Source organism: Streptomyces sp. NPDC048278, assembly GCF_040652195.1.
Taxonomy (GTDB): domain Bacteria; phylum Actinomycetota; class Actinomycetes; order Streptomycetales; family Streptomycetaceae; genus Streptomyces.
In genome coordinates, this window is the sequence record NZ_JBEZLP010000040.1 from 1 (window position 1) to 99,480 (window position 99,480).

At 72.6% G+C, this 99,480-nt stretch carries 89 protein-coding genes, 2 pseudogenes and 1 riboswitch; of the genes and pseudogenes, 34 read left to right on the forward strand and 57 right to left on the reverse strand.

Annotated features, from left to right (window positions below; genetic code table 11):
* The 8 genes and pseudogenes from AB0D74_RS42330 to AB0D74_RS42365 all read right to left on the reverse strand — a co-directional run.
* Positions 1 to 341: pseudogene (locus tag AB0D74_RS42330) on the reverse strand (electron transfer flavoprotein subunit alpha/FixB family protein); the annotation flags it as partial.
* A 21-nt stretch (positions 342 to 362) separates the two neighbouring features.
* Entirely contained in the window at positions 363 to 1,151 is a 789-nt protein-coding gene (locus AB0D74_RS42335; protein ID WP_362599372.1) for an electron transfer flavoprotein subunit beta/FixA family protein, read from the reverse strand.
* Positions 1,152 to 1,183: 32 nt separating this feature from the next.
* Entirely contained in the window at positions 1,184 to 1,942 is a 759-nt protein-coding gene (locus AB0D74_RS42340; protein WP_362599374.1) for a GntR family transcriptional regulator, read from the reverse strand.
* Entirely contained in the window at positions 1,935 to 2,057 is a 123-nt protein-coding gene (locus AB0D74_RS42345) for a hypothetical protein (protein WP_362599376.1), read from the reverse strand. The genes AB0D74_RS42340 and AB0D74_RS42345 overlap by 8 nt, the downstream gene beginning before the upstream one ends.
* A 213-nt stretch (positions 2,058 to 2,270) precedes the next feature.
* Positions 2,271 to 2,537 carry a hypothetical protein gene (locus AB0D74_RS42350; RefSeq protein ID WP_362599377.1) on the reverse strand — a complete coding sequence of 89 codons (267 nt, stop codon included), beginning with the start codon at positions 2,535 to 2,537 and terminating at the stop codon, positions 2,271 to 2,273.
* Positions 2,538 to 2,589: 52 nt separating this feature from the next.
* Complete coding sequence (locus AB0D74_RS42355; protein WP_362599379.1) at positions 2,590 to 4,023, reverse strand: FadD3 family acyl-CoA ligase; 1,434 nt, start codon at positions 4,021 to 4,023, stop codon at positions 2,590 to 2,592.
* A gap of 19 nt (positions 4,024 to 4,042) precedes the next feature.
* Positions 4,043 to 5,218 (reverse strand): amidohydrolase family protein, encoded by a 1,176-nt coding sequence (locus AB0D74_RS42360; RefSeq protein WP_362599381.1) that lies wholly within the window; start codon positions 5,216 to 5,218, stop codon positions 4,043 to 4,045.
* Positions 5,219 to 5,256: 38 nt separating this feature from the next.
* Positions 5,257 to 6,792: an AMP-binding protein gene (locus AB0D74_RS42365; protein ID WP_362599383.1), complete on the reverse strand. Its 1,536-nt coding sequence runs from the start codon at positions 6,790 to 6,792 to the stop codon at positions 5,257 to 5,259.
* A gap of 116 nt (positions 6,793 to 6,908) precedes the next feature.
* Here AB0D74_RS42365 and AB0D74_RS42370 point away from each other — a divergent pair, with 116 nt between their 5' ends.
* Positions 6,909 to 7,628, forward strand: coding sequence for an enoyl-CoA hydratase/isomerase family protein (locus tag AB0D74_RS42370; protein WP_362599385.1), 720 nt, complete (start codon positions 6,909 to 6,911; stop codon positions 7,626 to 7,628).
* Positions 7,629 to 7,778: 150 nt separating this feature from the next.
* On the opposite strand, the gene AB0D74_RS42375 is transcribed toward AB0D74_RS42370, so the two are convergent.
* The 3 genes from AB0D74_RS42375 to AB0D74_RS42385 form a co-directional block, all read right to left on the reverse strand.
* Positions 7,779 to 8,537: an SDR family NAD(P)-dependent oxidoreductase gene (locus tag AB0D74_RS42375; protein ID WP_362599387.1), complete on the reverse strand. Its 759-nt coding sequence runs from the start codon at positions 8,535 to 8,537 to the stop codon at positions 7,779 to 7,781.
* Positions 8,534 to 9,370: a TauD/TfdA family dioxygenase gene (locus tag AB0D74_RS42380; RefSeq protein ID WP_362599389.1), complete on the reverse strand. Its 837-nt coding sequence runs from the start codon at positions 9,368 to 9,370 to the stop codon at positions 8,534 to 8,536. The genes AB0D74_RS42375 and AB0D74_RS42380 overlap by 4 nt, the downstream gene beginning before the upstream one ends.
* Positions 9,371 to 9,462: 92 nt before the next feature.
* Entirely contained in the window at positions 9,463 to 10,677 is a 1,215-nt protein-coding gene (locus AB0D74_RS42385) for a CaiB/BaiF CoA-transferase family protein (protein ID WP_362599391.1), read from the reverse strand.
* 235 nt (positions 10,678 to 10,912) lie between these two features.
* Here AB0D74_RS42385 and AB0D74_RS42390 point away from each other — a divergent pair, with 235 nt between their 5' ends.
* Genes AB0D74_RS42390 through AB0D74_RS42425 form a run of 8 tightly spaced genes read left to right on the forward strand, consistent with a single transcriptional unit; the run spans position 10,913 to position 18,255 of the window.
* Complete coding sequence (locus AB0D74_RS42390; protein WP_362599393.1) at positions 10,913 to 11,728, forward strand: NAD(P)-dependent oxidoreductase; 816 nt, start codon at positions 10,913 to 10,915, stop codon at positions 11,726 to 11,728.
* 54 nt (positions 11,729 to 11,782) lie between these two features.
* Complete coding sequence (locus AB0D74_RS42395; RefSeq protein ID WP_362599395.1) at positions 11,783 to 12,643, forward strand: mycofactocin-coupled SDR family oxidoreductase; 861 nt, start codon at positions 11,783 to 11,785, stop codon at positions 12,641 to 12,643.
* 35 nt (positions 12,644 to 12,678) lie between these two features.
* Positions 12,679 to 12,870, forward strand: a complete 192-nt coding sequence (locus AB0D74_RS42400; RefSeq protein WP_362599397.1) for a ferredoxin — start codon at positions 12,679 to 12,681, stop codon at positions 12,868 to 12,870.
* A gap of 40 nt (positions 12,871 to 12,910) precedes the next feature.
* Positions 12,911 to 14,278, forward strand: coding sequence for a cytochrome P450 (locus tag AB0D74_RS42405; protein ID WP_362599399.1), 1,368 nt, complete (start codon positions 12,911 to 12,913; stop codon positions 14,276 to 14,278).
* Between the two features lie 14 nt (positions 14,279 to 14,292).
* Complete coding sequence (locus AB0D74_RS42410) at positions 14,293 to 15,954, forward strand: OB-fold domain-containing protein (protein ID WP_362599401.1); 1,662 nt, start codon at positions 14,293 to 14,295, stop codon at positions 15,952 to 15,954.
* Positions 15,951 to 16,862 carry an alpha/beta fold hydrolase gene (locus AB0D74_RS42415; protein ID WP_362599403.1) on the forward strand — a complete coding sequence of 304 codons (912 nt, stop codon included), beginning with the start codon at positions 15,951 to 15,953 and terminating at the stop codon, positions 16,860 to 16,862. Before AB0D74_RS42410 ends, AB0D74_RS42415 begins: the two co-directional genes overlap by 4 nt.
* Positions 16,859 to 17,398: a DoxX family protein gene (locus tag AB0D74_RS42420; protein ID WP_362599405.1), complete on the forward strand. Its 540-nt coding sequence runs from the start codon at positions 16,859 to 16,861 to the stop codon at positions 17,396 to 17,398. Before AB0D74_RS42415 ends, AB0D74_RS42420 begins: the two co-directional genes overlap by 4 nt.
* A complete protein-coding gene (locus AB0D74_RS42425) occupies positions 17,398 to 18,255 on the forward strand; it encodes an NAD(P)-dependent oxidoreductase (RefSeq protein WP_362599407.1) in 858 nt (285 codons plus the stop codon). The genes AB0D74_RS42420 and AB0D74_RS42425 overlap by 1 nt, the downstream gene beginning before the upstream one ends.
* On the opposite strand, the gene AB0D74_RS42430 is transcribed toward AB0D74_RS42425, so the two are convergent.
* Both AB0D74_RS42430 and AB0D74_RS42435 read right to left on the reverse strand, forming a co-directional pair.
* Positions 18,240 to 19,640 (reverse strand): amidohydrolase family protein, encoded by a 1,401-nt coding sequence (locus AB0D74_RS42430; protein ID WP_362599409.1) that lies wholly within the window; start codon positions 19,638 to 19,640, stop codon positions 18,240 to 18,242. The genes AB0D74_RS42425 and AB0D74_RS42430 overlap by 16 nt on opposite strands.
* Positions 19,637 to 20,932: a CoA transferase gene (locus tag AB0D74_RS42435; protein ID WP_362599411.1), complete on the reverse strand. Its 1,296-nt coding sequence runs from the start codon at positions 20,930 to 20,932 to the stop codon at positions 19,637 to 19,639. Before AB0D74_RS42435 ends, AB0D74_RS42430 begins: the two co-directional genes overlap by 4 nt.
* A 22-nt stretch (positions 20,933 to 20,954) precedes the next feature.
* On the opposite strand from AB0D74_RS42435, the gene AB0D74_RS42440 reads away from it, so the two are divergent.
* Positions 20,955 to 22,040 carry an enoyl-CoA hydratase/isomerase family protein gene (locus AB0D74_RS42440; RefSeq protein WP_362599413.1) on the forward strand — a complete coding sequence of 362 codons (1,086 nt, stop codon included), beginning with the start codon at positions 20,955 to 20,957 and terminating at the stop codon, positions 22,038 to 22,040.
* Positions 22,041 to 22,075: 35 nt separating this feature from the next.
* On the opposite strand, the gene AB0D74_RS42445 is transcribed toward AB0D74_RS42440, so the two are convergent.
* From AB0D74_RS42445 to AB0D74_RS42470, 6 genes are all read right to left on the reverse strand, one after another.
* Entirely contained in the window at positions 22,076 to 22,906 is an 831-nt protein-coding gene (locus AB0D74_RS42445) for a hypothetical protein (protein ID WP_362599415.1), read from the reverse strand.
* Positions 22,907 to 23,238: 332 nt separating this feature from the next.
* Positions 23,239 to 25,359, reverse strand: a complete 2,121-nt coding sequence (locus AB0D74_RS42450) for a beta-galactosidase (RefSeq protein ID WP_362599416.1) — start codon at positions 25,357 to 25,359, stop codon at positions 23,239 to 23,241.
* A gap of 46 nt (positions 25,360 to 25,405) precedes the next feature.
* Positions 25,406 to 26,260, reverse strand: a complete 855-nt coding sequence (locus tag AB0D74_RS42455; protein WP_362599418.1) for a carbohydrate ABC transporter permease — start codon at positions 26,258 to 26,260, stop codon at positions 25,406 to 25,408.
* Entirely contained in the window at positions 26,257 to 27,171 is a 915-nt protein-coding gene (locus AB0D74_RS42460; protein ID WP_362599420.1) for a sugar ABC transporter permease, read from the reverse strand. The genes AB0D74_RS42455 and AB0D74_RS42460 overlap by 4 nt, the downstream gene beginning before the upstream one ends.
* Before the next feature lies 1 nt (position 27,172).
* The gene (locus AB0D74_RS42465) at positions 27,173 to 28,564 is read right to left on the reverse strand and encodes an extracellular solute-binding protein (protein WP_362599422.1); all 1,392 of its coding nucleotides are present in this window, start codon (positions 28,562 to 28,564) and stop codon (positions 27,173 to 27,175) included.
* Between the two features lie 246 nt (positions 28,565 to 28,810).
* Positions 28,811 to 30,010 carry a LacI family DNA-binding transcriptional regulator gene (locus AB0D74_RS42470; RefSeq protein WP_362599424.1) on the reverse strand — a complete coding sequence of 400 codons (1,200 nt, stop codon included), beginning with the start codon at positions 30,008 to 30,010 and terminating at the stop codon, positions 28,811 to 28,813.
* 313 nt (positions 30,011 to 30,323) lie between these two features.
* On the opposite strand from AB0D74_RS42470, the gene AB0D74_RS42475 reads away from it, so the two are divergent.
* The 3 genes from AB0D74_RS42475 to AB0D74_RS42485 all read left to right on the forward strand — a co-directional run bounded on the left by AB0D74_RS42475 (position 30,324) and on the right by AB0D74_RS42485 (position 34,606).
* The gene (locus AB0D74_RS42475; RefSeq protein WP_362599426.1) at positions 30,324 to 32,621 is read left to right on the forward strand and encodes an MMPL family transporter; all 2,298 of its coding nucleotides are present in this window, start codon (positions 30,324 to 30,326) and stop codon (positions 32,619 to 32,621) included.
* Between the two features lie 102 nt (positions 32,622 to 32,723).
* Positions 32,724 to 33,929 (forward strand): sensor histidine kinase, encoded by a 1,206-nt coding sequence (locus AB0D74_RS42480; protein WP_362599428.1) that lies wholly within the window; start codon positions 32,724 to 32,726, stop codon positions 33,927 to 33,929.
* On the forward strand, positions 33,926 to 34,606 hold the full coding sequence (locus AB0D74_RS42485) for a response regulator transcription factor (protein ID WP_362599430.1): 681 nt from the start codon (positions 33,926 to 33,928) through the stop codon (positions 34,604 to 34,606). The genes AB0D74_RS42480 and AB0D74_RS42485 overlap by 4 nt, the downstream gene beginning before the upstream one ends.
* Positions 34,607 to 34,646: 40 nt before the next feature.
* Here AB0D74_RS42485 and AB0D74_RS42490 read toward each other — a convergent pair whose 3' ends face one another.
* On the reverse strand, positions 34,647 to 35,102 hold the full coding sequence (locus AB0D74_RS42490) for a PaaI family thioesterase (protein ID WP_362599432.1): 456 nt from the start codon (positions 35,100 to 35,102) through the stop codon (positions 34,647 to 34,649).
* Between the two features lie 239 nt (positions 35,103 to 35,341).
* Here AB0D74_RS42490 and AB0D74_RS42495 point away from each other — a divergent pair, with 239 nt between their 5' ends.
* Positions 35,342 to 36,757 carry a Fic family protein gene (locus AB0D74_RS42495; protein WP_362599434.1) on the forward strand — a complete coding sequence of 472 codons (1,416 nt, stop codon included), beginning with the start codon at positions 35,342 to 35,344 and terminating at the stop codon, positions 36,755 to 36,757.
* 15 nt (positions 36,758 to 36,772) lie between these two features.
* Here AB0D74_RS42495 and AB0D74_RS42500 read toward each other — a convergent pair whose 3' ends face one another.
* Positions 36,773 to 37,600 (reverse strand): methyltransferase domain-containing protein, encoded by an 828-nt coding sequence (locus AB0D74_RS42500; RefSeq protein WP_362599436.1) that lies wholly within the window; start codon positions 37,598 to 37,600, stop codon positions 36,773 to 36,775.
* Between the two features lie 440 nt (positions 37,601 to 38,040).
* Between AB0D74_RS42500 and AB0D74_RS42505 the strand changes: the two genes are divergently transcribed.
* Positions 38,041 to 38,463 carry a PPOX class F420-dependent oxidoreductase gene (locus AB0D74_RS42505; RefSeq protein WP_362599437.1) on the forward strand — a complete coding sequence of 141 codons (423 nt, stop codon included), beginning with the start codon at positions 38,041 to 38,043 and terminating at the stop codon, positions 38,461 to 38,463.
* Between the two features lie 91 nt (positions 38,464 to 38,554).
* Positions 38,555 to 39,490, forward strand: a complete 936-nt coding sequence (locus AB0D74_RS42510) for an NAD(P)-dependent oxidoreductase (protein ID WP_362599439.1) — start codon at positions 38,555 to 38,557, stop codon at positions 39,488 to 39,490.
* A gap of 290 nt (positions 39,491 to 39,780) precedes the next feature.
* On the opposite strand, the gene AB0D74_RS42515 is transcribed toward AB0D74_RS42510, so the two are convergent.
* The 5 genes from AB0D74_RS42515 to AB0D74_RS42535 all read right to left on the reverse strand — a co-directional run bounded on the left by AB0D74_RS42515 (position 39,781) and on the right by AB0D74_RS42535 (position 44,231).
* Positions 39,781 to 40,560: a polysaccharide deacetylase family protein gene (locus AB0D74_RS42515; protein ID WP_362599441.1), complete on the reverse strand. Its 780-nt coding sequence runs from the start codon at positions 40,558 to 40,560 to the stop codon at positions 39,781 to 39,783.
* 26 nt (positions 40,561 to 40,586) lie between these two features.
* Positions 40,587 to 41,732: an acyltransferase gene (locus tag AB0D74_RS42520; RefSeq protein ID WP_362599443.1), complete on the reverse strand. Its 1,146-nt coding sequence runs from the start codon at positions 41,730 to 41,732 to the stop codon at positions 40,587 to 40,589.
* Between the two features lie 200 nt (positions 41,733 to 41,932).
* A complete protein-coding gene (locus tag AB0D74_RS42525; protein ID WP_362599445.1) occupies positions 41,933 to 42,889 on the reverse strand; it encodes a transporter in 957 nt (318 codons plus the stop codon).
* Positions 42,886 to 43,803, reverse strand: a complete 918-nt coding sequence (locus AB0D74_RS42530; protein ID WP_362599447.1) for an ABC transporter ATP-binding protein — start codon at positions 43,801 to 43,803, stop codon at positions 42,886 to 42,888. The genes AB0D74_RS42525 and AB0D74_RS42530 overlap by 4 nt, the downstream gene beginning before the upstream one ends.
* Positions 43,800 to 44,231: a GntR family transcriptional regulator gene (locus AB0D74_RS42535; protein WP_362599449.1), complete on the reverse strand. Its 432-nt coding sequence runs from the start codon at positions 44,229 to 44,231 to the stop codon at positions 43,800 to 43,802. The genes AB0D74_RS42530 and AB0D74_RS42535 overlap by 4 nt, the downstream gene beginning before the upstream one ends.
* A 548-nt stretch (positions 44,232 to 44,779) precedes the next feature.
* Between AB0D74_RS42535 and AB0D74_RS42540 the strand changes: the two genes are divergently transcribed.
* On the forward strand, positions 44,780 to 45,712 hold the full coding sequence (locus tag AB0D74_RS42540; RefSeq protein WP_362599451.1) for an RNA polymerase sigma-70 factor: 933 nt from the start codon (positions 44,780 to 44,782) through the stop codon (positions 45,710 to 45,712).
* 301 nt (positions 45,713 to 46,013) lie between these two features.
* Here AB0D74_RS42540 and AB0D74_RS42545 read toward each other — a convergent pair whose 3' ends face one another.
* Entirely contained in the window at positions 46,014 to 46,637 is a 624-nt protein-coding gene (locus AB0D74_RS42545) for a DUF5134 domain-containing protein (protein ID WP_362599453.1), read from the reverse strand.
* 296 nt (positions 46,638 to 46,933) lie between these two features.
* Between AB0D74_RS42545 and AB0D74_RS42550 the strand changes: the two genes are divergently transcribed.
* The gene (locus AB0D74_RS42550) at positions 46,934 to 47,092 is read left to right on the forward strand and encodes a MarR family winged helix-turn-helix transcriptional regulator (protein WP_362599543.1); all 159 of its coding nucleotides are present in this window, start codon (positions 46,934 to 46,936) and stop codon (positions 47,090 to 47,092) included.
* 49 nt (positions 47,093 to 47,141) lie between these two features.
* Here the strand turns inward: AB0D74_RS42550 and AB0D74_RS42555 are convergent.
* Positions 47,142 to 47,336 (reverse strand): annotated as a pseudogene (locus AB0D74_RS42555) (hypothetical protein); the annotation flags it as partial.
* A 20-nt stretch (positions 47,337 to 47,356) separates the two neighbouring features.
* Here AB0D74_RS42555 and AB0D74_RS42560 point away from each other — a divergent pair.
* A complete protein-coding gene (locus tag AB0D74_RS42560) occupies positions 47,357 to 47,638 on the forward strand; it encodes an ATP-binding protein (protein WP_362599455.1) in 282 nt (93 codons plus the stop codon).
* Between the two features lie 117 nt (positions 47,639 to 47,755).
* Here the strand turns inward: AB0D74_RS42560 and AB0D74_RS42565 are convergent, their stop codons facing one another.
* Positions 47,756 to 48,346: an alpha/beta hydrolase gene (locus AB0D74_RS42565; RefSeq protein WP_362599457.1), complete on the reverse strand. Its 591-nt coding sequence runs from the start codon at positions 48,344 to 48,346 to the stop codon at positions 47,756 to 47,758.
* A gap of 239 nt (positions 48,347 to 48,585) precedes the next feature.
* Here AB0D74_RS42565 and AB0D74_RS42570 point away from each other — a divergent pair, with 239 nt between their 5' ends.
* Entirely contained in the window at positions 48,586 to 49,470 is an 885-nt protein-coding gene (locus AB0D74_RS42570; protein ID WP_362599459.1) for a sigma factor-like helix-turn-helix DNA-binding protein, read from the forward strand.
* Between the two features lie 468 nt (positions 49,471 to 49,938).
* On the opposite strand, the gene ssuE is transcribed toward AB0D74_RS42570, so the two are convergent.
* The 10 genes from ssuE to AB0D74_RS42620 form a co-directional block, all read right to left on the reverse strand.
* Complete coding sequence (ssuE, locus tag AB0D74_RS42575) at positions 49,939 to 50,496, reverse strand: NADPH-dependent FMN reductase (RefSeq protein ID WP_362599461.1); 558 nt, start codon at positions 50,494 to 50,496, stop codon at positions 49,939 to 49,941.
* A 60-nt stretch (positions 50,497 to 50,556) separates the two neighbouring features.
* Complete coding sequence (locus tag AB0D74_RS42580; protein ID WP_362599463.1) at positions 50,557 to 51,345, reverse strand: alpha/beta hydrolase; 789 nt, start codon at positions 51,343 to 51,345, stop codon at positions 50,557 to 50,559.
* Between the two features lie 64 nt (positions 51,346 to 51,409).
* Positions 51,410 to 52,750, reverse strand: a complete 1,341-nt coding sequence (locus AB0D74_RS42585; RefSeq protein WP_362599465.1) for an LLM class flavin-dependent oxidoreductase — start codon at positions 52,748 to 52,750, stop codon at positions 51,410 to 51,412.
* A gap of 76 nt (positions 52,751 to 52,826) precedes the next feature.
* A complete protein-coding gene (locus AB0D74_RS42590) occupies positions 52,827 to 53,681 on the reverse strand; it encodes an ATP-binding cassette domain-containing protein (RefSeq protein WP_362599539.1) in 855 nt (284 codons plus the stop codon).
* A gap of 53 nt (positions 53,682 to 53,734) precedes the next feature.
* Positions 53,735 to 54,616, reverse strand: coding sequence for an ABC transporter ATP-binding protein (locus AB0D74_RS42595; protein WP_362599467.1), 882 nt, complete (start codon positions 54,614 to 54,616; stop codon positions 53,735 to 53,737).
* Positions 54,616 to 55,593, reverse strand: a complete 978-nt coding sequence (locus AB0D74_RS42600) for an ABC transporter permease (RefSeq protein WP_362599469.1) — start codon at positions 55,591 to 55,593, stop codon at positions 54,616 to 54,618. The genes AB0D74_RS42595 and AB0D74_RS42600 overlap by 1 nt, the downstream gene beginning before the upstream one ends.
* 2 nt (positions 55,594 to 55,595) lie before the next feature.
* Positions 55,596 to 56,642 (reverse strand): ABC transporter permease, encoded by a 1,047-nt coding sequence (locus tag AB0D74_RS42605; protein WP_362599471.1) that lies wholly within the window; start codon positions 56,640 to 56,642, stop codon positions 55,596 to 55,598.
* A 46-nt stretch (positions 56,643 to 56,688) separates the two neighbouring features.
* Positions 56,689 to 58,269 carry an ABC transporter substrate-binding protein gene (locus AB0D74_RS42610; protein ID WP_362599473.1) on the reverse strand — a complete coding sequence of 527 codons (1,581 nt, stop codon included), beginning with the start codon at positions 58,267 to 58,269 and terminating at the stop codon, positions 56,689 to 56,691.
* Between the two features lie 435 nt (positions 58,270 to 58,704).
* Positions 58,705 to 59,670, reverse strand: a complete 966-nt coding sequence (locus AB0D74_RS42615; protein ID WP_362599475.1) for a DsbA family protein — start codon at positions 59,668 to 59,670, stop codon at positions 58,705 to 58,707.
* On the reverse strand, positions 59,667 to 60,101 hold the full coding sequence (locus AB0D74_RS42620) for an Rrf2 family transcriptional regulator (protein ID WP_362599477.1): 435 nt from the start codon (positions 60,099 to 60,101) through the stop codon (positions 59,667 to 59,669). The genes AB0D74_RS42615 and AB0D74_RS42620 overlap by 4 nt, the downstream gene beginning before the upstream one ends.
* A 138-nt stretch (positions 60,102 to 60,239) precedes the next feature.
* Here AB0D74_RS42620 and AB0D74_RS42625 point away from each other — a divergent pair, with 138 nt between their 5' ends.
* A complete protein-coding gene (locus AB0D74_RS42625; RefSeq protein WP_362599479.1) occupies positions 60,240 to 60,746 on the forward strand; it encodes a cupin domain-containing protein in 507 nt (168 codons plus the stop codon).
* Positions 60,747 to 60,860: 114 nt separating this feature from the next.
* Here the strand turns inward: AB0D74_RS42625 and AB0D74_RS42630 are convergent, their stop codons facing one another.
* The 6 genes from AB0D74_RS42630 to AB0D74_RS42655 all read right to left on the reverse strand — a co-directional run bounded on the left by AB0D74_RS42630 (position 60,861) and on the right by AB0D74_RS42655 (position 67,455).
* Positions 60,861 to 61,901, reverse strand: a complete 1,041-nt coding sequence (locus AB0D74_RS42630) for an LLM class flavin-dependent oxidoreductase (RefSeq protein WP_362599481.1) — start codon at positions 61,899 to 61,901, stop codon at positions 60,861 to 60,863.
* Positions 61,898 to 63,610, reverse strand: coding sequence for an ABC transporter ATP-binding protein (locus AB0D74_RS42635; protein ID WP_362599483.1), 1,713 nt, complete (start codon positions 63,608 to 63,610; stop codon positions 61,898 to 61,900). Before AB0D74_RS42635 ends, AB0D74_RS42630 begins: the two co-directional genes overlap by 4 nt.
* Complete coding sequence (locus AB0D74_RS42640) at positions 63,607 to 64,533, reverse strand: ABC transporter permease (RefSeq protein ID WP_362599485.1); 927 nt, start codon at positions 64,531 to 64,533, stop codon at positions 63,607 to 63,609. Before AB0D74_RS42640 ends, AB0D74_RS42635 begins: the two co-directional genes overlap by 4 nt.
* Complete coding sequence (locus AB0D74_RS42645; RefSeq protein WP_362599487.1) at positions 64,530 to 65,489, reverse strand: ABC transporter permease; 960 nt, start codon at positions 65,487 to 65,489, stop codon at positions 64,530 to 64,532. Before AB0D74_RS42645 ends, AB0D74_RS42640 begins: the two co-directional genes overlap by 4 nt.
* A gap of 3 nt (positions 65,490 to 65,492) precedes the next feature.
* Entirely contained in the window at positions 65,493 to 67,118 is a 1,626-nt protein-coding gene (locus tag AB0D74_RS42650) for an ABC transporter substrate-binding protein (protein WP_362599489.1), read from the reverse strand.
* 220 nt (positions 67,119 to 67,338) lie between these two features.
* Positions 67,339 to 67,455, reverse strand: a complete 117-nt coding sequence (locus AB0D74_RS42655) for a putative leader peptide (RefSeq protein WP_362599491.1) — start codon at positions 67,453 to 67,455, stop codon at positions 67,339 to 67,341.
* A 34-nt stretch (positions 67,456 to 67,489) separates the two neighbouring features.
* Positions 67,490 to 67,603, reverse strand: a riboswitch (SAM riboswitch).
* Positions 67,604 to 68,080: 477 nt separating this feature from the next.
* On the opposite strand from AB0D74_RS42655, the gene AB0D74_RS42660 reads away from it, so the two are divergent.
* Entirely contained in the window at positions 68,081 to 68,896 is an 816-nt protein-coding gene (locus AB0D74_RS42660) for a DUF427 domain-containing protein (RefSeq protein WP_362599493.1), read from the forward strand.
* 69 nt (positions 68,897 to 68,965) lie between these two features.
* On the opposite strand, the gene AB0D74_RS42665 is transcribed toward AB0D74_RS42660, so the two are convergent.
* A complete protein-coding gene (locus AB0D74_RS42665) occupies positions 68,966 to 69,337 on the reverse strand; it encodes a MerR family transcriptional regulator (RefSeq protein WP_362599495.1) in 372 nt (123 codons plus the stop codon).
* A 48-nt stretch (positions 69,338 to 69,385) separates the two neighbouring features.
* Positions 69,386 to 70,420: an NADP-dependent oxidoreductase gene (locus AB0D74_RS42670; RefSeq protein ID WP_362599497.1), complete on the reverse strand. Its 1,035-nt coding sequence runs from the start codon at positions 70,418 to 70,420 to the stop codon at positions 69,386 to 69,388.
* A 275-nt stretch (positions 70,421 to 70,695) separates the two neighbouring features.
* Between AB0D74_RS42670 and AB0D74_RS42675 the strand changes: the two genes are divergently transcribed.
* From AB0D74_RS42675 to egtA, 5 genes are all read left to right on the forward strand, one after another.
* Positions 70,696 to 71,475: a hydroxyethylthiazole kinase gene (locus AB0D74_RS42675; protein WP_362599499.1), complete on the forward strand. Its 780-nt coding sequence runs from the start codon at positions 70,696 to 70,698 to the stop codon at positions 71,473 to 71,475.
* Positions 71,476 to 71,521: 46 nt separating this feature from the next.
* On the forward strand, positions 71,522 to 72,907 hold the full coding sequence (locus AB0D74_RS42680) for an LLM class flavin-dependent oxidoreductase (RefSeq protein WP_362599501.1): 1,386 nt from the start codon (positions 71,522 to 71,524) through the stop codon (positions 72,905 to 72,907).
* Between the two features lie 200 nt (positions 72,908 to 73,107).
* The gene (locus tag AB0D74_RS42685) at positions 73,108 to 73,935 is read left to right on the forward strand and encodes a rhodanese-like domain-containing protein (RefSeq protein ID WP_362599503.1); all 828 of its coding nucleotides are present in this window, start codon (positions 73,108 to 73,110) and stop codon (positions 73,933 to 73,935) included.
* A gap of 77 nt (positions 73,936 to 74,012) precedes the next feature.
* Positions 74,013 to 74,669: a GntR family transcriptional regulator gene (locus AB0D74_RS42690; RefSeq protein ID WP_362599505.1), complete on the forward strand. Its 657-nt coding sequence runs from the start codon at positions 74,013 to 74,015 to the stop codon at positions 74,667 to 74,669.
* Between the two features lie 199 nt (positions 74,670 to 74,868).
* Complete coding sequence (egtA, locus tag AB0D74_RS42695) at positions 74,869 to 76,146, forward strand: ergothioneine biosynthesis glutamate--cysteine ligase EgtA (RefSeq protein WP_362599507.1); 1,278 nt, start codon at positions 74,869 to 74,871, stop codon at positions 76,144 to 76,146.
* Between the two features lie 122 nt (positions 76,147 to 76,268).
* Here the strand turns inward: egtA and AB0D74_RS42700 are convergent, their stop codons facing one another.
* On the reverse strand, positions 76,269 to 77,669 hold the full coding sequence (locus AB0D74_RS42700) for an NtaA/DmoA family FMN-dependent monooxygenase (RefSeq protein WP_362599509.1): 1,401 nt from the start codon (positions 77,667 to 77,669) through the stop codon (positions 76,269 to 76,271).
* Entirely contained in the window at positions 77,666 to 78,766 is a 1,101-nt protein-coding gene (locus AB0D74_RS42705; protein WP_362599510.1) for an LLM class flavin-dependent oxidoreductase, read from the reverse strand. Before AB0D74_RS42705 ends, AB0D74_RS42700 begins: the two co-directional genes overlap by 4 nt.
* A gap of 529 nt (positions 78,767 to 79,295) precedes the next feature.
* Here AB0D74_RS42705 and AB0D74_RS42710 point away from each other — a divergent pair.
* The 4 genes from AB0D74_RS42710 to AB0D74_RS42725 all read left to right on the forward strand — a co-directional run bounded on the left by AB0D74_RS42710 (position 79,296) and on the right by AB0D74_RS42725 (position 89,295).
* Entirely contained in the window at positions 79,296 to 82,523 is a 3,228-nt protein-coding gene (locus AB0D74_RS42710; protein WP_362599511.1) for an alpha-L-rhamnosidase, read from the forward strand.
* 172 nt (positions 82,524 to 82,695) lie between these two features.
* Positions 82,696 to 86,874 carry a beta-galactosidase gene (locus tag AB0D74_RS42715; protein ID WP_362599513.1) on the forward strand — a complete coding sequence of 1,393 codons (4,179 nt, stop codon included), beginning with the start codon at positions 82,696 to 82,698 and terminating at the stop codon, positions 86,872 to 86,874.
* Positions 86,875 to 87,284: 410 nt separating this feature from the next.
* Positions 87,285 to 88,370, forward strand: a complete 1,086-nt coding sequence (locus tag AB0D74_RS42720; protein WP_362599515.1) for an NlpC/P60 family protein — start codon at positions 87,285 to 87,287, stop codon at positions 88,368 to 88,370.
* 4 nt (positions 88,371 to 88,374) lie between these two features.
* Positions 88,375 to 89,295 (forward strand): hypothetical protein, encoded by a 921-nt coding sequence (locus tag AB0D74_RS42725; protein ID WP_362599517.1) that lies wholly within the window; start codon positions 88,375 to 88,377, stop codon positions 89,293 to 89,295.
* Positions 89,296 to 89,301: 6 nt separating this feature from the next.
* Here the strand turns inward: AB0D74_RS42725 and AB0D74_RS42730 are convergent, their stop codons facing one another.
* From AB0D74_RS42730 to AB0D74_RS42750, 5 genes are all read right to left on the reverse strand, one after another.
* The gene (locus tag AB0D74_RS42730) at positions 89,302 to 90,186 is read right to left on the reverse strand and encodes a hypothetical protein (protein WP_362599519.1); all 885 of its coding nucleotides are present in this window, start codon (positions 90,184 to 90,186) and stop codon (positions 89,302 to 89,304) included.
* A 124-nt stretch (positions 90,187 to 90,310) separates the two neighbouring features.
* Positions 90,311 to 90,961 (reverse strand): transglycosylase SLT domain-containing protein, encoded by a 651-nt coding sequence (locus AB0D74_RS42735; RefSeq protein ID WP_362599521.1) that lies wholly within the window; start codon positions 90,959 to 90,961, stop codon positions 90,311 to 90,313.
* A gap of 203 nt (positions 90,962 to 91,164) precedes the next feature.
* A complete protein-coding gene (locus tag AB0D74_RS42740) occupies positions 91,165 to 91,548 on the reverse strand; it encodes a hypothetical protein (protein ID WP_362599523.1) in 384 nt (127 codons plus the stop codon).
* Between the two features lie 312 nt (positions 91,549 to 91,860).
* Positions 91,861 to 94,206 (reverse strand): FUSC family protein, encoded by a 2,346-nt coding sequence (locus AB0D74_RS42745; RefSeq protein WP_362599525.1) that lies wholly within the window; start codon positions 94,204 to 94,206, stop codon positions 91,861 to 91,863.
* 120 nt (positions 94,207 to 94,326) lie between these two features.
* On the reverse strand, positions 94,327 to 95,103 hold the full coding sequence (locus AB0D74_RS42750; RefSeq protein ID WP_362599541.1) for a polysaccharide deacetylase family protein: 777 nt from the start codon (positions 95,101 to 95,103) through the stop codon (positions 94,327 to 94,329).
* A 277-nt stretch (positions 95,104 to 95,380) separates the two neighbouring features.
* Here AB0D74_RS42750 and AB0D74_RS42755 point away from each other — a divergent pair, with 277 nt between their 5' ends.
* Complete coding sequence (locus AB0D74_RS42755; RefSeq protein ID WP_362599527.1) at positions 95,381 to 96,058, forward strand: TetR family transcriptional regulator; 678 nt, start codon at positions 95,381 to 95,383, stop codon at positions 96,056 to 96,058.
* A 297-nt stretch (positions 96,059 to 96,355) separates the two neighbouring features.
* Entirely contained in the window at positions 96,356 to 96,643 is a 288-nt protein-coding gene (locus tag AB0D74_RS42760; RefSeq protein ID WP_362599529.1) for a hypothetical protein, read from the forward strand.
* A gap of 10 nt (positions 96,644 to 96,653) precedes the next feature.
* Here AB0D74_RS42760 and AB0D74_RS42765 read toward each other — a convergent pair whose 3' ends face one another.
* From AB0D74_RS42765 to AB0D74_RS42775, 3 genes are all read right to left on the reverse strand, one after another.
* Positions 96,654 to 97,712 (reverse strand): LLM class flavin-dependent oxidoreductase, encoded by a 1,059-nt coding sequence (locus AB0D74_RS42765; RefSeq protein WP_362599531.1) that lies wholly within the window; start codon positions 97,710 to 97,712, stop codon positions 96,654 to 96,656.
* On the reverse strand, positions 97,712 to 98,218 hold the full coding sequence (locus tag AB0D74_RS42770; RefSeq protein WP_362599533.1) for an SRPBCC family protein: 507 nt from the start codon (positions 98,216 to 98,218) through the stop codon (positions 97,712 to 97,714). Before AB0D74_RS42770 ends, AB0D74_RS42765 begins: the two co-directional genes overlap by 1 nt.
* Positions 98,219 to 98,309: 91 nt before the next feature.
* Positions 98,310 to 98,810 (reverse strand): helix-turn-helix domain-containing protein, encoded by a 501-nt coding sequence (locus AB0D74_RS42775; RefSeq protein ID WP_362599535.1) that lies wholly within the window; start codon positions 98,808 to 98,810, stop codon positions 98,310 to 98,312.
* A gap of 143 nt (positions 98,811 to 98,953) precedes the next feature.
* Between AB0D74_RS42775 and AB0D74_RS42780 the strand changes: the two genes are divergently transcribed.
* Positions 98,954 to 99,412 (forward strand): SDR family NAD(P)-dependent oxidoreductase, encoded by a 459-nt coding sequence (locus AB0D74_RS42780; RefSeq protein ID WP_362599537.1) that lies wholly within the window; start codon positions 98,954 to 98,956, stop codon positions 99,410 to 99,412.
* The last annotated feature ends 68 nt before the right edge of the window (positions 99,413 to 99,480 follow it).

Below are 99,480 nucleotides of genomic sequence, written 5' to 3' on the forward strand. Positions count from 1 at the left end.
TCGGTGATGATGCCGGAGTTGATGCGCAGCGCGAGGCGGGCGGCGATCTCCTTGCCCTCGGCGGAGGAGGGGACCAGCACGGCGGCCGGGGACACGGCGGCCACCGCGGCCTGGAGCGCGTCGACCTTCGGGACGACCAGGTAGTCGGCGTACTCGGACGCGTCGTGCGTCAGCACGCGGGTCGCGCCGTGCTCGGCGAGGACGGCGGCGGTGTCGGCGGCACCGGCACCCAGCGCAACCGCGACGGGCTCACCGATACGGCGGGCCAGCGTCAGCAGCTCCAGAGTGGGCTTGCGGACGGCACCGTCCACGTGGTCGACGTAGACGAGGACTTCAGCCATGAGAATGGGACTCCAACTCGATCAGATGAACTTCTGGCTTGCGAGGAACTCGGCGAGCTGCTTGCCGCCCTCGCCCTCGTCCTTGACGATCGTGCCCGCCGTACGGGCCGGACGCGCGGTGGCATCCTGGACCGCCGTCCAGGCACCCTCCAGACCGACCTCCTCCGCCTCGATGTCGAGGTCGGACAGGTCCCAGGACGCCACCGGCTTCTTCTTCGCGGCCATGATGCCCTTGAACGACGGGTACCGCGCCTCACCCGACTGGTCGGTCACCGACACCACCGCCGGAAGCGAGGCCTCCAGCTGCTCGCTGGCGGCATCCCCGTCACGACGGCCCTTGACCGTGCCGTCCTCGACGGAGACCTCGGAGAGCAGGGTGACCTGCGGGACACCCAGCCGCTCCGCCAGCAGCGCGGGAACCACACCCGCGGTGCCGTCGGTCGAGGCCATACCGGAGACCACCAGGTCGAAGCCGGCCTTCTCGATCGCCTTCGCCAGCACCAGCGAGGTGCCGATGGCGTCGGTGCCGTGCAGGTCGTCGTCCTCGACGTGGATCGCCTTGTCCGCACCCATCGACAACGCCTTGCGCAGCGCGTCCTTGGCGTCCTCGGGACCCACCGTCAAAACGGTCACCTCGACGTCGTCATCGGAATTCTCCGAGATCTGCAGCGCCTGCTCGACCGCGTACTCGTCCAGCTCGGAGAGGAGACCGTCCACGTCGTCACGGTCGACGGTCAGGTCATCGGCGAAGTGCCGGTCGCCGGTGGCGTCGGGCACGTACTTCACAGTGACAACGATCCTCAAGCTCAAGGTTCTTTCTCCTCAACGGTGTTGGGCGGGCATCACTGGCCGCTGCGCCGCAGCCGCACGCGGTACGAGTAGTGCTCGGGCAGGAAGTGGCTGATGGCGAGTTCGACGGCCTGTCCGGCCAGGGTCTGGTAGACGCGGTCGACGCGCAGCAGGGCGCGGCCCGGCGCGCAGCCCAGATGCCGGGCGATGTCCGGCGTGGCCTCGGCGACGGTGATGCTCTGTTCCGCCTCGGCGATCGGTTCCGGCAGCCGCTGGTCGAGCAGGCCGATGACGGTGAACGCGTTGGGTGTGCCCGGCAGCGTCAACTCCGTGACCGGCTCCAGGAGTCGGCCGACGGAGGGCGGCAGCCAGACCGAGGTGTGGCAGAACGCGACGTCCTCGTGCAGCCGGAGGAAGGCCAGCTTGTGCACCTGGTCCGTGCGCAGGCCCAGCCGGCCCGCCGCGTCGACGTCGACCCGCTGGTGCAGCGGTGTGACGACGTCCATGCGGGTGTCGATGGACAGCCCCATCAGGTCGTCCACCGAGCCGAACTGCCGTAGGTACTGCTCCTCCCGTGGCGTGGCGAACGTCCCGCGCCCCGGCACCCGGTACACCAGCCCCTCCGTGACCAGGTCCTGGAACGCCCGCCGCACCGTCTGCCGGCTCACCCCGTACGTTCCGGCCAGCTCGGCCTCCGTCGGCAGCCGCACCCCGTCCGGGTAGTCGTGCCGCAGGACGGCAGCCCGCAGCTCCCGCGCAAGCCGGTAGTACGTGCTCTCGCGTTGCCTCTCCCGCTGGGGCCACTCAGCCACTGTGGCCGCCGTGGCTGCGCACCGCGTCGAGCGCGATCTCCACGGCGGTCCGGGACGCGAAGAGATGGGTCATGTCCGCCTCCTTCTCTTCCCGCCGCCCGGCTGACCGGTCCACTGTTCAGATTTGTACGGCCAAATCTCCGGCCGTGTCAACGACCCCTGTGGGGCTACGACCTGTGCCTTTCCGCACTCCCTCGATGTGTCGGGGACCACACCCGCGCAGGGCGTGGGATGGGTACGCAGCAATGCGGCGCCCTCGAAGCGACCGCCCAGGGGTGGCCACCCGAGGGCGAAGACCTGAGGGGCCCGGGTGCGAAAGAAGCTTTCTTCAGGCCTCGCGGCTCGGATCGCACAGCACCATGACCGCGCGGGCGACGAGTTCGCCGGCGCCGCCGAGTTCCTGGCGGTAGCGGCCCGTGATGCCGCGTACGGTCTCCGCGAAGGCCGGGTCGGCGGCGCGGGCGCGGGCCGGGGCCGGGAGCTCCTGGGCCATCGCGCGGCGGCGGGCGAGAAGCGCGATGATCTCGTCGTCGAGGCGCTCCAGCCGGGCCAGTGACAGATCCGCCGTCGGGTCGGCAGTGCCGTTCGTCGTCACGAGAGATCTCCGTTCTCCAGGGCGGGAACCCGGTCGCGGTTCCCGTCGGCCTTCATCGCAGTAGGTCCTTCATCACTTTGCCCGTGGCGTTGAGCGGCAACTCCTCGCGGAACTCCACGGACCGGGGCACCTTGAACCCGGCCATGCGCTCGCGGCTCCAGGCGATCAGCTCCGCCTCGGTCACCGGCCCGTGCCGCACCACGAACGCCTTGCCGACCTGCCCCATCCGCGCGTCCGGCACGCCGATCACCGCGACCTGGGCCACCGCCGGGTGCCGCAGCAGGAAGCCCTCGATCTCCGCCGGGTAGGCGTTGAAGCCGCCGACCAGGAACATGTCCTTCTTGCGGCCCACGATCCTCAGGTGCCCCCGGTCGTCCAGGGTGCCGAGGTCGCCGGTGTGCAGCCAGCCGTCCTGGTCCACGGTCTCGGCGGTCGCCGCCGGGTCGTCGAGGTATCCGCGCATCACGCTGTAGCCGCGCACCAGCACCTCCCCGTCGCCGGCGACGCGGATCTCCACGCCGTCGCAGGGGGTGCCGACGGTGGTCGCGATGTCCTCGAAGGAGTCGCCGGGGCGGGAGGCGGTCACCGTGCCCGCCTCCGAGAGGCCGTACCCCGTCATGATCGAGCGGAAGGGGAGTTCCTCGCTGATCCGGCGGATGAGTTCGACGGGGATGTCGGCCGCGCCGGTGACGGCACAGCGCAGGGAGGACAGGTCCCGGCCGCCCTTCGCCCGGGCCTCCAGGAGGGAGTGGTAGAGGGTCGGCGGGCCCGGCAGCATCGTCACGCGTTCCCGCTCGACCAGGTCGAGCACCCGCTCCACGTCGAAGACCGGTACGGGCAGGATCGTGGCGCCGCGGATCAGGGAGGCGATACAGCCCGCCTTGTAGCCGAAGATGTGGAAGAACGGATTGACGATCAGATAGCGGTCGCCCGCCCGCAGATCGGCGAGGTCGCACCACTCCTCGTACAGGCGCAGCGTCTGGGCGTGGGTCATCAGGACGCCCTTGGGACGGCCCGTCGTCCCCGAGGTGAAGACGATGTCCGCCACGTCGTCACCGTCGACGTGGCGTTCGAGGGGCGAACCGCTCTCCAGGAAACCGGACTTGAGGTCGATCACCGGCACGCCGGGCGGTCCGGTGAACTCCAGGCCCAGGAAGCCCTGTTGGACCAGTACTGCCTTGGCTCGGCTGCGGACGACGATGTCGTGCGCCTCGGCCGCCTTGAACCGGGTGTTGACCGGGACGAGTACCCCGCCGGCGGTCAGCAGCCCGAACGCGGCCACGATCCACTCGGCGGAGTTGGGCGCCCAGATCGCCACCCGGTCGCCCCTGCCGACCCCCAGTGCGGCGAAGGCACCCGCCGCCACCCGTACCCGCTCGGCGAGTTGGGCGAAGGTGAGGCGCAGCGGTCCGTCCACGACCGCTTCGGCGTCACCGAAGCGGTCGGCCGCGCTCAGCACCATCCGGGGGATGGTCTCCCACCTCACGAGAGAAGCCCTCTCCCGCTCACGCCGGGATCAGCCGGGACAGGTTGCCGCCCATGATCTTCGCCTGGTCGGCCGGGTCGAGCCCCTGGATGGCGTCCACGTAGGAGGTCGGCTGGGCCAGGCCCTCCGGATGCGGGTAGTCCGAGCCGAACAGCACCCGGTCGACGCCGATGAGGTCGACCAGTTCGCCCAGGTTCTCCTCGTAGAACGGGCTGACGTGGATGCTGTCCTTGACGGCCTGCACCGGGTCGCCGAGGAACTGCTCCGGCATCTTCTTGTGGACGTCGGCGAGTTGGTCGAGGAGCGGGGCCACCCAGGACGAGCCGTTCTCGATGAGGGCGATCTTCAGCTCGGGGAAGCGGAACAGCGCGCCGTGGCAGACCCAGGAGGCCACCGCGTCCTGGATCGGCCGCCACTCGTTCACCTGGCGGAAGGCGTTCGACTTGAAGGGCAGCATCTCGGCGGAGGTGCCCTCCCAGTCGTTGGCGTACCGGGAGTACCCGCTGTCGGAGGAGTGCATCGCCACCAGCACGCCGGTCTCCACGACCCGCTTCCAGAACGGGTCGAACTCCTCCATCGCGAAGGAGCGCGAGCCGCCGTAGCCGGGCACGGGGGCGGGCCGGACGAGAATCGCCCTCGCGCCGCGCTCCACGGCCCAGTTGAGCTCCGCGATCGCCTTCTCGACGATGGGGAGGGTGATCACGGGGGTGGTGAAGATGCGGTCCTTGTAGTTGAAGGACCAGGTCGCGTGCAGCCACTCGTTGAGCGAGTGGATGACGGCGTGGATGAGCTCCGGGTGGTGGCGCATCCGCTCCTCGATGAGGCTCGCCAGCGTCGGGAACATCAGCGTGCGCTGCACCCCGAGTTCGTCGAGCAGCTCCAGGCGCGGGCCGGGTTCCCGGTAGGCGGGGATCGAGCGCATCGGCTCCCCGAAGATCTCCCGGCGGGACTTGCCGTCCGGGTTGCCGATCCGGAAGTACTCCTCCATCGCGCCGGGCCGGGCGACCACCTCGAAGGTGGGGTTCGGGATGTACTCGCTGATCTGGCCCAGGATCGCGATCTTCGTACGGCCGCGGACCTGCACGTACTCGATCGCTCCCGCGTACTGCTTGGGGAGGAACCGGGTCAGCGCCTCCTCGGTCTCGTACAGGTGGTTGTCCGCGTCGAAGAGCGGATACGGCAGCGCACGCGACATGAGACCCTCCTTTGCGATTTGAGAGAATGCTATTCTCTTCAGGTGCCTACGGCAATGTCCTGACGGAGCCGGAACTTCTGCACCTTGCCGCTCGCCGTCCGTGGGAACTCCGCCACCTGGTGCAACTCCTCCGGCCACTTCTGCCGGGCCAGCCCCGCCCGCTCGAAGTGCGCCCGCATCGCGTCGAGGCCGGGCAGCGGGTGTCCGGGGAGCATCCGCAGGAACCCGGCCGCGTGTTCGCCGAGCCGGGCGTCGGGGGCGGCGACGACCGCGGCCTCCGCGACCCCGGGCATCGTGAGGAGGACCTCCTCGACCTCCAGCGCGCTGATGTTCTCGCCGCCCCGGATGATCAGGTCCGCCTTGCGGCCGGTGATCGTGAGATACCCGTCCTCGTCCAGCTCGCCGAGGTCGCCGGTGCGGTACCAGCCCTCCTCGTCGAACGCCCGCGCCGTCAGGGCCGGATCGGTGTAGCCGAGGCACAGGTCCGGGCCCCGGCTGAGGATCTCCCCGTCCTCGGCCAGCCGGATCTCGACACCCGGCAGCGCGGTCCCGTCCGTGAACAGCCGCTTGGGCTCGGGGGCGTCGTGCCGGGACGAGGTGATCGAGGGATGCTCGGTGCTGCCGTACGCCCGGAACACCCGGATCCCGAGGCCGGCCAGCCGGGTGGTGACGGCCGCCGGCACGGACGAGCCGCCGAGCCCCGCGTACCGCAGGTACCGCAGGTGCTCCTCGGTGAAGTCGGGGTGGTCGAGGAGGCTGGTGACGTAGTACGGCGCCCCGCCCCCGATGTGGAGTTGGTGATCCCGCATCAGCCGCAGGGCCCCGGCCGGGTCCCAGACGTCGGTGAGGTGCACGGGGGTGCCGTCCAGGACGGGGATCAGGAAGGCGTTCACCATGCCGATGAAGTGGCCCACCGGGGCGGCGGTGAGCTGGCGGCCACGGTCCGGCGGGTAGCTCGCGGCGAGCTGGCGGGTCTCGTGGCCCAGGGTCCGGTGACTGTGCACGACGCCCTTCGGGTCGCGGGTCGTACCGGAGGTGAAGGCGATCAGGGCGGGGGCGGACGGGTCGGCCGGGAGCGGCTCCGTGAGCGGTTCGCCGGCGAGCAGCGCGTCGAAGTCGCGGCCCACCACGCCGACCACCGGCACGTCCGCGCACAGGTCCGGCCGGAACTCCAGCCGCCCGAACCGCTCGGCGGTGACGAAGACGCGCGGCCGGACGGCGTCGAGGATGTAGCCGACCTCCTTGCGCCCGTAGAAGTGCACGATCGGCACGACCGTCGCCCCGAGGAGCGCCGAGGCCCAGAACACCGCGGCGGCCTCCATCCAGTTGGGCAGCTGGAAGGCCACGGCGTCGCCCGGCCCCACACCCCGTTCCCGCAGCCCGCCCGCCAGTCGCCGCGCGACCGCTTCGACGTCCCGGAAGGTGCCTTCCCAGGGGCGGGCGGCCGAGTGCACCCGGAACTCGGTGTCCGGCGCCGCCGCCAGCCCCCGGGTCAGCAGGTCGCCGACCGTCTCCTCGGTCCACCAGCCCTCGGCTGCGTAACGCTCGGTCAACTCGACGGGGATCTCTCGCATCTGCGGCTACCTCCACTGCGACGGGCGGCTCTTCGAGGCGTCGGGCTTGCGGCGCTCAGCGGCGCATACGTTATTCTCGCTTATGGAGAATGCCAATATCGTCAGAGGGGAATGACGTGATCGATCTCGAGCTGGACGACGGCCTGGCCGTCCTCACGATCGACCGCCCCCAGGCCCGCAACGCCATCTCGCTCGCCACGATGGACGAGCTGGAGAAGGCGCTGGACGCGGCGGCCGGCGCGCGGGCGCTGGTGATCAGGGGAGCGGGGGACCGGGCGTTCGTCTCCGGAGGGGACCTCAAGGAACTCGCCGCGATCCGCACCGAGGAGGACGCGGCGGCCATGGCCTGGCGGATGCGGGGCCTCTGCGACCGCATCGCAAGCTTTCCCGCCCCCGTCGTCGCCGCGCTCAACGGCCATGCGCTGGGCGGCGGGGCCGAGGTCGCCGTCGCCGCCGACATCCGGATCGCGGCCGACGACATCAGGATCGGCTTCACCCAGGTGACCCTTGCGATCATGCCCGCCTGGGGCGGCGCCGAACGGCTCGCCGCCCTGATCGGCCGTGGCCGGGCCCTGCTGCTCGCGGGCACCGGCGCCGTCCTCGACGCCACCGAGGCGGAGCGGGTCGGCCTGGTGGACCGGGTGGTGCCGCGCGCCTCCTTCGAGACGGAATGGCGTGCTGTGGCGCGTGCCCTCGCCACCGGACCCGCCGCGCAGATCAAACACGTGCTGGACGACGGCACTTCGGCGGACGACGCGGTGCGCGCCTTCGCCCGGCTGTGGGCCGCGGACGCGCACTGGGAGGCCGCGGACCGGGCACTCGACCGCCGGAAGTGACCTGCCCGGCCCGGCTTCGGACGTGCCCGGCCCGGCCTCGGGCGTCTCGTCACGGCGCCATCATCGAAGCGGTGACGGACGCGCGCGACGGTACGGACACGCCGAATGCGTCACATACCCGTCCGGCGTACGGCCGGCCCGGCCCGGGGCTCAGGTGTTGCGGCCCCCGTTCACCCCGATCACCTGCCCGGTGATGTACCCGGCCTCCTCGGACACCAGGAACGAGCACGCGGCGGCGATGTCCTCCGGGCGCCCCGGACGCCGTACCGGGGTCAGCTCCGCGTGGTGGTCCACCGAACCGCCCAGCAGGCCGCGTTCCTCGGAGGCCCGCAGCATCGGGGTGTCGATGAAGCCGGGCGGGATGGTGTTCACGGTGATGCCGACCGGACCCAGCTCCAGCGCCAGGGACTTGGTGAAGCCGACGAGTCCGGCCTTCGAGGCGACGTAGTGCGCCATGTACGGCTGCCCCGAATGCGTACTGGACGACGAGATGTTCACGATCCGCCCCCAGCCGGCCTCCTTCATGTCGGGCACGACCGCCTGGCAGAGGTAGAACGGGCCGTTGAGGTTCACGGCCATGATCCGGTCCCAGGTCTCGTCGGTGATCTTCAGGAAGGGGCCGAACCCGCTGACGCCCGCGTTGTTGACCAGTACCTGCACCGGCCCGCCCAGCACGTCCCGGACCCGCTGCACCGCGTCGTTCACCTGCGCCCGGTCGGACACGTCGACGCCCCCGAAGGCGACCGCCTCGTGCCCCTTCTGCCGTGCCTCCTCGGCGACCTGCTCGGCCGCCTCGGCGTTGAGGTCGAGTACGGCCGTGGCGAAGCCGTCCTCGGCGAGCCGCTGGGCGATGGCGCGGCCGATACCCGAGCCGCCGCCCGTCACGAGCGCCGTGCGCCGCTCGCTCATACGACCGCCTCCTCGCCGAGCAGGGACGTGCGGTGCATCAGCCGGGAGGAGGCGGGGCCGTAGGGCAGCGCCCGGTGCAGCATCCCGGTGTTGTCCCAGATGACGAGGTCGCCCTGGCGCCAGCGGTGGCGCAGGGTGAACCGGGGCTGGGTCGCCCAGTCGAGGAGCCGGTCCAGCAGCCTGCGGCCCTCGTCCGGCGGCCGGTCGGTCACCTCGCCGGCCGTCGCGCCGATCAGCAGCGACCTGCGGCCGTTGCGCCGGGTCCACACCAGCGGGTGCTCGCGGGCCGGGTTGCGGTCCCAGGCCGCCCGCTCCTTCGGCGACGGGTCCGGTGTCACCAGAAGCTGCGAGGCCGCGAAGCTGTGCACGACGCGCAGGCCGTCCAGTTCCTTCCGCTCCGCCTCCGGCAGCGCCTCGTACGCGGCGAAGGTGTTGGCGAACTCGGTGTCGCCGTCGCCGTCCCCCGACACCTGCCGTGCCGTCAGAAGCGTCGCCTTGCCGGGTATCCGCTGGGTCGTGCCGTCGATGTGCCAGAAGAAGGTGGACTCGCGGTAGGCGGCCAGCGGGCTCTTCGCCGGGTCCCGGGTGATCCGCTGGATCTCGCGGTGCGTCGGATGGCCGCCCATCGGCAGCGGGACGACCTCGCCGAGCAGCCGGCCGAAGGCGACCAGATCGTCGTCGTCGATGTCGGCCTCGCGGTAGATCACCACCCCGCGCCGCTCCAGCGCGGCCAGGCATTCCTCCGCGACGCCCCGGTCGACCAGCCGGTTCCCGGAGAGGCCGGTGATCTCCACACCGGTGGTGGGGGTGAGTTCGGTGACGGTGACGGGCATATGGGTGCGGCCCTTCTTTCGTTGCGGCAAGGTGAGTCCCGATGTGCGAGAGCCAAGCTCTCCACCGTGCTGGTAGGAGCGGTCGTGGGGGGCTACGTCACCGCCCCCGCCGCCTTCAGCGCCAGAATGCGTTCCCAGTCCAGCCCCAGCTCCAGCAGGACCTCCTCGGTCTGGGCGGCGAACTCCGGGGCAGGGCCCAGCCGGGGCGCGGCGACGTCGAACTGGACCGGGTTCGCGGCGAGTTCGAGTTCACCGGCGCGCACGAGGTACTCGTTCGCCCGGACCTGTGCGTCCGAACCGACCTGTAGCGAGTCCTGCACGGGCGCCCACGGCCCGGCCAGCGTCGCGAACCGCTCGGTCCACTCGGCGAGCGTGCCCGTGGCGATGACCTCGCGCAGGATCGCGACGGCCTCCGCCGTGTGCGCGGCGATCAGTTCGGCGCTCGCGAACCGTGGATCATCCGCCAGTTCGGGCCGGCCGATGTGCCGGCACACGTCCGCCCAGAACTTGCCCGGCTGCATCATCACGAACGCCAGACAGCGGTCGTCGGCCGTGCGGTACAGCCCGGACAGCGGGTTGGTGGGGGAGCCGTGCGCCCCGGTGGGCGGTGCGACCATCGGCCGGTCCAGGCGGAGCGACAGGGCGATCCCGTGTCCCAGGGCCCACACCCCGCTGCCCAGCAACGAGACGTCCACGACGGACGGTTCGCCCGTGCGCTCGCGCTTCAGCAGGGCGGCGGCGATGCCCCCGGCGAGGTTCGTGCCCGAGATGGTGTCCCCGTAGGCCGGGCCGGGCGGCGGGATCATGCCGGGCGTGCCCGGCGGTGTGAGGCTGGCCGCCGTACCGGCGCGGGCCCAGAACGCGGTCATGTCGTACCCGCCCTTGTCCGCCTCCCCGCCGCGCGGGCCGAGCGCGCTGCCCCGGGCGTAGACGATCCGCGGGTTGACCTCGCGGATGTCCTCGACGTCGATGCCGAACCTCTGCCGCGCCGACGGGAGGAAGCTGGTCAGGAACACGTCCGCGCGCCGGGCCAGTTCGTACAGCACCTCCCTGCCCTCGGGCCGCGCCATGTCCAGGCCGATGCTGCGCTTGCCCCGGTTGGCGTGCTCGATGTTCGGGTTGGGGTCGCCCTCTATCTTGAACGCGCCGGTCTGCCGCAGTCCGCGCTGCGGATCCCCGTTGACCGCGTGCTCGACCTTGATCACGTCCGCGCCCCAGTCGGCGAGCACGGCTCCGGCGGACGGGACGAACCCGTACATCGCCACTTCCAGCACCCGTATCCCGGCCAGCGGGCCGTCGCCGCTCATCCGGCCACTTCCCCGCAGGTCCTGCGCTCCATGAACTCCTCCAGACCGTGGACGTGACCACCCTCGGTGGAAATATGGTTCTCGATTTTGAGAACCATACCGGGGAACGGTTGGAAGGGCACCCACTCGGAGTCGTGCCGCTGCTTCTGTCGCGCCGTGACACAAAGTCGTTACTCGGGACTTCCGGGCACCGTTCGGTGAAAGTATGGTTCTCGCATCCGGAAGGGAGATTCTTGTGATCGGAGTCGTGGGGGCCGGTCGGATGGGCCTGCCCATGGTGCGACGGCTCGCGGAGGCCGGTCACCGGGTGCGGGTCGCCGCCCGGTCGGACGCGGCCCGCGGGGCCCTCACCAGGGAACCCGCGGAGGTCGTCCCCGGGGTCGCGGAGGTCGGCGAGGGGGCCGACGCCGTGCTGGTGTGCGTCCGCACCGACGAGCAGGTGCGCGAGGTCTGCCTCGAAAGCGGGCTGCTCGACGCGATGCCGGCCGGCGGCATCCTCGTCGTCCACACCACCGCGAGTCCGCACACCGTCGAGGCCGTGGCGGAGCGGGCGGCGCCCCGCGGCATCGGCGTCGTCGACGCCCCGGTCAGCGGCGGCCCGCCGGACGTGGCGGGCGGCCGGATCACCCTCTACGTCGGCGGTGCCCAGGACGCGGTCGCCCGGATCCGGCCGGTCCTGCGCGCCTACGGCGACCCGGTGCTGCACGTCGGCCCGCTCGGCGCGGGCCAGCGCGTGAAACTCGTCAACAACACCGTCTTCGCCGCCCAGATCGGACTGCTCGCCCACGCCGCCCGGCTCGGCCGCCAACTGGGCCTCGACGAGCGGCTCCTGCTGGACGCCCTCACTCACGGCAGCGCGTCGAGCCGCGCCCTCGCGGGCGTCGTACGGCGCGGGTCGGTCGCCGAATTCGCAAGCTCCACGGCCGAGTTCCTCGGCAAGGACCTCGACGTCGTGCACGCGGTCGCCGGTGAACTCGGTGCCGAACTCGGCGCCCTCGCCCCGGCCCTCGACGCGCTGACGGCCGTACTGGCCCCCTCGGGCACCGGCTGACCGTGGCCGGCGCCCGCCGAGCGGAGAACAACCACGGAAGAAAGGACACCGCCCATGGGACGAGTCGAGGGCAAGGTCGCGTTCATCACCGGCGCGGCGCGCGGTCAGGGCCGCAGCCACGCCGTGCGCCTGGCCGAGGAGGGCGCCGACATCATCGCGGTGGACATCTGCCGCGACTTCGAGACGGTCCGCTACCCGATGGCCACCCCCGAGGACCTCAAGGAGACCGTCCGCCTGGTCGAGGAACAGGGCCGGCGGATCGTCGCCCGCCAGGCGGACGTCCGCGACACCGCCCAGCTGCGCGAGGCTCTTGCGGCGGGCCTGGAGCGGCTCGGCGGTCTGGACATCGTGGTGGCCCAGGCCGGTATCGCCCCGCTGCGCGGCGAACCCAAGATGCAGGCCTGGTGCGACGCCGTCGACGTCGACCTGATCGGCACCATCAACACCATCCAGATCTGCCTGCCGCACCTGCGCGAGGGCGCCTCCGTCATCGCCACCGGCTCGACCGCGGCCCTCATGGACCACGGCATCGTGCAGACCCCGGGCTCCAACCCGGGCGGCGCGGGCTACGCGTTCGCCAAGCGCGCCCTGTCCGAGTACGTCCACGAACTCGCCCGCAACCTCGCCCCGTTGGGGCAGCGCGCCAACGTCCTGCACCCCACCAACGTCGACACGCACATGCTCCAGAACGAGTCGATGTACGAGTCCTTCCGGCCCGACCTCGCCCACCCCACCCGCGAGGACGCCGAGCCGTCCTTCGCCGTGCAGCAGGCCATGCCGATCCCGTACGTCGAACCCCGCGACATCAGCAACGCCCTGCTCTTCCTCGCCTCCGACGAGGCCCGCTACATCACCGGCACCCAGCTGCGGGTGGACGCGGGCGGCTACCTCAAGTGGTACGACTGGCGCCGCTGAACCAACCAAAACCCCAGGTCAACAGGGAGATTAGCGTGAAGGTCCGGGTCGATCCGGAGCGCTGCCAGGGCCATACGCTCTGCGCGATGATCGCTCCGAAGGCATTCCAGCTCGACGACATCGACGGCCACTCCTCGGCCGTGAGCGAAGAGGTCCCGGCCGACCAGGAGGAGCAGGTCCGGGAAGCCGCGCACTCCTGCCCCGAACGGGCCATCCAGCTCTCCTGAGCGGGCCGACTTCCCCGAACACAAGGACAAGGACAGAGCCATGAGCGAGGCCGGCACCGACGACGAACGCAAGAAACACCGGGTGCACTTCGACCGGCACACACCCGAGTACCGCACCGAGTTCGAGGACATCACCCACGAACTGCACGGCCAGTGCCCCATCGCCTGGACCGACACCCACGGCGGCCACTGGGTCGCCAGCGGCAACCGCGAGGTCTTCGAACTGGCCCGGTCCGCCGAGTTCCTCTCCAACGACCACGACGTCAAGGGCGAACGCCGCGGCTACAAGGGCATCACCATCCCCTCGCCGCCGCGCGCCCGCGAAGTGCAGGGCGGGTTCCTGGAGATGGACCCGCCCGAGCAGCGCCACTACCGCCAGACCCTCAACCCCTACCTCTCCCCGGCGGCCGTCGCCCGCTGGATCCCCTTCGTCGACGAGGTGGTCCGCGCCTGCCTCGACGAGCGGATCGAGGAGGGCAGCATCGACTTCGTCGACGACCTCGCCAACATCGTCCCCGCCGTCCTCACCCTCGCGATGATGGGCATCCCGCTGGCGGACTGGACGGTCTACAACGAACCCGCCCACGCCTCCGTCTACACCCCGCCCGACTCCCCGGACATGCCGCGCGTGGCCGAGATGAGCCGGAACATGGGCATGGCGTTGTACACGTCCATCGTGGACGTCCGGCAGCATCCCCGGCCCGGCCTGATCGACGCCCTCGTCCGCGCGGACATCAACGGCAGCTCCCCGCCCGACGAGGAACTGGTCGGCGTCCTCGCCCTGCTCATCGGCGGCGGCTTCGACACCACGACCGCGCTCACCGCGCACGCGCTGGAATGGCTGTCCGAGCATCCCGCTGAGCGGGACCGGCTCAGCCGCGAGCGGGCAACCCTGCTGGACTCGGCGACCGAGGAGTTCCTGCGCTACTTCGCCCCCGCCCCGGGCGACGGCCGTACGATCTCCGCCGACTGCGAGATCGCCGGCCAGCGGTTCGAGGAGGGTGAACGCCTGTGGCTGTCCTGGGCGATGGCCAATCGCGACCCCGCCGTCTTCGCCGACCCCGACCGGGTCCACCTGGACCGCAAGGGCAACCGGCACAGCAGCTTCGGCCTCGGCATCCACCGCTGCATCGGCTCCAACGTCGCCCGCACGGTGTTCAAGCGGATGGCGACGGCCGTGCTCGACCGGATGCCGGACTACCGCTGCGACCCCGACGGCACCGTCCACTACGAGACGATCGGCATCATCCAGGGCATGCGCCACCTCCCGGCGACCTTCACCCCCGGCAAGCGCCTCGGCCCCTCCCTCGACGAGACACTGGCGCAGCTCCAGCGGCTCTGCGACGAACAGCGCCTCGCCGAACCGGTGACCGTACGCCCGGACCGGGCGGCCAGGACCGCGGACTGAAGGGGAGCCACCCAGTGACCGCATCCTCGGGGCGCCCCCTTCCCCACCTCACCGACCAGAACGCGTTCTTCTGGACCTCGGGGGCGGACGGCCGGCTGCGGATCCAGGAGTGCGCCTCCTGCACCGCCCTGATCCACCCGCCCCAGCCCGTCTGCCGGTACTGCCACGCACAGGAGATGGGCGTCCGGACCGTCTCCGGCCGCGCGACCCTCATCGGCTTCACCGTCAGCCACCGCTTCACCCTCCCCGGCCTGCCGTCGCCGTACGTCGTCGCCCAGGTCGCGCTCGAAGAGGACCCCCGGATCCGGCTCACCACCAACGCCGTCGAGTGCGACCCCGCCGAACTCGCCCTCGGCATGCGGATGGAGGCCGTCTTCGAGCAGGCCGGGGACGACGTGTGGCTGCCGCTCTTCCGGCCGGCCGCGGAGCAGGGGGAACCCGGGCCGCTGCCCACGGACGAGACCGATCCGGGATCGGTGGTATCTCACATACGACCCATGCGGTCCCCGGACAAGTTCGAGGACAAGGTCGCCCTCACCGGCATCGGCGCCTCCCCGCTCGGCCGCCGGCTGATGGTCCCCCCGCTCTCCCTCACCGTCCAGGCCTGCCAGGCCGCGATCGCCGACGCGGGCCTCACCCTCGACGACATCGACGGCCTCGCCACCTACCCCGGCGCCGGACCCTACGGCGGCTTCGCCGAAGGCGGCGTCACCGCCCTGGAGTCCGCCCTCGGCATCCGCCCCACCTGGCACCACGGCGGCGGCGAGACCTTCGGCCCCGGCGGCTCCCTGATCTCCGCGATGCTCGCGATCGCCGGCGGCCTGGCCCGGCACGTGCTCTGCTTCCGCACCCTCTGGGAGGCCAGCTACGCCCAACTCCTCAGACAGGGCCGGATCCCGCAGCCCGGCGGCGCCGACCCCGGCTGGCTCAGGCCCTTCGGCGCCACCTCCGCCGCACACACCCTCGCCCAGAACGCCCAACGCCACATGCACCGTTACGGCACCACCCGCGAGACCCTCGGCTGGATCGCCCTCAACCAGCGCGCCAACGCCGCCCTCAACCCCACCGCCATCTACCGCGACCCGATGACGATGGACGACTACCTCCAGGCCCGCCCCATCACCACCCCCTTCGGCCTCTACGACTGCGACGTCCCCTGCGACGGAGCCGTGGCCGTCGTCGTCTCCGCCGTCGACACCGCACCCGACCTCGCCAGACCACCCGTCCGCGTCGAGGCCGTCGGCACCCAGATCACCGAACGCCTGGAGTGGGACCAGAGCACGCTCACCCACGAACCCCAGACCCTCGGCCAGTCCGCCCACCTGTGGACCCGCACCGACCTGCGCCCCACCGACGTCGACGTGGCCGAGCTGTACGACGGCTTCACCTTCAACTGCCTCTCCTGGATAGAGGCGTTGGGGTTCTGCGGCATCGGCGAGGCCAAGGACTTCCTGGACGGCGGCAAGAACATCGCCCGGGACGGCGTGCTGCCCCTCAACACCCACGGCGGCCAGCTCTCCCACGGACGCACCCACGGCCTGGGCCTCGTCCACGAGGCGGTCGTCCAGCTGCGCGGCGACGGCGGCGCACGCCAAGTCCCCGGCGCCCGGGTCGCGGTGGTCAGCTCCGGCGGCCTGACACCCAGCGGGGTCCTGCTGCTCAGGACGGACACGTGACCGACGACACCCACCCGGACGTGGTGCCCGGCACCGTGGACGTCGACGGCATCTCCCTCTCGTACCGGGCGAGTTGGGTACGGCAGCCCCGGGCCGTCGTCCTCGCCCTGCATGGCGGCGGCACCGACTCGGCCTACTTCGACTGCCCGGGCCACCCGAGGCTCTCCCTCCTGCGCACCGGCGCCGCCCTCGGCTTCACCGTCGTCGCCCTCGACCGGCCCGGCTACGGAGCCTCCCTGCCGCACGCCCACCGGCTCACCGACCCGGCCCGCCGCGTCGACCTCGCCCACACCGCCCTGGACCACCTGCTCGCCGCCCGCCCGGCCGGCGCGGGCGTGTTCCTCGCGGCCCACTCCGCGGGCAGCGAACTCGCGGTGCGGATGGCCGCCGACGAACGCGGACGGCACCTGCTCGGCCTGGAGATCGCGGGCACCGGACGCCACCACCACCCCCGCTCGGTGGGCTTCCTCGAACAGGGCGACGAGGACCTGCGCCGTGCCCGCGCCCGGCTGCGGGAAGCGCTCTGGGGCACGGGCCGGCTCTACCCGCCGGACGTGGTCGGCGGCGCCGGCATCGCAGCCGCCTCGCCCGCGTACGAGTCCGCCGCCCGCGGCTGGCGCCACGAGTTCCCCGAACTGGCGGCTCGGGTGCGCATCCCCGTGCACTTCACCCTCGGCGACCACGAGGAGGTGTGGAGCTCCGGCCCCGCCGCCCTCGCCGACATCGCCGGCCTCTTCACGACAGCACCCCGCGTACGCGTCGACGAACAGCCCGACTCCGGGCACAATCTGAGCCTCGGTCACTCGGCCCGGGCCTACCACCTGAGAGTGCTGTCGTTCGCCGAGGAATGCGCGGTGACCCGGGAGGCGGGCCTCGCCGCACCTCCACGACAAGGGAGAGCGGGATGAACCACACCGATGCCGTCGCACTGCTGCTGCGCCTGGTCCTGGGCGTCGTCATGATCGCGCACGGCCTCAACCACTGGCGCGGCGGCGGCCGGATCGCGGGCACCGCCCGCTGGTTCACCGGCCTGGGCCTCACCCACGGCACCCTCCAGGCCTGGCTGAGCGTGGCCACCGAGGCAGGCGCCGGGCTCCTCCTGCTCGCCGGCTTCCTCACCCCGCTCGCCTGCGCGGCCGTCATCTCGGTGATGCTGGTGGCGGGCCTGCTCGCACACCGGCCCAACGGCTTCTTCGTCTTCAAAGAGGGCTACGAGTACGTCCTCACCCTCGCCGTGGTCGCCCTGGCCCTGGCCGCGCTGGGCCCCGGCAGCGCCTCCCTGGACGACGCGGCCGGCCTCGACCGGGACGGCTGGACAGGTGCAGGCATCGCCCTCGGAGTGGCCGTGCTCGCCACCGCCGGACTCCTCGCCACCTTCTGGCGCCCCCGGCCCGCGCCGGAACCGGCGCCCACCCCCGAACCCGTTGAGCAGGAGGCCGGCTGATGCGCGTCGGATTCATCGGACTCGGCAGTCAGGGCGCCCCGATGGCGCGCCGGATCGTCGACGCCGGACACGAGACGACCCTCTGGGCCCGCCGCCCCGCCACCCTCCTCCCCTTCGCGGACACCCCGGCCAAGCGCGCCGCCTCCCCGGCCGACCTGGCCGCGGCCAGCGACCTGGTCTGCGTCTGCGTCGTCGACGACGCGGACGTCGAGGAGGTCCTCACCGGCGAACACGGCGTCCTCGCCGGACTGCGCAGGGGCGGGGTGGTCGCCGTGCACAGCACCGTCCACCCCGACACCTGCCGCCGCCTCGCCGACCGCGCCCGCACCCACGGCGTCACGCTGATCGACGCCCCGGTCAGCGGCGGCGGTCCGGCGGCGGCCGAGGGACGGCTGGTGGTGATGGCGGGCGGCGAGCCCGGCACGGTCGCCTACTGCCGTCCGGTGTTCGCGACCTACGCCGACCCGGTCGTCCACATGGGCCCGCTGGGCACCGGCCAACTGGCGAAGCTCCTCAACAACGTGCTCTTCACCGCCAACCTGGGCACCGCCGCCGACACCCTCGCCCTCGGCCGGGACCTCGCCATCGACCCGGCCGCCCTCGCCCGGGTCCTCACCCACGGCAGCGCGGGCGGCTTCGCCCTCGACCGGGTCGCCGCGGCCGGCGGCACCCTGGACCGGTTCGCCGCCCACGCCGGTCCGCTGCTCCGCAAGGACGTCCGCCTGCTCACCGACGTCACCCAGGCCGCCGGCGCCGAACCGGACATCGTCCTGACGGCCGCCGGTGCCGCCCTCGCCCGCATGAACGGACAACAGGCGACGGACAACGGCCGACGGCCGGTTCAGGACCGGCGATAGCGGACCCGCCCCCCGATGAGCGTCAGCCGCACCAGGTCCGCCGACGGATCCGACAGGGCCTCGGCCGGCGGCACGGCCAGCAGGACGAGATCGGCGGCCACGCCCGGCACCAGGTGCGGCGGACGCCCGCCGGGGGAGTGGGGCGGTGCGAGGTACGCCGCCAACGCCTCGGCCGCGGTGAGGCGTTCGGCGGGGTTCGCGGTCCGCCCGCCGGGGACCCGGCGCGTGGTGGCCGCCCGGATCACGGACCACGGGTCGAGCGGCCCGTAGGGGGCGTCGCTCGACAGCGCCACCGGGACACCGGCGCGCAGGAACGAGGCGCAGCGGTACAGGTCGGCGTGCTCGTGGGGCGGGGTGGCGTCGAGGAAGTCGTCGCCGCGGTCTGGGAGGAAGCCGGGCTGGGTGACCACGCTCAGCCCGAGGCGTCGTACGACGGGCACGGCTTCCGCCGGAACCACGGCCGCGTGCTCGATACGGTCGCCGGGCAGCACCCCGGCCGCTTCCAGCGCGGCGAGGAGCAGGGCGAGGGAGACGGCCGTGACCGTGTGCACGGCGACGGGACGGCCCCGCCGGTGCGCGGCATCTATCTCCTCGACCAGCGCGGTGAAGTCCGGCAGCCCCGAGTCCGCGAGGACGATCTTCCAGGGGCCGGGCTCCGGGCGGGTCGTCGGCGGAGTTGCGAGGGGCGCCCCGAGCAGCAGCAGCCGTTGGGGCAGGCGCCCGCTGCGCACCTCCTCGGCGAGCCGGCCGACGGAGTCGGGGCTCAGGCGCGGCGTCGCGTCGGTGACGGCCGTGATGCCGTAGCCGGCGAGTCGGCGGCCCACCTCCGCCAGGGACGGCGCGGGAGCCTCGGGCAGCCGTGCGCGCAGCCAGTCGTCGGCCCGCCACAACCGCCCCGTCGGCCGTCCGGCGGCGTCGCGTTCGATGCCGGGGTGGCGCCCGTACGCCAGTCCGGCCCGTTCGCCGGCAAGGGAGTTGAGCACCCACAGCGCACCGCTGCGGTGCTGCACCCGCACCGGGACGTCCGCCCGCAGTGCGTCGAGTCCGGTGGCGTCCAACGACCCGGCGACCCGTTCGTCGTAGCCGATGCCCCGGACCCAGCCGTGCCGGTCCGGAACGGCCCGGTGCAGCGCGGCCCGCAGCGCCGGGCGGTCGCGGACGTCCGGGGGACCGCACCGCACGGAGGAGACCGCCGCCGCCAGCGCGAACAGGTGCAGGTGATGGTCGGTCAGGCCGGGCAGCAGGGCACCGCCCGCCGCGTCGACCTCCTCCTCGTCGGGAGCCCGCACCAGCCCCGCGCCGACCTCCGCGACCACACCGCCCCGGACCCGCACCGAGCACCGCTGCCCCTCGGCCTCCGCGTCCCGGATCAGCAGCCCGCTCACGGCACCCCGATCCCCAGCTCGCGCAGCACGTCGGCGGTGTCGGCGCCGCTCGCCGGGGCGGCGGCGGCCGGACGGCGCGGACGCGGCGCGGACAGCGGAAACGTCGCGCCCCCGGTGTCCACCAGCCAGCCGCCGCCGCGTTCGACGAGCCGCGCCTCCCCCGGGCCCGACACGGACAGACAGGCGGTCACCACGTCCGCCATCGACACCTCCCGCACCGCGCCGCCGCCTCCCGGCTGTTCGGACAGGGCGAGCGCGGCGGCGAGCAGACCGGTGAGCGGGTCGGCCACGGCGTCACCGGCGAACACGGGCAGCCCGTCCGCGTCCGTGCCGAGGAGTCCGCGGGCGGCGGCCACGTCGTCGCCGAAGCCGACCCGGCCCGCGGCCCGCCCGTACGCCGTGATCGAGATCCAGGTGCAGCCGCGGGCCGCCTCCGCCTCGGCGTCGAGCCCGAACCCCGCCAGCGCCCGGGGCCGGGAGGCCTCGACGACCACGTCCGCGCGGCCCACCAGCTCGTGCAGGGCGGCACGGCCGCGCGCGTCCGCCGGGTCGAGGACGACGGAGGCGTGCCCCGCGTGCAGCAGGTCGTAGAAGGAGGGATCGCCGAAGCGGGCTCCGTCCGGGCGGGACGGGGTCTCCACCTTGACCACCCTGGCCCCCGCCGTACCCAGCAGATGCGCGCACAGCGGGCCCGCCCACAGCGCGCTGAAGTCGACCACCAGCAGCCCCGCCCCGGCGCGCGGTGTGCCGGGCAGTGGGGCGGTGCGGTCGGGCCGGGGCCGGACCGCACCGCCCGCGAGGCCGAGGAGGGCCACCCGTTCGTCCAGGTCGGCGCCGTCGTGGGCGGCGAGCCAGTCGGCCAGCCGGCCCGGCAGCGCCCCGGCATCGAGGTCCCGGCCGATCAGCGCGCTCCACAGTAGGCGGTCGTCCGGGCGTGCGTCGGACACGGCCGCCCAGCCGTCCCGGGTGGGCAGCAGTCGGCAACTGCCGCCCACCGACAGTCGTCCGCGTCGGCCAAGCCCGCGGAGCGCGGCCCGTTCGGCCAGCAGCCGGGCCCCGTCGAGTCGGGCCCCACCGGCGGCGGAGACGTGGTCGGCCAGCCAGGTGGCGAAGGTGGCCGCGGAACCGGGAGGCAGCAGCGGGGGCCCGTCCGGGTGGCCGGTCAGCAGGGGGACACCGCTGCGGGCCCAGTCCTCAGCCACGAGGGCGGCGCTGGTGTGGGCATCGGGCCAGGGACGCGCGGTCCGGGTCGCGTCGGACCCTGTCGTACCACCAGTTGCCCCGTCGGCCATGCGGGGATGGTAGATCAGAGAGGTGCCTGCGACCACAGCGATCTCCCTCACCGAACTGGCGGCCGGGGCGGCGGACGCCGACCTGCTGGACGCGCATGCCGAGCCGTCCCGGCCGCTGACGGTCGTCGACCTGGACCCGGCGACCGCGCCCACCGATGCCGACCTGGAGCGGGCGGTCCGCCGGGCCCGGGACAGCGACCGGCTGCTCGTCGGCCGCACCAGCCGACCGCAACCCGCCTGTCCCGACGCCCTGTTGAGCGCGCTGGACCTGACCCTGGTACGGGCTCCCCGCGACCGCCTCGGGGCGACGGACGCCGCCGGGCACCCGGCCACGGTCGCGGTCACGGACCCGGCCGCCGAGGCGGAGTTCCTGCGCACGCGGGCGGCGGAACAACCGCAGGCTGCCCTGGTGTTGCGCCAAGTCCTCGCCATGACCGGGAAGTTGCCGGTGTTGCAGGCCCTCGACCTGGAGTCGCTGGCGTACTCGACGTTGCTCGGCGGTGCCGGGTTCGCCGGATGGCTCGCGGCGCGCGGGCCACGGCCCGGGCCGCCGCCCGCGACACACGACCCCGTGACGGCACGCCGCGAGGGCGACCTCCTGCGGATCACGCTCGACCGGCCCGAGCGGCGCAACGCGCACGGCGCGGAACTGCGGGACGCCCTGGTCGCCGCCCTCGACATCGCCGTCTGGGACGACACCGTGCGCGAGGTGCTACTGGACGGCAACGGTCCCTGTTTCAGCTCCGGCGGCGACCTGGACGAGTTCGGCACCGCCGTGGACCTCACGGCCGCGCACCTGATCCGCACCCGGGCCGGGGCGGCGGCCCGCCTGCACGCCCTCGGCGACCGGCTCACCGCACGGATCCACGGGACCTGTGTCGGCGCGGGCATCGAACTCCCGTCCTTCGCCGCCCGGGTCGTGGCGGCCCCCGGCACCACCGTCCGGCTGCCCGAGCTGGCCATGGGCCTGATCCCCGGCGCCGGCGGCACGGTCGGCATCCCGCGCCGGATCGGCCGCCGGCGCACCCTGTACCTGGTCCTCGACGGCCGGGCCGTCCCCGCCGAACGTGCCCTGGCCTGGGGGCTGGTGGACCGGATCGAGGAGTGAGGCGGGGCCGCGCGCGGCGGCACCGCGGAGCGGAGTCAGCCCAGGCAGATGACCAGCAGGCAGAGCTGCGAGGGCGAAGACGCGGTCGCGGTCGGTGCGGGGCTCGCCGACGCTGTCGATGTCCCTGTGGTGGCGCCGGTCGTCGTGGTGGAGGTGGTGGCCGTGGGGGTGGGCGTGGCCGTCGTCACCGACGTCGCACCGGTGGTGGTTCCGGACACCGTGGCGGCGGACCGGGGCTGCGTGACGGAGACCGTCGTGTGCGTTGCGGAGGTGGCGGTGTCCTGACCGGGCGTCGGCGTGGCCTGTGGCATGCCCGTCGTCTGCTCGTGCGGGGCGTTCGCCGTGACCGAGCGGGCGGACAGGGTCTGGTCAGGCGCGCGGTGCCGGCCGGTCGGGGTCGACGCAGCCGGATCGGCGTCCGTGGCCTGCTCGTCGGCGAGGCCCATGGGCCGGTTGTCCGGGGCCGTCGCCGCCTGCGCACGGTCGGCGCCCTGCCGGTCGAGGGAGGCGACGGTCAGCCCGCCGCCGACCAGGGCGACCGCGGTGGCCACCACGGCCCGCCGCTGGTTCTTCTTCCAGCGGGCCCGCTGACGCCGCCGGGCCGCCCGACCCAGCGGTGCGGAAGGGGCGGGGCCAGGGCCGTCGTACGGGCCCTCGGCGGCCTCTTCGTCCGTTTCTTCGGCGGTCTCTTCGACGTAGGAGTCCGTGTCGAACCACGCCGTGTCGGCCGGGGCCTGCCAGGACGCCGCGCCGGTCGCCGCCGGAGCGACGACGGCACGCCGGGCGATGTCAGGGGCGTAGGCGCCGCATCCGGGGCACGCCAGGGCGCCGTTGAGGTGCCGACGGCACGAGGAGCAGTAGTCCATCCGCGGTCTTCCTGACTCGACTGCGCCAGCGGCCTCAAGAGCCGTGGCCTGATCTCGTTCGTACGAGGTATCGAACGGCCAGAACGGTAGCGAGCCTTTGGCCAGGCAGTGTGCAGCCTGTGTGTCGCTTCTGCACAGATGCCGTCACCCACGCCCGCGACCGGCGCCGAACACCAGCCATCCCGACGTCACCCGGGCACATTTTGTGACGTCGACCCTGCGGAGGACTGCTCGGGGCCGGGCCGGGTCAACGGCATCCGGCCCGGTACCGAGCAGGCTCCGCAGGGTCAGACTCGCCTGGACTCCTCTCTCTCCGTCGGGAAGCCGTGCGGTCAGCCGATGTCGGCGGAGACGAGGACGCGGACGTCCCACGGGCCGAGGGTCAGCGGCGCGTGCGCGGCGAGCGGCGTGCCGTCGAGGACGTCGGTGAGGGGCACCGGGGCGGAGATGCTCGCGGGCTCCCAGCTCCAGTTGTGGAGGATGTGCACGCGGCTCCCGTCGGGTGCGGTGCCGGTCGTCGCGGTGACCGTGGCCGGGAGGTCCCGCCAGCCGTGGCTGGCGGACGGGGCCAGCCACGCGGCCAGCGTCCGGGCGAGGTCGCGGCCGGGCACCGTGCCGACGTACGTGACCCGGCCCGCGCCGTGCGGGCGGGTGGTGACCGCGGGCCAGCGCCCGAAGTGCGGGTGGTCGTACTCGACGAGCGGCTCGGCGTCGGCGACGGTCAGGCCGTCCGCCCAGCGGGTGGCCGTGGCGCCTTCCGGGAGGTGGAGCGGGCCGCCGGGCACGGACCGTACCGGCAGGTCCTGCCCCAGATTGCTGAATTCGTCGTACGACACGCCCGCCGCGTCCGTGAGCCGGCCGGGGGCCGGTTCGGTGCGGGCCCGGCCCTCCTGGTCGGCGTAGCCGGTGCGCGGGCCGAGGACGAGATGACCGCCCGCGTGGGCGTAGGCCGCGAGCCGGTCGAGGGTCGCGTCGTCGGCGAGGTACAGCGCCGGCACGACCAGGACCGGGTGTCGGCGTACCGTCTCCTCGGGAGTCTCCGTGTCGTGCAGTTGGCGGGCGTGGACGATCCGCACCTGGCGGCCGGCGTCGAAGGCGCCCCGGTGGAAGGCGTCGAAGATGCGGTGGTAGGCGGCCGGGTCGGGGCCGCCGTCGGGCGTGGCCAGCGGCGGGTACTTCTGCATCAGCCACTTGCTGGGCGTCGAGTACACCATCGTGAGGTCCGCGTCCGGCTCCAGACCGGCGACGAGTCCGCCCGCCGTCTCGAACTCGGCGCCGAGCCGGGCGAGTTCGGCGTAGACCCGGCCGGGCCGGCCGGTGTGGGGCAGGATACCGCCCCAGTAGGTCTCGGCGCCGAAGTGCAGTGTGTGCCAGTGCCAGTACTCGATCATCCGGGCCCCGCGCCCGACCAGTGCCCAGGCCGCCTGGCGCCACTGGCCGTCGTAGGCGGGCCGGTTGTCCCAGGGGAAGCTGATCGAGCCGGCGTTGGTCTCGGTGACCAGGAACGGCGCCTGCCGCGAGGAGAACATCCAGTCGGCGCTCCGGTACAGCGCCCACACCCCGCGGGTCTTCCCCTGCTGTTCGTGGTCCTCGGGGGTGGGGTCGGGCAGCAGCAGACCGTCCTGCATGTCGTAGTACGGGTTGCCTGCCGTGATGTCGAGGCGGTCGGTCAGCTCGTCGTCCTCGACCGCGGGACGGGTGTAGGAGATGCAGGTGGTGACGAACTGCTCCGGGCGGGCGTACTCGCGCACGATGTCCGCCTGCCAGCCGATGAACTCGGTGACCTGACGGGCCTGGAACTCCCGCCAGGCGATGTCGTACTGGGGCTGCGCGTTGCCGTCCGGGGTCCACAGGTCGGCCCACGTGGACAGCCGGTGGGACCAGTAGACCAGGCCCCACTCGCGGTTGAGGGTCTCGACGTCCCCGTACTTCTCCCTCAGATGGTCGACGAAGCGCTCGAACACGCCCCGGTTGTGCAGGAGTTCGTTGCCGGGTTCGTTGTCGACCTGGAAGCCGATGACCGCCGGGTGGTCGGCGTACCGGGCGACGATCCGGCGGACGACCCGCTCGGCGTGGAACCGGAACGCCGGGTGTGTGAAGTCGACCTCCTGCCGGGCACCCCAGCCGATCCGCTCCCCGGTGCGCCGCTCGCCCGCGATCTCCGGGTACTGCCGGGCGAGCCACGGCGGGACGGCGTACGTCGGGGTGCCCAGGACGACGGCGATGCCGCGCTCGTGGGCGCCGTCGAGTACCGGTTGCAGCCAGTCCAGGTCGAAGCGGCCGTTCTCCGGCTCCCAGGTCGACCAGACCGACTCGCCGACCCGGATGACGGTGACATGGGCGTCGGCCATCAGGTCGAGGTCGGTCTTGAGGCGTTCGGCGGGACGCTCGTACGGCTGGTATTCGTGGTAGTACGCGGCACCGAACAGGACACGGGCAGGCAGAGCCGCCATGAAGGAGACCTCCGAAAGACAGTGGGAGTGGGGGAGTTCGGGGGAGTCATTGCTTGACGCCGCCGGCCGCCAGGCCGCTCTGCCAGTACCGCTGGAGCAGCAGGAAGGCGGCGACGAGCGGGACGATCGAGAGCAGGGAACCGGTCACGACCAGCGCCAGCATGTCGCTGCTGGCACCGGCCCCGCCGTTCTGGGCCTGCGCGGCCCAGGAGGCCAGGCCCACGGTCACCGGGTACAGGTTGGGGTCGTTGAGCATGATCAGTGGCAGGAAGTAGTTGTTCCAGGTCGCCACGAGCGTGAACAGCAGAACCGTCACCAGGCCGGGGCCCAGCAGCCGCAGGGCGATCCGGAAGAAGATGCGGGCCTCGCCGGCCCCGTCGATGCGCGCGGCCTCCAGGAGGCTGTCCGGGACGGCGTCGGCCGCGTAGATGCGCATCAGGTAGAGGCCGAACGGGTTGACGAGGGACGGCAGGATCACCGCCCAGGCGGTGTTGACCAGGCCTGCCTTGGCGAACAGCAGATAGGTCGGGATGGCCAGCGCGGTGGTCGGGACCATCACGGCGCCGAGGACCAGGTTGAAGGTGAACCGGTCGCCCCGGAAACGGAACTTCGCGAACCCGTAGCCGCCGGCCGCCGCGAGCAGCGCGGCGCCGACCGCGCTGACGACGGCGTACAGGACCGTGTTGAGCAGCCAGTGCACGAAGACGCCGTCGTCCTGGGTGAAGGTCGCCCTGACGTTGGCCAGGAGCTGCGGGGTGTGCGAGAACCACAGGCCGAAGCTGTTGAAGAGGTCCTGGGTGCTCTTGGTCGAGGCGATCAGCAGCCAGCACAGGGGGAGCAGGAAGTAGGCGAGCGCCGCCAGCATGGCGATGGTCAGCGGGGTGCTGCGACGGGTCGTCATGCGGCCCTCCTGAGGCTGTCGCGGCCGGCACGGCTGTCGCGGCTGCCGCGGTTCGCCGTGAGCAGCACGCCGTAGGAGGCGATCACGATGACGAGGCCGAGGAGGAAGGACACCGTGGCCGCGTAGTTGACCTGCTGGCCGGTGAACGCGAGGGAGTAGGCGTACAGGTTGGCGGTGTAGGAGCTGCTGATGACGTCCGGGGCGATCTTCATCAGCAGGTTGGGTTCGTTGAAGAGCTGGAAGCTGCCGATCACCGAGAAGAGGAGGGTGAGCAGCAACGCGGGGCGCAGTGCGGGCAGTTTCACCGACCAGGCGATCCGCCAGGCCCCGGCGCCGTCCACCGCCGCCGCCTCGTACAGCTCCTGCGGGATCGTGCGCAGGGCTGCGTACAGGATGATCATGTTGTAGCCGACGAACTCCCAGGTCACGATGTTGGCCAGGCTGCCCAGCATCCAGCCGTCGCTGAGGAAGTGCGGGGCCGGCAGGCCCAGTTTCCGGCTCAGCTGGGCGAACGGGCCGAAGTCCGGCCCGTACAGATAGCCCCACATGAGCGCGGCGACCACGCTGGGCACGGCGTACGGCACGAAGATGCCCAGCCGGATCATCCGCGCCAGCCGCAGCAGCCCGCTGTCGAGCGCGAGCGCGAACAGCAGGGCCAGCAGCAGCATCACCGGGACCTGGATCACGAAGAACAGTGCCACCCGGCCCACACCGTGCAGGAGTTGGGGATCGCCAAGGGCCTGCGTGTAGTTGTCGAGGCCGACGAACACCGTCCCGCCGATCAGACGGCTCTGGAACAGGCTGAGATAGGCGGCGTAGCCGAGCGGGGCGAGGAAGAGCAGCAGGAACAGGGCCAGGAACGGGGCGACGAAGAGCGGTCCGGCGGCCCGGTGGCGGCGGGTGCCGGTCATCTCAACTCCCCTTGACCGTGAAGCCCTGGCTCTTCGCGTACGTCGTCAGCCGCGACTGCCAGCTGCCGAGCGCGCGCACCGTGTCGGTGTGGTCCACGAGCGACTTGCCGACGGTCTCGGTCCAGTCGGTGGCCGCCTGGTCCAGGAACGGGGGCCACTGGAAAGAGGCGTTGACCGTGGAGCTGATGTCGGCGAAGACCTGGTTGACCTTCTGGCCGCCGTAGAAGGAGGGGGCGTCCCCGGTGAAGGAGGCGTCCGTGAGCAGGGCCTTGGTGGCGGGGAAGAAGAACTGCTCGGTGGCGAACAGCCTCGCGCTGTCCGGGTCGCTGTTGAGGAACTGCGCGAACACGGCAGCCGCGATCGGGTTCTTGGCGGAGCGGACGACCGCGGTGGTGGAGCCGCCCCAGTTGCCGGAGCTGGGCTTGGCCGCGTCCCACTGCGGCAGCGGGGCCGCCCGCCACTTGCCTGCCGTGGCCTTGGCGGAGCCGGACAGGAACACCGGGCCCCACGCGGCGGTGATCCAGGTGGCGTACTTGCCCTTGTTGAGGGCGGCGTACCAGGAGTCGGTGAAGTCCGGCTCGACGCCGATGACCCCTTCCTTCGCGAGCCCGCCCCAGTACGCGCCGAGCTTCCGTGAGACGGCGTCGTCCACGCTGATGGTGATGTCGCTCCTGCCCGAGGTGACATAGGGCTTCGCGCCCGCCTGCCAGAGCAGCCCGTGCCAGGCGGCGACCTGGTTGGCGGCGAGGTTGGTGAGGTACACGTCCGGGTCCGCCTTGTGCAGCTTGCGCGCGGCGGCGGCGAACTCGTCCCAGGTACCGGGGACTTCGATGCCGTGCTTCTCGAAGATGTCGTGCCGGTACAGCATGCCCATCGGGCCGGTGTCCTGCGGTATGGCCCAGATCTCGCCGTTGCCGCCGCTGATCTGGCCCCAGGTCCAGTCCACGAACCGGGACTTGAGCGCCGAGGCGCCGTACGGCCGCAGGTCGAGCAGGCTGTTGGTGATGGTGAAGGTCGGGATGGCCTGGTACTCGATCTGGACCATGTCCGGTGCGCCGCTGCCGGCCTTCAGCGCCGTACGCAGCTTGGTGTACTGGGGCGTTCCCTGACCGGCGTTGACGATCTTGACCTTGACGGCCGGGTACTTCTTCTCGAAGAGCGCGACCTCTTTGGCGATGTTCGGGACCCAGGTCCAGAACGTCAGTTCGGTCGGGGTCTTCATGGCCTTGTCGATGTCGGCCTGGCTCACGGGCTTGGCCGAGGCGGAGGAACCGCCGCCGTCCCCGCCGCCGCAGGCGGTGAGGGCGGCGCCGAGCGACACGGCGCCGGTCGTCGCGAGGAACAGTCTGCGGCTCATGGGGGTGGTGCTGGACGTGGAGATGAATCCGGGCATGGTGAACTCCCGCCGATGGCGAAGGGACGGCACGCCTGGCGAGGGCGTGCGGGGGTGAGGAGGGGGGAGGGAAGACGCGGAACCGTGCCGCGGGAGCGGCGAGCGGAGCGCGGGCCTGGGCGCCGGTCGGATGCCGGGCGCGCTCAGGGAGGTGAGGAAAGGCGCGCGATCAGTGCGGCGTGGGTGACGGTGGGGCGGCTCGTGCCGGGATCGCGTGAGGTGGGGTGGTGCGGGCCGGACGGTGGGTCAGTTGTCGGTGCCGGTACCTCCGTTCGCGGATGACGGACTGGATGCCCGACTGGATGAGCGACCTGACACCGGACCGGATGAGGGACCCGATGACGGACCTGACACCGGACCGGATGACGGACCCGATGCCGGGCCGCGCCCGCCACGGGCCGGTGTCCTCCGGGCCGGCGGGGGCGCGGTCGAGGCGCGGACGACGAGGTCGACCGGCGGACCGCTCGACGGCAGCGGATCGGCCGCCGGGTTCTCGATGGCGTGCACCAGGCGTTTGAGGCCCTCCTGTGCCACCGCGTCGAAGGGCTGGCGCACCGTGGTGAGCGGGGGAGTCACGTAGGCGGCGACCGGGATGTCGTCGAAACCGACCACGCTGACGTCCTGCGGCACCCGCCGGCCGCCCTCGGCCAGCGCGCGGATCAGACCGATCGCCATGTCGTCGTTGGCGCAGAAGACCGCGGTCACCCGGTCGTCGGCGGCGAGTTCGCGCCCCGCCGCGTACCCGGACGCGGCCGACCAGTCGCCCCCGGCGACCGGGGGCACCTCCCGGCCGTCCGCGGCCAGGGCGGCCCGCCAGCCCTCCAGACGGTCCCGCGCCGCGTACCAGCGCTGCGGACCGGAGAGGTGATGGACCGTCACATGCCCCAGGTTCAGGAGGTGTTCGGTGGCGGTGCGGGCCATCAGGTCCGCGCCGTCGCCTGCGGTCAGCACGGTCGGTGCGGTGACCGGCGGCGGCGCGCCCATGACGAGGACCGGCACGTCGACGCGCAGGGACACATCGCCCTGCTCGTCGATGGGCTCCGAGATCACGATGCCGTCCACGCCCTGGTCGAGGAGCGAGTCCACGGCGCCGGAGAGGCCCGCCGGGTCGCCCTCCACCGTGTTGACCACGCGCAGTGCGTAGCCGGTGTCCCGGACGACCCGCTCGACGCCCATGAGCAGCGAGGCGGGTCCGTACAGGGCCGTCCCCAGGGTCACCACGCCGATCGAGCGGGTGCGTCCGGAGGCCAGCGCCCGGGCGGCGTTGTTGCGCCGGTAGCCGAGCTGTTCGGCGGCGTCGAGCACGCGACGGCGCACGTCCTCGGAGACGTACGGCTCGTCGTTGAAGACCCGCGAGACGGTCTTCTGCGAGACGCCGGCCAGCCGGGCCACGTCGACACTGCGCGGCGCGGCCGTGCTCTTGCCGCGTCCCGTCCCTGGTGTCATGGCGTCTCCCGGTGCCCGCTTGATCGGCGCTCATCATGTCATGCGCGGCCTTCCTGACTGCGCTGTCATGTCTGCGTAGTCATGTCTACGCAGTCATGGGTGTGGCGTCAAGAGTCGGGAACGCATCGATCGCGGCGGGGCGCGCGTGCCGTAGTACCGGCGCAGGATCCGGTGGCCCGGACGCGTACTGCGGTTTCAGTAGGGCGTCCTCCGGATTCGGTAGGCGGTAGTGCCAGTAGCCGCACGACGACGGAAGGGCCCTCGTCAGGACAGCCTTGGTGACCAAGCGAGATCGGATGTGGAGTGCTCTGACGTGGCTACTTTTCTGTATCGACTGGGCCGACTGGCCTTCCGGCGGCGCGGGTACGTCGCCCTGCTGTGGGTGGCCGTGCTGGCCGCCGTAGGACTGGGTGCGCTGCAGGCGCCGGGCGCCGCGGACGAGGAGTTCTCGACGCCGGGCATCGAGTCCCAGAAGGCGTTCGACCTGATGCAGGAGCGCTTCCCCGGCGCGGCGGCCGACGGCGCCACCGCACGGGTCGTCTTCGTCGCCCCGCACGGGCAGAAGGTGACCGCCACCGCGAACAGGAAGGCCGTCGAGGAGACGGTGGACGCCCTGGGTGACGGCGCCCAGGTGGCGGCCGTCGCGGACCCCTTCACCGCGAAGGCGGTCAGCGAGGACGGCACCACGGCCTATGCGACCGTCACCTACAAGGTGAAGTCCTCCGCCCTCACCGACGCCAGCCGTACGGCGCTGGAGAACGCCACCGACCAGGCCCGCGACGCGGGCCTCACGGTCGAGACCGGCGGCTCCGCCATGGACAGCGGCGCCGGACCCGGCGGCACCGCCGAGATCATCGGCATCGCGATCGCGGCCGTCGTCCTCCTGGTCACCTTCGGGTCGCTGGCCGCCGCCGGGCTGCCGTTGCTGACCGCGATCCTCGGCGTCGGCATCAGCATGTTCACCATCACCGTGCTGGCCGACGCCCTGGGGCTGTCCACCAGCACCGGCACCCTGGCGATGATGCTGGGCCTCGCCGTCGGCATCGACTACGCCCTGTTCGTCGTCTCCCGCTACCGGGAGGAGCGTGCCGGGGGCCGGTCCGCGGAGGAGGCGGCCGGCCTCGCGGTCGGCACGGCCGGCTCGGCGGTGGTCTTCGCCGGCCTCACCGTGGTCATCGCCCTGGCCGGACTCTCCGTCGTCGGCATCCCGATGCTGACCAAGATGGGCCTGACCGCCGCCGGGGCGGTGGTCGTCGCCGTCGTCATCGCCCTGACCGTCGTACCGGCCCTGCTCGGATTCTGGCCGAACGCCGTTCTGGCGGGCGCCGCGCGCAGGCGGGACGGCGGCCGTCGCGGGCTGTTCCGCGCCGAGAACCGGCTGTTCCGGGCCGGGAACCGGCTGTTCCGGGCCGGGAAGGCGAAGCAGGCGGAGCCCCAGGGGGACAACCGGGGCACCCGCTGGGCCCGCTTCGTGCTGCGCCGCCCGCTCCCCGTGCTGCTGCTCGGCGTCGTGGGCCTCGGCGCCCTCGCCGTCCCGATGACCCAGCTGCAGCTCGGCATGCCGGGAGACGAGGCCAAGTCCACCTCCACCACCGAGCGGCGCGCCTACGACGACCTCGCCAAGGGCTTCGGCCCCGGGTTCAACGGCCCGCTGACCATCGTCGTGGACGCCAAGGGCGCCGACGACGCCAAGGGCGGGGTGGGCACGGTCCGGGAGCGGATCGCCGCCACCGACGGGGTCGTCTCGGTGTCGCAGCCGCGCTTCAACAAGGCGGGCGACACGGCGGTGTTCACCGCCACGCCGTCCACCAGCCCCACCGACGAGAAGACCAAGACGCTCGTCAAGACGATCCGCGGCGAACGCCCGGCCATCGAGTCGGCGGCCGGCGCGTCCTTCGAGGTCACCGGCACCACCGCGCTGAACATCGACATCTCGGGCAAGGTCCAGTCGGCGCTCGTGCCCTACCTCGTCACCGTCGTCGGTCTCGCCGTCGTCCTGCTGCTGGTGGTGTTCCGCTCGCTGCTCGTCCCGCTCAAGGCGGCGCTCGGCTTCCTGCTCTCGGTCCTCGCGGCCCTCGGCGCCGTCGTCCTGGTCTTCCAGCAGGGACACGCGGCCGGGCTGTTCGGGGTGGAGCAGACCGGGCCGATCATGAGCCTGATGCCGATCTTCCTGGTGGGCATCATCTTCGGCCTGGCCATGGACTACGAGGTCTTCCTCGTCTCCCGGATGCGGGAGTCCTACGTCCACGGCGAGCCGGCGAGGGAGGCGGTGGTCTCCGGGTTCCGGCACAGCGCCCGGGTCGTCGCGGCCGCCGCCCTCATCATGATCGCGGTCTTCTCCGGATTCATCGGCGAGGGCGAGTCCATGATCAAGATGATCGGGTTCGGCATGGCCACCGCCGTCCTCCTCGACGCCTTCGTCGTCCGGATGGCGATCGTGCCCGCGGTCCTCGCCCTGCTGGGCGACCGGGCCTGGTGGCTGCCGAAGTGGCTGGACCGGCTGCTGCCCCGGGTGGACATCGAGGGCGAGGCCCTCACCCGCGGCCCGGCCGCCGCGAAGGCAGCCGACCCGGACCCGGCCGCCGACGAGGCCGCCGAGGCACGCGTCTGAGCGCTGCCGACCGGCCGGTGGGCCGCCCGTGGCACAGGTCACGGGCGGTCCCCGTCGGTTTGTCGGCCACCATGGACCCAGGCACCTCACCCGGAGAGACACATGACCACCAGCTTGGACCGCAGCACGGAACGCTCCCGGCGTGTCATGAGCGTCGCCATGGTCATGGCGCTACTGCCCTGCGTGGCCCTGGGCGCCGTGCTGCGCCTCCCCGGAATCAGCCAGCCGCAGGAGTCGTGGCCGCCCACCGTCCTCGCGGCCGTCGCCTGCGTCGCCCTGCTGCGGGCACGTGACCACCCCCGCACCGTCGCCGCCGTCGCCATGGCCTGCGCGGTCGCCACCTTCGCGCAGGGCTACCTGCCCACCCCCCTCATGCTCGCCCCCCTCATGCTGGCCCTCTACTGGGTGGCCGCCGAGACCGACCGGCGGACCGCGCGGGTGTTCGGACTTGCGGCCATGGCCGTGGTGGTGATCGCCGCCATGCTCGACAACCCCGGCGGCAACCTGGTGCTGCTGCGCACCGTCGGCCCCGTGCTGTGGCTGCTGCTGCCCCTGGTCGGCGGCAGCAGGGCCCGGCTGCGCACCGCCTACCTGGAGTCCGTACAGGCCCGGGCCGCGTACGCCGAACGCACCCGGGAGGAGGAGGCCCGGCTGCGGGTCGCCGAGGAACGCATGCGGATCGCCCGCGAACTGCACGACGTCGTCGCCCACCACATGGCCGTCGCCAACGCCCAGGCCGGTACCGCCCGCCACCTCGTGCCCACCCGGCCCGAGCAGGCGCTGAAGCTGCTCGACGAACTGACGGTCTCCACGTCCTCCGCGCTGATCGAACTCCGGGCCACCGTCGGGGTGCTGCGCCAGTCCGGGGACCCGGACGCCGAGTCCCTGGAACCCGCGCCCGGCCTGGACCGGCTGCCCGACCTGGTCTCGACCTGCGCCGGCGCCGGACTCGACGTCACCCTCAGCACCGACGGCGAGCCGCGGCCCCTGTCACCGGGCGTGGACCTGACGGCGTACCGGATCATCCAGGAAGCCCTCACCAACGTCACCAAGCACGGCACAGGACAGGGCGCCGAGGTCCGGCTCACCTACGAGCGGACCCGGCTGCTCGTCTCGGTCACCAACGACGGCGCACCCACCGCCCCGCCGGCCGCCGACGGCGGCTACGGCCTGATGGGCATGCGCGAACGCGCCCACTCCGTCGGCGGCGACCTGCGCGCCGGACCGCGCCCGCAGGGCGGCTTCGAAGTCACCACCGTCCTCCCGCTCCACTCCCTCGCACCGGAAGAACCGGAGGCCGCCGCGTGAGTGTCCGTGTCCTGCTCGCCGACGACCAGGCCCTGCTGCGCGGCACGTTCCGGCTGCTGATCGACTCCTGCCCGGACCTGGAGGTGGTCGCCGAGGCCGCCGACGGGCAGCAGGCGGTGGACCTGGCCCGCACCCACCGCCCCGACATCGTCCTCATGGACATCCGCATGCCCGGCACGGACGGCCTCGCCGCCACCGCCGCCATCTGCGCCGACCCCGAACTCGCCGACACCCGCGTCCTCGTCCTCACCATGTACGAGACCGACGAGTACGTCGCCCGGGCGCTGCGCGTCGGCGCCAGCGGCTTCCTCGGCAAGTACGTCACCACCGACACCCTCCTCGACGGCATCCGCACCATCGCCGCCGGCGAGGCCCTGCTCTCCCCGGGCGCCACCCGCGCCCTCATCACCCGCTTCCTCGCCGGCCCGGCCCCCGGCAACCTCCTGGCACCCGCGGAGCGCCTGAACGACCTCACCCCGCGCGAACGGGAGGTCACCGCACTCGCCGCCCGCGGCAAGTCCAACGACGAGATCGCCGGGGAACTCGTCCTCAGCGTCCTGACCGTCCGCAGCCACATCCAGCGCGCCCTGACCAAGCTCGGCGCCCGCGACCGCGCCCAACTCGTCGTCATCGCCTACCAGACCGGCCTCGTACGCCCCGAGTCACGGCAGCTCTGACGGCGGGGAGCAGGCGCGACGGCCGCCGTGCGGGCGGAGCTCAGCCGGTGCCGCCCAGGCGGATCAGCGTCTGCTGGCCGTTGGCGACCAGGGTGCGCTCGCCGTCGTCGCGGACGCCGTACACCTCCAACCGGCACACGGTCAGGGTCCGGCCGGACTTCAGCACCGTGCCGACCGCCTCGATGTGGTCGCCGACGGCGGGTGCGAGGAGGTTGATCTTGTACTCGACGGTGAGGACCTCGCAGTCCTCGGGGAACAGCGTCAGCGCCGCGTAGCCGCCGGCACTGTCCGCGACCGCACTGGTGGCGCCGGCGTGGATGTAGCCGTGCTGCTGGGTCACCTCGGGACGGGCCGGAAGCACGATGTGCACACGGCCAGGTGCGATCTTCGTGATCCGCGCGCCGAGATGCGCCATCAGCCCCTGCCCGTCGAAGCTGTCCTGAACCCGCTTGCGGACCACCGGGTCTGCCTCTTCCTGCTGTGTCCCGTCGTTCACGTACGTGCTCTCCCTCCGGGGGCCCGCGCCTGCTTCGCCGCGAGAGGAAGGCTAGGCCGGATCCGGCGGAAAGTGTTTCCGGATCCGCCCCGGTCCTGCCGCCGAACGGGCAAGGAACTCCGCCGCGGACACTGTGGGCCGGAAAATCTCACCGGACCGCGGAAGGCGGACACCCGGCGCGCCGCCGGTTGCCGATAATGCGGTTGCCCGGCCGTGGGACGGCCGTGGAGTCTTGCGCGGTGAAGTCTGTGCTGTGGCCGTTCGACCTGTCCTGGGACGAGGTGGACCCCGCCCGTCATCCGTTCGACCACGCGGCGGCGGCGCGGGTGGTGCGCTCGCTCGGTCCGGCCCGCTGCGTTCCGAGCCGTCCTGACGTATCGCGCGGCGATCCCGCGATGAGCGCCTGGAGTCACGGCGAGGGCAGTCTCTGGGCCGCTGCCATGTCGTACGCCCTCATGCGACGTTACGGCCGCTGGGCCGTGGGCTGGCGCTGGGCGCACGACGAAGGGGACCTCGACGGCGGGCCCGTCGGGAGCTGGTGCTGCCCGCGGGACTCCATCAGCACCCCTGAGGAGACACTCGACCGGGTCGTCGCCGCGCTGGGCGAGTGGAGGGAGTGGCTGGAGAGTCTCGCCGGGAGGTTCGAGGCGTACCCGCTGGATCCGGCCGGCATCGAGGACCAGCGGATCCTGTGGGAGCGCGTCGCGCGGAACCTGATCCTTCAGGTCGTCGACCGCACCGGCTGCGGCAGCGGCTGGTACGGGCACTGCGAGCAGGTGCTCCGCTGGTTCCTCGACCGCTGGGGATTCGCACCGGACGACGCCCGCGACCTCGTCCGCGAGGCGGTCGGCGGGCGCTTCCACAGCTGGACCAGCCCCGACACCGTGCTGGTGGACGACATCGCGGAGCACCTCGCGCGGTCGCTGCCGCCGTCCCGCGGACCGCGGTCGCCCGCCGGGCCGGCCGTCGACCACCTGGCACGGTGGCTCGCCGTACGCGAGACCGTGGCCTGGCAGGAGGCCTCCGACCGTGGTGGGGAAGGACCGGTGACACCGGTACGCGACGGCGCGGCGGAGGACATCCGCGCCTTCGACGGCGCCCTGGACCCCGCTCGCGCCGAGGGACTGCTCGCCGCGCTCGAACGGCTCCGGGCCGACGCGGCGCACGGCGCGCCGCTCGACTTCGCGCTGCTCCAGAGCTGGCAGCAGCACGTCCTGGGCACCGCACACCCGCCCGCCTTCCGCACCCTGCCCGCCTTCGCCAAGCGCGGCCGGGAGCGCTACGGCATCGCCCCGGACACCCGGGCCCGCCTCGACGCCTGCCTGGCCGAGAGCTCCGGCAGCGGGGGAGCCGCGGGCGGCGCGGAGAGCGCCGAGGACGCCGGAGCACCGCTCCCGCTCCCGCTGACCGTCCGGGCCGCCCGCGCCTACCTCGACGTCTGCTTCTTCCACCCCTTCGACGACGGCAACGCCCGCTCCGCCTTCCTTGCCCTGGTCTTCGTCCTCGCCCGCGAAGGCGTCACGCTCGACGGCGTCAGCCTGCTCCGCCGCGTCACCTGCCAGGCCGACCGCGCTCAGGACGCCCTGTGGCTCGCGAATTACGTCGACCTCCACCTCGCGGAGACCCGGCGCCGGGCCGCCGCCCCGACCCCCTGACCGGGTCCCCTCCGATCAGCGGGAGGTGTCGTCGTCGCCCTTCCAGCCCCAGACGGTGAGCATGCCGGCCGACAGCGCGGCACACTCCTCGGAATCCAGGTACCGGATCGCCGCGTCCACGGCCGCGTCGTCGACCAGGCCGGTGGCGAGCATCGCCGCCCGGCTCCGCTCCCAGGTGTCCGCCCAGAAGCGGCTCACGGGACTGCCCGGCAGCAGCGGCGGCACATGGATCTCGGCGGCCACGGACCCGAGCCCCGCACCGCGCAGCAACTGCGGATACGACGGCACCCAGGAGACGTCCGTGCCGATGGCGGCCCGCAGCCCCCGCCACATCGCCCGCATCGCCGTGGTGTACGGCGTGTCGGGCGCCCGGTCGCTCGTCAGGTCGACCGCGTCGCTGAGCACCAGCACACCGCCGGGTGCGACGAGTCCGGCCAGCGTCGTGATCAGGCGCTCGTGCTCGGGCAGGTGCATCAGCACGAAGCGCGCGTGCACGAGCCGGAACCGGCCGGGGACGAGACCAGGGGCTGCCGTGATGTCGGCCTCCAGGACCTCAAGGCCGGGCCGCTCGCCCAGGAAGCGCACGTCGCGGTCCACGGCGAGCACGCTCTCCACCCCGGCCTCGTCCAGCAGCCGGCGGGAGACCGTGCCCGTGCCGGCACCCACGTCCAGGCAACGCCACCCCGGTCCGGCTCCGAGTTCCTTCAGCCGCGCCATGGTGATGTCGTCGTAGGCGAGGGCGCCGACGTCGATGCGTTCGCCCTCGCCCGCCTGCCCGGGACGGAAGACGGCCTCTCCGTAGCGGCCGGCCCCCGGCGCGTCCCCGCGTGGAACGGCGCTCACGCCGCCGCCGGCACAGCGCCGAATCCGAAGAACCGGAACGGCGCGTCGTCGCAGAGCCACATGAGCGGACCCCTTCCCGTGGTGCGGCGGTACCCGGCGCCCCCTCCCGGAGCCGCCGCCCACCGATCCTCCGCCTCCGGCGCCCCACCCGGCCGAGGCGCGCCGTACCTGATCCGTTCGGCCCATGGCCCGCACCCCGCTCGTGCGACGGACGGAGCAGGCGGTGCCACGTGACCTCGGCCGGCCTCCGTACCGTCACCGGTTGCCCGGTGCGGCCCAGTCGGCGAGCTGGAGGATCACATCGTCGGAGGGCGCCGCGGCCTTCGCCCAGGAGCGCCCGCGGTCCGATCCCTGCGGCACCTCGCCGCTGCGTCCAGGCGCACCAGGGCTCCGGATTCGACAGACTCGACCACAACCGCCCTACCCGGAGGAGACCCCCCATGTCCAAGCCGCCCCTGACCCCCGAGGCCGTCGACCTGCTGCGCCGCCCCAATCCGTGCGTGATGGCCACCCTGCGCTCGGACGGCACGCCGGTCACGACCCCCACCTGGTACCTCTGGGACGACGGCCGGGTCCTGATCAGCCTGGACGAGGGCCGGGTCCGGCTCAAGCACCTGCGCCGGGACCCGCGCGTGACGCTCACCGTCCTCGACGGCGACGACTGGTACAGCCACGTCACCCTGATCGGCCGGGTGGTCGAGTCCCACGACGACGAGGGCCTGACCGACATCGACCGGCTCTCCACCCACTACACCGGCAAGCCCTACCCGGAACGGGCCCGCGCCCGGGTCAGCGCCTGGATCGAGGTGGAGCGCTGGCACGGCTGGGGCGCCTTCAAGGACAGCGACCAGGCGTCCACCTGATCGCGCCGAGGGGCCGTGGGCCGTCGGCCGCCGCGGCGTCGTACAGTGCCGGTGGTCCTCACCCTCCGCACCACGACCAGGAGTTACGACGATGACGCAAGCGGCCGGCAGCCCCGCAACGCCCCGGTACGGCTTCGTCGGGCTCGGCGTGATGGGGCAGCCCATGGCGCTCAACCTCGCCCGGGCCGGCCTCCCACTCGTGGTGTGGAACCGGACCCCTGCGCGCGCCGAGGCGCTGCGCGCGGCCGGGGCGGAGGTGGCTTCGAGTGCCGAGGAGGTCTTCGCACGCGCGCGTGTCGTGATCGTCATGCTCCTCGACGAGACGGTGACGGACGCGGTCCTCGGCCGGGGCGGCCCCGCGTTCGAGAAGCTCGTCGCCGACCGCGTCCTCGTGTCCATGGGGTCGACGGCACCGGAGTACGCGCGCCGCCTCGCCGCCGACGTGCACGCCGCCGGTGGCCGCTTCGTCGAGGCACCCGTCTCCGGATCGCGCAGGCCGGCGGAGGCGGGTGAACTGGTCGCGATGCTGGGCGGGGATCCGGACACGGTCGCGGAGGTACGGCCGCTGCTCGCCCCGATGTGCCGGGAGACCGTCCACTGCGGTCCGGCCGGCTCCGGGGTGCTCATGAAACTGGCCGTCAACCTGTACCTCACCACGACGATCGCGGCGCTCGCCGAGGCCGTGCACTTCGCCCAGCGGCAGGGCCTGGACCTGGAGACCTTCCGGGCCGTCGTCGACAACGGTCAGCTCGGCAGCGGCGTGACCCGGGTCAAGGTCCCGATGCTCGCCGGGCACGACTTCACGGTGCAGGCGGCCACCGCGGACGCGTACGCCAGCACCCGGCTCGTCGCGGACGCGGCCCGCGCGGCCGGGATCGCCACACCGATGCTCGACCTCGGCAGCGACCTCTACGGCGAGAGCGTGGGGCTCGGCAACGGCCGCCTCGACATGTCCTCGGTCCTCACCGCGATCGAGGCCCGCACGGACACCGCCCGGAGCCAGCCGCCGGTGCCGTCCACCGACTAGGCCTCCGGCGCTGCGGATCGCCGTTTCCGGGTCCGGCGGGGCGGATCGCCCCGTACAGCACGGTGTCGACGGTCGCCCGCAGCAGTTCCGCCGCGGTCCGTTCCCGTTCGTACGGCAGCCGGGAGGGGAACAGCCGTTCCCACGCGCCGCAGGTGATCTCAGTCAGCCGATCGGGCGGAGCCGGCAGTGAGCCTCACCGCGTCCACGCGCTGCTCCACCCAGCGGCGCAGCACCGTGCGTCGCCGCACATCCTCCACCGGGGCCCCGCCCACAGGGCCCGTGGCGGTCTCTCAGGGCCGGTAGACCATGCCCGGCTGGGGCTTGGCAGGGGAGAGCAGCTGCGACACCGTGACGATCGTGTAGCCGCGCTGTTCGAGCGCCTTGATGATCCCGGGGACGGCGGGCACCGTGCCCTTGTGCAGGTCGTGCAGCAGGATGATGCCGTCGCGGTGCGTCTGGTCCAGCACCCGCTCGGTGATCAGCGCGGAGTCGGTCGTCTCGTAGTCCTTGGCCGTGACGCTCCACAGCACCTGGGCCAGCCCCAGCTCCCGGCAGACCTTGGCGACTTTGCGGTCGGTGCGGCCCTCCGGGGGACGCATGAGGACGGGCTTCTCGCCGGTGATCCGCTCGATGGCGTCCTGGGTCCGGGTCAGTTCCTGACGGGCGCCGGCCTCGTCGAGGTCCGTCAGCCTGGGGTGGGTCCAGGTGTGGTTGCCGATCTCCTGCCCCTCGGCCGCGATGCGGCGCAGGATGTCGGGGTACTTCGATATGTGACCCCTGCCCTGGACGAAGAACGTGGCGTGCAGACCGTCCTGTCCGAGGATGTCCAGCAGCTTGGGTGTCGTCGGGCTGGGGCCGCCGTCGAAGCTGAGGGCCACGCACTTGGCCCTGCGGCAGTCGACGCTCCCGGTCACCTGTCCCTTCGCCTTGTCGCGGGCGGCGCGTGGTGAGGTGTGCTCGTAGGTCGTGACCGTCAGGGCCAGGGTCACCGCGACGGCCACGGCGGCGGCGACCGCCGTCACGATGGCGATGAGGATGCGCGGACGTCTTGCCCGCTTGGTGAAGGCCATGGGAGATCCTGCTCTCGGGTGGGGTTTCAGAGTTGTCGCGTACGGGTGAGTGCCGGCCTGGCTGCGGGATCCGGCACTCGCATGTCGAGCGTCAGGCGGCGCCTGAGCAGGTGTCCCAGCCGACGCTCCACCGTGGTGTGGATGAACAGGGACAGCCCCAGTACGCAGACCACGGACACCGCCATCGAAGGCAGGGGCCCCAGCTCCGGGACAGCCCGGATCAGGCCTTTCGCCAAGGGAATCCCGATGCTCTGGTGGACGAGGTAGAAGGGGTAGGTGAGGCTGCCGGCGGTGACCAGCCAGCGCGAACGCAGCCTCGTCAGCGGTCCTTTGACGCCTGCCAGAGCCAGCAGCCCGAGGCACACCGTGAGCACGGCCGCGCACACGGCCCACGAGGGCCGGCTCTCGCCCGGGGGGACGGTGGCGTGGTCGGCCACCCGGAGTTCGAGGACGGTGAGTTCGAAGAACCAGGCGAAGCCCAGCAGCAGCCACAACAGGAGGCTCTGGCCGAACCTGTGCATGAGGTAGAGGACGATTCCGGCGACGAACAGGCCGGTGTACCGGGGCAGTACGAACTCGTCGAGCAGGGGCGTGTGGACTTCGAGGGCGATGACACCGGCCAGCAGCCAGGCCCCGCAGAAGGTCACCACCCGCCGGTAGGTCAGGCCGAAGACGAGCAGCACGGCCATCAGCAGGTAGAAACGGGCCTCCACCCAGAGCGTCCACCCGACTCCGTCGACCAGGTCCACCCCCAGAGGACCCGGAGCCATCGTCAGGTTTCCGAGGACGGTACGGGGGTCGATGCGGGTGGCGGTGGGCCAGTGGCCCAGCCGTGAGACAAGGACGAGTGCGACGACGAGGAGCACGGCGCACCAGTACGCCGGGAACAGCCGCGCGACGCGGGAGACGGTGAACTGTCCGGGAGTGCGCCCCCAGCAGCTCATGCAGATGACGAAGCCGCTGATGACGAAGAAGAACTCGACGCCGAGCCAGCCGTAGCGGCTGGTCTCGTGCAGGAACGGCGCGAAGTCACGGAGCTCGGTCCCTCCCCAGAAGTGCGGGGTGGGTGTCCCGAGGAAGTGGTACGCGGCCACCATGAGCGCGGCCACCAGGCGGAGCCCGTCCATCGCGGCCAGGCGTGCCGGCGCGTTCGGCGGTTCGGCAGACGGCATCTCGGGGGCCGTCTCAGGCGGTGGGCAGGGGCGGGCGGGGGACACGTATCTCCGACTCGCGGTGCGGGCGGTGACCGGATGCGTGGGTCGGGGCGTCGGCGGGCATGGCGAAGCGACCTCCGTGCGGTAGCGGTGCGGGAATCCCCGTGAACAGGAAGGGCGAACAGGTGGTGTGGACGGTCCCTGTGCGGTCGCCGCGGTCAGACGCGACGGCGCAGGAGCAGGACGGTGACCACCGTCAGCAGAACGGCCAGTCCGCCGAGGAGGGCGGTGTCGGTCCACTGGAAGGCCCAGTAGTCGCCGGCGGGGTTGGCCTCGTAGAAGCGGGCCACGTACCCGTGCCCCGCCATGCACTCCTTGAGCTGGGTGCCTGACGGATAGGGGCAGTTCAGTACGTCGTCGTGGCGGCCGGAGGCGGTGATCAGGCCGTAGGTGCCGGTCGACCACTTCTCGCCCATCGGCGCCTTCGGGACGATGCCGGCGCTGACGTAGGTGTGCGGCGGGACCAGCAGCCGGGTCCGGTGCGTCCACTCCAGCGCGAGGGCCGTCACCCCCGTCACCAGCAGGGTCAGGCCCATCGCCGCCAGGACCCGGCGGGCCAGCAGGCCCAGCAGGGTACCGGCCGCCAGGCCGAACAGAGCCGCCGCGACGACACGCGGGCCCGAGCCGCTCAGGGCCGTGTCGTCGTACCAGAACAGGCCGTAGCTGCGGTCTGCGGCCGGTCGCCACCACCAGGCGAACACCCCCGCCAGCAGGCCCGAGAGGGCGGTCGTGGCCGCCGCGGCCAGGGCGAACCGGGAGGCGAACCACTGACCGCGGGTCACGCCCTGGGCGAGGATCATGCGGTGCGTGCCCAGTTCCCGGTCGCGGCCCAGCAGCGGTGCGCCCCAGAAAACGCCGATGACCACGGGCAGGGCGATGTTCAGCACGCCGAGGTACTTCAGCGGCTCGACGTCCAGCAGCAGGGGCAGCCCGGTGCCGGACCGTGTGCAGTACAGCGGCCCGGTAGCGCAGTGGTCGAACAGCCCGCTGTGCAGGGCGTCCAGCATGCCCGAGCGGTAGTACGCGGCGATCACCGCGGTGAGGGCCAGGGTGACCACGCCGATACCGGCCGACACGCGCTGCAGGCGCCAGGCCAGCCAGAGGGAGCCCTTCACGCGGCCTCCTCCGTCTGCTCGGCGGGGACGGGGGAGGGGCGGTTCGGCTCACCGGCCTGGAGGTAGCCGATCAGGACATCCTCCAGCCCAGGCCGTTCGACGTGCCACTCGCCGCGCAGCGGTCCGCGCTGCCGTATCAGGGCGGTCAGCTGTCTGCCGCCGGTCCGGCTGTGCACGACCGTGTGCGGTGCGGCGAGGGCGTCGGCCTGGGTGGCGGGGCCGGTCAGTACGGCATGGCTCGCGCGCAGTGTCTCGGCGTCCTCGCTCAGCGCGACGCGGCCGTCCCGCAGGAGCAGTACCCAGTCGCAGGTCTCCTCCAGTTCGGGCAGGACGTGCGAGGACAGCACGATGTTCGTGCCGCGCTCGGCGGCCTCCGCCATCAGCTCCGCCATGATCTCGTCCCGTGCCACGGGATCGAGGTCGGCCAACGGCTCGTCGAGGAGCAGGAGTTCGGGGCGCTTGCCCAACGCCAGGGCGAGCGCGACGCGAGTGCGCCGCCCGGGCGACAGCTCGCCGACACGGGCGTGCGGCGGAATGCCGCCCTCGCGGACGATCCGCTCGGCGGTCGCGCGGTCCCACGAGGAGTTCAGCTTCTCGCCCATCAGCAGGGTGTCCGCCACGGTGAAACGCGGGTAGAGCGGCTTGTCCTGGGTGAGGAGGGCGACCCGGGCGCGGGCCCCGGCCGTTCCGGGCAGGGTGTCCAGCACCCGCAGCTCCCCGGAGCCCGGCCGCAGCAGTCCGCCGGCCAGGTGCAGCAGGGTGCTCTTGCCGGCGCCGTTGCGTCCGACGAGGGCGGTGACACGACCGCCGGGCACGGTGAACGCGCAGTCCCGCAGGGCCTCGCCGCCCCGTCTGCGGTACCGGAACCCCAGTCCCGTGGCGCGCAGCGCTGGCGGTGCCTCCGGCTCGGTCATGCGTCCTCCCTCTTGCGGTCCCGGTCGCCCGGGGCGCTGCGGTCGTGCTCGTTGTCGTAGGCGTCCAGGACGGCTGTGACCAGGGCGAGGACATCGGCCCGTTCCAGTCCCGCGGCCCGCGCGCGGGCCACCCAGTCGGTGGCCTCACGGCGCAGCGGGGAGTCGTCCCCGGCGCCGGGCCGGCCGAGGGACCGGGTCACGAAGGTCCCGAGACCACGGCGCAGTTCGACCAGGCCGGCCTGTTCCATGTCGCGGTAGGCCCTGAGCACGGTGTTGGGGTTGATGGCGGTCGCCGCCACCACTTCCCTGGCCGTGGGCAGCTTGTCCCCGACCTGCAAGGTGCCCATCCTGAGCGCCCGTTCGGTCTGCTCGATGATCTGCACGTAGGCCGGTACACCGCTGCCACGGTCGATCCGGTAGTCGATCACGCGGCCCCTCCCCGGTTCCACCATCATTGTATTAATGAATTGATGGAAGCATGGTAGGTCCTCGGCGGCGTTGTCAAACACCGAGGGGGCCCGCGGTAAGCGGGCCGAATCACCAGTTCATGCGATGCGTGTCGGCTCCGGGTGTCACAGTTTCCGGCCCTACCCGGTCAATGCTCCGACGGGCCGAGCGGGCGCGAGGGAGGAGGGCGGCTTCACCTGCCGGCCGAATCACTAGATCATGCGATGCGCCTCGACGCCGCTTTGAACCAGTCTGTGCTGGTTGGCGAATGACGCATCGTATGGCGAGAAGAAGAGTGCATCTGCTGCTCAGGGTTCGGATGTGAGCCAAGGAGCCTGCCGTGAGACAACGATGTCTCCGTCCGGGGCCCGCGGATGCGGTGGGACCAGCCGTGACTTTCGGCGGCCACCTTCCCTCGCCACCAGGAAAAGCCGTCCGGGCAGCTTGCCGAACCCGCCTGCCTGCATCCGTCAGCGATGTGATCTCGCCACCCGAAAGCTGTCTCCGGAAGAACGAGGGCCGTAGGACCATGTATCTCGAGTCGTCCCCCGTGGTGAGCGACCTTGACGACGCCGTATCCGTGTTCGTGCAGCATCGGGCGCGTCTGTTCGGGATCGCCTACCGCGTGCTGGGCAGTGTGGTAGAGGCCGAGGACGTCGTCCAGGAGGTGTGGCTGCGCTGGCAGAAGACCGACCGTTCCGTGGTGGTGAGTCCGGTGGCCTTCCTGTCGAGCGCGACGACCCGTCTGGCCATCAACGTGGCGCAGTCGGCGCGGGTGCGCCGGGAGACCTATATCGGGCCCTGGCTGCCCGAGCCCGTCGACACCGGTTCGGATCCGGAGGTGGGCGCGCAGCGGGCGGAGGCCCTGGAGCTGGCGCTGTTGCTGGTGCTGGAGCGGCTGAGCCCTGCCGAGCGCGCCGCGTACGTCCTGCGCGAGGCGTTCGACTACGCCTACCCCGAGATCGCCGAGATGCTCGGGCTCAGTGTCGTCAACGTGCGCAAGATCGTCAGCCGCGCCCGCAGGCATCTGGGCGACGAGCAGCGGGAGAGAGTGGAGGCGGCGGAGCATCGGCGCCTTCTGGAGGCCTTCGTCTCGGCGGCCAGAACGGGGGACGTGGCGTCGCTGGAGACCCTCCTGACCGCCGACGCCGTCAGCCTCTCCGACGGCAACGGGCTGAAGGGCTGCGCGCGCATACCTGTGCAGGGCCGGGCACGTATCGCCAGGATGTCGACCTATCCACGGCTGTGGCGAGACACGGACCTGCGGCTGGTCCAGGCCAATGGTCGTACGGGTGCCCTGATGCACCGCGACGGTTCCCCCACCGCGATCGTGACGATCGCCGCCTCGGCGGCGGGCATCCACCAGGTGATGTGGATGTTCAGTCCGAGCAAGATCACGGCCTTCCTCGACTCGGGTTCCCGCTGCGCGACCGTTCCCGGCCCTGTGCCGACCTACGAGTGAGCCACGCTCGCCGCATGCCGACGGACGTGCCGGTCACAGAAGGACCTGCGTCGGAAGGCCCATCCGGCCTGCGGCATGCTCGCCCCATGGGCAGCGCAGATCCCACGGGCGGCCTGGTTCCCGGGCCCGGGAACCAGACCGGGACCGGGCTGCCCCTCAGGGGCCGGGACCGACGGGCCCAGCTGAGCGGTGCCCGGGCTCCGTCGGTGCGGCCCGCGGCGCAGTGTCTTGCGTTCCTCGTCCGGGAGAAGCGTCTTGAAGCGGTGGAAGTCGGCGCCCAGCAGGCTTTCCGTCGATTCCGTCAATGGGGCATCAGGAGCATGACCAGCGTTCCCATGGCCGTCGCTCCGTCCCAGAAGCGGTGGCACATGCTGCGGAGGCTGGTCGGGTCGGCCACCGTGCCGGTGGTCGCGCGCAGCGCGGGCATGTCGCGGGTCAGCGAGTGCAGAGCACATGCGAGCAGGTACAGCGCCAGCACTCCGGTGACGACGCTGCCGGCCTTCGACTCGCCCATGGAGTGGCCGGCCCGCATGGCCTGGTGTGCCGTCGGAACACCGTCGGCCATGGTCTGGCGCGAGTGACCCGCCGCGCGGTACGACATCCAGGTCATCGCCGCCATGCCCACCGCGTACGGCAGTCTCCGCACGGTTGCCGACAGGTGTCCCTCCCGGCCGCTCCTGACGGCGGTCAGCGGGAACCACAGTGCGGCGGCGGCGAAGAAGACCGACTGCGGCAGCGCGGGCAGGGTGCCGCCCCAGCTCCACGGCATCGTTGCCATGGTCAGCGCCATGACGGCGTGCAGCAGATGGTCGACGCGGTTGCGGCAGCCACCGGTCCGGGCCAGGACACTCTGCCGGAGAGCCCGGACAGCGACCGCCGCGAACAGCGCGGTCAGCATGCAGTGGACGACGTCAGTGGCACTCATGCCGAGTCGCACCCTTCCACGGATCCACCGAACCCTGAGTCAGACATACCTCGCGACCGGAACATCTCCGGACAGACATGCCGGTGGCCGGTCTCGTGTTCCCACGTCCCGGTCCCCCGTACGTCTCACAGTGCTGACCGGGCGCACAGCGGATCTGTGACACCAGCCGATACGCGGCCGGGCCGTACAGCCAGACGGGATTGATCTGCGCGAGGGTTCTGGTGGACCGGGGGCCCACGGTGCAGCGGGACCTGGGTCCGGCGACGGGGTCGGACAAAGCGGGTGTCATGAGGGTCGTGGACGATATGGAGCGGATGGGGCCGGCCGTACGCAAGGCGGTTCCGGGGGACCGGCGGGTACGGGCGGTGGAGACCACGCCGCGGGGCGTCGAGCTGTTCGACGCGGCACATGTGGCGGCAAAGCCGCCGGCCGAGCGGGTGGTGGCCGGTCCGTGACCGCTATGGCCTCGCCCACGGTCCGGGTGCCCATCGTGATGCACAACGCGTAACTCACGGCCTCGAGTTCGAGCGCCCTTTCCCGCCCCTCGTTCCCGGCGAGCGCGATCCGCAGGCACACGTACCTGGCCGGCAGCCCTCTGACGACCTTCGGATCCGGAACAACGAGCACAGCCGGGCCCGCCCTTTTGGCGACGGTCAAACAATCGGGCTTGCCGGTGCCCGGGCTGAGGGTCCTGACCATTCGGAGCCGTCGAGATCTACGTGCGCTGGTACGCGGGCCGGTCCAAGAGCCAGGTGTCCGCCTCGCTGGGGGTGGACCGCAAGACGATCAGGCCCGTCGGCGTCGGGAAGACACACGTCGCCCAGGCCCTCGGCCACCAGGCCGTCCGGCAGGGAGCAAACGTCCGGTTCGCCAAGGCCAGCCGCAGCCGCCTCCTCGCCGAACTCGCCGGCGGCCACGCGGACCGCACCTGGGACAGGCGCATGCGCGAAGCCGTCCGCCCGACCTGCTCGTCCTCGATGACTTCGCCATGCGTCGGCTGACCGCGTCCCAGGCCGACGACCCGGCTACCAGCCCAATCAAGGGACAAAAGGGCGCCGCCAGCAGGCCGGACACCTCCGCCAGCGGCTGGAACCCACCCGAGCCGATCTTGTCAGCCCTCAGTGGCCGAGCAAGCCGATGAAGCGGTCCAGCCTTGAGACGATCTGCCGCAGGACCTCAACCGATCCTGCGGCATCGTCCGCAAGCTCCAGGCCATGGTCCGCCGAGGGCACCTCCAGGACATCGTGCCGCAGGGACGCAGCAATGCGTGAATCCCAGACCTTGTCGGCGCTTCCGCCGACGAGGAGGGTCGGCTCCGTGGCTCGCCGGAGAGCCGCCTCAACGTGGTCGATGGTCAGGAGCGGGGTGAGCCATGCTGCCGGGATGCTCCTGTCAGCTGCGATGCCGCAGGCGAGGGAGCCCAGGGACTTGCCGACCACGAGCCGACAGGCCCCCGCCTCGGCTTCGACGGCCTCGGTGACCTGCCGCTCCACCCATGCGATCCGGTCGTCCACCGTGAACTGCGCGAACTCACCGGGGATCTGCCACCACAGCTCCTGAACCGTCCAGCCATGCTGGAGCAGGACGCTCCGGGCGAAGTGCAGGAGCGGCCTGGCAGGCGAGTAGCCGACACCTGGAACGACAACGGCGACACGATCTCGGGCTCCGTCGAAACGGGTGGGCATGGCGAAGGGAACGGGATCCGACATGGCCGCAGACTACAAGTGAGCTGATCTTGTGACTCCCGGTGCTCGAACGCTGTCACGACCACCGCCTGGGGAATTACGTGACCGTCGACGCTCCCTTTCGACGTGCGCGGCACACCGGCGTGAGTGAGGTGCGCGGCAGGTGGAGACAGGCGATGTCACACGACGCGTGCGTGCCCGGTCAGTGGATTGAGCCGAGAGACGAAAATGTCGCGTGTGCCTTGTGAGGGGGAGAAGGCCATATGGACGATGCCGACGCGGTGCCGGTCGCGGAGCTGCTCGACGAGCGGCGGCACCTGCTGGAAGTGACCTACTGGATGCTGGGCGACTCCGGCGAGGCGGAGAACGTGGTCGGTGAGACCTACCGTCGGTGGTACGGGCTGTCCGACCCGGAGCGTGGCCGGATCGCTGCTCCCCGGCACTGGCTCGCCAAGACCGCGGGCGGGATCTGTCTGGGCCTGCTCGCTCGCCCCCGTCGTGGGGTTGGCGCCCGGTGGGACCAGGCAGGGGACGCCGAGGGCGCTCAGGCGGGCCTGGCGGAGGAGGTCAGCCGGGTTCTGCTGAACGCGCTGGACTCGCTGTCACCGGCCGAGCGGGCGGCGTTCGTGCTCAACGACGTCTTCGGGATGGCCTCCGACACGGTGGCCGACATCGTGGGACGCCCGGAGTCCGAGTGCGTCGAGCTCGCCGACCGTGCCCGTCGCAGTCTGCGGAGGCAGCGCTCGCGCTCCACCCCTCCTGATGAACAGGATCTCCTCGCCCGCACCGTCCGCCAGGCCTGCGTGGACGAGGATGCCGGACTCCTCGAGTCGCTGCTGTGTCCGGACGTCACGGCGTTCTTCGACGGCGGCGGCAAGGTCCGCGCACTGAGCAGGCCGGTACACGGCAGCCGTCGGGTCGCCCGCAGCCTGCTGACACTCCTCGGCCGCCAGCCGCGCACCACCCTGACCACCCACTCGGTCAACGGGCGTACCGGCCTCCTCGCCCGTTACGACCGCCAGGTCGCCGCCGTCATCAGCCTCGACATCGCCGAACACCGTGTCGCGCAGGTGTGGGTCGTCCTCAATCCCGACAAGCTGCGCTCCTGGAACGAGCCTCCCGTCCTCCCGGACTCCGGCTCGCTCTGATCGCCGGCGCCCGCGGGTCGGCAACCGCCGACGAACGTGACGGTCTCATCGAGCGGTGCCCGGCCGATCCGGGGCCGGCTTGCCGTGACGTCCTCGTGCCCGATCGACATGCCGCAGAAGAGAAGGAGTTCGTCCGGCGGCGACAGGACCTCCGCGACGGTCCTGTGGTACTTCGCCCAGGCCGTCTGCTGAGTCGGTCACTGATGGACCGGGTCGGACGGCCGCACGAGGTGGGGTGTGCCCCGGTGGAGCTGACCAAGGCCGTGCGGGGTGTGACCGCGCACGGCCGTCCCGGCGCCGCGTCAGGCGGCCGGCCTCGTCCTCGATGAGCAGCGCCGCACCCGCGTCCTGGCCCGGGCGGCCGAGTTGTCCAGCGAGATCAACCACCGCATCGGCGCGGCAAGCCGACGGCCGCCCGCACCGCGGCGCGGGACGAGCAGTGCACGTCCGACGTCCGACCGTCTCGGCTCAGCCCGCCGCCGCCAGCTGCGGGGTCCGGTCGTGCAGCGCTGCCGAGAAGCGGTCCGTGACCTCTGCCAGTGCCTCGGCCGAGGCCGGGGCCACGGCCAGCCGGCCGTCGGCGTCCGTCGTGATCTCCTTGTCGAGCGTGAACCAGCCGGGCACGATGTGCGCGGCGCCCATGGAACTGAGCACCGGGCGCAGGGCGTAGTCGATGGCCAGGACATGCGCCGTGCTGCCGCCGGTCGCCAGCGGCAGCACGGTCTTCCCGGCCAGCGCGTACTGCGGGAGCAGGTCGAGCAGGGACTTCAGCAGGCCCGAGTAGGCCGCCTTGTAGATCGGCGTGCCGATCACCACGCCCTCGGCCCGCTCGAACAACGCGGTGGCCCCGACGACGGCCGGATGCGCGAAGTCGGCGCCCAGCAGGGCTTCCGCGGGCAGGGTGCGCACGTCGAGGGCGATCACCTCGTGGCCCTGCGCGGCCAGCCGGCGGTCCAGGTGGCGCAGCAGACGCGCGGTGCGCGAGGTGGAGGACGGGCTTCCGGAGACGGACAGGACAAGGGCCATGGTGAGCCTTCCAGAGTCGGAACGGGGGAGTCGGTCAGGAGTCGGAGCCGGCCGGGGCGCTCACCACGCGCTCGACTCCACCGCGACCACCGGGACGAGGTCGTTGCGCAGGGTCTCCAGGAACGTGACGACCTCGGCCGCCACCGAGCGGTGCTGGAGGTCGTTGAGGACGTCGTGGTGGCCGCCGCGGACGACCGCGAGACGTGCGCGGGGCCAGGACTCGGCCGCGCGGTCCAGCGCGTCCCGGTCCGCGAGCGGATCGGCGTCACCGGTCAGCAGCAGGGCGGGTACGGCGGGTTCGCTGTCGTACGCGGCCGTGAGCAGCGGCTCGGGCACCGCGTCGGCGAGCGCTCCCCGGCTGAACCCGGTGTCGCCGGTGAGCCTGGCGCGGTGGGTCGGGCAGGAGGTGCGCACGTCGAGTTCGTCCTCCCAGGTGCCGGTTCCGGTAGGGGCGGCGGTGCGTCCGGGGAGGCCCGCGAGGACGACGGCGTCCGGCCGCGGTGCTCCGCCGGACTCCGGCCGGGCCAGCAGTGCGGCGACCGCGAGGGCTCCGGTGTCCGCCGCGGCCAGCACCAGCGGTCGTACGGCGCCACCGCCGGAACCGTCGGGCGCGGTGCCCTCGGCGGCCGTGGCGAGGGCCGCGCCGAAGCGGTCCAGGGCGCCGGGGAGGTCGGCGGCGTCGAGGGCCGGGGGATCGACCACCCGGACCCGGTAGGCGTCGGCCGCGAGGCGTCTGCCGAACCGCTCGTAGGTCGCCCGGCTCTCGCCCCGGCCCGGCACCACCACGACCGTGCCGCGGACGAGCAGGCCTTCGGGCCCGTGGTGGTCGGTGTACTCGGTCGTGCTCATGTCCTCACTCCTGCGGTCGGCCGTTGCCGGTCTCTGGTTGCCGGTCTCTGGTCGGTGGGTGCGTTCAGTCGGTCGCGAGGGCGCGCTCGCGGGTGTGCCGGTTGACGGGGACCGGCAGGCCGAGGTTGCCGCGCAGGGTGTCGGCGGCGTACTCGGTACGGAACAGGCCGCGCTTCTGCAGCAGCGGGACCACGCCGTCCACGAAGAGTCCGAGTTCGTCCTCGGTGCGGAAGGCGAGGTTGATGCCGTCGAAGGTGCCGGCGGCGAACCAGCGCTCGATCGCGTCCGCGACGGTCTCCGGCGCCCCGACGAACGGCGAGCGGCGGAACTCGTTGGCCGACTCCGCGACCTGGCGGAGCGTCAGCTTCTCCGCGCGGGCCCGCTCGACGATCCGGGCCGCGCTGGTACGGCCGCCCTTCTCGGCGAGGTGGGCGATGTCCGGGAACGGAGCGTCCAGATCATGCGCGCCGAAGTCGTAGGCACCGAACGACCGGCCCAGCAGTGCCAGGTTGCGTACCAGGTCGTTGTCCTCCTCGAAGATCTCCCGCTCCCGGCGCAGTGCCGCCTCGTCGGTGGCGGCGACGACCGGGCCGCCGTGGATGAAGATCTTGATGTGCTCCGGGTCCCGCCCGTAGGCGGCGGTACGGCGCTTGATGTCGGCGTAGTAGTCCTGGGCCTGCTCCAGCGAGCCGCCCGGCGCGTAGATGCCCTCGGCGACCCGGGCGGCCAGGTCCCGGCCCTCCTCGGACACCCCGGCCTGGAAGATCACCGGCTGGCCCTGGGGCGAGCGGGACAGGTTGAGGGGGCCGGCCACCTTGAAGTGCTCGCCCGCGTGGTTGAGTGCGTGCAGCCTGGCCGGGTCGAGGAACAGGTCCCGCGCGACGTCGGCCGGGAAGGCGTCGTCCTCGTAGGAGTCCCACAGGCCGCGCGCCACCTCGACGAACTCCAGGGCCCGGCCGTAGCGGGTGGTGTAGTCGAGGTGCTCGTCGAGGCCGTAGTTCTTCGAGGTGCCGGTGTCGAAGCTGGTGACGACGTTCCAGCCGGCCCGCCCGCCGCTGATGTGGTCCAGCGAGGCGAATCGGCGGGCCAGGTTGAAGGGCGAGTTGTACGTCGAACTCGCCGTGCCCACCAGGCCGATGTGCCGGGTGTGGGTCGCCACCGCCGACAACAGGGTCAGCGGCTCCAGGCGGTTGAGGTAGTGCGCCGGGTAGGTGGCGTTGATGAACTGGCTGTCCACGATGAACAGGGCGTCGAACAGGGCGTGTTCGGCGGCCTGGGCCAGCCGGATGTAGTAGTTGACGTCGATGCTGGCGTTCTTGGCGACCCGGGGGTCCTTCCAGAGGCCGTGCTGGCCGGGGCCGCCGACGCCGTAGGGGTGCAGCGCGAGATGGATCTTGCGGGACATGGTGGGTCCTTTCGGTGGTGCTCGGAAGCCGGTGGTACTCGGAAGCCGGTGGTGCTCGGGAAGCCGTCGGGTCGCGTCAGGCGTGCAACAGGGCGCGCAGCGCCTCGCGTTCGGCGCGGCCGGCGCCGGCCGCACCACGGAGCGTGGGCGCCGAGCCGACGAGCAGCCGGGTGTAGGGGTGCCGGGGGCGGGCGATGACGTCACGGGCGGTACCGGTCTCCACCAGCTTGCCCCGGTACAGCACCGCGATGCGGTCGGCGACGCCGGCCACGGAGCCGAGGTCGTGGGAGATGAAGACCTGGGCCACGCCCGTGTCCCGGAGCTCCTTGAGGATCTCCAGGACCTGGACCCGGTTCGCCGAGTCCAGGGCGCTGACCGGCTCGTCCAGGATGATCAGCCGCGGTTCGGTGATCAGCGCACGGGCCACCGCGACGCGCTGCCGCTGGCCGCCGGACAGCTCCCCGGGCAGCCGGTCCAGGAGTTCCGCCGCGAGCCGCACCCGGTCCAGCAGGGCACGGGCCCGCCCGACGGCCTCCGGGCGGGGGACACCGCGGACGAGGAGCGGCTCGGTGAGGGAGTCCGCGACGGTGAGGTCGGGGTCGAGGCTGCGCAGCGGGTCCTGGAAGACGTACTGCACGACACCCCGGCGCCGCAGCTCGCGCCACTGCCCGCGGCCGTACCCGGTGACCTCCTCGCCCGCGACGGTGACCGAGCCGCCCGCCGGGCGCACCAGGCCGAGGACGGCGCGGGCGAGGGTGGACTTGCCGGAGCCGGTCTCCCCGATGAGGCCGACGGTCTCGCCGGGGGCGACGGTCAGCGACACGCCGTGCAGGGCGCGGCGGCGCCGGCGGCGCGGTCCGTAGTCGACGTCCAGGCCGGTGACGGCGAGGACCGGGTTCACGGGGTCGGCGTCGGCGAGCGGCGGGCTCACGGGGTCGGCCTCGGCGAGCCGCGGGCTCGCGGTTCCGGTGTCGGCGGTGCCGCTCACGTCTCCTCCTCCGCGGCGAGGAACTTCTCCAGGCCGTACTGTTCGTGCTCGGCGATGAGCAGCCGGGTGTACTCGTGCCGGGGCTCGTGCAGAACCCTGCGGGTGGGCCCCTGTTCGACCACCTCGCCCCGGCGCATGACCAGCACCTCGTCGCACCACCGGGCGACCAGGGCGAGGTCGTGGGAGACCAGCACCAGGGCGAGCCCGGTGCGTTCGCGCAGATCGGCGAGGAGGTCGAGGATCTCCGCCTGGACGGTGACGTCGAGGGCGGTGGTGGCCTCGTCGGCGATGAGGACCAGCGGGTCGGCGGCGACCGCGGTGGCGATCAGGACCCGCTGGAGCATGCCGCCGGACAGCTCGTGCGGGTACTGGTCGTGGACCAGCTCGGGGTCTGGCAGCCGGACCGCCCGGAGCAGTTCCAGCGCCCGCTGCCGGGCCGCACGGCGCTTCAGGCCGAGCTTGACCCTGACCACCTCGGCGATCTGCGCGCCGACCCGGAGGGACGGGTTGAGGTAGGACGCCGGGTCCTGGAACACCGCGCTGACGGTGGCGCCCCGCAACTCGGTCCACCGGCGCGCGGTGAGGGTCGCGATGTCGGTGCCGGCGATCTCGATCGTGCCCGCGGTGACCTCGAAGTGCGGGGGCAGGATGCCGAGCGCGGCCCGGCAGGTGAGGGTCTTGCCGCTGCCGGACTCGCCGACGATGCCGACGGTCCGGCCGGGGGCGAGGTCGAAGCTCACCCCGTGCACGAGCTCGCGGTCGCCCGCGTGGTCGGTGATCCGCACCCCGCGCAGCGAGAGCACGGGCGCGGCGGGTGTCCCGGCGGTACGGGTCGGGGCCGGGGCGAGGTCGCCGGACAGGCCGGACAGGGTCGTCATCACGCACCTCCTGAGGTGATGGGGCCGGCCGAGCCGGGTCGGTCGGCACGGGCCGTGCGGTCGTCGGTCCGGTCGCCCCCGCTCCTGTCGCTGCCGGTCCTGCCGTCCCCGGTCCTGCCGCCGCCGGCCCGGTTGGCCCGAGCCCTGCGGTCGTTGACGAGGGCGCGTCCGGCCTCCCCGGAGACGTCCCGGACCGCGTCGGCGAGCAGGTTGCAGGCCCAGACGGTGACCGTGATGAGCAGGGCGGGCGCGAGCGGGGCCCAGGGGCGCCGGCTCAGGTAGCCGAGGTCGGAGGCGAGGAGCCCGCCCCAGGTGGGCGCGGGCGGCTGCACGCCGATGCCGAGGAACGTCAGGCTGGAGACGATGACGAAGCCGACGCCGACCGTCTGGGCCAGAGCGACCGCGATCGGCGGCAGCACCTTGGCCCACACGTGCCGGCGCACGATCCAGCCGGTGGACGCGCCGGAGATCACCGCCGCCTCCACGTACTGGGAGCGGGTCACCGAGAGGGTCGCCGCCCGGGCCACCCGGTAGAACAGCGGCGACACCAGGACCCCGGTGACGAGCATCGCCTGGGTGATGCCGTTGCCCAGCAGCGCGACCACGGCGACGGCGAACAGCAGGAACGGCAGCGCCACCAGTGTGTCCGCGAGGCGCAGGGTGATCCACTCGAAGACCCGGCCGAGCTGCACGGACAGGATGCCGGGGACGACACCCACGACCAGTGCGGTGACGGCTACTTCGAGGGAGCCGAGCACGCTGATCCGGGAACCGGCCAGGAGCCGGCTGAGCACGTCCCGGCCGAGGTAGTCGGTGCCCAGCCAGTGCGACCCGGAGACGGCGGCGAGCGTGTCGTCGCTGGTGCCCAGCGGGTTCTGCGGGGCGAGCAGCGGGCCCAGCAGGGCAAGGAGGGCGACGGCGACGAGGACGGCGACGGCGATCCTGCCGGTGGTCAGGGAGAGGACGCGGCGGACCATGGTCACACCCCCCGCCCGGCGGCCGGGGTCACCCGGGCCAGCACCAGGTTGACGACCAGGTTGAAGGTGACGACCAGGACGATCGACACCACCAGGACGCCCTGCACGGCGGGCACGTCCCCGGCCTGCGCGGAGTCGTTGGCGAACCGGCCGAAGCCCTGCAGGCCGAAGATCCACTCGGTGACCACGGAGGCACCGACCAGCGCGGGGAACTTCAGCCCGAGGGTGGCCAGCGCCGGTCCGAGACCGTTGCGCAGTACGTGCCCGAAGAAGATCCGACGGGGGCTCAGCCCGCGGACGACCGCCCCGGTCACGTAGTTCTCGCCGTACGCGGCGACCAGGCTGGTGCGCAGCTGGCGGGCGACGTCGGCGACCACGTCGAAGCTCAACGCCACGGCGGGCAGGGTGATGTGGGCGAGCCACGGGCCGACACCCTCGGCGGCCGGGATGTACCCGGCCGACGGGAACAGGTGCAGTCCGACCGCGAGGACCGCGACCAGCACGATGCCCACGACGAACGCGGGCATCACCGAGATCACCGTGACGAACCCGGTGATCACGCGGTCGACCCAGGTGGTGCGGCGCAGCGCGGCGACGGTGCCCAGGGCGAAGCCCGCGACCACGCCGATGACGAGGGCGAAGACCGCCACGGACAGGCTCACGCCGAGCCCGAGGCCGATGAGGGTGGAGATGTCGGCGCCGTTGACCCAGCTGGTGCCGAGCTGTCCGTGCAGGACGCCGGTGAGCCAGTCCCAGTACTGCACCAGGAAGGGCCGGTCCAGTCCCCACTGGGCCTCGATCCGGGCGATCGCCTCGGGAGTCGCGTCCTCGCCCAGCTGGATGCGCGCCGGGCTGAGCCCGCTCAGCGACCGCAGCGCGAAGGTCACGAAGGTCGCGACCAGGAAGACGGGTACGAAGATCGCGACGGACCGGGCGAGGGTGGCCAGGATCCTGGCCGACGCGCGCCGGATCCTGACCGTGGCGCCCCGGTGACGCGGTACCGGTACGGCGGGCGCGCTCGGCACGGCCGGCGCGTCGGTCGTCGTCATCGTGCTGCCCCCTCTCTTCTCGGTGTCTCTCTGCGGTGGACGGCGGTCAGTCGGAGCCGGAGACGGTCACTCCGGTCCAGTCGATGTGGGCCGGGTTCTTCGGCAGGTCGGAGATCGACCTGCTCTTGGCGAAGAGGTTCGGCGAGGAGTAGGTGAAGACCAGCGCCTTGCTCTTCAGACCGGCTCTGGTCGCCGCCTGGAGCACCTGGGCGTAGTCGGCCGCGTCCAGCGGGGTCTGGCGCACCTTGGCGACGGCGGCCTCGAACCCGGCGGGCTCGTAGGGCGAGCTGAGGTTCAGCGGGCCGTTCGGGCCGAAGTGCGCGGTCAGCGTCTGGAGCGCGGAGTCCCGGCCGGTGGTGCCGTACACGGAGAACGTCAGGTCCTTGGCGAAGAACGGGGTGGCCCAGTTCTTGTCGATCTTGATGGTGACGGTGATGCCGACCTTCGCCAGTTGCGACTGCACGATCTCGGCCTGCGGGTCCTCCGCCGGGATGACCAGGTTCAGCTTGATGTCCCCGGACTTGTAACCCGCCTCGGCCAGCAGCTTCTTCGCCTTCGCCGGGTCGTAGGGATAGGCGTTGGCCGACTTCGGGTCGTAGGCGACGTATCCCTTGGGGAAGGGCTGGTCGGTGGCCTCGCCGTAGCCGAAGGTCAGCTTGTCCACGAACTCCTGGCGGTGGACGGCGTAGCGGACCGCGTCGACGACCTTGTCGTTGTCGAAGGGCGCCTTGTTGGTGTTCAGGCTGATGTTGGAGGCGTTGAACCCGGGCTGTACGAAGACGTCGAGGCCGGCCTTCTTCGCGGCGTCCGCCTGACTGGGCGCGATGTCCGCGAAGTTGTAGACGCCGGTCTGCAGTCCGGAGACGACGGTCGACGCGTCGGGCGCGGAGGTCAGCTCGACGTGGTCGATGTGGATGTTCTTCGCGTCCCAGTAGTCCGGGTTCTTCCTGAGGACCACCTTCGTGCCGGGCACCAGCTGGGTGACGACGAACGGGCCCGCGCCGACCGGGTTCTGGTCCAGCTTCGTCGGGGACGCGGCGGCCTTGGGGCTGGCGATCTGCAGCACGCGCTCGCCCAGCAGCTGCGGGATCTGGTAGTCGACCTGGGTGAGGTGGACGACCGCGTCCAGCCCCTCGGCGTCGACGGACCTGATGGAGGTCAGGTCGCCGAACAGGGCGGAGTTCTTCTGCTTCTTGGCCCGCTCGACGGCATCCTTCACGGCCGTCGCATCGACCGGTGTGCCGTCGCTGAACTTCAGCCCGGGGCGCAGGTGGAAGGTGATCTCGTCGCCCTTGCTGTTGTAGTCCCAGCTCTCGGCGAGGTCGGGAACGGCGTTGCCCTTCTCGTCGGTGCGGGTCAACGAGGCGTAGACCAGGGAGAGTTCACGGAACTGGGCGCCGCTGCCGGAGACCACCGGGTCCCAGTGGGCGGGGAAGTAGGAGGAAGCCCACTTCAGGGTGGCGGCCCCGCCGGACGCGGTGGACGACCCGCCGGCGCAGGCGCCGAGGGAGGGGACGAGCACGGCGGCGAGGACGGTGCCGAGGGCGGTGGCCCGCAGCCGGCCGACGGGCCGGAGGGCGCGGCGGGCGGCCGGTCTGGGGCGTGCGGGGGTGAGGCGTGTGGACATGGCTGTCTCTCTGCTACGGCCCCGGTCCGCATCGCGGAGGCGACCGGGGGAGGGGAAAAGGCGTCGGGCGGCGATCCGGGGCCGCGCCGCAACGGGCCTGCCACGACAGGGACATCCGGGTCTGTCGGGGCGCAGGGGTGTGCGGCGGCGGGCCGGGCGCAGAAGACGTCGCGGCGCTAGGAGGGGGGCGCGCAGAGCGGTCGGGTCCGGCGGAACGAGGGAGGGCCGGTACCGGTGGCTGCGGTCAGGCGCCTGCGGGGCGAGGGCGGCAGGCGGTCAGCGACAGAGGGCGCTGCAGGTGCGCCGCAGATCCACATAGCGGCACACCACACCGGGGTGGGTCGTGTGCATGTCCAACATCGTGGGGGCCGCGGGGTGCGGCTGTCAATGGACACCAATTGGTGTCTCATTCGGTGGACGGAGCTCCACCGCCGGTCACGGCGCCGGCCGGGTGGCGGGGTGGGTGCCGGCCTCCTCCGGGTCCAGCCACAGCGGCCCGCCCGCGGTCTCCACCCGGACGGCGTCCGGCGGCGGCCACGCGCCCCGCGTCAGCAGCGCGCGCTCCGGCTCGGTCAGGCTGCGGTACCGGGCCAGTGCCGCTGCTCCGGACAGTGGTTGAGGGGCCGTCGGCAGACCCGGGCAGAAGGCGCCGACGGCGGTGGCGTACACCTCGTACGGCCGCCACCCCGGCACCACCCGCCGGTCCCCGGCCCCGCACACGACGAGCGTCGGCAGCGCGTACCGGTGCCCGCCGTCGGGCGTCTCCTTGGCGGTCCCGGGATGCGGCGAACCCCCCGGCACGGACAGCGCGCCGGACGGCTTGCCGGACGACGTGCCGGACGGCGCATCGGAGAGCGCGTCGGGCAGTACTTCGGCCACCGGCCGGCGCGCCTCCGCATGGTCCGCGCGCACCCCGTCCAGTACGGCCGTGGAGGCGGCGTCGGCCGCCAGCCGCCGTGTGTCGAGCCCGGGTACGCCGGTGGCCGCGTCCAGCGCCGCCCCGAGGGTGTCGGCCGGCTCGCCGAGCACGAAGACGGACTCCCGCAGCCGTCGCAGCACCCGGTCGGCCACCTCGGGCCCCTGGAGCTCGGCCGCCTTCGCGACCAGTGAGGAAGGCCAGGAACTCGCGGCCACCCGGCTCAGCCGGAGCGCCCGAGGGGCATGGGTGTGACCGGCGATGCCTTCGACGTAGCGGGCGTACCAGGCGGTCTCGGCCGCCGGATCGGGGGCCGGGTCGTCGGCGTGGTCGAAGAGGATGCAGAACACCCGGCGCCACCGGACCCGGCCGGCCAGCGCCGTGCGCAGCCCGCGGAAGACGGGCTCCGAACCCCAGGCCCAGGGACACAACGGGTCGGTGTACTCGACGACTTCGACCGGCGGCACGGCCTGACCGCCCGTCACGCGGCGCCCTGGGCGGCCGGCCGCCCCGCCGGCTCCGACAGCAGCAGCCCGGCGATGGTGACCCCGGCCAGCACGGCGGTGGCCTCCTCCTCGATCCGCCGCCACACGTCCGGCAGGCCGAGGGCGGGCCCCGGGTAGTCCAGCCCGGCCAGCGGCTCGCCGCGCAGGGTGATCACCTCGCCGTCCACGGCCCGGGCGACGTCCAGCAGGCTTATCTCGGCGGCCGGCCGGCCCAGCCAGTACCCGCCCTCGCAGCCGCGCTGGCTGCGGACCAGACCGGCCCGGCGCAACTCGCCCACCACGGACTTGAGGAACCGGAACGGGATGTCCTGCGAGGAGGCGACCGCCTCACAGGTCAGCGGGCGGTCCGGCTGTCGGGCGAGCTCCAGCAGAGCGCGGGCGGCGTAGTCCGCCTTGGCGGAGATGTACATGCCCCCATCATGCCGGACCCGCGCTGTCCGAAGGGGGGTCTCCGCGCCCCCGGTTCCTTCATTGCGGCAACATTGCCGCAGGTGAACCGCAAAGGACACCTCTTGACATCCTTTCCGGCGCGGTCCTAGCGTCCGGCTATGAGCGAGTCGCTGACGACCCCCGGTGAAGGCTTCCACCCCCATCTCCACGACACCCAGGACCGCCCGGCGACGCCCCTGCGCACCCGGCTGCACCACATCCGCGCCGACGCCCTGGACGGCGACACCGCGCAGTCCGGCGGCATGCGCAGGTTCGCCGCGGTCAGCGGACGGACCGTCGGCTCCGAGAAGCTCTGGATGGGCCAGACCCACGTCGCCCCCGCGACCGCCAGCTCCGACCACCACCACGGCGAGTCCGAGACCGCGATCTACATCGTGAGCGGCCACCCCGAGTTCGTCTTCCTGGACGACACCGGCGAGCGGCCCGAGGAGGTGCGGTTGCGCACCTCGCCGGGCGACTACATCTTCGTCCCCCCCTTCGTCCCGCACCGCGAGGAGAACCCGGACCCCGCCGAGGAGGCCGTGGTCGTCATCGCCCGCTCCACCCAGGAGGCGATCGTGGTCAACCTGCCCGGCCTGTACGCGCTTCCGGCCGACGGCGAGTGACGAGCCGGGCCCGTCCCGCTCCGGCCCGGACACGGCCGGGCCCGCTCACGGCAGTGCGAACCGGTGCCACGGGGAGGCCGGCCGGCGGCGGCAGCCACCGCGCGGTCGACGTCCTCAGCGAGCCGCACCCGGAACCGCCGGCGTGACGGGCCGCCAGCCCAGCTCGGGGGCGACGAGGTGCCGTATGTCGTGGAGGATCTGCTCGTACTCCTCGCGCCGGAACTCGTAGGGCAGTTCCAGGCGCAGTTCGCCGACCCCGGCGAGCACCGGGTCGGCGGTCAGCCGCTCCAGGATCTGCTCGGCGGTGCCGACGACGTCCGGGGCGAACAGGACGCGCTTCGGGCCCTGGGGCGCGAGGGTGCGCTCGTGGCGGCTCGCCGCGTAGGCCCGGTAACGGGCGCGGGTGGCCGCGTCGGCGCTGTCGAGGGGTACGACCACCCGGCCCACGGCCACGCGCGGCGTCCGGCCCGGCGGCAGCGCGCGCCGGTACTCCGCCAGCAGGTTGAGCTGGGCCGCGGTGAAGTCGCCGGTGCCCTCGCCGGTGACGATGTTCCCGGACAGCAGACCGAGGCCCTGCCCGGCGGCCCAGCGGACCGAACGCAGGCTGCCGCCGCCGTACCAGATGCGCCGCGCCAGAGCGGGGTTGTGCGGTTGCAGGCGGGGGCGCTGGACGTTTCCCGGCGAGCGGATGACGGTGTCCGGGCCGCCCAGGTAACCGCCGCGCAGGTTCTCCACGAGCCGGGCGATCCTCCCGTACGACAGGTCGAAGCCGCGCCAGTCCCCGTCGTACACCAGGTCCCCGAGCAGGTCGGCGTGCGGCATGCCGGTGCTGAAACCGATCTGCAGCCGCCCCCGGGACAGCACGTCGGCCAGCGCCAGGTCCTCGGCGAGCCGGAACGGGCTCTCGTAGCCGATGGGGATGACCGCGGTACCGAGCTCGATCCGCTCGGTGCGCTGGCCCGCCGCCGCGAGGAACACGGCCGCCGAGCCCACGCCGTGTTCGAGGTGGCGCTGCCGGATCCAGGCGCCGTCGTAGCCGAGCCGCTCGCCGTACTCGAACAGCCGGAGGGTCTCCTCCAGGCCCGGGTAGGGGTCGTCGTCCGCGAAATTGCCGGGCGTGAGAAAGGCCAGAGAGGTGAGGGCGGGAGTGCTCATGCTGATCCTTGACCGGTGGTGGCCGTCGTGGCGGGGGAGGGGACGCGGCTGCCGGGGATGGCCGCCAGCAGTGCGCGGGTGTACGCGTGGCGGGGCTCGGAGAACAGCTCCTCCGGCGGGCCCGTCTCGACGATCCGTCCCGCCCGCATGACGGCGACCTGGTGCGCGATCTGCCGTACGACGGCCAGGTCGTGCGAGATGAACAGGTACGCCACCCCGGTGTCCGCCTGCAACTCGGCGAGCAGGTCCAGGACCTGGGCCTGCACGGACACGTCGAGCGCGGAGACGGGTTCGTCGCACACCACGAGGTCGGGGGAGAGGGCGAGGGCGCGGGCGATGGCCACCCGCTGGCGCTGCCCGCCCGACAACTCGGCCGGGCGGCGCTCCAGCGTCCCGGCGGGCAGGGCGACACGGTCGAGGAGTTCCCGGGCACGGTCGAGCCGGGAGGCGCGGTCGCCGACCCTGAACGCCCGCAGCGGCTCGGTGATCACCTCGCCGACGGAGAAGCGCGGGTCGAGCGAGGCGTACGGGTTCTGGTAGACGAGCTGGGCGCGCCGGCGCAGCCGCCTGACCTCGGCGCCCTTGGCGGTGGTGACGTCGGTGCCGTCGAAGAGGACGCGTCCGGAGGTCGCCTCGGCCAGGCGCAGCACCAGCCGGGCGGTGGTGGACTTGCCCGAGCCCGACTCACCGACCAGGGCCAGGGTCTGCCCGCGTCGCAGGGTGAGGCTCACGTCGTCGACCGCGCGCAGGGTGCGGGCCTCGCCGCCTGCCCGCGGCAGCCGGAACTCCTTGACCAGGCTCCGCGCCTCGACCAGGGGAGGCCCCGTTTCGGCCGGATCGGCGGAGACCGGGGTACGGGGACGGGCCGTGGTCAGGCTCGGGGCGTCGGCCAGCAGCCGCCGGGTGTACTCGTGCTGCGGGTCGGCGAGGACGGCACGGGTCTCGCCCGCCTCGACGACCCTGCCCCGCTCCATGACCACCAGGCGCTGCGCCCGGTCGGCGGCCACCCCGAGGTCGTGGGTGACCAGCAGGATCGCGGTGCCCGACGCCTCGGTGAGGTGCTGGAGATGGTCGAGGATGACCCGCTGCACGGTGACGTCCAGCGCACTGGTCGGCTCGTCGGCGATGATGAGCCGGGGCTGCGCCGCGATCGCCACCGCGATCAGGGCGCGTTGCCGCATGCCGCCGGACAGCTCGTGCGGGTACTGCCGGGCCCGGACGGCCGCGTCGGGCAGCCCGGCCCGGTCGAGCACGGCGACCGCCTCGGCCGCCGCCCCGCGCCGGGTCGCCAGGCCGTGGATGCGCAGCACCTCGGCGACCTGTTCGCCGATCCGCTTCACCGGGTTGAGCGAGACCGTCGGATCCTGCGGGACCAGACCGATCCGCGCGCCGCGCACGGTGCGCAGCTCCGCCTCGGAGAGGGCGGCCAGGTCGTGCCGGCCGAAGCGCACCGTGCCGGCGTCGATGGTGCCGTTCGCCGCCAGCAGCCGGGTGACGGCGTGCGCGGTGGTGCTCTTGCCGGAGCCGGACTCGCCGACCACGGCGGTCACCTGTCCGGGCCATACGTCCAGGTCCACGCCGCGTACGGCCGACACCGTGCCGCCCCGGGTGCGGTACGACACGGACAGGCCGCGGATCTCCAGGAGTGGTGCCGTCACATCCTCACCGTTCTTCTCGGGAGCGTCGTTCTCGGGTGCGCCGTCGGTCATCGCTGTCGCCCCCATTCGCCGTCCAGCGCCCGCGCGACGCGGTTGGCGGCCAGCACGGTCGCGGCGATCGCCAGACCGGGCAGCGCGGTCAGCCACCAGGCGTTGGCCAGGTAGTTGCGGCCGTCGGAGATCAGCGTCCCCCACTCCGGGGCGGGCGGCGGCGCACCGTAGCCGAGGAAGCTCAGCGCCGACACGGCCAGGATCGAGGCACCGAAGTCGAGGGTGGCCAGCACGATCACCGGCCCCGCGGCATTGGGCAGCACGTGCCGGCCGAGCACCGAGTACCAGCGGACCCCGCAGGACCGGGACGCCTCCACGAACGCCGCCTGCCGCACCCGCAGCACCTCCGCCCGTGCCACCCGGGCGAACGAGGCGACGCCGGCGATGCCGACCGCGACGGCCACCTTCACCGTCCCGTACCCGAGCGCGGTGACCAGGGCCAGCGACAGGAACAGCGCGGGGATGGCGAGGAGGACGTCGACGAAGCGCATCAGCACGTCGTCCACCCAGCGGCCCACGAACCCGGCGACCGTGCCGAGCAGACCGCCGACCACGAACGCGACCAGGACCGCGATCAGCGTGGCCTTGAGGGAGAGCTGGGCGCCGTGGACCACCCGGGAGAAGACGTCGCGGCCCAGTTCGTCCGTGCCGAACCAGTGACTTCCGCTCGGGCCGCGGAAGTTCTGGGCGGGCACCCCCTGCAACGGGTCCTGCGAGGTGAACAGGTCCGGCCAGAAGGCGGCGAGCACCACCAGCACGAGGACGACGACGGACAGCAGCAGGCCGGGGCGGCGCAGCAGGAAGCGGAGCACCCTGCGGACGCCGGCGGGGCGGCCCGGTTCCGCAGGTGATCCCGGTGCCGCCACCGGCCGGGCGAAGCCGAGGGCGGCCTCGGCCCGGTCGTCGACAAGGCTCTGACTCATGCGAAGCTCGCCCTCCTGTCCGAGGCCACCACGATCCGCGGGTCCAGCAGCGGATAGACGAGGTCGACGAGGAGGTTCGTGGCCACGAAGATCAGCGCCCCGAACACCACCACCCCCTGGACCAGCGGGATGTCCTGCGTGGTCACCGCCGCCGCGGTCACCCGGCCCAGACCGTCACGGGAGAACACCGTCTCCACGACCACCGAACCGGCGATCAGCTGCCCGACCAGCAGGCCGACGACGGTCAGCGCGGGCAGCGAGGCATTGCGCAGCGCGTGCCGCAGATGCACCCGCCACCGGCCGGCCCCCTTGGCCCGCGCGGTCTCCACATAGGCCTGGTCGAGCGCGGTCAGCAGGCTCTTCGCCAGCACCTGGGCGACCTGCGCGCCGGTCGGCACCGCCAGCGTGAGCGCGGGCAGCACCAGCCCCTTCAGCCCGTCGTTGCCGAACGCCGGAAACCAGTGCAGCTTGAACGAGAACGCCTCGACGAGCAGCAGCCCCACCCAGAACGTCGGGACCGACACCCCCAACGGGGGCAGCGACAGCAGCAGTTGGCGCAGCCACCGGCGCGAGGTGTACGTCGCCGCCACCGCGAGCCCGCCGCCGAGGACCACCGCCAGCAGCAGCGCGGCACCGGTCAGCTGGAGCGTCTGCGGCAGCGCGTCGGCGAGCGTGGAGGTCACCGGGCGGCCGGTGGAGACCGCGTCGCCGAAGTCCCCGCGCACCGCCCGGCCCAGATACTCCGCGTACTGCACCAGCACCGGCTTGTCGAAGCCGTACTCGTGCCGCAGCCTGGCGAGTTGGGCCGGATCCGGCTGACCCGAGTCCATCCCGGCCCCGGCCATCGCGGACACCGGGTCACCGGGCAGGAAGTCCAGCACCAGGAACGACACCGTGTACGCCGCCCACAGCACGCCGACCGCCTGGGCCAGCCGTTTGATCACATACCGGCGCATGCGCTAGCCGATCCAGGTGTCGTGCAGCTGGACGCGGCTGCCGGAGTCGAATTCCAGGTCGTGCACCTTCTTCGCGACGCCCAGCTGGGTCTGGAGCTCCACCACCGGCACGTTGTACGCGTTCTGCACGATCAACTGCTGCGCCTGGGCGACCAGTTGCCTGCGCTTCGCGGTGTCCGTGGTGGCGGCCTGCGCGTTCAGCGCCGTGTCCAGCGAACTGGCCGGCAGGTGGTAGAAGTTGCCCAACTGCGAGGAGAACGAGCCGCGCAGGATGTCGGGGTCGGCGCGGGTCACGTTGCCCCACACCACGTCGAAGCCGCCGCCCTGGAGCGTGGTGGCGAACTGCGTGACCGGGAGCTGCTTGAGCACCACGTCGATCCCCACGGCCTTGAGCTGCTGCTGGACCAGCTCCAGCGCGGGCTGGTTGGTGGCCGCGTTGGGGAACCAGGTGATGGTGAGGCTGAGCTTCTTGCCGCCCTTGGCGCGGATGCCGTCGCTTCCGGCCTTCCAGCCTGCCTGATCCAGCAGGGACTTGGCCCTGGCCGCGTCGAAGGCGAGATCGGTGGAGAGGTCGGTGTAGTCGGGCGTGGTGTGCGCCAGCACGCTGGTGGCCGGCCGGGTGCCGGTGGGGAAGACGGTGTCGGCGATCTGCTTGCGGTCGACGGCGGCCAGGATCGCCTGGCGGACCTTCACGTCCTTGAGCAGGGGCCGCGCGTTGTTGAGCCCGAGGCCGAACACCACACCGGGGTTGGCCCGGCTCCGGAGGGCGACCTGGCCGCCCTTGAGCGCCGCCTCGTTGGCCTTGCCGACGCTGCTGATCACGTCCACCTGGCCGGACTGGAGACTGCCGGCCCGCACTCCGGCCTCCGGGACGACCTTGTACACCACCTTGTCCAGGTAGGCCTCGCCCTTCTTCGTCCACAGCGCGGAGCCCCAGTCGTACCCGGTGCGCCTGTCCAGGGTGATCGACTGGTTCTGCACGTACTGCTTCAGCACGAACGGCCCGGACCCGACCACCCCGTCGCTGCACTTCTGCTGCGGGCTCCGCTGCACGCTGGCCGAGGACTCGATGCCCAGCGAGTGGGTCGAAGTGGCCTGGAGGAACTGGGCGTTGGGCTGCTTGAAGGCCACCTTGACGGTGAGCGGGTCGACCACGGTGGTGCTCTTGACGCCGCTCAGGTAACCCTCGGCGAGGGTGCCCAGGGCGCCGAGCTTCGGCACCGCGTCGAAGTTGTCCTTGACCACCTGCGCGGTCAGCTTCGACCCGTCGCTGAAGGTCACCCCCGACCGCAGCCGGAACGTGAACGTCGTCGCGTCGGCGCTGATCTCCCAGCTCCTGGCGAGCCACGGCACGATCTTGCCGGTCTTCGGGTCCTGGTCGGTCAGCGAGTCCACGATCTGGCGCACCGAGTAGATGGTGTCGTTGCTGCCGACCTGCTGCGGATCCACGCAGCCGGAGTCGGAGCCGACCGCGAAGGTCAGGGTGCCGCCGGACTTCGCCTGGCCGCTTCCGCCGCCGGAGCTGTCGTCGCCCGAACCCGAACCGCACGCGGTGAGCAGGACGCTGGTGGTCAGGAGCGCGGCGAGGGGCGCCCATCGGGAGGGTCTGAAATCCGGAAGTGCTGTCACGGACGTGGTTCTCCTACTCGTGTCACCGAGGCACGACCGCGCACGGATGTGCAGGGGCGTGCGGGTGTGTGCGGCCCGGGCGGATCGACTCCGGCCAGGGAAGCGCTGCGCAGACAGGGAACGGGCATGCGGACGCCACCGGGAACCGGTGACGCGGGGGAAGGACGACGCGAAGGAGCCGGAGCCGGTGACGGACGTCAGCCGGCGGCGGCCGGGCGGGTCAGGCCCGACAGAGGCAGCTGGTCGAGCGCTTCAGATCGATGTGGCGCCGGCGCGAGAGCCTGGAGTACGCCGTGGCGTCGGCGGGGGAGGCGACAGGGTCGTGGCGGTGCCGCATACCTGTCCTCCCCTTCTCCGGCCCCGGTCACGGGGCCACGCGCTTGCGGGAGTCGTCGGCGACCCCGCCAGGCTTTCACCTGGAGCACCCCACCGCGCGGGAGGGTTGCCGGTCAGCGAGCCAGGGCTTGACGCTGACACTCAATGCCGTGGGTGATGCTACGGATCGGTTTCGGCGTACGTCAATGCCGCAACCCGACGCCCTCCTCGGGAGGCCGGGGCCGTCTCACGGGCCGGAACGGATGGTGGACGCTGCCGCCCCTTTCGCGCCTGCCTGCGCTCCCGCGCGTCCGTACCCGGAGCCCGCTCGGGAAGGGCCGCATGGTCGTCGACAGCACCGCCCCGGCAGGGGTGTTCGCCGCCCGCAGGGCCCTGGCCGCGCTCGGCGTGGCGCTGTGGCCGTCCCGCACGACACGCCCGGCGTCGGCCACGGCTGCGGTGCCCGCTCCGGCCTCGACCGGCAACCCGCCGAACCCTGGTCACCGGCCGGCCCGCGCATCGACCACCAGGGGGAACGTCCCATTCCTGAGCGCCGGTACGTGCGTTCGAACCCGTCTCGTGTGGGAGCGTGCCCGTGGGAACGCCGAGGACCACTTGCGCGTGAACCAGCCGAAGGAGAGCCGCCCATGAGCACGTTCCCCACCGCACAGGCCGTGCGGACCACTCCGGAGGGGCTCCTGTGGGAACCGAGCGAACGCTGGGTGCGGGGCCGCAAGGGTGACGTCACGGTCGTCGACAGCCGCCACCCCGTCCTCGTCTGGGAACCCGGTGTCCCCGTACCGCTGTACGCGTTCCCGCGCGCGGAGGTGCGCGAGGACCTCCTGCGTCCCGCGAAGAACCCGCCGACCGGCACCCACACCGGCTCGCGGATCTTCTACGACGTCGAGGTCGACGGCGAGCTGCTGGCGAACGCGGCCTGGACCTTCCCGGCCGCCGACCTGGCCGACCACATCGCCTTCGAGTGGTTCCGGCGTGTCGGACGGGGCCTGGACCACTGGTACGAGGAGGAGGAAGAGATCTTCGTCCACCCCCGTGACCCGCACAAGCGGGTGGACGCCGTCCCCAGCAGCCGGCACCTCGTGGTCGAGATCGACGGCACGGTCGTCGCGGACACCCGCCGCCCGGTCCTGCTCTTCGAGACCGGCCTGCCCACCCGCTACTACGTCCCGCGCGAGGACGTCCGCCTCGACCTGCTCGAAGCCACCGACCACCACACCGGCTGCCCGTACAAGGGCACCGCCGAGTACTGGTCGTGGCGCGGCGAGGCCGACGTTCCGCCCGACGTCGTCTGGAGCTACCCGGACCCGCTGCCCGCGGTCGGCGCCGTCCGGGGGCTCTTCGCCTTCTACAACGAGGCCGTCGACATCACCCTCGACGGCGAACGGGTGGCGCGCCCCGTCACCCACTTCACCAAGGCACTCACGGAACAGCAGCGCGCCTGACGGCCGACGCCGCGATATCGACCGCGGGCGTGGACGTCCGGTGCCGGACCCGCGTCCGACGACGCGTTGTCACGGCCGGCCGAAGGTGCGCAGGGCCAGTGCCTCGCGCAGTCGGGTCAGCCGGTCGATCTCGGCGCCGAGGGCCGCGAGCCTGCGGGCGATCACCCCGGAGCCGGGCCGGTCGCCGTCGGGTTGCCCGCATCGACCTGGCGGGACCTCGTCGAGCTGGGCGAGCCGGTCGGCGATGCCGCACAGGTCCTCGACGGTGAGACCGAGCGCCAGCAGCTCACGGACGACCCGGACCCTGGCCACCTCGTCAGGACCGTACTCACGCTGCCCGGCGGGCGTGCGCCGCGGGGGTGGCAGCAGCCCCCGTTCCTCGTAGAACCGCAGTGCCCGCGGGGTCGTCCCCGCCGCTGCCGCCGCATCCCCGATCCGCATGTCAGCCCCCGAGCCTCAGCCTCCGCCGCCGCGACGCACGCCGGCGTGTCACCGTGGCGGCAACTCCACGACGACGGTTCCGAAGTGCCGCCCCTCGAACAGTTCCTGCAACGCCCGAGGGGCCCGGTCGATGCCCCGGATCCGGGTGTACGGGAAGGCGATCTGGCCGGAGCGCAGCCAGCCGCCGAACCGTTCGGTCCACTCCGCTGCCACGTCGGGATGGTCCTGTCCGCTGTATCCGTGCAGCGAGATGCCCTGGCCGACGATGCGGAAGGTGTCGATCTCCGCGGGTGAACTGCCGCCGCCACGGCTCGGCGACAGCTGTCCCGACAGCGCGCCGACCAGGGCGAAGCGGGCGCCCCGGCGCGCGGCGTGCACGGCCGCGGCGAGCTGCTCGCCGCCGACGTTGTCCAGGAGCACGTCGATGCCGTCCGGCGCCGCCGCGGCCAGTTGCCCGCCGAGGGGCCGGGCCCCGGGCACCACGACGGCGTCGTAGCCGAGTTCGGCCCGCAGCCGCTCGGCCTTGGCCGGAGACCGGGTGCTTCCGATGATCCTGCCGGCGCCCAGCAGCCGGGCGATCTGCCCGGCCAGCGTCCCCACGGCTCCGGCCGCTCCGGTGACGAACACCGTGTCGCCGGGGCGGACTCCGGTGAGCCGGGTCAGCGCCCCGTAGGCGGCCGATCCGGACGACAGGTGGGCCACAGGGTCGGGCAGGAGGTCGCCGAGCCGCGTGCAGTCCGCCGCCGCGACGAGCGCGTACTCGCGCCACCCGAGCAGGTGCGTGACCCTGTCCCCCGGCCGCAACGGACCGCCGGGCCCGGCCGCGACGACCTCACCCACCGCGGGTCCGAACAGCGTGTCGCCGGGGCGGATGCCGGGGAGCGGCATGCCGTCGGCCTCGTCGCCGGTCAGCGTGCGCAGCCCGGGAAAGACGAGGAAGTACTGGTTCCGGACGAGGACCTGTCCCGGCCCGGGGCGGGGGACCGGTCCTGGCGTGACCGTGAGGTGCTCGGGCCCGGGCAGTCCGCCGGGTGTGCCGGTCAGCAGGATCTCGCGAGACGTTGAGGGCGGTTCGGCGGCCATGTCGAGGCTCCTGGACGGGTTCGAGGGCGGGCGGGGTCCCGGCAGCCGGACCGGTCGGGCCGCCGGAGCGCAGAACCTAACCCCTGACGCGTACGTCAGGGGCAAGCCGGCCCGTGACGACGTCGCCGCTGGTGGCCTCCGGGTCGGTGAATATTGCAGCTCCGTGAAAAGAGATCCGTGGACGGCGGGATCGCATCGCCGCCTGCATACAGTTGCATGCACTTGACCCCGTCAACCCCGTCGACCCCGTCCGAGAGCCACGGAGACATCCCGCCATGGAAGAACTGACCTGGGAGAGCCCCGAGATACCCGAGGGCATCGCCGCCATCCGGTCCGCCTCGCCCTTCGTCTACGGACTGACCAACTACGTCGCCGCGAACCTGAGCGCCAACGTGCTCCTGGCCGTCGGCGCCGGACCGGCCATCGGTGCCGCGGCCGACTTCCCCACCGTCTTCCCGGCCGGTGCCGGCGGAGTGTGGATCAACACGGCGGCGCTGATCAGCAACCCGGCCGAACCCCTCGTCGACGCGGCCCGCACCGCGCACACGGCCGGAACCCCCTGGGTCCTGGACCCGGTCGCGGTCGGCGCGGGCGCCACCGGGTACGACGCCTTCGTCAAGGCCCTGCTCGACCACCGGCCGACCGTGATCCGCGGCAACGCCAGCGAACTCGTCGCGCTCGCCGGCGGCGACAGCACCGGCAAGGGCGTGGAGACCACCCTCTCCTCCGCGGACGCGACAGGCGCCGTCGAGGAACTCGCCCGGCGGACCGGTGCGGTGGTCGCGGTCAGCGGTCCCACGGACTACCTGACCGACGGCACCCGCACGGTCGCCGTCCCCGGCGGCGACGTCCGGCTGACGCAGGTCACCGGGGCCGGATGCAGCCTCGGCGCGCTGATCGCCGGTGCCCTGGCCGTCGTACCCGACCCGCTCACCGCCGCCGCGGTCGCCCACGTCGCCTTCGCCACCGCGGCCGAACGCGCGGGCGCCCGCACCACCGGCACCGGCTCGTTCGCGGTCGCCCTCCTGGACGAACTGTCCCTGCTGGGCACGTGACGGCGACGCCCCGCACGGAAGTACCGCACGACACCTGGAGCACGCCTTGAGCACCACCCACGAGCCGGCCGCCCCGCGCCTGCACCTGGCCGCCTTCCTCAACGCCGGACCGCAGGGCACCGCCGGCTGGCGCCATCCCGACGCGGGGGACGGGTTCCTCACCGCCGCCCACTACACGCATGTCGCCCGGGTCCTGGAGGACGCCGGATTCGACCTCGCCTTCGTGCCGGACTCCCTCGCGGTGCCCCGGAGCCTCGGCGACTCCTACGCCCCGGCGGTCACCTGGGGCACCGGCACCCCGCGCCTCGACCCGGTCCCCGTCATCACCCTGATGGCCGCCGCCACCCGGCACCTCGGCGTCGCCGCCACCGTCTCGACCGGCTACCAGGAGCCCTTCCACGTCGCCCGTGGCATGGCCACCCTCGACCACCTCCTCGACGGCCGCGCCGGCTGGAACGTGGTCACCAGCTTCCAGGACGCCGAGGCGCAGAACTTCGGCCAGGACCGGCTGCCCGGACGGCAGGCGCGCTACGCCCGCGCCGAGGAGTTCCTCGAAACCACCGCCCGGCTCTGGGACAGCTGGGCCGACGACGCGATCGTCGCCGACAAGGAGAGCGGGGTCTTCGGCCGCCCCGAGGCCGTGGAGCCGGTGGACCACCGGGGCGAACACTTCGCCGTGCGCGGGCCGTTGAGCGTGCCGCGCCCGCCCCAGGGCTACCCGGTGATCATCCAGGCCGGTGCCTCCCCGGCCGGCCGGGACTTCGCCGCCCGCTGGGCCGACGTCGTCTTCTGCAGCCACGAGTCACTGGAGTCGGCCGTCGACTTCTACGCCGACGTCAAGGCCCGCGCCGCCGCCCGGGGCCGCGACCCGGAACAGCTGAAGATCCTCCCCGCCGCGACCACCGTGGTGGGCACCGACCTGCGCGACGCCCTCGCCAAGCACGAGGCGTTCACCGAACTCGTCCACCCCGAGGCCGGGTTGTCCCGGCTCGCCTACCACGTCAACGTCGACCTCACCCGCTACGACCTCGACGGCCCGCTGCCCTCCCTCGACGAGGTCGGCGTCGAGGGGCACTACCGGGAGGTCGTCGAGTTCGCCGAGCGGGAGAAGCTGACCGTCCGCGAGATCGGCCGCTGGTACGGGGCCCGCACCGAGGGCAACATGATCGGCTCCGCCTCGGACATCGCCGACACCATGGAACTGTGGCTGGACAGCGGCGCGGCCGACGGCTTCATGATCCAGGCCACCCATGTACCCACCGCCTTCGAGGAGTTCGCCGCCCACGTCATACCCGAACTGCGCCGCCGCGGTCTCGTACGCACCGGCTACGCGGGCGCCACCCTGCGCGAGAACCTGGGCCTGGCCCGCCCGGCACGCGGCGAGTGGCGCAACCGCGCCGCGTCCACGGCGACGACGGGGGAGCGGCCATGACATCCGGCAGCACACCCGGACGCACATCCGGACGCACATCCGGCAGCAGATCCGGTACGACATCCGGCAGGGCACGGGGCAGGACGTCCGGCACCGCATCCGGGAGGACAACGGGCACCGCATCCGGCAGGACATCGGGCGCCGCATCCGACACGAGCGCCCTCGTCGATGTCGCCCGGCTGCGTGAGCGGCTCGGTGACGTGATCGTCCTGGACGCCACCGTCGACCGGCGCACCGGCCCCGACGGCGGCAAGGTGTTCGTCAGCGGACTCGGCCTCCACACCGAACGCCGCATCCCCGGCGCCCACTTCGCCGACCTGACGGCGGGCTTCTCCGACCCCGCCGCCCCCTTCCCCTTCACCTGCCCGTCCCCGGCCCGGATCGCCGCCCACGCCCGCGACCTCGGCATCCGCGAGGACTCCACCGTCGTCGTCTACGACCGGCTCACCGGCGCCTGGGCCGCCCGCCTGTGGTGGGTGCTGCGCACCGCCGGTATCACCGGCGTCCGCGTCCTCAACGGCGGTCTCGCCGCCTGGGAGGCGGCCGGACTGCCCGTCACCGACGGCCGGGAACCGGCCCCCGCACCCGGGAACGTCGTCGCCCGCCCGGCCGCCGACGGCTTCGTGGACCTGGCGCGCATGAAGCGCATCGCCGACGGCAGCGACCCCACCCCGGCCGTCTGCGCCCTGCGCCGCCCGGAGTACCTCGGCACGCCCGAACACCCCCGTTCCGGGCACATACCGCGCACCACCAGCCTGCCGTACGCCGACCTCCTCGGTCCCGACAACACCCTCTCGCCCGAGCGGACCGCACACCTCGCCGCGGCCCACGGCCTACGCGCCGGCGACGGCACCGTCCTCTACTGCGGCGGCGCGGTCAACGCGGCCGGGCTCGCCCTGGCCCTGCACGAGATCGGCATCGACGACGTGCTGCTGTACGACGGCTCGCTCGCGGAGTGGCGCGCCGACCCGGCGCTGCCGCTGGTCGTGGGACCGGAGGCGGACGCCGGCGGCGAGGGCCCGGGCTGACCGCGGCCCTCGGCATCAGGCATGATCCGGGTCAGCCCGCGAACCGTGTCGCGGACCGCCCCGCGACGAGGAAACGGATGAAGAGCACAAGGGACACGATCTACGACGAGCTGCGGCACCGGCTCACCTCCGGCCGCTACCCGCAGGACGCCTCCCTCGTCCCGCTGGCGCTGAGCGAGGAGTTCGAGGTGTCGCGCACGCCGGTTCGCGAGGCGCTGGCGCTGCTGGAGCGCGACGGGCTCCTGGTGAGCACCCGGCGCGGTTTCGCCGTACGGCACCGCTCCGACGAGGAGATGCTCGAACTCTTCGAGCTGCGCGCCGTGCTGGACGCCCTGCTCGCCTCGTCGGCGGCCGTCCGGCGCAGCCCCGTCGACCTGGCGCGGCTGGACGCCCTGCTGGAGCACGCCGGGACCCTGGACGACCCCGGGCAGGTCCGCCGCAGCCTCAACGAGTGGCACGACACGGTACGTGCCGCCGCCCACAACACCACGGTCTCGTCGCTGCTGCACACCGTGGACGCCCAGGTGAAGACCAGCGCCCCCTGGCGGACCCGCACGGTCGAGGACACCTTCGACGCGACCCTCGCCGAACACCGGGCGATCACCGAGGCGATCCGGGAGGGCGACGCAGAGGAGGCCCGGCTGTCCATGCTGGCGCACCACGAACACGACCGGGACACGCGCATCCGGCAGAAGGTGCGCCGGGACACCGGCGAGGGACCGCCGACCGGCTGACGGCGGTCCGGGACGGCCTTCCGTGACGGCGGTCCGGGGCGGTCCTGCCGCCGGGTGCGGGTTGCCGCATGCCCGGTCGTCTGGAAAGTGCGCTCTTGTCATGACAGGGCGGGACGGCGGACTCTGGCAGCAGGCACGGCGGTACGCGTACCGGACGTCGGATCCCCGACGGCCCTGAGGCGGCTCAGGAGGCTCCCGGATGTCGGTTTCACCGGAGTGCGGCATCGATGGTCCTGCCCTCACCGAACACGAGGCGGAGGCGCTGGTCGAGGGAATCTGTTTCAAGACGGGCCCGCCGCGCAGCGTCGGCGTCGAGGTCGAATGGCTCGTCCACCGGGAACGGGCACCGCACGACCCGGTGAGCCGGGCAGAGCTGGCGGCGGCCCACGCCGACCTGCGGACCCTGCCGCTGGCGTCCGGGCTGAGCGTCGAGCCCGGCGGTCAGGTGGAACTCAGCTCCCGGCCGGCCCCGTCGCTGGCCGACTGCGTCTCGGAGGTCTCCGCCGACCTGGACGCGGTGCGCACCGCACTGCGCGGGCACGGCCTGACCCTGGCCGGGATGGGCGTCGACCCGTGGCAGTCCCCTCGCCGGTTCCTGCGGGAGCGGCGCTACGACGCGATGGAGGCCTGCCTCGACCGTACCGGCCCGGCCGGACGCACCCTGATGTGCACGTCGGCCTCCGTCCAGGTGTGCCTCGACGCCGGACGGGAGGAACCCGGCGTCATGGGATTCGCCCGCCGCTGGTGGCTGGCCCACCACCTGGGCGCGGTCCTGGTCGCGGCGTTCGCGAACTCGCCCATGGCCGAAGGCCGCGCCACGGGCTGGCTGTCCACCCGGCAGCTGAAGTGGGCGGAACTCGACCCGGGCCGGGCCGGCGGCCCCTCGCTGGCCCACGGCCCGCGGCACGCCTGGGTCCGGCGGGTCCTCGACGCGCCCGTGATGTGCGTACGGCGGGACGGCCCCTGGGAGGTGCCGGAGGGGGTGAGCTTCCGCGCGTGGACCCGCTCGCGCTCCATGCGCCCGCCCACCCACGCGGACCTCGACTACCACATCAGCACCCTCTTCCCGCCGGTCAGGCCGCGTGGACACCTCGAACTGCGCATGATCGACGCACAGCCCGGCGACGACGGGTGGATCGTCCCGTTCGCGGTGGTCACGGCCCTGTTCGACGACCCCGACGCCGCCGCGAGCGCACACGGAGCCGCGGCTCCGCTGGCCGAGCGGGCCGCCGGGGCGCCGGCGCCGCACAATCCGCTCTGGACCGCCGCGGCACGCCACGGACTCGCCGACCCCGGACTGCGGCGCGCCGCGGTCACCTGCTTCGACGCCGCGCTGGAGGCCCTGCCCCGACTGGGCGCGACCACCAGGGTCATGGACACCGTCGCGGCCCACGCCGACCGCTACGTCCGACGCGGCCGGTGCCCCGCCGACGACGTCCTCGACCGGGCGCCGTCCGCGCGGCCCCGAGCGGAATGATCAGGCCCGTCGCGCTGTTGCCGGGGAACGGTCCGAGGTCGCCGGGTGGGGCGTTCCCCCCCCGCACCGGCGAACGGGCACCTGGTGCCGGTGCGGTGCGGCGGGCCCGGCCGCCGGCGTGCTCAGCCCGCCTGGCGTCGCTCGGGTGCCGACCGGTGGGTGAGGGGAACGCGCAGGCCGAGGTGCTCGCGCAGCGTGCTGCCCGTGTAGCCGGTGCGGTAGACGCCGCGTTCCTGCAGTTCCGGCACGAGCAGGTCGACGATGTCGTCGAGGCCGCCGGGGATGAGGTACGGCGTGACGTTGAAGCCGTCGACCGCGCCGTGCCGCACGAACCGGGCGAACTTGTCGGCCAGGCCGGACGGGGTGCCGACGTGCCCGCGCTGGGGGCCGAGCGCGATGACGGTCTCGCGCAGCGACCAGCCGTGCGCCTCCGCCTTCCCCCGCCACTCGGCCACCACCGTCCGCGGGTCCGCGATGCGCCGGGCCCCGAAGGAGCCGTCGTTCTCGGCGACGACCGGGTCCTCCGCGGGCAGCGGCCCGTCGGCGTCGCGGTCGGACAGGTCGATGCCCCACAGCAGCCCGGCGATCCCCAACGCGGTTGCGGGAGTGACCTGCTGGAGCCTGATCCAGCGCTTCTTCTCCTCGGCCTCCTCCTCGGTGGCGCCGATGATGATCTCGGTGCCGGGCAGGATCCGCAGGTCGTCGTCGGGGCGCCCGACCGCGCGCAGCCGGCGCCGGATGTCCTCGGCGAAGGCCAGCGCGTCGTCGAAGTCGTTGCCGTGCGCGGAGAAGATGACGTCGGCGTTGCGCGCGGCGAAGTCGCGCCCCTCGCCGGAGTCCCCCGCCTGGAAGATCACCGGGTGGCCCTGGGCGCTGCGCGGCAGGGTGGGCGCGAGGTCGACGTCGAACTGCGGCCCCCGGTGGCGCACTTGGCGTACGGCGCCGGGCACCGACCAGGAGGGCGCGTCCACCGACGTGGCGACCGCCTTGTCGTCCCAGCCGTCCCACAGGGCGCGGGCCACGGTGAGGAACTCCTCGGCGCGCCGGTAGCGGTCGGCGTGGTCGAGGTAGCCGCCGCGCCGGAAGTTGGCGCCGGTCCAGGCGTTGTCCGTGGTCACCACGTTCCAGCCGGCCCGGCCCTCGGAGAGGAGGTCGAGGCCGGAGAGGCGGCGGGCGAGGTCCGCGGGCTCGTTGAAGGTGGAGTTGGAGGTGGAGACCAGGCCGATCCGGCGGGTGACCGCGGCCAGCGCCGCGAGCTGGGTGATCGCGTCCGGCCGTCCGGCCACGTCGAGGTCGTGGATCCTGCCGTCGACCTCGCGCAGCCGGAGCCCCTCGCCGAGGAAGAACGCGTCGAACAGGCCCCGTTCGGCGGTCTGCGCGACCTGCCGGAAGGAGGCGGGGTCGATCTGCGAGCCGCTGTCGGGGGCGGACCAGATGGTCCAGTGGTTCACGCCCTGGAAGAACACCCCGAAGTTCAGCTGAGCGTGCGGCCGGGGGACGTCGAGGGGGTCGGTGCGGGTCATCGGGCTTCCTCCTGGACGGCCGTGGCCGCGAAACGGTTGGCGGGACGCCCCAGACCGAGGGCCGAGCGCAGGGACGTGCCGGGCAGCGGGCGGGCGGTGAGACGCCGTTCGGACAGGGCCGGCAGGACGAGACGGGAGACGACGGGCAGATCCTCGTCGAGTACGAGCGGATGCAGCCGTACTCCGTCCACGTGACGGCTCAACTCACCGAGCACGGCGACCAGTCCGTCGGCGGACCCGACGTACCGAAACCGCCCGCAATCAGCCCACGGTGCGTACCGCTCCAGGTCGGCGACGCGCTCGTCGCCGGTCGCGTCCGGGGCGTCCAGTGCCACCTCGACCTCGGCGAAGACGCGGGGCGTACCGGCGCCGGCGGCGGCCGTGGCGACCTCGGCCGGGTCGCGGCCGTCGACCAGAGCCACGTCGAGCCGCGCGGCGGGCACCCGGTCCGGGCGGCCCAGGACGACGAGCTGTCCCTGCGGCGGGCGCGGCACGATCGCGGGGCCCTTGACGGCGTAGGTCTCCCCGGTGAAGTCGATGTAGTGCAGCCGTTCGCGGTCGAGGTAACGGCTCGTGGCCACCGACCGGATGACCGCGTCGTCCTCCCATGAGTCCCACAGGGCGCGGGCCACCTCGACACCGTCCCGGGACTCCTGGGCCCGCCCGGCCGCGTCGGTCACCGGAGAGCGCCCCCAGACCCGGGCCGCGCCGGGGTGCTCCTCCTCGGCCACCACCCATCCGGCGCGGCCGGCGGAGATGTGGTCCAGGGAGGCCAACTGGCTGGAGACGTGGAACGGTTCGGCATAGGTGACCGGGACGACGGGTGCGATGCCGATCGTGCTCGTGGACGCGGCGACGAAGGCCGCGCGCTCCACCGCCCCGATCCGGCCGACGGGATCCGGGGCGGTACCGGGCGGCAGCACCCCGTCGTCCAGGGTGACCAGGGTGAACCCGGCGTTCTCGGCCGCGGTGGCGAGCCCGGCCGCACGGCGCGGGCTGAGCAACCGGTCGGGTGCGTGGGCGGCACGGCGCCAGGCCGCGGGGTGGGCGCCGTCACCGTCGATCTCGACGGCGAGGTGCAGGGCAGGGCCGGACAATGGAGGTTCCTTCCGGGAAACACGGAATACGCGGCAGCGTGGCCACGACGGAGGAGCCGGGCGAGGACACGGCGAAAGCAGCCGGTCGGCGGGGCCGGCCGGGATCAGCGGTGCGCGGAAGGACAGACGGCGGAGCAGGTGCGGCAGTAGTCGACATGCCGGCGCACGATCAGTCGCACGCCACAGCGCCCACCTCGCGGTGCCGCGCCGGATACGTGCATCGAGGGCCTCCACCCGTCAGAAACCGATCGGTTCACCGTACGTCGGCCGCCCCGGCCGCTGTCAAGGACAAGCGAAGCGGCCCCCCGGTGCGGCCGTCGTCTCCGCGATTGAAACCGTTCAATCGGTCTTGACTCGCCACCCCGCGCATCGATCCTGCCCGCGAACGCCGCGAACCAACCGCGTCGCGAAATCGCCCGCACGACGATTGACCCCCGCCCCGCCCGGCTTTACGTTACCCACGCCCTTCAGTGTTGAATCGATTCAAACAGCAACGATTCATTCCATCCGTGTGAGTGAGGAGTCGCAGATGATCAGCAGGAGGAACATGCTCGCGGGCGCCGCGGCCACGGTCGCGGCGGCCACCGTCGACGGTGTGTCGGCATCGACGGCGTCGGCGTCCGGGCGGCCTCGGGCGCAGGCGCGGCCCGGCGCGGCGGGGGACGGGCTGACCGTCGCCGCGCCGACCGTCGAGTACGTCCGGCACCCCCTGGGCCTCGACGCCCAACGCCCGCGACTGAGCTGGCCGTTGGTCTCCGACGGGGTGGACGTGCGGCAGAGCGCCTATCAGGTCCGGGTCGCCACCACGGCCTCGGGGCTGGCCCGCCCGGACGTCTGGGACAGCGGGAAGGTCGCCTCCGGCGAGTCGGTCCTCGTGCCGTACGCCGGCCCCGCGCTGCGGTCCCGGACGCGCTACCACTGGTCCGTGCGGGTGTGGGACGGCGCGGGCCGGGTCTCCGGCTGGAGCGCACCCTCGTGGTGGGAGACCGGGCTCATGGGCACCGGACAGTGGACCGCGGACTGGATCTCCGCACCGGCGAGCCTCACCGACGCGCCCTCGTTCGACGGCGGTTCGTGGATCTGGTTCCCCGAGGGCGACCCGACGAGCAGCGTGCCGGCGGCCACCCGCTGGTTCCGCCGCACCGCCGAACTGCCCGCCGGGATCACCGCGGCGACGCTCGCCGTCACCGCGGACAACGTGTACGCCGTCTCCGTGAACGGCGTCGAGGTCGGGCACACCGACCTCGACACGGACAACGAGGACTGGCGCCGCCCCGCCGTGATCGACGTACTGGACCGCGTGCAGGCCGGTGACAACGTTATCGCCGTGTCGGCCACCAACGCGACCGAGGGCCCGGCGGGACTCGTCGCCGTCCTCGTGGTGCGTACCGCCTCGGGCGAGCAGAAGGTGTTCACGGACGCCACCTGGAAGGCCACGGACACGGAACCGGGCGACGGGTGGCGGGAGTCGGGGTTCGACGACGGGAGCTGGCCGGCCGCCAGGGTGGCGGCGGCCTGGGGCGGCGGGCCGTGGGGGAGGGTCGTCCCGGTGTCGTACGCCGTCACCCGCCTGCGGCACGAGTTCCGGCTGCCCCGCAAGAAGGTGGCGCGCGCCCGCCTGTACGCCACCGCGCTCGGCCTGTACGAGGCCCACCTCAACGGCAGCCGCGTGGGCAACGACGAACTGGCGCCCGGCTGGACCGACTACCGCACCCGCGTCCAGTACCGGACGTACGACGTCACCGCGCTCCTGCGGCCCGGCGCCAACGCCCTCGGGGCGTACCTGGCACCCGGCTGGTACGCCGGCAACGTGGGCATGTTCGGGCCCGGCCAGTACGGCCGGCACCCTGCCCTGCGGGCGCAGTTGGAGGTGGAGTACGCGGACGGGACGAGCGGGCGCGTCACGTCGTCCGCCGACTGGCGGGCCGCCGCCGGGCCCATCGTCGCGGCCGACCTGCTGAACGGCGAGACGTACGACGCCCGCAAGGAGACCCCCGGCTGGACCTCGCCCGGCTTCGACGACGCGAACTGGCCCGGCGCGCGCGGCGAGGGCGACATCGGGCCCGGGCTGATCGTCGCGCAGGTGGACGGACCGGTGCGCGTGGAGCGGGAGCTGACCCCGCAGGGGGTGACCCAGCCCAAGCCCGGGGTGTACGTGTTCGACCTGGGCCAGAACATGGTCGGTTCGGTACGGCTGCGGGTGTCGGGGGACGCGGGCACGACCGTGCGGCTCAGACACGCCGAGGTGCTCAACCCCGACGGCACGGTCTACACCGCGAACCTGCGGAGCGCGGCGGCGACGGACACGTACACCCTCAAGGGCGGCGGGGAGGAGGTCTACGAGCCGCGGTTCACCTTCCACGGGTTCCGCTACGTCGAGGTGACCGGATTCCCCGGTACCCCCACGGCGCGGGCCGTCACCGGGCGCGTCATGCACACGGACGCCCCTTTCACCCTGGACTTCGAGACCGACGTGCCGATGCTGAACCAGCTGCACCACAACATCACGTGGGGGCAGCGCGGCAACTTCCTCTCCGTGCCGACCGACACGCCCGCGCGCGACGAGCGGCTGGGCTGGACCGGCGACATCAACGTCTTCTCGCCCACCGCCGCCTACACCATGGAGTCGGCCCGGTTCCTGTCCAAGTGGCTCGTCGACCTGCGGGACTCGCGGACCCCGGCGGGCGCGTTCACGGACGTGGCGCCGGTGGTCGGCACCCTCGGCAGCGGCACCGCGGGCTGGGGCGACGCGGGCGTCACCGTGCCCTGGGCCCTCTACCAGGCCTACGGCGACCGCCAGGTCATCGCGGACGCCCTGCCCTCCGTCCGGGACTGGCTGACCTACCTGGAACAGCACAGCGACGGACTGCTGCGCCCCGCCGAGGGATACGGCGACTGGCTGAACGTCGACGACGAGACCCCCAAGGACGTCATCGCCACCGCGTACTTCGCGCACAGCGCAGACCTCGCGGCCAGGATGGCGGCGGAACTCGGCGAGGACGCCGACGCCGCGACCTACCGCGACCTCTTCGGGCGGATACGGGCCGCCTTCCAGAGCGCCTACGTCGCCGCCGACGGCAAGGTGAAGGGCGACACACAGACGGCGTACGTCCTGGCCCTGTCCATGGACCTGCTGCCGGACGCCGTGCGTCAGGCAGCGGCGGACCGCCTCGTCGCCCTGATCGAGGCCAGGGACGGGCACCTGTCCACCGGCTTCCTCGGCACACCCCGGCTGCTGCCCGTGCTGACCGACACCGGGCACACCGACGTCGCCTACCGGCTGCTGGAGCAGCGCACCTTCCCCAGCTGGGGCTACCAGATCGACCGGGGCTCCACCACCATGTGGGAGCGCTGGGACTCCATCCGCCCCGACGGCAGCTTCCAGGACCCGGGCATGAACTCCTTCAACCACTACGCCTACGGCTCGGTGGGGGAGTGGATGTACACCAACATCGCCGGTATCGCGGCGGGCCGGCCCGGCTACCGCGAGATCGTCGTCCGCCCCCGTCCGGGCGGCGCCGTCACCACCGTCGACGCCCGCTTCACCTCGGTCCACGGCCCGGTCGCCGTCCGGTGGCGGCAGCGGTCCGGCCGCTTCACCCTGACCTGCGAGGTGCCGCCCAACACGACCGCCGAGGTCTGGATCCCGACGGACACGCCGACGGAGGTGACCCGCACGCACGGCACCTTCCTGCGCCAGGACGACGGCTGCGCGGTCTACCAAGTCGGCTCCGGCACCCATCACTTCACCGCCTGACACCGGCCGCCCTCGGCCCGGCGAGGCGGACGGCCTCCCCGCTCGTCCGCCTCGCCGCCGCACACCTCGGTTGTGCTCTCCCGCACCATTGTGTTGAGCCTTGCGCCCCCTTACTGTTCGACTTTGCCCGAGTCTGTTTGGTGTTGATTGCTCAGTCGCTCTGGAGGCCGCGGTGCGGAGTGATCGGATCGGTTCAGAGGCAGCGAGACCCGGTTGGCGCCGATGGTGGCGACCCGTCCTCGCGGCAGCCGCCACCATCGCCCTGGCCGCGGGCATGACCGCGCCCGCGGCGGCGGCGCAGGACACCGGCGGGCAGCCACCCGCCGCGACGACCGCGGCGGCCCCGCAGGCGCACACGGTGAGTCTGGACGGCTACTCGTTCCTCGTCGACGGCAAGCGCACCTACCTGTGGTCCGGCGAGTTCCACTACTTCCGGCTGCCGAGCCCCGACCTGTGGCGCGACATCTTCCAGAAGATGAAGGCCGCCGGCTTCAACTCCACTTCCCTGTACTTCGACTGGGGCTACCACTCGCCGAAGCCGGGCGTGTACGACTTCACCGGGGTCCGGGACGTCGACAAGCTCCTCGACATGGCCCAGGAGGCCGGTCTCTACGTCATCGCCCGCCCGGCGCCGTACATCAACGCGGAGGTCGACAGCGGCGGCCTGCCCGGCTGGCTGACCACCAAGGCCGGGAACAACCGCAGCGACGACCCGCGGTTCCTCAAGTACGCGGACGAATGGCTGACGCAGATCGACCGGATCATCGCCCGCCACCAACTCACCAACGGCACCGGGTCGGTCATCGCCTACCAGGTCGAGAACGAGTACTACAACGGCTCGGCGGCCGGCCGCTCCTACATGCAGCACCTGGAGGACAAGGCCCGCGCCGACGGCATCACCGTGCCGCTGACCGGCAACAACAACGGCACCTTCAACTCCGGTACCGGCGCCCTGGACGTCGACGGCCCCGACTCCTACCCGCAGGGCTTCGACTGCTCGAATCCCTCGAAGTGGAACGGCGTCCCCGACATCAGCTACGACCACCCGGCCGGAAAGCCGTTGTACTCCCCGGAGTTCCAGGGCGGAGCCTTCGACCCCTGGGGCGGCCCGGGCTACGACAAGTGCGCCCAGCTGATCAACGACCAGTTCGCGAACGTGTTCTACAAGCAGAACATCGCCGTCGGCGCCACCGCCCAGAGCTTCTACATGACCTACGGCGGCACCAACTGGGGCTGGCTGGGCATGCCGGAGAACTACACGTCGTACGACTACGGGGCCGCGATCCGCGAGACCCGCCAGCTCGACCCCAAGTACTACGAGGACAAGCTGATCGGGTACTTCACCCAGTCGGTCGCCCCGCTGACCGAGACCGAGGCGATCAGGGCCACCCCGCCCGACGACTCCGCCGTCGTCGACACCGCCCGGATGAACCCCGACACGAAGACCCAGTTCCACGTCCTGCGGCACGGCAACTCCACGTCCACCGCGGTCGACAAGACCCACATCTCACTGGACTTCGACGCCCAGCCGGCCGGGGACACCACCTACACCTGGGACGACCCCGACTCCGCGCTCCAGTACGCCGGTTCGTGGTCGCACGTCGCCGACACCAGCTACACCGGCGGCGACTACAAGCACACCGAGTCGTTCTCGAACAAGGCCGGCGACTCGCTCACCGTCCCCTTCGACGGCACCGCGATCCGCTGGATCGGCTCGAAGACGAACAACCACGGCTACGCCGACGTCTACCTCGACGGCACCAAGGTGGCGACGGTCGACGACTCCGGCAGCGAGAACCAGGCCGTGCTCTTCCAGAAGACCGGCCTCGCGCCGGGTGCGCACACCCTGAAGATCGTGGTCGACGGGACGCACGGCTCGGGCTCGACCGACAACTACGTGGCCGTCGACGCCATCGACGTACCGACGGGCGACTCCGCCGCGGAACCGACCTACCCGGTCGTGCCCCAGCAGCCCGGCACCGCGATCACCCTCGACGGCCGCGACTCGCACGTGATCGTGGCCAACTACCGGCTCGGCGACTCCCAGTTGCAGTACTCGACGTCCGAGATCATGACCAGCGCGACGATCGGGAACCGGGACGTCTCCGTGCTCTACGGAGACGCGGGCAGCGACGGCGAGACCGTCCTGCGTTACGCCACCGAGCCCACCGTCACCGCCACCGGCGGCACGGTCACCACCACCTGGGACGCGGCCACCGGCGACCTGCGCCTCGACTACACCCACAAGGGCCTGATCCGCATCAGCATCGGCGCCGACGGCAAGCGCCCGCTCCTCCTGCTCGTCGGCGACAAGGCCACGGCGGAGACCTTCTGGCGCCAGGACACGGCGACCGGCCCGGTGCTCGTACGCGGCACCCACCTGCTGCGCACGGCGACCAGCCTGGGCGACGGCCGCACCGTCGCCCTCACCGGCGACAACGCCGACGACAAGAACATCGAGGTGTTCACCTCCGCCGACCGCGTCACCTGGAACGGCAGGACCGTGCGCGGCGGGGCCACCGACACGGCGAGCCGCACCGGGACGATCCCGACGGCCGACCCGGTCCACCTCCCGGAACTGACGAACTGGAAGCACACCGAGGAATCACCCGAAGCCGCCCCCGGCTTCGACGACTCCAGCTGGCAGGTGGCCGACAAGACGACCACCAACAGCGTCTCCGGCAGCGACACGCAACCGGTGCTCTACGCCGACGACTACGGCTTCCACACCGGCAACACCTGGTACCGAGGCCGCTTCCGCGCCACCGGCAAGGAGACCGGCGTCCACCTGGTCTCCGACTCCGGCGGCGGCGCGCAGGCGTTCTCCGCCTGGCTCAACGGCACCTTCCTGGGCAGCTCCACCACCGGCGGCGCCGACTTCACCTTCCCCGCCGGTTCGGTGAACGCCAAGGGCGACAACGTCCTCTCCGTCCTCACCGTGAACATGGGACACGAGGAGGACTACAACTCCACCAACGGCAACAAGACCGCCCGCGGCCTGACCAGCGCCTCCCTCACCGGAGCCCCGCTGACCTCCGTCACCTGGCGGGTGCAGGGCGTACGCGGCGGCGAGGACCTCCAGGACACGGTGCGCGGCCCGCTCTCCACGGGCGGCCTGTACGGCGAGCGGGCCGGCTGGTCCCTGCCCGGCTACCCGGACCGGAGCTGGGACCAGGTGTCCCTGCCGACGACCGACACCCGTCCCGGCGTCTCCTGGTACCGCACCGACGCCGAGCTGGACCTGCCGCACGGCCAGGACACCTCGCTCGGGCTGACGTTCACCGACGACCCGTCCCGCAAGTACCGCGCCACGATCTTCGTGAACGGCTGGCAGGTCGGCAACTACGTCAACTACCTGGGCCCGCAGCACACCTTCCCGGTGCCCGACGGCATCCTCAACCCCAACGGCCACAACACCATCGCCATCGCCGTGTGGAACCTGGACGGCAGCACCGGCGGCCTCGGCAAGGTCTCCCTCACCGACTACGGCAGCTACGCCTCGTCCCTGCGCGTCGCGCAGAACGACAGTCCGCGCTACGACCCCGCCGAGTACGCGATGCCGAAACGCCCGGGAGCCGACGTCACCCTGGACGTGCCGGACACCGCCCGGTCCGCCCAGGCCTTCACGGCCGCGACGACGGTACGGGTGCCCGAGGACCGGCCGTCCGCCTCGCACCTGACCGCTTCGCTCGCCGCCCCCGACGGCTGGACCGTGACCGCCACGAGCCCGGGCTCGGTCGACCGGGTGCGACCGGGCGGCACGGCCACCTTCACCTGGACGGTCGAGCCGCCGGACGGGACCCTGCCGTCCGCCTCGGCACTCACCACCACGGTGGACTACGTGCAGAGCGGACGCCAGGCCACCGGCAGTGACGAGCGCATCGTCGGCGGGATCCCGCCGGCTCCGCCGGCCGGACAGAGCGCGGTGAGCGACCTGCCGTTCCTTTCGTCCACCAACGGCTGGGGCCCGGTCGAGCGCGACACCAGCGTCGGCGAACAGGCGGCCGGCGACGGCCGTCCGATCACCGTCGACGGCGTCGGCTACGCCAAGGGCCTGGGCACCAACTCGGTGAGCGACGTCCAGCTCTATCTCGCCGGAAAGTGCTCCCGGCTGACCGCGCAGGTGGGTGTCGACGACGAGACCGGCGGTGCGGGAACGGTGACGTTCTCCGTGATCGCCGACGGCAGGACCCTGGTGACCACCCCGACGATCCGCGGCAGACAGGCAGCGGTGTCGATCGACGTCGACGTCAGCGGCGCCCAGGTGCTGGACCTCGGAGTCGGCGACGCCGGTGACGGCAACGGCAACGACCACGGCGACTGGGGGATGCCGACCCTGACATGCGGTTAGCCGGGCCGACACACCGGGTGCGACGTCCCGGGCAACGCCGTTCGGTTTGCGGGCACTTCACGGTGCCCGCAGTCCTGGCCGACCGGACCGTTTCGGCACGGAGGTCGGCCGGGCGGTCGCCTGTCGCGAAGGCGTGACCTCGACGGGAGGTCGGGACAGCGACAAGTGACCGCCTCTGTCCAGGAGTTCCTTCTCGACGCCGCCGGGCCGGGACGCATCCACCGTGCCCTCCCGCGGTGAAAAAGGTGCGTGCGGGCAGGTTGACACGCCCGGAGGTACAGGGGGTTCACGATTCACGGCGGGGTACTGTGTTCAGGAATCGAACAGTTCTCCGTGGGGACCGCGACGACGGCTGCGAGGGGAGAGCAGGCCGTCCGGCCACCCGCATGTGACCTCTGAAGATGGAGCCGATGAACGTGTCGACTCGTGCCGGACGGCTGCGGAGCCGAGCCGCCACAGCAGCCTTCTTCTGCGCGATCACCCTGTTACCGGGCCCGAGTTACGCAACCCCGGGCGAACCCGATCCGCGCAACGAGAAGTCGATCGAGGACATCCACGACGAGCTGAACGGCCTCTACCGCCAGGCGGAGGTGGCGACCGAGGCGTACGACACCGCCGACGTCAAGGCGGCCGAGCAGGAGAAGCGGCTGGCGTCGCTCCACCGGGACCTGGCCCGCACCGAGGACAGACTGGCCAGCCTGCACGACCTCGCGGGAGCTGCCGCCCGCACGCAGTACCGCGGGGGCAATCTCGACTCCACGGGCCTCCAACTGCTGCTCGGCGACCACCCCGAGCACGCCCTGGACGACGCGGCCCAGGCCCGCCAGGCCCTGCGCGACGTGGTCACCGTGTCCGAGAGCCAGGCGAACGCCCGCGCCGAGCTGAGCCGGCAGACGGACGCCGCCGCCGAGAAACTGCGCGAACTGAAGGACACCCGCGCCGACAAGGCCGACGCGAAACAGAAGATCGAGAAGAAGATCGCCGAGGCCGAGCAGATCGAGGCGGGACTCAAGAGGGAACAAACCCGCAAGCTGGCCCAGTTGGAGAAGGAAGAGGCGAAGGAGGCCGAGGCCAAGTGGACGGGACCCGGTTCCGGCGGCGGCACCTCGACCGGTACCGGCTCGGGCGGCGGCCGGACGAAGGTGAGCGGAGCGGCGGGGAGGGCCGTCGACTTCGCGCTGGCGCAGATCGGCAAGCCGTACGTGTGGGGCGCGGTCGGTCCCTCGTCGTACGACTGCTCCGGGCTGACCTCCACCGCGTGGGCGGCGGCCGGGCACCCCATACCCCGTACCTCGCAGGCGCAGTGGCAGGGGCTGACCCGGGTCAGCCTGTCCTCCGTGCAGCCCGGGGACCTGATCATCTACTACGATGCGACCCATGTGGGCATGTACATAGGCGACGGACAGATCGTGCACGCCCCGCGGCCCGGACGCACGGTCACGACCGCACCGGCCGCCTCCATGCCGATCCTCGGCGTCGTCCGACCCGGAGTCTGAGCGGATGACCTACTCACTCACCCCCCGCAACGAGGGAAACCTCCCCGCGCTCAGCGCACCCCCGCTGATCCGGCTCGACGCCTACGTGGCGGAGGACGGGTCGACGGTGGTCAACGGCCATCTGCTGGAGATGGGCGGCACGCGGCCCCCCAACGAGGCGATCCTCGACGCGATCGCCATGTTCGCCCGCACCCTGGGCGCCCCGGTGGCGGCCACCGTCATCGACCGCAGCGTGCTCCAGGTGGCGCGGCTGCGGGTCCACCCCGACGGCTCCAGCCGGACCATCGCCGACGAGGAGGACCTGCCGCCCGGGCGCGAGCGGACCGCCGCGGAGGAGGAGGCGTTCCCTCCGCTCGCCCGCGTCGAGCGCATCATCCAGCACGCCCAGCGTGGGGAACTGCACGCGGCGTCCGTCCTCGCCAGCGCCCTGCGCGAGCACCTGACGCTGCGCCGGGGCGCCGAGGACGAACTCTCGCTGGAGGCACGGGCGATCGAGGCGTACCTCGCGTACCAGCGCGGCGACTACATGCTCTCCACGGTCCTCGCGCTGACCGTCGCCCGCATCCGCTGCCGCACCGACCTGAACCGGGCGGCACCCGAGGTGGCCCGCGCCACCGCGGCGTGGCAGCGGTTGACGGACGACGGCCAGGTGGCCACCCGCGGCCAGGAACTGCTGCACATGTGGGAACACCTGACCGCGGAGGGCGTCCCGCTGGAACCGGCCCAACAGGCCATGGCCCGGGCCGTCCGCAGCCGGCTCGAACGGGGCAGCCACTCCCTGCCGGCCCCGACCCCGGCCTCCCCACCTGCCGTGACGGCGGGCCAGGGACCGATCGCCCCCGAGGACACCCCCCTCAGCCCCACCCGCCGGGGCCTCCGCCGCTTCACCCGCCGCGCGGGCAGGTCCGCCGAGCCGCAGCCGTAGGCGGCCTCAGCGGGCCGTGGACGGTACGGGGCGGCCGGTGAACGCGTCGAGGAGGATGCGGGACCCTAGCGGCCTGCGCAGTCCGACCCGGACGTCCTGCTCGATCAGATCGGCGGTGCAGGCGCCGTCCCGCGCTCCCTTGACGGACGCGTGGAGCACGACGCTCTCGTCCGTCTCCAGCGCCTCGACGACGGGCCCGTCGTCGCAGGCGCCGTGCGCGGCCCGGACCGTGACGGACCGGCCGTCCGCCGCCGTCCCGGCAAGCCCGGGGAGAGCCCTGAGGCCGTCCACGGCACCTTCCCGGACCGGAGCGACGGGCGACTCGGGAAGCCTCGACGCGGTGACCGCGACGCGCTTGAGCGGAGCGTCGTAGCCGTCGAGCGTGAACAGCCAGGCGGGGACGGTGGCCGGCCCGCGGCTCGTGGCGACGGTCGTCGTGCCGAGCCGCGCTCCCGTCACGGTCAGCCGGGGGCCCGCACTGTCGTTGCGGGCGAAGGACCCGTACGCCTTCTTCGCGCCCCAGAGCGGACGGGTGAGGGTGTCTCCGCCCCGCCACTCGACCTTCCCCCGCTCGGCGGTGGCGGCGGGCAGGCCGCCCCGCAGCGCGAAGTTCCCGGTCTCGTAGGCCTGCCGGTCGGCCCGGCCGTGCCAGCCCGACGCCGGAGGCTGCACCACGTCGGCCGTCGGGAAGTACCCCCTGCGCCACACGGCGACCGCCGCGGATCCCCGCCAGGCGTCGGCCACCTGCCGGGCCCGCTGCTCCTGCGCCTGTGCCGACCGGGCCTGCCCGTCGTCGTCCGCTCGTGAACCGTCGTCGCAACCGGCGAGGAGGCAGCCGGCCAACGCGGGCGCGACAAGCAGCCCGCCCCGGTGTTTCGTTCGCAGGTTCATTGCCGTCCCCCGGAGTCCGTTTCCTGGCGCGGCGTCTCCGTGCCCACACCTTCGACGCACGGGACCGCGTCGGCGTTCGCCCGCTGCTCCGACGGCGTGGAGCGCGGTGGTGGGTACCGCGTGCTCAGTACGCGTGGTGGACTTGCCAGAACGCCCAGGCCTGGCAGGGGCTGCCGTAGGTGGTGTTCATGTAGTTGAGACCCCACTTGATCTGCGTGGCCGGATTGGACTGCCAGTCGGCGGCGACCGAGGCCATCTTGGAGCCGGGCAGGGCCTGGACGAGGCCGTAGGCGCCGGAGGAGGGGTTGACCGCGAGGTAGTTCCAGGTGGACTCGTGGTCCACGATGTTGCTGAAGCACTGGAACTGGCCGCTGCCCACGATCTGCGCGGCCATCGCCTTGAGCTGCGCCACGGTGTAGGAGCTCTGCACCTGGAAACTCGCGGTGGGGTCGCCGGCCGCCGCCCGTTCCTCGGCCGCGTCCTTCTTGGCCTGCGCCGCCTTGGCCGCCGCGGCCCGGGCGGACTGCTCGGCGTCCTTCCGGGCACTCGCGTCCGCCTGCACCGCCATGGCGTCGGCCTGCTCCGTCAGCGACGCGGTCTGCACCCGGGCCTGCTGCCCCGTGGGCAGGTCCGCGAGGAGGGTGGCGTCGGCCGCCGTCGCCTCCCCGTCGTTGTTCTGCGCGCTGCTGCCCGAGGCGACACCGACGACACTTCCGACAGCGGTGACCGCGGTGGCCGACGCCACGGCGATCCCCCGGACCGATATGCGGCTCACGCGCTTCTCTTCCTCTTCGCCCGGGCCACCGTGTGCGGCGGTCGACGGAAGCGTTTCGCTTGACGGGTACGCCGGTTGGAACACTCTTGCGTGCCGGACCGCCCGGCGCAATGCCGGAAGGCGTGCGCATCCTCACATCTTCGCCGGAGCCGGGGCCGGAACCGGAGCCGGATGCGTGCCGGGGCGGGGCAGGAGCGCACGCGTCACCGGACTCGGTGCACTCCGAGGCCTGTTGACGGGAGCGCGGGGGAAACGCCCGGTCGCGGGCACGGCCGGGGCGGGTCGGCTGCCACGAACTCGGCGCAGTGGATGAGGAGTCGGCCCATTCCCGCGTCCTCCACGGTCACCGAGATCCGGCGGCGGTCGCCCGGTGCGAGCAACTCGGCGGAGACGGGGACCTCCGCGTGCACGGTGCCGTCCTCGGCGGCGGTGGCGCGGTTCTCGCCGACACTGCGGACGCCCGGCCCCTCGATCGCGAGCAGTACCGGCCGGCCCGGGATGTGCTCGGCCTCGACGACGACCACCTGCAACGGCTGCTCGGGGGTGCCGGTGAAGATCTCGGTGGACTCGACAGAGGTCACACGCATGGGGCTCCTACGAGTACGGGTGGAGCCCCATCCTGACATCGGGAGGTGGCTCGATCAACCAAACGCCTGGCGTCCTGATGGTTCATCCATGCAGGTCGGGGGTGGGCTCAGTGCGACCGCCGGGCCATCGCCGAGTGCCGTCCGGCGACGTGGTCGGTCAACGCCGGTGCGGCATCGGCCCGTTGGCAGGAGAGCTGGGCGCCCCGGACGCAGGGGCCACGCCACGCCGGCCCGGCATCGAGGCCCGCCGGTCCGCGGCACGGCCGACGTGCCCGGCGGTGTCGAGGGCAACCCGGCGCCGGAGCGGCGGGATCACCGTCGTGGGTCGTCCTGCGCCGGCGGGGTGGCCGCTGCCGTGGCCGGGCCGGCGGCTGCCTTGTGTACCCGGCGGTGCCGCATCCTCGCCTGGGTCCTGGCGGCGTCGGACAGGGCGGGCTGGAGGCGGCGGGCCGCGTCGACGTGGTCGTCGGTCCAGATGATCCGGACCGCGACCGGGGTGGCCCGGCCCTCCTCGTCGCTGAGTTCGGTGCGGACGGACTCCACGAGCCGCGCGGCTCCCTCGGGCTGGAGCGGGACCGCGTCCGGGACGGCGGAACGGCCCCCGAGGCTCGAGGCGAAGCCGTGGTACCAGGCGGTAACCCGGGCCGTCGAACCGAGGACGGCACGGTGCGCGTCGGCCCGGACGGCCTGGACCCGCGCCAGGTCCTCGCCCCGCCACAGGGAGACCACGGCGTCGGCGGCCAGCCGCAGCCCGACGACCCCGGTGACCAGGGTGGTCGCGCAGGACAGCGACAGAGGCTTGGCACCGCGTTCGGCGAGGTAGTTGCGGAACGCGTCGTCGAGGCGGCGGGCGGCGGCTGCCGCCACCCGGCCCTGCGGATCGGGGTCGGCGGAGCCACGGTGGCCCAGGGCGTAGTCCACGGCGTCGGCGAGGTAGCGGGCGCTGCCGTCGTACGCCTCGGCGAGTGCCTTGTGGACGGCGCCCCGGGCGCCGCGCGGCCAGAAGAACACCGCCACCACCACGCTGACCAGGCAGCCGAGCGCGATGTCCTGGACGCGCAGCAGGACGATGTGCCAGTTCGGGTCGTGGCCGATGTTGAACAGCACCACCAGCGTGACGGTGAACGCGGCCTGCCCGGCGGCGAAGGAGATGGCGGCGGGCGCGATCCCGGCGCACAGCACGGCCACGGGGAGCACGAACCACAGCGCGGTGCCGTGGTGGCCGATCAGACGCAGCAGAACGGCGCCGACCACGGACCCGGCGACCGTGCCGAGGACGGCGCGGACCGCGTTCTGCCCGGTACTGAGCGCGTTGGAGCGCAGCACGGACAGGGTGCCCAGCAGCACCCAGAAGGAGTGCCCCACCCCGGTCACCCCGGCCAGGAACACGGCGATGCCGAGGCCGACGGCGCCGCGCAGGCTGTTGTGCAGCCACACCGAGTCGGGCGCCAGATGGGCGACGGCGCGTTCCCGCGCCGCCGCGAGGGGTGCGGTCAGCGCGCCCGGCTCCCGGCCGAGCAGCCGCTCGGGCCAGCTGCGCTGCCAGGCGGTGGCCGCCAGGTCGACGTTGTCGGCGATCTGCAGCACGGCGAAACCGAGTTCCTGGGCCCGGAAGGACACGTCGAGCGTGGCGATGAACCCGTAGACCTCCGCCGTACTGGTGCCGCCCGGGTGCTCGGCGGGGACCTGGACGGTGGAGCTGTGCTCCATCCCGGCCAGGGCCGCCCGCAGGTCGTCCTCGCGGGTCCGCAGCGGACCGGTGTTCCCGGTCAGGTCCGTCAGCAGATCGCAGGCCGCCTCCAGGACGTGGGCGGCGGCGCCGCGCACGGTGTGCGCGGCCGGATCGCAGGCCGGGGGTTCGTCCGTGTAGTCGGACCGGTCGACGAGGATGGCGCACAGCCAGGTGAGCTGGTCGACCAGCCGGACCAGGGCACGCGACGTCGCGGACAGGCCGGTGGGGCGGCAGACGGTGGCGTCGAAGACGCCGCGCAGCTCGGCGCCGGTCCGGGCGGTGTGCTCCGCCCCCGCCCGGCACCGCTCGGCGTCGGACCCCGGTCCGTCCGGCCCGGGCAGGGCCGCACGGATCCGCAGATACCCGGCGGCGGCCCGGCAGACGGCCGCCGCCGGGGCGCTGAGCAGGTCGGCGACGGGACGCGGCCACAGCAGGGCGACTGCGGGCAGGGCCACCGCCCCCGCCAGGCCCGCGCCGGCCAGCCGCTCGGGCAGCTGGGACAGGGGCACCGGGGCGCTGACCGGCAGCACGAAGGCCAGCAGCAGCGCCGTCGAGCTGCCGGCCAGCACCGAGCTGACCACCCCGGCGAAGAGGATCACGAACCCGACCACGACGGTGGCGGCCACGGCGAGCCAGAGCCAGGGCGCGGCCAGCGTGCCGAGGCAGATGAGCACCAGCCACGCCACCGCGAGCGCCGCCTGCGCCCGCAGCCGCTCCACCATCGGCCCGGAGTAGTCCACCAGCAACAGCATCGAGAACGAGCCGAACGCGGCGTAGCTCGCCATCGTCGGGGAGTGCAGCACCTCGCTGCACAGGGCGAACAGCGCGGGCATCACCAGCGCCGTACGCCCGGCCCGCCGGGTCGCCGCGAGATCCGGGTCCTTGCCGCGCAACCACGTCAGCCACCGTGGCGCCCGCCCCGACATGTCCACCTCCCGCCGGCCCCGCGGCGGGCGGCTCCGACGCCGCACCGCCCACACCACCCATATGCGGTCACCGCCGGGCCGCCCGCAACATTTGCCGGCGCGGTGGAGGCAGGGCCGTGGTCAGCGCACCGGGAAGCCGAACGAGTACCCCTGTCCCTTCAGCCACGGCAGCACCTCACGCAGGGCGGCGACGGTCTCGGAGCGGTCCCCGCCGGCGTCGTGGAAGAGGATGGTCGGCCCGTTCGGCAGCTCCTCCTTCACGGTCGCGACGATGGCGGCGGTGCCGGGTCGCTCGAAGTCCTTCGAGTCGACGTTCCAGCCCAGCGGACGCATGCCGTGGGCGGCGGCGACCTTGCGGCTGTACGGGGTGAAGGCGCCGCCCGGGGCGCGGTAGTAGAGCGGCCGTACACCCCCGGACGCCTCGGTGATCATGCGCTCGGCGTCGAGGATCTGCTGGGACTGGTAGGCCTCGGACTTGGTGTCCATGGTGGTGTCGTGGGAGACCGTGTGGTCGCAGAGCCGGTGTCCGGCCGCCACCACTGCCCTGACCAGGTCGGGGTGGGCCTGCGCCTGCGGTCCGATCATGCAGAACGTGGCCTTCACGCCGTACTCCTTGAGCACCTGGAGCACCTTGGGGGTCCAGACCGGGTCCGGCCCGTCGTCGATGGTGATGTTCACCCCCCGGGCGCCCCGGTCCGAGGCGTGTGCGATCTCCACCGACACCGCGGCGGGAGCCGCCTTCGGGGCGGGGTGGTGGACCGAAGTCCCGGCTTGCACGGGAGAATTGACGGGACCGGCCTGCGCGGTCCAGAGCGAGGCGGCCACGGTCACGGCTGTGACCCCCAGCGCCGCCGCGGCCATCTGGCCGTACCATCCCCGTCCGCCGTGCCGCGCCATGTCCGCCCCGATCCTGGTCGTTGTGTCGATCTCGTGCACCCATCAGGACGGAAGGCGGCGGCCACCGGATCCCTCCGTTACCGATCACGGACAATTCCGCGTGAGTTCTGCGACAGGCTCTCTGCGAGACCTTTAACGGCGCGGGGGGCGATGGGTGTTGGCGGTCCTCGCGGAACGGGCGGGGAACGGGGCGCCCGGAGCCGGGGGCGGGGGAGTCCGGAGTCGGGGCGTCCGGCCGGCCGCGTTAGTGAAACTGTGTTGTGCTATCATCTCGGTCGTGAGTTCGCCCCGTCCCCAGCGCGCCCGCAGTGCGGCGGCCAAGCAGCAGCGCGAGCGGGAGATCCTCGACGCCGCCCGGTCGCTCGCCGCCGAGCGCAGCGTCCGGGAGGTCACGCTGACGGACATCGCCGCCGCGGTCGGCATGCACAAGTCCGCGATGCTGCGGTACTTCGAGACGCGCGAGCAGATCTTCCTGAACCTCACCGCCGAGGGCTGGCAGGACTGGTCGGCGACGCTGCGCACACGGCTGGCCGAGCAGCCCGGTGCCGGGCCCGACGAGGTCGCGGCCACCGTCGCGCGGTCGCTCGTGGCACGCCCGTTCTTCTGCGACCTGCTCGCCCAGGCGCCGCTGAACCTGGAACGCAACGTGTCGCTGGAGGCCGCGTACGCGTTCAAGACGGTCGCCCTCGACGAAGTCGCCGCCCTGACGGCCGTGTTGTGCGAGCACCTGGGGATCACCGAGACCGCTGCCACGGACGTGGTCGCCACCGCCACCGGCATGGCCGGGGCGCTCTGGCAGATGGCCGCACCCGGCACCCGGCTCCGTGAACTCTACGAGTCGCGCCCCGAGCTGGCGCACGCCGTCGTCGACGTCGAGCCCCGGCTCACACGCATCCTGAGCGCGCTGCTGAACGGCATGAGCGCGGACACGACGGCGCGGCCGGCCCGGCCGTAGCGGTGACCCCCGCGAGCAGCCGCGTGCCCGCCGCGTCGGCCTCGCGCGGAGGGGCCGCACAGGCCTCGCCCTCGTCGCGCAGCACGTCGGCCTCGTCGCCCGTGTACCGGTCCCGGCCAACGGCTCCGCCTCGGCGTGGTCCGGAACGCCGGCCACCGTTCGCGACGATCGCATGGAGACATGCCGAAGGCCTCGGACGGACCCGGCTCCGGGCCGCCCACCACCGGAAACTGTCAACTGTCAGTCGGGGGCGGCCTGTTCGAGCAGCGTGTGCGCCCAGAACCCGAGGGAGCAGTCATGAGATCGCGCCTCCAGTGGACCCACGGCCGCGGAGAGCACGCCGTCGTCGCACCCAAGAGGGCCTACGCGGCCGAGGTCCTGGTGAAGTTCCTCGTCCTGGTCGGCCTGTTGTTCATGCCGGTGCTGCTCTTCCACTGGGGCGAGTGGATCCCGTTCGCCGTGGCCGGCGGCTATCTGTTCTGGGAGCTTCGCCGCGTCAGCAACGCCCTCGGCGAGCTTGCCGACCTCTGGAACGAGCAGCACCGGGAGCGGCAGGAGCCGGCCCGGACCGGCGTCCGGGACTGACCCGGCGGGATCAGTCGCCCCCGCCTGCCTCGCGGACCAGTTCGATCGCCCGCCCCAGCGTGGTGAGCCGGTCCTCCAGGGTCTCGCCTGCCGGGTAGAGGCGGACGGTGTCGACACCGGCGTCGCGCCAGACCGCGAGGCGCTCGCGCACCATGGCCTCCGTGCCGATCAGCGTCGTACCGAGCACCATCTCGTCGGTCACCAGACCGGCCGCGCCGTCCCGGTCGCCGGCCTGCCAGCGCTCGCGCACCTCGGCGGCGACCTCGGCCCAGCCCTGGCGGCTGTAGGCGCTGTTGTAGAAGTTGGTGGACGCCGACCCCATCCCGCCGAGGCTGAAGGCGAGTTCCTTCCTGCGTCCGGCGACCATCGCGCCGAGCGCCTCCTCGTCGGCGGCGAAGGCGACCTCCGCGCCCTGGCAGACGTCCAGGTCCGCACGGGTACGACCGCTGCGGGCCAGGCCCTCGTCGAGGTGGGCGAAGTAGGCGTCGGCGGCGCCCTCGGGCACGAAGCTGGTGCCCAGCCAGCCGTCGGCGACCTCCCCGGTCAGCCGCAGCATGGCGGGGGAGAGGGCGGCGAGGTAGACGGGGATGTCGTGCTCGGCGCGCATCGACAGCCGCATCGGGACGGCCTCGCCGCCGGGCAGCGGCAGCGTGAACTCGGCGCCGGAGTAGGAGAGCCGGCCGCCGTCGACCACCCGCCGTACGATCTCCACCGTCTCCCGCATACGGCGCAGCGGCCGGGCGAAGGGGACGCCGTGCAGTCCCTCGATCACCTGCGGGCCGGAGGCGCCGAGACCGAGCAGGAACCGCCCGCCGGACAGGTTGGAGAGGGTGACGGCCGTCTGGGCCACCGCCGTCGGGGTCCGGGTGCCGAGCTGCATGATGCCGGAGCCGAGCAGCATCCGGTCGGTGAGCGCCGCGTAGTAGCCGAGCGCGGAGGGCGCGTCGGAGCCCCAGGCCTCGGCGACCCAGCAGACGTCCAGGCCCAGCTTCTCGGCCTCGACGACGAAGTCGGCCGTCCCGGACCAGTGTTCGCCGCCCGAGGCCTCGATCGTGGTCGCCGTCCGCATCACGCCTCCGCCCGCTTCTTGATCTGCGCGAGGGTGGCGGTGATGCCGCGCTCGAACTCCCGCAGCCGTACGAACACGATCTTCTGCTCCTTGTCGGGCATCCGGTCGATGGCGGCCGAAAGGCCGGAACGTCCCGGACCCAGCTGCATCCACTGCGACAGCTCGGTCCCGCCGTCCTGCGGCCGGAGCCGGAACCGCCAGACCGCGGAGGGCTCGGACGGGTCCTGCACCGCCCACGCGAACACCGACTCCGGCTCGCACTCGATCACCTCGGAGGTGGTCTCCCACCTCCCGAACGCCTCGTGTTCACTGCGGCCGACGAACCTGGCACCCACCGCCGGAACGGCGGCCCCGTCCAGCCAGGCGACCGACCGGAGCTCCTCGCTCATGTCCGGCATCAGCCCGATGTCGCTGACCAGAGCCCACACCGTGGCCGGTGGGGCGTCGATCCAGGTCCGCACCTCGACCGTGGGTTTGTCCGCGTAGCGTGCGCCCGTCCACTCCAAGACCGTCGGCCTCCTCGCCGTACAGGTTTCCGACCTCCAGAGTTGCTAGATAAGACTTAGCCTGTCAAGAGGGCGGAGGAGGGTGTCGTGCTCATTCGGCGCCGAACCGCCTGCGGATGTCCGGCCGCTGCCGGAGCCGCTCGGGATAGCCGGGCCCCATCCGCATCGACGTCTCCTCGGACCTGAGCGGCGTCCGGCACTGGGCGCAGACGACCTCGGGCGTGGTGTCGTGGTCGCAGGCCTCGTGGTGGAAGACCACGGGCACGCCCCGCTCCCCGGCGAGCCACCGGTCGCCCCACGCGGACATCGCCGCGAGCACCGCGAACAGGTCCCGCCCCTTCTCCGTGAGGACGTAGTCGTAGCGCGGCGGCTCGGCCTCGTACAGCCGCTTCTCCAGGATCCGCTCGTCCACCAGGAGGCGCAGCCGGTCGGTCAACGTGTTGCGGGCGATGCCCAGTTCCTGCTGGAACTCGTCGAACCGGCGGATCCCGTAGAACGCCTCCCGCACCACCAGCGGAGTCCAGTGGTCACCCAGCAGATCGACGGTCCGCGCGATGGAGCACGGCCACTTGGCGAACGACGTCCGTTTCATGGCTCCACGATAGCGAGTCTTGTGAAGAAACTCTCCTGACAGTTGGGTTTTCGGATGTGAGCGGCCCGCGCAGGCCGCAGCATGAAGCGGGGGGCCGGGCCGTCCTCCGGGTGGCCGTGAACCGTGGATCGAGGTGTCCGACCATGAAGATCGAGGGATCGGTCGCGCTGGTGACCGGAGCGAACCGCGGGATCGGGCTGGCGTTCTGCCGCGCCCTGCTCGCCCGGGGCGCCGCGAAGGTGTACGCGGGCGTACGACGGCCGGCGGACTTCACCGAGCCGGGGCTGGAGCCGCTCGCCCTCGACGTCACCGACCCCGGGCAGATCGAGGCCGCAGCCCGGACGGCGTCCGACGCGACCATCGTGATCAACAACGCGGGCATCCAGGCCGGACCGGGCCTGCTGGAGGGCCCCCTGGACGGCGCACGGCAGGAGCTGGAGGTCAACTACCTGGGCACCTGGGCCGTCTCGCGGGCCTTCGCGCCGGTGCTCGCGGCCAACGGCGGCGGCGCGCTCGTGAACATGCTGTCCGTCGCGTCGTGGCGCTCGACCTGGCGGTTTCCCAGCTATGCCGCCTCTAAGACGCCATTTCAGTTGGCGTGATCTTGCGGCAGTCTGGGGTGATGACTGCTGCGCTTGTCGAGCGGATGGCGCCGGAAGAGCTGTGGACG

Coding starts and splice junctions, on each gene's coding strand:
- AB0D74_RS42690 (WP_362599505.1), top strand. CDS start 74,013: ATGAAGAGCACAAGGGACACGATCTACGACGAGCTGCGGCACCGGCTC.
- AB0D74_RS42375 (WP_362599387.1), bottom strand. CDS start 8,537: ATGAGCGAGCGGCGCACGGCGCTCGTGACGGGCGGCGGCTCGGGTATC.
- AB0D74_RS42625 (WP_362599479.1), top strand. CDS start 60,240: ATGAGCGAGTCGCTGACGACCCCCGGTGAAGGCTTCCACCCCCATCTC.
- AB0D74_RS42465 (WP_362599422.1), bottom strand. CDS start 28,564: ATGCCCGGATTCATCTCCACGTCCAGCACCACCCCCATGAGCCGCAGA.
- AB0D74_RS42365 (WP_362599383.1), bottom strand. CDS start 6,792: ATGCGAGAGATCCCCGTCGAGTTGACCGAGCGTTACGCAGCCGAGGGC.
- AB0D74_RS42585 (WP_362599465.1), bottom strand. CDS start 52,750: ATGTCCCGCAAGATCCATCTCGCGCTGCACCCCTACGGCGTCGGCGGC.
- AB0D74_RS42540 (WP_362599451.1), top strand. CDS start 44,780: ATGTATCTCGAGTCGTCCCCCGTGGTGAGCGACCTTGACGACGCCGTA.
- AB0D74_RS42505 (WP_362599437.1), top strand. CDS start 38,041: ATGTCCAAGCCGCCCCTGACCCCCGAGGCCGTCGACCTGCTGCGCCGC.
- AB0D74_RS42435 (WP_362599411.1), bottom strand. CDS start 20,932: ATGGCCGACGGGGCAACTGGTGGTACGACAGGGTCCGACGCGACCCGG.
- AB0D74_RS42595 (WP_362599467.1), bottom strand. CDS start 54,616: ATGACGACCCTGTCCGGCCTGTCCGGCGACCTCGCCCCGGCCCCGACC.
- AB0D74_RS42765 (WP_362599531.1), bottom strand. CDS start 97,712: ATGCGGACGGCGACCACGATCGAGGCCTCGGGCGGCGAACACTGGTCC.
- egtA (WP_362599507.1), top strand. CDS start 74,869: ATGTCGGTTTCACCGGAGTGCGGCATCGATGGTCCTGCCCTCACCGAA.
- AB0D74_RS42670 (WP_362599497.1), bottom strand. CDS start 70,420: ATGGCCGCCGAACCGCCCTCAACGTCTCGCGAGATCCTGCTGACCGGC.
- AB0D74_RS42480 (WP_362599428.1), top strand. CDS start 32,724: ATGACCACCAGCTTGGACCGCAGCACGGAACGCTCCCGGCGTGTCATG.
- AB0D74_RS42380 (WP_362599389.1), bottom strand. CDS start 9,370: ATGCCCGTCACCGTCACCGAACTCACCCCCACCACCGGTGTGGAGATC.
- AB0D74_RS42395 (WP_362599395.1), top strand. CDS start 11,783: ATGGGACGAGTCGAGGGCAAGGTCGCGTTCATCACCGGCGCGGCGCGC.
- AB0D74_RS42605 (WP_362599471.1), bottom strand. CDS start 56,642: ATGACGACGACCGACGCGCCGGCCGTGCCGAGCGCGCCCGCCGTACCG.
- AB0D74_RS42510 (WP_362599439.1), top strand. CDS start 38,555: ATGACGCAAGCGGCCGGCAGCCCCGCAACGCCCCGGTACGGCTTCGTC.
- AB0D74_RS42750 (WP_362599541.1), bottom strand. CDS start 95,103: ATGGCGCGGCACGGCGGACGGGGATGGTACGGCCAGATGGCCGCGGCG.
- AB0D74_RS42760 (WP_362599529.1), top strand. CDS start 96,356: ATGAGATCGCGCCTCCAGTGGACCCACGGCCGCGGAGAGCACGCCGTC.
- AB0D74_RS42725 (WP_362599517.1), top strand. CDS start 88,375: ATGACCTACTCACTCACCCCCCGCAACGAGGGAAACCTCCCCGCGCTC.
- AB0D74_RS42665 (WP_362599495.1), bottom strand. CDS start 69,337: ATGCGGATCGGGGATGCGGCGGCAGCGGCGGGGACGACCCCGCGGGCA.
- AB0D74_RS42425 (WP_362599407.1), top strand. CDS start 17,398: ATGCGCGTCGGATTCATCGGACTCGGCAGTCAGGGCGCCCCGATGGCG.
- AB0D74_RS42420 (WP_362599405.1), top strand. CDS start 16,859: ATGAACCACACCGATGCCGTCGCACTGCTGCTGCGCCTGGTCCTGGGC.
- ssuE (WP_362599461.1), bottom strand. CDS start 50,496: ATGGCCCTTGTCCTGTCCGTCTCCGGAAGCCCGTCCTCCACCTCGCGC.
- AB0D74_RS42710 (WP_362599511.1), top strand. CDS start 79,296: ATGATCAGCAGGAGGAACATGCTCGCGGGCGCCGCGGCCACGGTCGCG.
- AB0D74_RS42640 (WP_362599485.1), bottom strand. CDS start 64,533: ATGAGTCAGAGCCTTGTCGACGACCGGGCCGAGGCCGCCCTCGGCTTC.
- AB0D74_RS42600 (WP_362599469.1), bottom strand. CDS start 55,593: ATGGTCCGCCGCGTCCTCTCCCTGACCACCGGCAGGATCGCCGTCGCC.
- AB0D74_RS42570 (WP_362599459.1), top strand. CDS start 48,586: ATGGACGATGCCGACGCGGTGCCGGTCGCGGAGCTGCTCGACGAGCGG.
- AB0D74_RS42405 (WP_362599399.1), top strand. CDS start 12,911: ATGAGCGAGGCCGGCACCGACGACGAACGCAAGAAACACCGGGTGCAC.
- AB0D74_RS42580 (WP_362599463.1), bottom strand. CDS start 51,345: ATGAGCACGACCGAGTACACCGACCACCACGGGCCCGAAGGCCTGCTC.
- AB0D74_RS42675 (WP_362599499.1), top strand. CDS start 70,696: ATGGAAGAACTGACCTGGGAGAGCCCCGAGATACCCGAGGGCATCGCC.
- AB0D74_RS42565 (WP_362599457.1), bottom strand. CDS start 48,346: ATGTCGGATCCCGTTCCCTTCGCCATGCCCACCCGTTTCGACGGAGCC.
- AB0D74_RS42700 (WP_362599509.1), bottom strand. CDS start 77,669: ATGACCCGCACCGACCCCCTCGACGTCCCCCGGCCGCACGCTCAGCTG.
- AB0D74_RS42745 (WP_362599525.1), bottom strand. CDS start 94,206: ATGTCGGGGCGGGCGCCACGGTGGCTGACGTGGTTGCGCGGCAAGGAC.
- AB0D74_RS42545 (WP_362599453.1), bottom strand. CDS start 46,637: ATGAGTGCCACTGACGTCGTCCACTGCATGCTGACCGCGCTGTTCGCG.
- AB0D74_RS42720 (WP_362599515.1), top strand. CDS start 87,285: ATGAACGTGTCGACTCGTGCCGGACGGCTGCGGAGCCGAGCCGCCACA.
- AB0D74_RS42515 (WP_362599441.1), bottom strand. CDS start 40,560: ATGGCCTTCACCAAGCGGGCAAGACGTCCGCGCATCCTCATCGCCATC.
- AB0D74_RS42740 (WP_362599523.1), bottom strand. CDS start 91,548: ATGCGTGTGACCTCTGTCGAGTCCACCGAGATCTTCACCGGCACCCCC.
- AB0D74_RS42645 (WP_362599487.1), bottom strand. CDS start 65,489: ATGCGCCGGTATGTGATCAAACGGCTGGCCCAGGCGGTCGGCGTGCTG.
- AB0D74_RS42610 (WP_362599473.1), bottom strand. CDS start 58,269: ATGTCCACACGCCTCACCCCCGCACGCCCCAGACCGGCCGCCCGCCGC.
- AB0D74_RS42455 (WP_362599418.1), bottom strand. CDS start 26,260: ATGACGACCCGTCGCAGCACCCCGCTGACCATCGCCATGCTGGCGGCG.
- AB0D74_RS42470 (WP_362599424.1), bottom strand. CDS start 30,010: ATGACACCAGGGACGGGACGCGGCAAGAGCACGGCCGCGCCGCGCAGT.
- AB0D74_RS42780 (WP_362599537.1), top strand. CDS start 98,954: ATGAAGATCGAGGGATCGGTCGCGCTGGTGACCGGAGCGAACCGCGGG.
- AB0D74_RS42360 (WP_362599381.1), bottom strand. CDS start 5,218: ATGTCGCGTGCGCTGCCGTATCCGCTCTTCGACGCGGACAACCACCTG.
- AB0D74_RS42775 (WP_362599535.1), bottom strand. CDS start 98,810: ATGAAACGGACGTCGTTCGCCAAGTGGCCGTGCTCCATCGCGCGGACC.
- AB0D74_RS42520 (WP_362599443.1), bottom strand. CDS start 41,732: ATGCCGTCTGCCGAACCGCCGAACGCGCCGGCACGCCTGGCCGCGATG.
- AB0D74_RS42445 (WP_362599415.1), bottom strand. CDS start 22,906: ATGGACTACTGCTCCTCGTGCCGTCGGCACCTCAACGGCGCCCTGGCG.
- AB0D74_RS42450 (WP_362599416.1), bottom strand. CDS start 25,359: ATGGCGGCTCTGCCTGCCCGTGTCCTGTTCGGTGCCGCGTACTACCAC.
- AB0D74_RS42630 (WP_362599481.1), bottom strand. CDS start 61,901: ATGAGCACTCCCGCCCTCACCTCTCTGGCCTTTCTCACGCCCGGCAAT.
- AB0D74_RS42385 (WP_362599391.1), bottom strand. CDS start 10,677: ATGAGCGGCGACGGCCCGCTGGCCGGGATACGGGTGCTGGAAGTGGCG.
- AB0D74_RS42460 (WP_362599420.1), bottom strand. CDS start 27,171: ATGACCGGCACCCGCCGCCACCGGGCCGCCGGACCGCTCTTCGTCGCC.
- AB0D74_RS42530 (WP_362599447.1), bottom strand. CDS start 43,803: ATGACCGAGCCGGAGGCACCGCCAGCGCTGCGCGCCACGGGACTGGGG.
- AB0D74_RS42635 (WP_362599483.1), bottom strand. CDS start 63,610: ATGACCGACGGCGCACCCGAGAACGACGCTCCCGAGAAGAACGGTGAG.
- AB0D74_RS42730 (WP_362599519.1), bottom strand. CDS start 90,186: ATGAACCTGCGAACGAAACACCGGGGCGGGCTGCTTGTCGCGCCCGCG.
- AB0D74_RS42660 (WP_362599493.1), top strand. CDS start 68,081: ATGAGCACGTTCCCCACCGCACAGGCCGTGCGGACCACTCCGGAGGGG.
- AB0D74_RS42655 (WP_362599491.1), bottom strand. CDS start 67,455: ATGCGGCACCGCCACGACCCTGTCGCCTCCCCCGCCGACGCCACGGCG.
- AB0D74_RS42620 (WP_362599477.1), bottom strand. CDS start 60,101: ATGTACATCTCCGCCAAGGCGGACTACGCCGCCCGCGCTCTGCTGGAG.